We start from the raw sequence: 109,812 nt of genomic DNA on the forward strand, positions 1-109,812 counted from the left end.
TGTAGGGCCTGAACGTCTCCTCCATGCCGAACGTCAGGCCGCCGCCGGCGCAAGCGGTCCGTACCATGACCCACATGTCATTCGTCGTGATCCTGGGATTGACGGCAACGTCGAACTCGCGGCCGTCTTCTTCGAACTCCCAGCGATAGGGCGCCACGTCGGGCGCCGGACGCCAGCCGATGCAACAGTGCTGCGCAAGCTCGGTCGGGTGTGGGCGCGCCAAAGCGCGCCAGATACGACGGTGCAGCGACGACCATCTGGCGCTGGTCGCCCGAAACCGGCACCGCGATCATGTCCTGCTCGATCACCTCGCCAAGACGAACGCCGGCATCATAACCCTCGGCGACGATATCAAACTCCTCGTCGGTGACGGTGATGTCGATCTGCACGGCTGGATAGGCTTGCGTAAAACCCGCAAGCAGAGGCCCGCAGATGAAGCGCTCGGCGATCGAGGATACCGCGAGCCTTAGCTGTCCTGTCGGCTTGGCGTCGCGATCCCGCGCGGTGTCAAGGGCGAGCTCGACTTCGGCAATGGCTGGCGCGACGCGCTGGTGCAGTCGCACGCCGGCCTCGGTGAGGCTGACGCTGCGCGTTGTCCGCTGCACGAGCGCCACGCCCATCCGGTCTTCCATTCGCCGGATCGCCTGGCTCACCGCCGAACGCGTCACGCCCAGCCGTTCGGCAGCACTGCGAAAGCTTTTCGCTTCAGCGACCGCCAGGAAAACCGAAACGAGGTTCAGGTCTGTCGTCATTGGTTAGCCAATCTTACCAAGCCGGTCATGATTGAGCAAATTGTTTCACCGATAGCCTTGTCGTATGTGCGTCTCGACAGAAGTTGGAGGGCACCGACGATGACGTCTCTGGATCATTACCGTCTGCTGGGACGGTCCGGATTGCGGGTATCCCCAATCGCGCTCGGCACGATGACCTTTGGTCCGGACTGGGGCTGGGGCGCCGATGCGGGCGAGGCGCGTCGGATCTTCGATCTTTACGCCGATCGCGGTGGCAACTTCGTCGATACCGCCGTCAACTACACTGACGGTGCCTCCGAGCGCATCGTCGGCGAGTTCATCAAGGACAAGCGCGACCGTATCGTGCTCGCGACCAAATTCACCATGGCGCGCGAACCGGGCAACGCGAACTCGGGAGGCAACCACCGGCTCAATATGCTGCGCTCGGTGGAGCAGAGCCTGTGGCAGCTCAACACCGACCGCATTGACCTGTTCTACCTGCACGGCTGGGACATGACCACGCAGTGCGATGAGGTGATGCGCGGGCTCGACGATCTGGTGCGATCAGGCAAGATCCACTACATCGGCATCTGCAATGCGCCGGCCTGGCGTGTCTCCCAGATGCAGACGATCGCCGATCTCCGCGGCTGGTCACCTTTCGTGGCACTGCAGATCGAATACAGCCTGGTCGAGCGCACGGTCGAGCATGAACTCATTCCGATGGCAGAAGCGCTCGGCATGGGCGTGCTGCCCTGGTCGCCGCTCGGCGGTGGCGTGTTGACCGGCAAGTACGCGCGTTCGGATATTGCGGACTCGCGCGACGCAAGCATCTCGCCGACGCGCAAGGGCGTCATTGCGTCGTCCGGTCACCTCAATGAGCGGTCCATCGAAATCGCCGATGTGGTCCGTGCTGTGGCCGAGGAAGTCGGCGCGAGCGCGTCGCAGGTGGCGATCGCTTGAACGCTTGCGAACCCTGCCGTCACGTCGCCTGTCATGGGTGCGCGCACAGTTGCCCAGGCAGAGGACAATCTCGGTGCCCTCGGGGTCGTACTGTCGCCTGCGCATCTCGATCGCCTCAATCAGGCGAGTGCGCCCGACCCGATCTTTCCCATCCGCTTCGCGGGCCGTCCCGTGGTTCAGCAGCTCATCTTCGGCGGCGCGTCAGTCGCCCTGCGGAATTGAGAGAAGGAATTGCAGCAGCAAAGGAGATATTTATGAGAGCCTTGGCAACTCGCGCACTCGCATGGTGCCTGTGCGCCGCAATGTTCACCGCTTCCAGCCTGACCACGGCTGCCCCCTGTGGTCAGACGAGCACGGCGGAAGATGATAACAAGCGAGTGGTCACCGAAGCCTTTCATCGCTGGGCGGCGGGCGGAACGTCCTTCTTCAACGACTTGCTCGCCGAGAATGTCATCTGGAGGATCAAAGGATCGAGTCCAGGCGCCGGGGAGTTCAAGGGACGTGACGCCTTTCTGGAGCGAGCTATCCGCCCATTCGCGGCGAGATTGTCCAGGCCCGTCCTCCCAACAGCCGTGCGGATCTTTGCCGATGGCGATCATGTGATCGCTCACTGGGAGGGGAGTGGGGTCGCCCGCGACGGCAGGGGCTACAGCAACAGCTATGCCTGGATCTTCCGCATGCACGACGGAAAAGCAACTGATGTGACGGCCTATCTCGACCTCGCTCCGTACGAAGATGTCCTGCGGCGCATTCCCGCGCCTCAGCAGTAAGACGTCGGCCGATCATTTGGAGGAAAACGAGATGACCTGTCGTGCGCTGATCGTGGGATCCCTTTGTGTCCTCGGACTATCGGGGGCTGTCGCTTCCGGCGAGGCCGCACCAGCCAGCAAACCCGAACAGCAGTCCATGGAGAAAGCAATGACACAGCATCCCTATGTTGGCATGTGGGTGACCGATGGCGGCCACATTCGCCATGAGCTTCTTCCGAACGGCCGCTACGACGAAGCTCGCGGCACACGCAAGAGCGCCTATCAAGGGCGCTACGAGATCAAGGGCGATCACATCGACTATTGGGATGACACCGGCTTTACCGCTGACGGCAAGTTCGTCGACAACGATACCCTCCATCACGGCGGGATGATCTTTCGCCGCCAGTAGTATCGTTTGCCTCGAATGGAGTCGCCGCAGCTCTAAATCTTTCTCGGCAGCAATTGGTCGAGCGCGGGACCAAATCGCGCGCCTGTACGTTAGCCGGTGGACCCGGATATCGCCATGACCGCCATGTTTGTCAAAGGCTTTGCTGATCTCGACCGCGAGGTTGCGGTCGAGAGCCTTCCCGTCATCGGCACCGTACCGACGTGGCTGTCGGGCGCGTTGCTACGTACTGCGCCGGCGAAATTCGATCTCGGCAAGCAAACCGTGAACCACTGGTTCGACGGGCTCGCCATGCTGCACCGGTTTGCCTTCGTCGACGGCAAGGTCTCCTATGCGAACCGGTTCATCCGTTCGGCGAACTATCGGGAACAGCGGCGGTCCGGACGTTTGAGCCGCGGCGAGTTCGCGAGCGACCCCTGTCGGACGCTGTTCGGCAGAGTGCTCTCCAGATTTTTTCGATAAGCCGACCGACAATTGCAACGTCAGCGTCAACGCTCTTGGCGGATCGTTGGTGGCGCTCACCGAAACGACACTGCCGGTGCGGTTCGATTCCGAAACTCTGCAAACATTGGGACATTACGAATACGGCAAGCAGCTCGGCGGCCAGATCTCGATTGCTCATCCGCACCATGACGCCACCCGCCGCTGCCAGTTCAGCTATGTGGTGGAATTCGGCCGGCGAAGTCGATACCGGCTGTTTCGCGTGGCGGATGAAGACGGCGCTGAAACCACGATCGCCGATTTACCGGTGGATCGGCCCGCGTACATGCATAGTTTCGCGATGACCAGGCGCTATCTCGTCCTGGCGGAGTTTCCGCTGGTGGTCAGCCCTTTGCAGTTGCTCCTGAGCGGCGAACCGTTCATCAAGAACTATCGGTGGCAACCGGAGCGCGGACTGCGCTTCCAGGTCGTCGAGAAGGACAGTGGCCGACGGATCGCCACTGCGGAAGCCGAAGCAGTCTTCGCGTTTCATCATGTCAACGCTTATGAGCGGGGCGGCGAGCTCGTGCTCGACCTCGTCACTTACCCCGACGCCGGTATCATCGATCAGCTCTACCTCTCGCGTCTGCGCGCCGGCAAGCCGGTCGACGCGGTGGGCTCGCTCTCGCGTTATGTCGTTCCGCTCGGCACCGCAAATTGCGCCGCGCAGAAGCATCAGATCACCACCACGGCAATCGAGCTGCCTCGGGTCGACTATGGCAGGGTCGCTGGAGCGTCCTACCGTGTGGTCTGGGGCACGGGAAATCGACAGCCGGGGAATTTCCTCGACAGCCTTGTCCGGATCGACGTGGAGACGGGCGAGTGCGCTGTGTGGGCAGAATCCGGATGCTATCCGGGAGAGCCCGTGTTCGTCGCCGCCCCGGACGCTGGCAACGAAGCTGAGGGCGTGTTGCTTTCGGTCGTTCTGGACGGACGGAACGACAGGTCGTTTCTCCTTGTTCTCGATGCAACTCGCATGATCGAGATCGCTCGGGCGGAATGCCCCCATCAAATCCCTTTTGGCTTCCACGGCAATTTCTTCCCGACCAGCGATGGTGGATTGACCTTGCGAAATGCTCACCGCTGAGAAAGCTCAGGTCACGGATACAGGCGGCGGCCTGGCACATACTCCGATCGCGCGGTTCCTACCTATCGGCGGCAAGGGGTGCGAGTGCCTGCGTCAGCATGGCAATGAGGTTGCCAAATGCGGCGGTCTCATCAGGTGCGTGATCTGGATTCAATTCGGCTATGGTAAGCGCGCGCCAGTTCGGTGCAGTCAGGAGGATATCAAGTATGTTGCCAAGCTCCTCCAACTCGAGACCGGTGCCGCGCGCTCCGTAGCGGACGTTCTCGGCAATCGGAAACGACGTGAACGCAAGCACATCAATGTCGATATGAACGAGCAGACGATCAAACCGGCGTCCCCATGCCCTTGCTTGTTCGGCTGCAGACGCCGGGTCTGCTTTGATGTCAGCCAGAACAATGTGCCTAATGTCATTGCTGGCGATCGTTCTTGACTCGGGCGCTGTGACCTCATGAGCGCCGAATAGCAGCACCTCGGAGGGACGAAGCATTGGCCGTCGCGATGCGAGACCGCTCAGATCAGGAAGCGCGCCGGGCAGGTCAAGCATGTGGGCGATACCAGTCCAGTCAAGTGAACCTTCGGCGGTTTCTGGCACGTTGAGATCTGCGTCACCATCGATATAGATCAATCCAACCGAAGCGTTGTCGATCAGCGCGCCGGCAACGACGCCTAGCTCGATGGTGCAGTCACCTCCCAGGATGAGAACCGCCTCGCCATCCGCCATGGCGCGCGCGACGTGCTGGGAGACGGCTCTCGCGGCTTCACGCACGGCTCCCAGGTTCATCGAATTCGGATTGCCGGGATCCGGACGCCAACGAAAATAGGGAATGTCGCCCATATCGCGAACTTGCCATCCGACCCGCGCCAGGGCGGGAATCAATCCATGGCGCCGAAATGCTTCGGGGGCTTTCTCCTGCCCAGGGGCATATGCCCCGGCGCTTGTCGGGGCTCCAATAACGGTCAGGCGGTTGCTCGTAGCTCGCACGCTGCCTTCTCCGGACGGCTTGAGCTGGGGCGTAGCTTCATAAGCGGTAAGATATGGAAGCCCCGATGTATCAGCAGAACGAATCCACCTCGCTCGCAAAAAAGTGAGCTGCAGCGGTCCTCGGCGTGTCGGCTCCGGCCCATTCCGTTCGTCTTCCAGCCGAAGAGGCTGTCAGGAGATCAGGAATGACCAATTCGCACTATCGCTGGGTAATCGTCGCGGCCGGGGGCCTGCTTGGCTGTGTCGCGATCGGGGGCATGTTTTCGTTGCCGGTATTTTTGCAACCGATCGCGCGGGATACCGGCTGGTCGGTGACCGGCGTATCCAGCGCGATGACGATCGGCTTTCTCGCGATGGCCTTCACCAGCATGATCTGGGGCAACCTGTCCGACCGGCTGGGGCCGCTGCCGGTGGTGCTGACCGGTTCGGTCGTGCTCGCGGCAAGCCTGGGGCTGGCGAGCCTTGCGACCTCACTGGTCGTGTTTCAATTCGTCTTCGGGCTGATGGTCGGCGGCGCCACGGCTGCGATCTTCGCGCCGATGATGGCTTGCGTGACCGGTTGGTTCGATACCCATCGCAGCCTGGCAGTGTCGCTGGTCTCCGCCGGCATGGGGATGGCGCCGATGACGATGTCGCCGCTCGCCGCCTGGCTGGTCTCGAACCATGACTGGCGCACCTCGATGCAGATCGTGGCGCTCGTCGTCGCCGCGATCATGATCCCGGTTTCGTTGCTGGTGCGCCGCGCGCCGGCGCTCGAGAGCGGGGAGTCCGCGCCATCGAGCGCGCCGGCGGAACCGGAGATGACGCTGGCGCAGGCGCTGCGCTCGCCGCAATTCATCATCCTGCTGCTGACGAATTTCTTCTGTTGCGCCACCCATTCGGGCCCGATCATCCATACCGTGAGCTACGCCATCAGTTGCGGCATCCCGATGATCGCCGCCGTCACCATCTACAGCATCGAGGGCCTGGCGGGGATGGGCGGCCGTATCGCCTTCGGCCTGCTCGGCGATCGTTTTGGTGCCAAGCGCGTGCTCGTCTTTGGCTTGCTGGCGCAGGCGTTCGGCGCACTCGGTTATGTCTTCGTGCGCGATCTCGCCGCGTTCTATGCGGTCGCCGCGCTGTTCGGCTTCCTCTATGCCGGCACCATGCCGCTCTATGCCGTGCTCGTGCGCGAAAACTTCCCGCTGCGGATGATGGGCACCGTAATCGGCGGCACCGCGATGGCCGGCAGCCTCGGCATGGCGACCGGACCACTGGCCGGCGGTTTGATCTACGACACGTTTGCCAGTTACGCCTGGCTCTATATCGGCTCGTGGATCATGGGACTCGGTGCGTTCCTGATCATGATGACGTTTCGGCCGATGATGGTGGCACGGCCCGTGCCGGTCCCGGCGTAGAGGCAGGGCAGGGCGGAATAGCGGTGCATATTCCGCCCAATCTATCTTCAGCCGCGCGCGAGCTTCTCGAAACGCTTGATCAACCGCTCACGCTTCAGGCGGGATAGTCGCTGGATCCAGAACAAGCCATTGAGCTGATCGATCTCATGCTGGTGGCAGACGGCGCGGAGCCCATCGGATTCCTCGGTGTGTGCATTGCCGTCGACGTCGTGATAGCTGATCCGAACGCGCGCATGACGCCGAATTTCGTCGTTAACTCCGGGCATCGAGACGCTGCCTTCCTGATGCATGATCATTTCAGGCGAGGCCCAGATGATCTCGGGATTGATATAGGTGCGCGCGCCATTGATGGGGTCGAGGTCGAGCACCACGACCCGCAGGAAGACGCCGACATGCGGCGCGGTGATGCCGATGCCGGGCGCGGCATGCATCGTCTCGAGCAGGTCTCTGGCCAGGTCGCGCAGCGCGTCGTCGAACACGGTCACCGGCTGCGCCGGGACCGCAAGGCGAGGGTCGGGATATCTGACAATCGGACGGATGGTCATGATTTGTTGCTGAATCAGGATGCCTGACTACCACGGTTCACGCATACGCAATCCAGCCGCGCCAAGTAAAGGCGGCGTAGAACAACTCCACGTCCCGGAACCCGGCCTCACGCAGAATTTGCGCATCCTGCTCTGGACTGAGCACGGGCAAGCGCGCCTCGACCGCCGCACGCGCCGTGTTGGCCTGGTTCGGATCGGCGCCGGAGGCGATGGCATAGGCGGCATAGCGCGATAGCCATCGCGTCCGCTCGCTGTCCTGCTGCGGAAAACTGGAATGGGCGACCACAAACGGCGCTCCGGATCTGAGACGGTGGTGGATTTCCCTGGCCGTCCGCCGCCGTTCGTTGACATCGAGGAAATGCAGCGTGAGCAGACAGATGGCGGCATCGAACGGTCCATCGGGCGCATCGTCGATATAGCCCTGCTGCAACTGCACGCGCGCATTGAAGGACCCCAGCGTCTGCTCCGCCAGCTTCAGCATCTCGGAGGCGGGATCAACGCCAACGAATTGCCAGCGCGGCTCTGCCTCCGCCAACGCCTTCAATTCCAGGCCGCCACCCGCGCCGACGACCAGTACCCGTGCGTCTTGCTTAGCCTGTTCCGCCAGCAGGATGCGGGTCATGCGGTGAAGGTCCGCAAACCCGGGCACGAAGCGCGGCGGTCCATCCGCATATCGCCTGACCGCCTCTGGATCAGAGAAGTGAGCCAACATGGCGTTGGCGACCGCGTCATGATGCATGGGCGATCTCCAGACGATGACGGTTGCGCCGATCGCCGAGGCGCTTCCGAAAATCGGTGCTCAACATCGCAAGCGTCACGGCACTCAGGTGGGACAGCAACAGCGCCTCCGCCTCGTCGAACGCCCGGTCGAGCGCGGCATTCACGGCCTGCTCGACAAGACAGCCGGGTGCTTCCGTTCTGTTCCCGATGGCGAACAGCGAAGGCTGGCCGAGCGCCTGATAGACATCCCGCAGCGATATCGTCGCGAGATCGCGCGCGAGAGTCCATCCGCCGCCATGGCCTTTTTTCCGATCGCACATAGCCCCGATCGCGCAGTCCGGACATGATCCGCCGGATCACAACGGGATTGGTGTCCATGGCCCGTGCGAGCGCTTCGGAAGTCACCGGCTCCTTCCGCTCGGCCATGTGCAGCAGCACGTGAAGAACGCCTGATAGTCTGCTGTCTCGTTTCATGTAACAACTGATATTGCATGACGGCCGGCAGGTCAAGTCACGGGTTGCCACGTCGCCACAGGCTGCAGCCCCACGCCCACGCTGTTTGGCAGTTGAATCAGAAGTCGCGGCATCGCACGCGCGGTCGCGTTCAGCCGAACGTAAAGGTGTACGCGCTCAGGCCGGGCTTGGGCGCTTTCAGCCGCAATACGTGCTCGCCACCCGGGCCGGCGTAGAGGGGATAAAGCCTGCTTCCATCGACGGTGACTGGCGGCTGGGGCGTTCCGTCGACAGTCACGGACAATGTCTGCGGCGACATACTGCCAGCGACCAGATTGACCTTGGGCGCGTTGAAGCGAAGCAGGATTTCGTCGCCGTCTGCCGAGGAGGTGGCACGATCGCCCGTCACGTTCCAGAGGCCGGAGAGGGCGAACCGGTTCGGCGGCACGTTGTCCGGCAGCGTGTAGGCCCGTTCGCCGCGCGTTGCGTCTTGCGACTCGACGATGGCGCCATCGTTCTTCTCGGAACCGAAATACAATTCGGGCGTCGCGACGGCGCTCAAATCCGGATCGGTTGTTTGCGTAGCAGGCATGGCTTCGCCGACAAGACGCGCGATGGCGTTTTCCATCTGCTGATAGCCGCCTTCGCCGAACTGCGTCGCAACGATCGTTCCGGACCTGTCGATCAGATACGCGGCTGGCCAGTACTGATTTCCGAAGGCGCGCCAGGTGCGATACTGATTGTCTTGCGCCACAGGATAATGAATGCCCAGGCGCTTGACGGCGGTCTCGACGTTCGCGCGTTCCTTCTCGAAGGCGAATTCAGGCGTGTGCACGCCGACCACGACAAGGCCTTTGTCCTTGTACTGCTCATGCCACTTGGTGACGTAGGGCAGCGTGCGAAGGCAGTTGATGCAGGAGTAGGTCCAGAACTGAACCAGCACGGCCTTGCCGCGGAGGCTCTCCACCGTCAGCGGCGGCGAATTCAGCCAGGCGGAAATCCCGGAAAACTCCGGTGCGGGCCGAGAGTTCTGCTGCGTGGTTTCGTTGCTGAGCAGGGCGGAAGGGCCAAACTGCGCAATGGCAAGAACGGCGACGAAAACGAGGACGATCAGGCTGAGAAGCTTGCGCATTGTCATAATCCCAGTTGAAGATTCGGATAGAGCACCGAAAACCAGACAGCGACGATGCTGTCGTATTGCGTGTAGAAGGCCAGCGCGACGAGGAGCACCGCCGCACCAAATGTTCGCTGCAAGGCGACAGTGTAGGGCGCAAGCCTACGCACTTGCGTGGTCGCGTATTGTCCGCCGTAGGCGATCAGCAAAATCGGAATGCCGGCTCCGACAGCGTAGATGACAAGCAGCAGCGCGGCGCGGGCCAGGTTTTCCGATGTTGCGATCAGTGTGAGAATGGAGCCGAGCACCGGCCCGGCGCACGGCGTCCAGAGCACGCCGAGCGCCAGTCCAACAACGAGGCCCCCTGCATTCCCTGATCCGGCGCGCGCCACGATGTTGTCGGCGAACGAGAGCAGGCCGTGAAACCTCGTCATGAGCCGCTCGTATGGCTGCGGCCACAACAGCAATACGCCGAAGCTGCCGAGCAGGATGACGGAGACAGTCCGCAGCGTGTCGTGCGACAAGCCAAGCACGGTCGAGAAGGAGCCGAACAGGATCGCGAAGCCGGAGAAGGCGATGATGAATCCGGCCGCCAGAAAGAGCGGCCGCCACCGGTCCTGCCGGCCGATGGAGGCGCCCAGCAAGACCGGAAGCAGTGGCAGGATGCAGGGGGCCGCCGCCGTCAGGAGGCCAGCCGCAAATGCCAACGCAATCTCGATCATGTCGGGCTCTCCTCGTAGATGCAGACTGCTACGGTCACTTCAGCAATGTGAGGAGGGGCTTGCCCTTCTCGACGATGTAGGTGGCGAGCTCGCTGCCGGTGACGCTGCCGGGATTCCTGGCCGAATGGGGTGTGCCGGCTGGAATGAACAGGACGTCCCCGGCCTTGAGTGTGACCGGCGGTTTGTCCCCGACCTGATACTCGAGCTGGCCCTCGAGGACATAGATGATCTCTTCGCCGGGATGCGTGTGCTTGCCGAACGCCACGCCGGGGGCGAGATCGACGCGGACCTGAATGGCCTCGCGTCCCTGTGCACTGAGATCGTGCCGCTGCAGATCGGTTCGGGTAACTCCGTTCTGCTGCGCCTGCGCGCCAAGCGGCGCCAGAACGGCTCCGGCAACAATCGCCGCCATCGCCATGAGTTGCATCTTATTCATCCTGGTCATGTTGGTCTCCTTTGTTTTGGACATTCATCGAACTTGCGTGCAATGATCGCGAAGCCTGCTCATGGCGCCTGCTGCTGGCCGCTCTGTTCGCGGACGATGTATTCGGCGTACCAGTCCGGCCAGTTCTCATCGTGCTGGCCCCCGTTGCGCTTCTCGTATTCGCCATGGGCAGCCGCCGCACGGCGCAGTGCGCTCGCGAGATCAGCCGACGAATTGAAGGCCGTCGCGCTGGCGTCGACGCGCCCGGGCAATCGCGCGGTGACTTCCTGCAGCAGCCAGCCATTGCCATCGGGATCGCTGAACGAGGCATAGGAGCGGTAGCTGCCACGTTCCGGATCCGGGCCGCTCAACCGGACCCGGCCGAACAGATAGGGCTCGTCCGAGCCGACATGCACGTTGCCGCCGGCGTGAAAGGCTTCACTGATCGCAACACCGCGGCTGAGCAACTCGTTGCGAGCGGCCTCGATATCCGAAACGATCAGATAGAGGCCCTGCGCGGAGCCGGGCGCGGCAGGGGTGACGTTCTTGCCGAAGATGACCGAGGCGTTGGAGCCGGGCGGCGTGAACTGGATTACGCGGTAATCGTCAGGGCCGGCGAAATCGGCGTCGAGCCGCCAGCCGAGCTTTGCATAAAACTGCTTGGCGCGTTCAACGTCGGAAACCGGGATGACGATGACTTCGAGCTTCAGGTCGACCGCCGAAGCGGCCTTGGTCTCAGTGGAAGTGATGCTGGTGCGTTCCTTGAGGTCTGACATGGTTCTCTCCTTGATGTTGTGGTGGCGGGAATGTTTCCGCGTCACCGCGGTTAGATAGCGTACGATAAGATCGTATGCGATATAAAACGTCTCGGGCGCAAAGTGTCAACCCTTCCGATTTAATCGGATGCGATATATATGGGTGCGAGACTTCACATCTTCGTGTCGGAAAGGACGATCTCCATGAAACTGAACGACAGGCCGCGGACCGGTTCCAGGGACAATTCGAGAGATAATTCAAAGGCCAGCCAGAAGCCGAAGCCGGCCGCAGGCGAGCGGCGGCTTGGCGACTTCCTGTGTTTTGCGATCTATTCGGCCAACCTTGCCTTCGGGCGGGCCTACAAGAAGGGCCTCGATGAACTCGGCCTGACCTACCCGCAATGGATCGCGATCGTTGCGTTGTGGGAGCAGGACGGCCAGACCGTCAGTGAGCTTGGCGAGAAGATGTTCCTGGAGTCCAACACGCTGACGCCGATCCTGAAAAAGCTGGAGCAGATGGGCTATCTGCGTCGCCAGCGTGATCCCGCGGACGAGCGGCAGGTGCGCGTCAGCCTGACCGAGGCTGGCCGCCGGCTGCGCGAGAAGGGCATGCACATGAATCTCGTGGCCTCTACCGGACTGAAGCCCGACGAGTTCGCGCGGCTGCAGGAAAACGTCGTCAAGCTCCGCGATAATCTTATCGAGGCGACGGCAGAGAAAGCGGAATGATGCGCGCAGGCGCTTCGATGCGATCGGACTGCAGCGGCGCGTGAAGGTGAGGGGAGGATGAGCATGGTCTCACATGAAGGCACGCTTGCCGGACGTGTCGCCATGGTGGCGGGCGCGACGCGCGGCGCCGGCCGCGGCATTGCCGCCGCGCTGGGAGAGGCGGGTGCCACGGTGATCTGCACGGGGCGGAGCAGCGCCCGCGCCGATGCTCCAACGCGATCCGATTATAACCGGCCGGAGACGATTGAGGAGACGGCCGAACTCGTGACCAGCCTCGGCGGCAAAGGCGTCGCCATCGCCGTTGATCATCTCGAACCTTTGCAGGTCGCGGCGCTGGCCGAGCGTATCCGCGCCGAGCATGGCCACATCGACGTGCTGGTGAACGACATCTGGGGCGCCGAACGGCTGAAGGGCGGGCCCGCCGAATGGAATACGCCGATCTGGAAGCTCGACCTGCAAAAGGGATTGCGGATTCTGCGGCTCGGCATCGAGACGCATCTGGTGACATCGCACTATCTGCTGCCGCTGCTGGTCGCGAAAGCAGGCGGCCTGCTCGTCGAAGTCACCGACGGTACCGCCGACTACAATGCGCAGCATTACCGGATCTCGGTGTTCTACGACCTCGTCAAGCAGAGCGTGAACCGTCTCGCCTACTCGCAAGGCCACGAACTCGCGCCGCACGGCGCCACGGCAGTGGCGATCACGCCGGGATGGCTGCGCTCCGAAATGATGCTGGAGAATTTCGGCGTCACCGAAACGACCTGGCGCGAGGCGCTGGCGGAGCGGGGAGGCGGCAGGCACCAGGCGCCGCCCGATTTCGCGCTGTCGGAATCGCCGCGTTATGTCGGCCGCGCCGTGGCTGCGCTCGCCGCCGATCCCGATCGCGGCAGGTGGAATCAGAAATCGGTCAGCTCCGGTGAACTCGCCCGTCACTATGGCTTTACGGATATCGACGGCTCGCGACCGGACATCTGGCGCTACACCGCCGAGGTCCGGGAGGGCGGCAAGGTGGCCGACGTCAGTGATTACCGCTAAAGTTGTCGTGCCATTGAGTGAGAACGAAGGTAGTCCGATGTCCGTTCACGACAGCGCTAGCCATCCCCTCGATTATCCAATCTGGACGGCGCTCACGACCACGCATCAGGCGCTCGCCGAAGGCGATGCCCGCGCGCGGCGATATCCGACCGAGATCACGCCCTTCGCAGCGATGGCGGACATGTCGCCTGAAAGCTTTGCAGCGCTCGCCGGGCTGATGTCGCCGCAGGACATCGCCGTCCTGTTCACGCCGGATCCCGTGAAACCGCCTGCCGGATTCAGAATTGCGCTGGCGGACACCGGCGAACAGATGATTGTTGCAACGCCGGTTGAAACACCAGCCAATGGCGTCGATATCGTCACGCTCGGCGTCGACGACGTTCCCGCGATGATCGAACTGACCGCGCTCACCAAGCCGGGACCGTTCAGCATGCGGACCCATGAGCTCGGCACATTTCTCGGCATCCGCGTCGACGGCCAGCTTGTCGCGATGGCCGGCGAGCGGATGAAGCCGGCTCAATACACCGAGATCACCGCCGTCTGCGTGCATCCATCCCATCGCGGCCGCGGCTACGGACAGATGCTGCTATCCGCCATCTCGCACCAGATTGTATCGCGTGGCGAAATTCCGTTCTTGCACGTCTTCACCAACAATCACTCGGCCATCGCGCTCTACCGGCGGCAGGGGATGGAAATCCGGCGCCGTCTTCACGTGACGGTGTTGAAGAAACAGGACTGATCGCCCAGCGATGGACGCCTTGACCGACGCCATTCTTACGCGTCGCGTGTGCCACTCGGTCCGCGGTCCGGTCAGGATCCTGGCCGGCGGCTACCTTGGTCAGCCTGTCGAGATAATGCGCCCAACCCTTGGAATGGCTGTCGCGGGTTGCCTCGGTGGGCAGGCCGCTGTGCGTCATGCGCAACAGCGTGCCGCCGTCCCGTTCGATCAGATCGATCTCGATCAGGCCCGATCCCGGCGGCACTTCCTCGTTGCCTTCCCAGCCAAAGCTGTAGGCGAGACGGTGAACCGGCACGACCTCGCGGAATGCGCCGCGCGCCGTGGAGCTGCCGACGCCTTTCAGGAGGTACATGCCGCCCGGATGCATCTCCGTCACTGCCTCGCTGCCCATCCATTGCACGATCTTCTCAGGGTCCGTCAGGAAGGCGAACACGCTGGCGCGGGGTGCGGCGATGTGGGTCTCGCGCCGGAGCACAAACGATTCAGTCATCGAAAGCCTCGTGGGTCGTTGGCAGGACACACGCTGATGCAACCAGCGAGTGCCTAAGGTAAGCGCCGTGGGTGACAATGCAACGTCGCTGCCGCATGATCGATCCATGCAACTGAGTCCGACGCTGACATGGCTGGTCGATGCAGCCAGCGCTTCGCCGGGCGCCGACCGGTTCCTCGCCGAACTCGGCACGCGCCTGATTGACGACGGCGTGCCGCTCGCCGGCGGAGCGCTGACGCTCGCCGTGCCGCATCCGATCGTCGCCCGCCGGACCTGGCTATGGCGCGCCGAGAATGGGGCGGTGATCGAGGCCGTGGGGTTCGCTCCGGCGGGATTCGGAGCGGCGGGGAATTTGTCCGGCGACGCCGGCCGGAGCTGGTTGGCCGGGCTCGCAGGCGGAACGGTCCATGAGGATAATGTGAGCCCGGGATCGGACGGGCCGATGCTTGGCTGGATCGGACCGCGACCGTTCACGCAACCGGAGTCTGATCGCCTGCGCGATGCCGCCCGCTTCGCTGCAGCGCCGCTCGCCGCGCTTTCGGCGCGCGCGACCGTGACCGCTGCGCTCGAAGCTTACCTCGGCAAGCGGAGCGCTGCGCGCGTGCTGACGGGGCCGCTGCGGCGCGAGGTCGGCGAGAACATCCGGGCCGCGCTGCTGTTTGGCGACTTGCGCGGCTTCACGGCACTGTCCGAGGCCGAGCCTCCCGCGGCGGTGATTGCCGCGCTCGGCGCCTGGTTCGATTGCATTGCCGGCGCTGTCCATGCCTTCGGCGGCGAGGTGTTGAAATTCATCGGCGACGGCGTGCTGGCGATCTTTCCGGTCACCGGCCTATCTCCCCGCGATGCCTGCGACGCTGCGCTCCGGGCCGTCGCTTCCGCGCAGGCCGGAATGGCGCATCTCGGCGACGCACGGAGAGAGCAGGGGCTGCCGCCGCTGTCGTTCGGCGTGGCATTGCATCTCGGCGAAATTCTGTGGGGCAACGTCGGTGCGGCCGACCGGCTGGATTTCACGGCGATCGGTCCCGCGGTCAATCTGGTGAGCCGGCTGGAAGGGCTTTGTCGGCCGCTCGGCCGAACGGTGCTGATATCAGGCGCACTCGCCGCCGAAACCACCGCAAAACTGATCCCGCTGGGAACGCATGCGCTGCGCGGCATTGCGTCGCCCTGCGCCGTTTACACCGTGCCGGACGGCTAGGTCCAAACCTCATCACGAAAACGTTAAACCGATTGGTTGACAATTAGCATCGCGCGACTATGTTAAACCACATGGTTGAACGTAGTGCCCATCTCGACGCCGTTTTTCACGCCCTCGCGGATCCAACACGGCGGGCGATGCTTGGTCGTCTGGCGGAACGGGAACTGACAATCGGGGAACTGGCGACGCCGTTTCACATGAGCTTCGCCGGCGCCTCGAAACACGTGCGGGTGCTGGAGAACGCCGGTCTCGTCAAACGCACGATCCGCGGCCGCTCCCATCTCTGCCGCCTCGAGGCGGCGCGGCTCGCAGAAGCCGATGCATGGCTGAAGCGTTACGAGCGTTTCTGGACCGCAAAGCTCGACCGACTGGAAGCTCTGCTGCGCGAAGAGGACCGGGCGCAAGCAAAATCCAAATCAAAATCCAAATCAAAATCGGTGACGGAGTAGAGCGATGAATTCAACGACAAAGCCCGACGCGTACGGCAGCCTGCCCGAGCCCACGACGCTGAAAATGCAGCGGCTGCTGCCCGGCCCGATCGAGCGTATCTGGGCCTATCTCACCGACAGCGAGTTGCGCCGCAAATGGATGGCGGCAGGCGACATGGACACGAAGGTCGGCGCGCCCTTCGAGCTCGTCTGGCGAAACGACGAATTGACGGATCCGCCCGGCAAGGCCCCGGCCGGGTTCGGCGGCGAGCATCGCATGCAGAGCCGGATTACCGAATTCGATCCGCCCCGAAAATTGTCGATCACCTGGAACAGTACCGGTGACGTCACGTTCGAACTGGAGCCCAAAGGCAAGGGCGTGCTGCTCACGGTTACCCATCGGCGCTTCCCCGACCGCGCCACGCTGCTCAAGCACATGGCCGGTTGGCACATGCATCTCGATGTTCTGGTCGCCCGTGCGAGCGGAGAGGAGCCGGCGCCGTTCTGGGATGGCTGGAGCGGCCTCATGAAGGAATACGACGCGCGTCTGCCGGCCTGACGCTGCAAGTCGAAGCTCAAGTAACAAACGCCAAACAAGCAGGAGGTTAGCCATGCAGATTCACACCGTTTCGGCACAGGAATGGGAAGCGGCCCGCCAGCAATTGCTCGTGAAGGAAAAGGCCACGACCCGCGCCCGTGACGCGCTCGCCGCCGAACGCCGGCGGATGCCGTGGCTGGCCGTGGAGAAGGAGTACAGGTTCGAGGGGCCGAACGGCCAGGCGAGCTTGCGCGACTTGTTCGAGGGTCGTCATCAGTTGATCCTCTACCGCGCCTTCTTCGAGCCCGGCGTGTTCGGCTGGCCCGACCATGCCTGCCGCGGCTGTTCGATGGTGGCCGATCAGGTCGCCCACGTCGCCCATCTCAACGCCCGCGATACCACGCTCGTGTTTGCCTCGCGCGCGCCGCAGCCGGACATCGCGCGCCTGAAGAAGCGAATGGGATGGGAGCTGATCCCCTGGTACACCATCACCGACAGCTTCGACACCGACTTCGATGTCGGCGAATGGCACGGCACCAACGTGTTCTTCCGCGACGGCAACAAGATCTACCGCACCTACTTCATCAACAACCGCGGCGACGAGCAGATGGGAGGCACCTGGAACTACCTCGACATCACACCGCTCGGCCGCCAGGAGGTCTGGGAGGACTCGCCGGAGGGCTATCCGCAGACCCCGACCTACAAGTGGTGGAACTGGCACGACAGCTACGTCGAAGGCGCAGCGCCCGACAAGAGGTGGGTCGAGGTGTCGGACGCCGGAGAGGCCGCGTTCCGCAAGCAGAGCGCAGGCACGAAGGGATGAGCGAGGCCTCTCACAGCAACGCGCCCTGCGCGGCGAGCTGGGATGACGAAGGCGCCGCGGCCGGGATAGTCAGATGGCTATCGCTTGCGGCCGCGCCGACCTTCGCAATCATGGCGCTGCTTACCGCTGTGGTTGGCGGTGGCCCGCTGGATCCGCTTTGCTCGGCTGCAAACGCATCTCCGGTGGGCGGCATGGTATCGATGTATTTGCTGATGAGTGCCTTCCATTCGGCGCCCTGGCTGAAGCTGATCTCGCGCCGATGAAGCCCGGCAGCGCGACATCGTCATCGGGTGTACGAAATTAGTCAACTCGGCATGGGTGGCTTTTTAGTCAGCGATTTATCGCAATGCCTTCGTCAGACAGGTGTTACGCGTTCGAAAAGGTGCTGATAGCGAAGCACCAGACCCCGATTATCCACCTCGAGCTCCGCCTCAAAGCCTGCCGAGACGCCGAGGTCTACGTAACGCACCCGATCCGGACCGAGACGGTCGTATCGTTGACGGGAGCGCTGTATCGTCATGGCCGCACCGTCCAAGAAACAGGTATCGAGTGTGAGACTCTGTCGGGCTCCGGCAGGTGTCCGGCGGATAGGAAAGGTGTTGCAGAAGGGGGTGACCGAAAGGTCGGGCTCTTCCGCACCGTCGAGATCGGGACGTTGTTGGCCGTTAACGCACCACCCGCTATCCGTCCGCTCAAGGGTGAGATGAGCATGGCCGGCCGGGCCCCATCGGTCTACGTCCAGCGATTGAGCTCGCCAGTCAGGCGTCAGTCTCCATCGGTGGTCGAGGCGAAAGCCGCCGTCCTCCACGCAGATCACGGTCGATTCTGCCAAGACCGCGTCAGCAGAAATATGGAGCATCAATCGCTCCAGGCCGATGACGTCGGTTCGGCGCCAGAATAGAATTTCGGGTCGCTTTGCAAGATTGATCCTCGACTTGGACCCAGACCGAGAACGATTTTAGCCGATATCGGTTCCTGCACGCACCTATCGGTGCGGGCTGCATTCAGACTAATCTTACCTCGCCTGTCGCTCGCGTGTATCGTCGACGGCTGATATGTCTCTCACTCGAACGAAAATAAGATAGGAAATGCCATGGCACGCGTGCGCTGTATCACCGAAATGGGCATGGGCGTCGACGTTCACGGACGCGATGCGACCAAAGCCGCCAAGCGCGCCGTCTCGGACGCTATCCGTCACTCCAGCCTCGGCTTCTTCCGGATGCTGGGAAAGACCGCCAACGATATGTTCGTGGAGGTTACCGTCGCGGTTCCAGACCCGAGCGGGGTCGATACTGCAGCCGTTGCAAAGGAACTGCCTTACGGCACGGTGAATGTGACGGCAGTGAGGGGCGGGCTGGAAATTCCTGCCGAGAGCGGAAGCGACTCCATCATCATCGCCAACGCTGCCGTGATCGTCAGTTTTGACGACGGCAAGACGGGCTAAATTCGTTTCAGCGTCAATCAGGCCGGACGCCAACGTCCGTGCCGTCAATCAGAAGACCTGGAGCGCCCGATGACAACGCAAGACAGCAGCACTTATTGGAAGCGATCGCGGGTCGAGTTGCGTGCTGCCGGATTCGATCCAGACCGCGCCGCGGAGACCAGTGCGGTGGTGACCATTGCCAGCGCCTGGACCAACGCCCATCGCTGCAACAACCGTGTTCGCGCCATCACCGATCTCCTGGTAGAAATTCTTGTTGAGCGCGGCGGGCAGGGGCTGGTCGTCGGCGCGCCGGCGGTGTCGGACGCGTTGACGCAGGGCACGCCGACGGCGGGCTATAGCCTCGCCTCACGCGATGTCGTCGCCGACTGTTTTGAGATCGGTCATTACGCGCACCACGGCGATGCGATGATCGTGATCTCCGGCTGCGACAAGACCGGCGCTGCCGCGCTGATGCCGCTGGCGCGGACGAATGCTTTTGGCCTCGTGCTCTATCCCGGCACCAGCACGCCGGGCCGCGTTTCGTTCGGCGCCTGGGCGAGCAAAGGCAACAATCTGACGATCATGGATTACGCCGAGGCGCGCGCCGCCAATGAGTCCGGCCGGCTCTCCGGCGAGGAACTGCTGGAAGTCGAGCGCAACGTGATGCCGGGCAGCGGCACCTGTGGCGCGATGTTTACGGCCAACACCATGAGCACGATCGCAGAATCAATCGGCATGATGCTGCCGCGCGGCGCCTCGCATTCCGCTGACTATAACGCCGACAGCGATATTCACGCCGATGTCCGCGCGCAGGCCCGCGCCTCGGTCGACGCGCTGTACCGGCTGATGCAAGCCGGCATCCGGCCACGCGACATCATGACCGCGCGCGCCTTCGAAAATGCGATCACGACCGTCTATGCGATGGGCGGCTCGACCAACATGTACCTGCATCTGCTCGCGGTCGCACGCGAGGCCCAGGTGCCGATCACGATCGAACGCATCCAGCAAGTCGGCGAGCGCGTCCCGCTGCTCGCCAATTTGCAGCCGCACGGCCCGTTCGCGATGGGCAGCCTGCATGCGATCGGCGGCGTGCCTGTCGTCATGAAGGAACTGCTTAGCGCGGGCCTTTTGCATGGCGACGTCATGACGGTGACCGGCAAGACGCTGGCCGAAAATCTCGCCGATGTTCCGACGCTGGAGCAGATGGCGCCGCAGGAGATCGTTTCTCCGCTGTCGAAACCGATCGCGCCGGCGAACAATCACATCAGCGTCTTGAAAGGCAATCTCGCACCGGAGAGCTGCCTGCTCAAATTATCGGGCAAGACCCTCGAGAAGAGGCAATTTCGCGGTACCGCGCGCGTATTCGAGTCGGAGGCCGATACGATGGCCGCGATCCGCGCCGGCAAGATCGTGCCGGGCAACGTCATCGTCGTGCGCAATGTCGGCCCGGTGGGCGGGCCCGGTATGCCGGAAATGGTAATGCTGACCATTCAGTTGCAGGGACAGGGTCTCGGTGAGGACGTCGCGCTGATCACCGACGGCCGCTTTTCCGGCGTCTCGCACGGCATCCTGATCGGCCACGTCTCGCCGGAAGCCGCGCGCGGCGGCCCGATCGCTGCGGTGCGCGACGGCGACACTATTGTTATCGACGCAGGCGCCCGCACCGTGAATCTCGAAATGTCAGCGGAAGAGATCGCCCGCCGCATGGCCGACTGGCGCGCGCCTGCCTCGTTGGCCGCGGTGCGACCGGGATCGGTGCACGACAAATACATCCGGCTGGTGTCGTCGGCGCATTACGGGTGCGTGTTGTAAGGCTGCGGGAACCTGCCGAACGAGTTGTGCTGGGGCCTTGCCACAATCTTATGTTCATGATTTGTTCTGCGCTATCATGCGCGGGTTTGCAAGTTCTAGTAGTGGCCGATTATTCCTCGCGGCTCTTCCCGACGCGGGCACAGCAGCGCGAATTCACCGGCTGGCAAGCGTGCTCAGGCGCGCCCATTGCTTCAACGGCAAGCTCATCGCGCCAGACCGGCTGCACGTTTCGCTATTTTCGCTGGATGGGTTGCCGGAACGTCAGCTTTGCGCCGCCTGCGAGGCGGCCACGGAATTGCGGACCGAACCGTTCGAGGTCTCGTTCGATCGCACGGCAAGTTTCCGCGGGGGGCCGGGCAATCGTCCGTTTGTCCTGATTGGCGAGAAGGGATTGTGCCGGTTGCAGTCGTTTCGGCAAATGCTTGGTGCCGCGATGGCGCGCAGAGGATTAAGGCGGCTCGCCAATACGAATTTCACGCCGCATGTAACGTTGCTATATGACGCGCGCAGTGTGGATGAGTATCCGATCGAACCGGTTGGCTGGACTGTGACGGAGTTCGTGCTCGTGCACAGCCAGAGGGGCCATCGGCATCTCGCGCGATGGTGTCTGTGCGGATGATGGCCACCGGCAGCGAAAACAGCGGAAGCTCCGAGCGGCGTTATTTCGCCGCCGCAAGCCGCTGCACCATCTCCTCGATCGAGTTGAAGAAATGCGTCGGCCCTGCCGCTTGCAGCGCGGCCGGGGTGGCATAGCCCCACGCCACCGCGCCCGAAGCCATACTGGCCGCCTTGGCGGCGTCGATGTCGCGGATCTCGTCACCGATGCAGATCGTTTCCGCCGGCCTTGCCTCCAGCCGTCGCGCGACCCGTCGAAACTTCCAGTGCTTTCCGAACACTGCAGCGCCACAGTCAAATCGGCCGATCAGTGCGGTGGCGGGACCGAGCACTTGCCGGACGGATGCCTCGCTATCGGAGCTGACGACCGCGGTCTTGACACCAAGGCGCTGAAGTTCGGCGAGCATCTCCGGGATGCCGGCAAACAACGATGTCTCGTTCGCCGCCGTAAGCTTGCGCTTTCGCAAGTCGTTCACAATGGCCGGAAGCTGCCACGTGGACACGCCAAGCCGCGCCATGATTTCCCGCGCGGACAGCCCGCGCATTCCTTCCAGCTCCTCCGGGGTGACCGGCTTGAGATTGAAACGCGCGATCACGTCCTGAAAGGAGGCACGAAACCAGTCGATCGTATCGGCAAGCGTGCCGTCAAAGTCGAAGATGGCGAGGCGATAGCGTGTCATGAGAATCCGGCTTTCAGCGTGTCACTTGTCATCGCCGCCGAAATACGCCGGCTTGCCGGTGGTCCAGGTTTCGCCCCAGAGCTGACCGCCGCCGTCCACGGTCAGCGTTTCGCCGGTGACGAATTTGGCCGAAGGACCAGCGAGAAAGACAGTGGCTTCGGCGACGTCCCAGGGCGAGCCTGTGCGCATCATTGGGTTCGAGCGCGGGTAGGCGGCGCGAGCCTCCGACGAATAGACGTTCCAACCTTCGGTTTCGATCGCGCCGGGTGCCACGCAATTGACCCTGATGTTCAGCGGCGCCCATTCGACTGCGACGGCGCGCGAGAGCCCGATGACGCCGCTCCGTGCAGCAATCGTGTGCGCGATGCCGTAGAGCCCATGCGTCGTCACGACCACGATGTTGACGATGCTGCCGGGATGCTTGTGGTCGCGCCAGCGTTGCGCGGCGGCCTGCATCATGTACCAGGTGCCGTTCAGATTTGTGTTGATGACGGCATTCCAGCCCTTCACCGAAAAATCGATTGCGGCTTGGGGAAATTGCCCGCCGGCGCTGTTGATGAGGCAGTCGACGCGGCCTTGAGCGGCCCAGATCGTATCGAACAGGGCGTTGACTGCGTCGGGCTCCCTGATGTCGGCGACATGCGCAGATGCTTTGAGACCTCGGCCCGTCAATTGGGTGACGAGCGCGTCGAGCTTGCCGCCGTCGCGCCCGACCACGGCGACATGCGCGCCCAGCCGCGCGAACAGCCAGGCGATCGCCCGCCCGATGCCGCCGGCGCCGCCCGTTACGACGGCGACCTGATCCTTCAGCGCATCGGCCGCGAACAGGGTCGGGCGAGCCGCAAGCTCCTCATCAGTCAGGCCGAGCTTCGCCGGAGACGGTTGATCGGTCATGAACGGCGCGAACCCTTGTTATGTGCGGCATCGGCCGTACATTAGCCACGCAACAACAACCATGCAAAACGAGTTTTGATGTCCGACCTTTCCGCCTTCCCGATCACCAAACGCTGGCTCGCCAAACATCCCGACCGCCTTCAGCTCTATTCGCTGCCGACTCCAAACGGCGTGAAGGTTTCGATCATGCTCGAAGAGATTGGCTTGCCCTACGAGGTGCATCTGGTCGACTTCAACAAGGACGACCAGAAGACCCCGGAATTCCTGTCGCTGAATCCGAACGGCAAGATACCGGCCATCCTCGATCCGGATGGTCCCGGCGACAGACCGCTGCCGCTGTTCGAGTCCGGCGCGATCCTGCAATATCTCGCCGAGAAGATCGGCAAGCTGATGCCAGCCGATCCGGCGCGGCGATACCAGACCATCCAGTGGGTTCACTTCCAGATGGGTGGGATCGGGCCGATGTTTGGCCAAGTCGGATTCTTCCATAAGTTCGCCGGCAAGGAATATGAGGACAAGCGGCCGCTCGAGCGTTACGTCGCCGAGTCGAGGCGCCTCCTTGAGGTAGTGGAGACGCATCTCGCCGGACGGCAATGGATCATGGACGATGAGTATACCATCGCCGACATTTCCATGCTCGGCTGGGTGCGCAATCTGATCGGCTTCTACGGTGCGCGCGATCTCGTCGCGTTCGATACGCTGAAGCAGGTGCCGGCGTGGCTGGAACGCGGGCTCGCCCGGCCGGCGGTGCAGCGCGGGCTGGACATACCCAAGCGGTCTTAAGCGGCGTGCTTGAGCAGTTCGTACACCACCGGGTTATCAGCGCAGGCGCCGAAGCCGCATTCGAGCAGCGTGGTCACCACATTGGCCGCCGTGAGCGCGATCACGAGCCATACCGCGGCTTGCGCGAAGGTGCCGCCGGTGGCCGGCAGCACGGCGCGGTCTTCCTCGAACTGACGGTCGAACAGCAGGATCGCCGCAAGCAGGACGATGGCCGTAACGAAGCCGATCAGCGCCCAGGTATAATAGTGATAGCCGAGCAACGCCGAACCGTAGCCGGCGTCGCCGGGCATGATATGCAGCAGCACCTGCCGGGTCGACGCGACGGCGCCTGCCACCGCCGCCAGCAGCGACATCGCATAATGGCTGGGACGGGGGCCGAAGCGGATATTGAGGATGGGGCCGACGGCGAGAGCAGCGAACAGGATGCGCTGCAGCAGGCAGAGCGGGCAGGGCAGCTCATGAAGAATGAACTGCGCCGCATAGGCCGCCGCCAGCACCAGCGCCACCGCGTAGAGGCTGAGTGCATTCAGCGTAATGGCACGCGCCTGGGTCATGCGTCTCTCAGAACGACAATTTCAGCGTATCGGTCGCGTGGTGCAGATAGGTGGCGATGCACGCGATCAGCACGGCCCCGAACAGGCCGAGCGCCAGCGGACGCCGACCGCGCCAGGCGATCAACATCACGATGACTATGGCCAGAAACAATACGGTGAATTCCATCGGTTGGTCCGGGCACGGAATGATGCGTCAGTCTATGATAGATTCGCCGATCTGCTTAATTCTAATCCGGTCCGGCAGGACTAATAACGACATTCCGGAATGCAACGACAATGCCCATCACCATCTACGGCATCAAGAACTGCGATACGATGAAGAAGGCGCGCGCCTGGCTCGACGATCACGGCGTGGCCTACGACTTTCACGACTACAAGCTTGCCGGCATCGGCAAGGACAAGCTCAAGCAATGGTCCGACGATGTTGGCTGGGAAACGCTGCTCAACCGCGCCGGCACGACGTTCAAGAAGCTGCCAGACGGCGACAAGGAAGGCCTCAACGAGCGCAAGGCGTTGGCGCTGATGCTGGCGCAGCCCTCGATGATCAAGCGGCCGGTGCTCGATCTCGGTGGCAAATTGCTGGTCGGGTTCAAGCCGGATATCTATGTGAGCGAGGTCGCGTCGAAGCCGCGCGGGCGGAAGGCCTAATCGAATTCGAGTTCATCGCCGGATGGAATGCGGCCGGGCGCGCGATGGAAGAGATCGCGGTCGATGATGGTGCGAAGCTTCGGCACCGGCAGTTGGTCGTTTCCGCGCATCAGATTCTTGATCTCGAAGCCGCCATCCTCGCTGATGGTTTTCAGTGAAGCGATGATATGGGTGACGCTGCCGTCATCCGAGAACGGCAGCAACAGCCGCTCATAGGCGACGATTCGCCCGTAGATGTCGTCGATATTGGCGATGGTATAGGCGGGCAGGCGGCGCGCGATGCATTCATGATAGACGGGCATCACGATCGGAGCGAGCCTTGCGCCGAGATACTCGTCGAGGTAGCGGCCCTTGCCGGTATTCCCATAAGCCGTCGACATCCGCGTGCCGTCGCTCTGGATGATCAGGCGTGGCGGCTGGGTGCTGGCATCGATGGTGTAGAGGACCAGGTCGGGAAGTTCGTCCTCTATCCGCGCCGGCTGGTATTCCGCCGTGCGCGGTATCGATTGGTCGCGGGCGTATAGCCGCAGCCAGGTGTTCAGCAGGTCGCGCTGCTTGATAGATTTGATGACCGACGGTCCGGCGCTTTCAAATTTCAAGGCGGCAATTCCTGCGCGATCTAAATCGCGAGATGATGCGCCCCGAGGGGGAAATATTGTGTGAAAGCGCGCCCGATTGCAGCAAAACACCGTTAACGATGGCTTGCCGGCGCGAGGTTACGGTTGAGCGTGGCTCGTGGCCCGGCCGAGCCGCGCCGGCGCGCCATTCGACTTATGGCGCATCCGGAACCGCAAGCGCGCGGTCGGGCTGGCAGCATTCCGCCTTGCCTAATCCATCGCGTTGACGGCATATTCCGGCCGGAGGCGGCGGGCTCGGGACGGTTTCCAGACCTCCAGGAGAGCCTGCCCGAACAGGGAAAAACTGGCCGCGCGCGGACGAACTCGCGGAGACGGTTGAGGGGGAAATTTGTTTGGCTGATGAGTTCATTCTCGAAACCCACGGATTGACCAAGGAATTCGCGGGTTTCTTCGCCGTTCGCGATGTCGCCCTCAAAGTACGGCGCGGCAGCATTCATGCATTGATCGGGCCGAATGGCGCCGGCAAGACGACCTGCTTCAACTTGTTGACCAAGTTTCTGAAGCCGTCTGCAGGGCAGATCCTGTACAAGGGGCAGGACATCACCGCGATGGCGCCGGCCGATGTGGCTCGCCTCGGCTTGGTGCGTTCGTTCCAGATTTCGGCGGTGTTTCCGCACCTGACGGCGCTGGAAAACGTTCGTGTCGCGCTACAGCGCCAGCATGGAAGCTCGTTCGATTTCTGGCGCTCCAAGCGCGTGCTTGACCAATTCAACGGCCGCGCCCTCGACTTGCTGAACGACGTGGGCTTGAGCGAGTTCGCCAATACACCAGCGGTCGAGATGCCCTATGGACGCAAGCGCGCGCTGGAGATTGCGACGACGCTGGCGCTCGACCCGGAAATGATGCTGCTCGATGAACCGATGGCGGGCATGGGTCACGAAGACATCGACAAGATCGCAGCCCTGATCAAGCGCATCTCGGCGAGGCACACCATCCTGATGGTCGAGCATAATCTCTCCGTGGTCGCCAACCTGTCCGATATCATCACTGTGCTGACGCGCGGTCAGGTGCTGGCGCAAGGCAATTATGCCGAATTGTCCAAGGACGAGCGCGTCAAGGAAGCCTATCTGGGGGCCGGTCATGCCTGAGTTGAAAATGGCCGAAGCCGCTGCCAAACCGGCAGGCGCGGAGATTCTTTCCGTTTCGGACCTGCAGGCCTGGTACGGCGAATCGCACATCCTTCATGGGATCAACTTCAATGTGAAGGCGGGCGAGGTGGTCACGCTGCTCGGCCGCAACGGCGCCGGCAAGACCACGACGCTGAAGTCGGTGATGGGAATTATCGGCAAGCGGACGGGTTCGATCCGTTTTAACGGTCAGGACATCACGCGCGCCTCGTCCGACAGGATCGCGCGCCTGGGCATCGCATTCTGTCCCGAGGAGCGGGGCATTTTCGCAAGCCTCGACGTGCGCGAAAACCTGCTGTTGCCGCCCATCGTGCGCAGTGGCGGGCTGTCGCTCGACCAGATCTTCGAATTGTTTCCGAACCTGAAGGAGCGCCTCAACAGCCAGGGCACCAAGCTCTCGGGCGGCGAGCAGCAAATGCTCGCAATCGCAAGAATCCTGCGCACCGGCGCGCGGTTTCTGATGCTGGACGAGCCGACCGAAGGCCTGGCGCCCGTCATCATCCAGCAGATCGGTCACACCATCGCGCGGCTGAAGTCGGAAGGCTTTACCATCCTGCTCGTCGAACAGAATTTCCGCTTCGCCTCCACGGTGGCCGACCGCTACTACATCGTCGAGCACGGTAAGGTCATCGACGGCTTTGCGAATTCGGAGTTGTCGGCCAATATGGACAAGCTCCACACCTATCTCGGCGTTTAATCGGTACTTTGCTGCACTCTGGAGTAATGGAGATACTATGAAACATCGGATTTCAGCTCTCTTCCTCGGCACCGCTCTGGCACTTGCCGCAGGCAGCGCCGTGGCGCAGGACAAGACCGTCAAGATCGGCGTGCTCACCGACAATTCCGGACTTTACTCTGACCTTGGCGGCGCCGGCTCGACGGTCGCCGCCCAGATGGCAGTGGAGGATTCCGGTCTTGCGGCCAAGGGCTGGAAGATCGACATCGTCTCCGCCGACCACCAGAATAAGCCCGACATCGGCACCACCGTCGCCCGTCAATGGATCGACGTCGACAAGGTCGATATCTTCGTGGATGTGCTGAACTCCGGCGTGGCGCTGGCGGTCAACAATCTGGTGAAGGAAAAGAACGCCATCATGATCAACACCGGCGCGGCGACGTCGGATCTCACCAATACGCAGTGTTCGCCGAACACGATTCATTGGGTTTACGATACCTACATGCTCGCCAACTCTACCGGCCAGGCGTTGGTGAAGGCCGGCGGCGACACCTGGTACTTCCTGACCGCGGACTACGCGTTCGGCCACGCGCTGGAACGCGACACCTCCGCGGTGGTGACGAAGTCGGGCGGCAAGGTCATCGGCACTGTCAGGCATCCCCTGAACTCGTCGGACTTCTCCTCATTCCTGCTGCAGGCACAGGCTTCCAAGGCCAAGATCATCGGCATGGCGAACGCCGGTGGCGATACGACCAATACCATCAAGCAGGCTGCGGAGTTCGGCATCGTCTCGGGCGGCCAGAAACTCGCGGGACTGCTGCTGTTCATCAATGACGTCCACTCCCTCGGCCTCAAGGTGGCGCAGGGCCTGAACTTCACGGAAACCTTCTACTGGGATCTGAATGACGGCACCCGCGCGTTTTCGAAGCGTTTCTCCGAGCGGATGAAGAACAAGGCGATGCCGTCGATGGTGCAGGCCGGCGTGTATTCGGGCCTGATCCACTATTTCAAGACGATCGATGCAATGGGCGGCAATCCGCACGATGGCGTCAAGGTGGTGGCGAAAATGAAGGAAACGCCCACCGATGATCCGCTGTTTGGCAAGGGTACAATCCGCGCCGACGGGCGCAAGCTTCATCCGGCCTACCTGTTCGAGGTCAAGAAGCCCTCCGAATCCAAGGGGCCGTGGGACTATTACAAGCTGATCGGCACCACTCCGGGCGAGCAGGCCTTCCGGCCGCTCTCGGAAAGCGCCTGTCCGCTGGTAAAGAAGTAACAACGATGGCCCGTCGGCGTCATGCCGGCGGGCCTTCACTCGCGGCCCAAGCCTACCCCGCATCATAACGAGATTGAGTGCGAAACCGATGCAAGCTCTCTACGCCCAGCTTTTGGTGGGATTGATCAACGGATCGTTTTACGCGCTGCTCAGTCTCGGGCTCGCCGTGATCTTCGGCATGCTCAACATCATCAATTTCGCCCATGGCGCGCTCTACATGATGGGCGCGTTCTGCGCGTATTTTCTGCTGCATCTCACGGGGATTGGATACTGGTGGGCCCTGATCATCGCGCCGATTGTCGTCGGCATCTTCGGCATGATCCTCGAACGGACCATGCTGCAATGGCTGGCCGGTCTCGACCACCTCTACGGGCTGTTGTTGACGTTCGGCATCGCGCTGATCGTGCAGGGCGTGTTCCAGAATTACTTCGGCTCGTCCGGCCTGCCGTACGCGATTCCTGATTATCCGGAGGTCGGTGGGTTCCGCGGATTACAGGGCGGCATGAACCTCGGATTCATGTTCCTGCCGATCTACCGCGGCTGGGTCGTCGTCTTCTCGCTCGTGGTGTGCCTGGCGACCTGGTTCCTGATCGAGAAGACCCGGCTCGGCGCCAACCTGCGCGCGGCGACTGAAAACCCGACCCTGGTGCGCGCATTCGGCATCAACGTGCCGCGGATGATCACGCTGACCTACGGCCTCGGCGTCGGCTTGGCGGCGCTGGCCGGCGTATTGTCCGCGCCGATCAACCAGGTGCGGCCGTTGATGGGCGCGGACCTGATCATCGTCGTGTTCGCGGTGGTGGTGATTGGCGGCATGGGATCGATCATGGGATCGATCATCACCGGATTTGCGCTCGGCGTGATCGAGGGACTGACCAAGTATTTTTATCCCGAAGCTTCCAACACCGTGGTGTTCGTCCTGATGGTGCTAGTGTTGCTGGTGAAGCCAACGGGACTGACTGGACGGGCTGCCTGACATGAGCGCATTGACTGACGACACACTGCCGGTAACGCCGCAAGCGATGCGCGACGAAATGATCGTGTTCGCCGCGATGGCGGTGCTGCTGGGGCTCGTACCCCTGACGGGCATCTATCCGTTCTTCGTGATGCAGGCGCTGTGCTTCGCGCTGCTTGCTTGCGCGTTCAACCTGCTGATCGGCTATGGCGGCCTGCTGTCGTTCGGCCACGCGATGTTTCTGGGGACCGCGGGCTACTGCTCGGCGCATGCGCTCAAGGTCTGGGGTGTAACGCCGGAAGTCGGAATTCTGGTCGGCGTCGCTGGCGCCGCCGCGCTTTCCGTCGTCACCGGCTTCATCTCGATCCGCCGCCAGGGCATCTACTTTTCGATGATCACGCTGGCGCTCTCGCAGCTCCTGTATTTCATCTATCTGCAGGCGCCGTTCACCCATGGCGAGGACGGCATCCAGGGCATTCCGCAGGGCTACCTGTTTGGAATATTCAATCTCTCCAAGCCTACGGTGCTTTACTACGTGGTGCTCGCCGGGTTTCTCGGCGGCTTCCTCCTGATCTACCGCACCATCAACTCGCCGTTCGGCGAAGTGCTGAAGTCGATCCGGGAGAACGAACAGCGCGCGATCTCGCTGGGCTACAAGACTGACCAGTACAAGCTGCTCGCTTTCATCCTCTCCGGAACGATTGCGGGCTTTGCCGGCTCGCTGAAGGTGTTCGTGGCGCAGAACGCTTCGCTCACCGACGTGCACTGGACGATGTCGGGTGAAATCGTGCTGATGACGCTGGTCGGCGGCCTCGGCACGGTGTTCGGTCCGGTCGTCGGGGCCTTCGTTATCATCGCCATGCAGCAATATCTGGCCGGTTTCGGCCAATGGGTGACGGTGATCCAGGGCGTCATCTTCGTGGCCTGCGTGTTGACGTTCCGCCGGGGCATCATCGGCGAGATCGCGCATTATTTCCGCCGATCCCTCTAAGATCTCGTGTCCCGGACGCGGTGCAGCGTGCAACGCTGCTCCGCAGTGCCGGGACCCATCTTTCTGCGGCGGGGATGGACCCCGGCTCAGCAGCGCAGCGTTGCACGCCGCGCTGCGTCCGGGGAACGCGCCACAAAGCGGTGGATGACCCGGTTCCCGGGGCCTGACGTCGCGCGCTTTTCCCTCGAATGGTCTATGACAGTTTTGTGACAGCTCGCTCCGCGACTGTTTCTGAACGACGGAAAAATGCCCATGCTGCGCTGGTTTCGTGCCTTTTTGCCCAAGGAGGAGCGGTTTTTTGACTTGTTTGCCCGCCACGCCCAGACGGTCGTGCAGGGCGCGCTGGCGTTGCAGGACATGATGCGCGGCGGCGAGGAGACGCCGGTATTCTGCCAGCGAGTCAATCAGTTCGAACACGACGCCGACGGCATCACCCGCGAGGTCCTGACCGCGGTCCGCCGCACCTTCATTACCCCGTTCGACCGCGGCGACATCAAGAATCTGATCACGTCGATGGACGACGCGATCGACCAGATGCAGCAGACCGCGAAGGCGGTGGTGCTGTTCGAGGTCCGAACGTTCGAGCCTCCGATGCGCGAAATAGCCACGCTGTTGGTCGAGTGCGCCAATCTCGTCAGCCGAGCGCTTCCCCTGATGCAGTCGATCGGGAGCAACGTCGCAATGCTGACAGCCATCACGGAGGAAATCGGAAAACTTGAGGGCCGTATCGACGATCTCCACGACATCGGGTTGAAGGAGCTGTTTCTCAAGCACCGCAACGGCAATTCGATGGATTTCGTCGTCGGCGCCGAGATCTACAAGCATCTCGAGAAAGTATCCGACCGCTTCGACGACGTCGCCAACGAGATCAACTCGATTGTGATCGAACAGGTATAGGGCAGGGCCAATTCAGTGGACGCCACCCTGGCTTTTCCAATTCTGGTCTTCTTAATTGGCGTCGCGCTGTTGTTCGATTTCCTCAACGGCCTGCACGACGCCGCCAACTCGATCGCCACGATCGTATCGACCCGCGTGCTGCGGCCGCACTATGCGGTGGCTTGGGCGGCGTTCTTCAATTTCATTGCCTTCCTCGTCTTTGGCCTCCACGTTGCCAATACGATCGGCAAGGGGATCATCGAACCCGATGTCGTGGACGCGACCGTCATCTTCGCTGCGCTGGTCGGCGCGATCGTCTGGAACCTGATCACCTGGGGGCTCGGCATTCCATCGTCGAGTTCGCACGCGTTGATCGGCGGACTGGTCGGCGCCGGCGTGGCGAAGGCCGGGATTTCGGCCGCGGTCTGGAGCGGGCTGTCCAAGACGCTCTTGGCGATCGTGTTGTCGCCGCTGGTTGGATTCCTGTTGGCGCTGGTGCTGGTCGCGATCGTGTCCTGGCTGTCGGTGCGCTCGACGCCGTTTGCGGTCGATCGCGCCTTCCGCATCCTGCAATTCGTCTCGGCGTCGCTCTATTCGCTCGGCCATGGCGGCAACGACGCGCAAAAGACCATGGGCATCATCGCGGTGCTTTTGTACTCGCAAGGCCACCTCGGGGCGGATTTCGCCATCCCGTTCTGGGTCGTGATTTCCTGCCAGGCGGCGATGGGGCTCGGCACGTTGATGGGGGGCTGGCGGATCGTCCGCACCATGGGATTGCGGATAACGAAATTGACGCCGATGCAGGGCTTTTGCGCCGAAACCGGTGGAGCTGCGACCCTGTTCATGGCGACCTATCTCGGGGTTCCCGTATCCACGACCCACACCATTACCGGCTCGATCGTCGGCGTCGGCGCGGCGCGGCGGGTCTCGGCGGTGCGCTGGAACGTCGCGAGCTCGATCGTCTATGCCTGGGTGATCACCATTCCGGCGTCGGCGTTCGTGGCGGCACTGACCTATTGGGCCGTGCTGTTGCTACGCTGATCCGGTGACGAGTTTAAGCCCGACGATGCCGGCCACGATCAGTCCGATGCAGGCGAGGCGGGCGGCGGTCGCAGGCTCGCCGAACAGCGCGATGCCCAGGATGGCCGTTCCGACGGCGCCGATGCCGGTCCATACCGCGTAGGCGGTTCCGATCGGCAGCGCTTTCAAGGCAAGGCCAAGCAGGAGGATACCGCCTGCCATGCAGGCAAGCGTCAGGACGGATGGAATAAGCCGTGTGAAACCCTCGGTATATTTGAGGCCGATCGCCCAGCCCACTTCCATAAGACCGGCGACGAACAACACGATCCAGGCCATGACAACCCTCCGAACCCCGGCAGGGTCGTCCCCGCGGATGAGCTGCAAAATTGGAAGGCCGTCCTTCCGCTGCCGATATGGGACTGGCCAGGAGCCCTCGCAACCACCAAATGAGGCTTGATTAGCCCGGTTTTCCCTGCCAAACGCTCGAGCCTCATGTCCGACATTGCCGTTACAGACGATCGCCGTCCCGCTCGCCGCTTGCCGATGAAGTGGCGCGGCGGCGCACGTTTGCGATCATCTCCCATCCGGACGCCGGCAAGACCACGCTGACCGAGAAGCTCCTGCTGTTCGGCGGCGCCATCAATCTGGCAGGGCAGGTCAAGGCCAAGGGCGAGCGGCGCAATACCCGTTCCGACTGGATGAAGATCGAGCGCGAGCGCGGCATCTCGGTCGTGACCTCGGTGATGACCTTCGAATTCCAGGACCTCGTCTTCAACCTCTTGGACACGCCCGGTCACGAAGACTTCTCCGAAGACACCTACCGGACGCTGACCGCGGTCGATTCCGCCGTCATGGTGATCGACGCCGCCAAGGGCATCGAGGCGCGGACGCGAAAGCTGTTCGAGGTGTGCCGGCTGCGCGACATTCCGATCATCACCTTCATCAACAAGATGGATCGCGAGAGCCGCGACACGTTCGAACTGCTCGACGAGATCGAAAAGACGCTGGCGCTCGACACCACGCCGATGACCTGGCCGGTCGGCCGCGGCCGCGATTTCCTGGGCACCTACGACGTCGTCAACGGCGGCGTGCGCCTGCTCGAAGGCGGCGGCGCCAAGACCGGCGCGACCGAGCAGATCGATATCGCCGATCTCGCCGGCCGCAACCCCAATCTCGACGTCGCCGAGATCAAGGACGAACTCGCGCTGGTGTCGGAAGCCTGCAAGCCGTTCGAGCTGGACGCGTTTCGCGAGGGCCATCTCACGCCGGTCTATTTCGGCAGCGCGCTGCGCAATTTCGGCGTCGGCGACTTGCTGGAAGGTCTTGGCAAGTTTGCGCCGGCGCCGCGGGCGCAGGACAGCAATTTGCGCAAGGTCGAAGCAGCCGAGCCGCGCATGAGCGCCTTCGTGTTCAAGATCCAGGCCAATATGGATCCGAACCACCGCGACCGCATCGCGTTCGCGCGGCTGTGCTCCGGCAAGCTCAGCCGCGGCATGAAGGCGAAGCTGGTGCGGACCGGCAAGAACATGTCGCTGTCGTCGCCGCAGTTCTTCTTCGCGCAGGATCGCTCGGTGGCCGATGAGGCGTTTGCCGGCGACGTCGTCGGCATTCCGAACCACGGTACCTTGCGGATCGGCGATACGCTAACGGAAGGCGAGGACATCACCTTCGTCGGCGTCCCGAGTTTTGCGCCGGAAATCGTCCGCCGCGTGCGGCTGACGGATGCGATGAAGGCCAAGAAGCTGAAAGAGGCGCTGCAGCAGATGTCGGAAGAGGGCGTGGTGCAGGTGTTCCGGCCCCGCGACGGCGCACCGGCGCTGGTCGGCGTCGTCGGTCCGCTGCAGCTCGACGTGCTGAAGGCACGGCTCGACGCGGAATATTCGCTGCCGGTGGAATTCGAGGTTTCGGAATTCCAGCTCGCCCGCTGGGTCTCGTCCGACGACCGCAAAAAAGTTAGAGGCCTTCATCGCGGCCAACGGTTCGGGCATCGCTGACGACGTCGACGGCGATCCCGTGTTCATGGCCAAGAACGAGTTTTACCTGGGCTATACCAGGGAGCGCGCCGAGGGGATCACCTTCTCCAACGTCAAGGACGTGAAGAAGAAGGCGTAGGGCGCGCTGTCGCTCCAGCCCCAACTGTCGTCCTCCGCGGAAGCGGGGACCCAGTACGCCGTGGCCTATCCATAAATCACTGACGTCTCTGGAATACTTGTATGGGCCTGGTCAATGGTCGTCGTTGCTAGGTCATTGCGTTGATCTCCGAGGAGGCCGACATCTCCGCGGGCCGACCTCAAGACGGGCTGTCCGCCTTGGCGCAGCGACCGTCAAGGGTGGCCGGAGGCCATCGCGTAGCGACGCAGCCCTTGACGGTCGCGAGCTTGGCGGCAGGCTTGAGGTCGGCACGCGGAGATGTCGATGGCGAGATGAGGACGACTTCCGAGGCGAGCCCACCTTGGACGCGATATCGCGTCGCAGACTTGTATTCGGTTGATCGATCGGGATCAGAACCATGATGCATGCATGCGCATCGGGGCGAGCTCCGGGGCGGCGGGTCCATTCTGGGTCGCGGCGCAAAGGCCATGTATTCCTGCGGATCATCGCCACCTCGGATGCCGTTGGCAGACCGCAAGCCGGGCTGCCAAACCGTCAGTGGTGTGGGGTTAAGGGAAGCTGCACGGTCAGGTGCCGACGGGACGCAACTTGATGTCCTCCGTCACCTGACCGGTGGTCACCAGCCGCCACAGGGCGATGAGTAGCTTACGCGCTAGTGCCACGATCATGGTCTTGCGCGTGGTGCGTCGGCCATCGGCGGTGCGCTCACGGAACCAGTTGGCGAGCCGGCTGCCCTTCTGGAAAGATCAGCGCCAGGCCAGTTGGATCATCCCCCGGCGAACCCGGCCGTTGCCGGCGCGGGCCAGTCCCTTCTCGCGCCGGCGCTGACCGCTCTCGTCCGGCGCGCCGGTCAGCCCGGCATAGCGCGCGACAGCTCTGCGATCGCGCAGATTGCGCGACAGAATCTCATTCACCAGCATGTCGGCGGTCTCGATGGCAATGCCCAGAACCCTTGCGATCAGACGAACCATCGCATGGGGTCCTTGAGATGTGGCCGGCGCAGCGGTGAGGCGCTGCAGCCGTGCGCTTTCGATGGCGCGGATCTGGTCGCGCACCAGGCATAGCCGCTCCAGATCGCGGCGCAGTTCCGCCCTGGCATTGTCCGGCAGCGGCGTTCCTTCCGCGGTACGCTGTGTCTCCAGTTGCTGCGCCGCCTTGCGAAGCCTCGGATTGAACCCGCCGATGCCGAACAAGGCGAGGACGGCTTTGACCCGGTTGACGATCCGCGTCTGCTCGCTCACCAGGCTCTCCCGCTCGCGGCCCGGTCGTCGAGCGTCTTCTTCCGCCATGGTCGGGATCGTGGCCATGCTGCAATGGCGCTTCTCACCACGCAGCCAACCCAGCAGCGAACGCATCAGCAGTTCCGTGTCGATCCGATCGCTTTTGACACGCCGGTGCTCGCGAGACACCGCGATGCTCGCAGGATGGATGACATAAGCTTCGATGGCGCGGGCCTGCAGCCAGCGGGCCAGCCAGAATCCATCCCGTCCAGCCTCATAGGCGCAGACGATTCGCTTGATCGCACGTCCCGCCTTGTGCGCTTCCTCGCACCAGCGCTGCAGCAGCTTCAGCAGAGCGTTCGCGTCTGCATCAAGCTTCTTCAGCGGCCGGCGTGTGACACCGGGGATCATAGCTGCAACCAGCCACTTCGACTGGCTCATCTCGATAACTGCAACGAGTGTGTTATCCTGCTCGAAGGCGGTGAGGGACCTGCTGACGTCAAACGGTTGCGACATGGGGTGCTCCATTGCGTGACCACGGCGCCCGAGGTGTCGATACCCTCGCCGCCGCTGACCCTGCCGCCACCCCTCATAGCATCTGGATCGTCCGGTCGAGCCGGACGATGACAGTTGGGGTGAGGCCGGTCGACCGTACATATGCATCCAGTGGATGCCTGCATGCATTCCGAACTCGGATAAATTCCTTGCGCCACTGCGGCTTCCGTTAAAGTATCCATCGGATGCTTTCGAAACAAAAAGGGAGACCGTCCATGACTGATCTCGCAACCTATTTCCGTTGCGGCCCGGTCGGCACCATCGTGATCGACGATGGCAAGGCCAATGTGATGTCGCTTGCCATGCTCAACGCCCTGCATGTGGCATTCGACCAGGCGGAAAAGGACAAGATGGTGGTGATCCTGAAAGCGCGGGGAAAGCATTTTTCCGGGGGATTCGACCTTAACGTTTTCGCGAAGGGCAGCGCCCAGGACCAATATCTGATGGTGAAAGCGGGCGCGGGCTGGCCTTGCGCATCCTCTCGTTCCCGACGCCGGTGGTGGCGGCATGCCAGGGCAACGCCTACCCGATGGGGGCTTTCCTCATCATGTCCAGCGACCACCGGATTGCCGCCGAGGGCGACTACCGGATCGGCATGAACGAGGTCGCGATCGGGCTCACCGTGCCGCGTTTTGCGATCGAGATCGCACGGCAGCGGCTGACGCCGGCCTATTTCAGCAGGGCAGTGATGACCGGGGAGATGTTCGGCCCCGTGGAGGCCGTCACCGCCGGCTTCTTTGACCGCGTCGTCCCGGCCGATGCGCTGGAGCGCAGCGCCGAGGAGACCGCACAGGCGCTCGCCACGCTCAACATGGCCGCCCATGCCGCCACCAAGGCGCGGGCGCGCGGGGCGGTCATCAAGATGATCCGCGCCATGATCGACGAGGACATTACGCCGCAGTACGGCGAGGACCGCGTTGCCAAACAGGCATCGGCCTGACGGAAAGCTTCGGCCCCCGGCAGTGGCGTTGCGTCTCATGCCTTTGTATGAAGGGGACATGACCGCAAAGCCGCGCCGGGCGACCTATCGCCATGGCAATCTGAAATCCGAAGCGCTGAAGGCCGCCACCCGTTTGGTGGCCGCGGCCGGCCATGAGCAATTGAGCCTGCGCGAGGTCGCGGAGGCCGTCGGCGTCGCGCATCGATCGCTGTACAATCATTTCGCTGACCGCGAAGCGCTGCTCGACGCGGTCGCGGCCGAGGCCTACACGAGGCTCGCCGCCATCCTCGTCAAGGCAGAGACGCCACAGGACTACACCGCAAAATATGTCCGCTTCGCGCTCGCCAACCGCGCGCTGTACGCCCTGATGACGAGCCGCCCGCACGCCACGATGAAGCACAATCCGCCGCTGCAGGCCGCGGTTCATAAGGTCATCGCCCAGGCTATGCGGATATTCTGCCAGGATATCGGGAGCCCGGCCGAGCGTCGCCGCGCGGTGATGAAGGTCTACATTACGCTCTATGGCGGCATCTCGCTCTATACCGCCGGCGTCCTCGACCAGCCCAGCGAGAAGGCCCTGATTGCGGAACTGTCCGCCATGAACGCAGGGATGTGAACACCGTCCGCCTTGATACGGGACGAAGCCTGCATCAGCTTAGTTGGGTCGCCTCTTAGGACTTAGGGCCGCATGTTCCGGTGCATCATCGTCTGCCTGATCACCACATTCGTCGGGATGAGCGCCGCCGACGCCCAGTCGCGGCGCCAGATCGACGCCACGCCATTTTCGCACGCGCCCTGCAGCGTGCTCGACGGCCAGCCGTGCACGCCGTCATTTTGCAGCGTGTTCAACGAAGGTCCCTGTATTCCCGAGATCGATTATCCGTTCGGCCAGAATCTGCAACTCACGATCCAAAGCGTGCCTCCACAGGATCAGGCCGCGAAATACCGGAAGCCGGATCATGATCTCGATACGATCGGCGACCTCTTTGCGGCGTTGCGCTCCTGTTGGTCGCCACCACCTTCCGACAACGCGCGCCAGGGCATGCAGATGTCGGTTCGGTTCAGCTTCAAGCGCTCGGGCGAGATCATCGCTACGCCCCGCGTGACCTATGCCACGGCAGGCGTTCCGGCCGACACCCGCGCTACCTATCTCAACGCGATCAATGCGTCGCTGGCGGCCTGTACGCCGTTGAAGTTTACCGGCGGGCTTGGCGGCGCGCTTGCCGGGCGGCCGATCGCGATCCGCTACGTCGACAACCGCGATCTGGGCAAGCAGGCGGAGAAGCCGTAACGGCCGCGTGGCGCATTGCGCACCAAGCCCTTAAAATGATACCCGGATAATCCGGAAAACCAGCCGCGCAACGGGAGACACGTCATGGGACTGCTGGTGTTGATCCTGGGCCTGATCCTGTTCTTCGGCGTCCACACGCTCACCACGCAGCGCAAGCTGCGCGCGCGGGTGATCTCCACGACGGGCGAGAGCGGCTACAAGATCGGCTATGCGCTGGCTTCGATCGCTGGTCTGGCGCTGATCATCTGGGGCTTTGCGCTTTATCGCCGAACGGGCTGGATCGACCTCTGGAACCCGCCAGTGGCGCTCAAGCACATCACCACGGCGCTGATGCTGCCCGCGGTCATCATGGTTGTCGCGTCCTACATCCGCGGCCGGATCTATACGACGCTGAAACATCCGATGCTGACGGGCATCAAGCTGTGGGCGGCGGCGCATCTGCTCGCCAATGGCGATCTCGGCTCGATTATCCTGTTCGGCTCGTTTCTCGCATGGGCGGTGTATGATCGCATTTCGCTGAAATATCGTTCCGACGCCGGCGCCCCGCCGATTCCCGTCGGTGGTCCCGGCAACGATTTGATCGCGATCGCGGTCGGTGTCGTCGCCTATCTGGCGCTCGCCTTCGCGTTCCATCCGGTCGTGATCGGCGTCCCCGTGGTTGGAGCCTAACATGTCCGTGCAATCTGCCATCAAGCGCAAAACGGCGCCGGATATCCGTGCGCGCAAGAACGGCGAGCCGATCGTGATGCTGACGTCCTACCATGCGCATACCGCGGCGCTGGTCGATCGGCACTGCGACGTCATTCTGGTCGGCGATTCCCTCGGTAACGTCATGCACGGTTTCGAGACCACGGTGCCGGTGACGCTCGACATGATGATCCTGCAGGGCCATGCGGTGATGCGCGGCTCGAAGCATGCCCTCGTCGTGGTGGACATGCCGTTCGGCTCCTATGAGGCCTCGAAGGAACAGGCGTTTCATTCCGCGGTGCGGATATTGAAGGAAACCCATTGCGGCGCGGTGAAGCTCGAAGGCGGCGTGCGCATGGCGGAAACCGTCGCGTTCCTGTCCGAGCGCGGCGTGCCGGTCATGGGCCACATCGGACTGACGCCGCAATCGATCAACACGCTCGGCTCGTTTCGCGCGCAGGGCCGCGACGAGGGTAGTTGGGATCCGATCCTGAAAGACGCCCAGGCGATCTCGGATGCCGGTGCGTTTTCGGTCGTGGTCGAAGCGGTCGCCGAGCCGCTGGCGCGCAAGATCACGGAAACCATCGCCATTCCGACCATCGGCATCGGCGCCAGCGCGGCCTGCGACGGCCAGGTACTGGTGCTCGAGGACATGCTGGGCCTGTCGCCGCGGACGCCGAAATTCGTGCGCCGCTATGGCGATCTCGGCCCCGCGATCGAAGCGGCGATCCAGGGCTACGCCAGCGACGTGCGCTCGCGCGCTTTCCCCGGACCCGAGCACGTCTACGAGATGAAGAAGAGCTGACGGGGCGCCATCCATGGACTGGTCGCAGCACTCTATCCCGGCGATGCGGCTCGAGCCGCGCTTTGGCGACCGAATCGTTTCGGTCTTTTGTGAACGGCCCAAGAGCATTCCGGCGATGGTGGCAGAAGCGGTTGCGACCAACCCGGACGGCGAGGCGCTGGTCTGCGGCGCCACGCGACTGACATGGCGCGAGGTCGCGCAGCAATCGGCGCAAATCGCAGCAGGATTTCAAAAACTCGGCCTGCAGCGCGGCGACCGCGTCGCGCTACTGCTCGGCAATAGAATCGAATTCGTGCTGACGATGCTGGGTGCGGCCCATGCCGGGCTGGTGACGGTGCTGCTTTCGATCCGCCAGCAAAAGCCCGAGATCGCCTACGTGCTCACCGATTGCGGCGCAAAGCTCCTGATCCACGAGGCGGCCTTGGCCGATCGTGTGCCCGATGCCGGCGACATTCCCGATGTGATGCGCCGGATTGTTGTCGACGACGACCCGCGACTTTCGCGCTTTTCCGAACTCGCTGACAACGCGCCGCTGGTCGCACCAATCGAGGTCGGCGAAGAGGACACTGCCATGATCCTCTATACGTCGGGCACCACGGGGCGGCCGAAGGGCGCGATGCTCGCCCATTGCACCATCATTCATTCGGCCATGGTGTTCGTCTCGTGCCTGAAGCTTACTGCCGCGGATCGCTCGATCGCCGCGGTGCCGCTCGGGCATGTCACCGGCGTGGTCGCCAACCTCATGACCATGGTCCGTTGCGCAGGCGCGCTGATCATCATGGCGGAGTTCAAGGCGACGGAATATTTGAAGTTGGCGGCGCGCGAGCGGGTCACCTACACCGTGATGGTGCCGGCAATGTACAATCTTTGCCTGCTGCAGCCGGATTTCGACAGCTACGATCTGTCAAGCTGGCGGATCGGCGGCTTTGGCGGCGCGCCGATGCCGATCGCCACCATCGAAAAGTTAGATGCGACAATTCCCGGCCTGAAGCTGATGAATTGCTACGGCGCGACCGAGACGACGTCACCATCGACCATGATGCCGTGCGAATTGACCGCGAGCCACATCGACAGCGTCGGCTTGCCCTGTCCCGGCGCGCAGATTGCCGTGATGGATGCCGAGGGCCGCGAACTGCCGTGCGGCGAGATCGGCGAAATCTGGATTCACGGCGGGTCGGTCATCAAAGGCTACTGGAACAATCCGAAGGCGACGGCGGAGAGTTTTACGGCCGGCTTCTGGCATTCCGGCGATCTCGGCTCGATCGACGAAGAGAATTTCGTGCGCGTGTTCGACCGTCAGAAGGATATGATCAACCGCGGCGGGCTCAAGATCTATTCTGCCGAGGTCGAGTCGGTCCTTTCAGGCCATCCCGACGTGGTCGAGAGCGCGATCATCGCAAAACCGTGCCCGGTGCTCGGCGAGCGCGTGCATGCCGTCGTCGTGATGCGGAATGCCGTCAGCGGCGAGGCGCTGCGCGCCTGGTGCGCCGAACGGCTGTCCGACTACAAAGTGCCGGAAACCATCGATCTGCGGACCGATCCGTTGCCGCGCAATGCCAACGGCAAGGTGATGAAGCGGCAGCTCCGCGAGGCTTTCGCGGCGGCTTAGAGCTTCGGCGCGCTGCCCTTGGGCATCGCGCTCTCGCTTGGCCCGGCGGCGAGCGCGGCACTGTCGATCGCGGCAGCGCTGACGAGCTGCTTGACGTCCAGCAGGGTGAATTGGGCGATACCGACGCGGTCGGCCAGCGTGCCCGGAACGAGCTGCACACTCAACACGCCGTCGCAGTTCGCGCCCTTGGCCTCGGTGAGCATGGCGCCCGGTTCCTTGGCTTTGGTCTGGGCGCGCTTGACGACCGCCACGCAACTGCCGCGCACGGTGTCCCCGTTGAGCTTGACGGCGGCCCTCGGGTCGAGCGGCTTGCCGATTGCTTCGAGCGCAGTTGCGTCCTTGTACTTGCCGCCGACCGACATGATCGAGCCCTTGCGATAGATGTAGTACAGATGCTGGTCGCCGACGATCGTCGGCACGCCGTATTTGCCCATGATCTCCTTGATCATATCCGCCTTCGACGGTTGCTGGTCCGGTGCGAAGGTCAGGTTGCGGGCGACGAAATAGGCGCGGTTGGCACTCGCGGGCGAGGAGAAGCTCGTAGAGAGCATCTCACCGTTCTGTTTCGAACCGGCAGGAAGGCTGAAATTCAAGGCGGCGACGTAACTGGCACCGCCGAACTTCTGCTGCTGGATGTCGGTCTTGGTGTCGGTTCGGCCCTTGAACAGCGAATCAAAAATGGCGCGCGCGGATTCGGCGTTCGATTCGGTCGAGATACCTAAAATGTCGGGGCGCAGTTTGCCCGAGAAGGCCGTCTCGGGCGCCTTCGGCTTGAAGTCGTCGGCCAGTGACGCTGTGGCCAGGGATACCAGGCCGAGGGCAAGCAGCATCGAAACCAGCGCGTGGCGAGGCATGAAACACCTGAAAAATCGGGTACGGATCGACAATGGAAGCGGCCGGGATTACGCCAAACTTTGAACCGCGATGTCAACATTGCCAGCCGATTTCGGAGGCGGTTGCGAGCCGTTGTTAACGCTTTGATCCGCCTCGCTTTGCCTTGCCACCGCCATATCGATAGGCTACGCCCCGGCCATGCGGGATCGGGCACGCGCGACTGCCGCCCAAGCTGCGGTTCCCCGGGGATGGGATATCTTTAAGTGTCTGAATTATTTGATGAAGTAGACGAGGAGGTCCGTCGCGAACAGCTCAAAAGGCTGTGGGACCGATATTCGCTTCTGATCATCGCCGGCCTGATTTTGATCATCGCCGCCGTGGGCGGCTGGCGCGGCTATCAGTATCTGGAGTCCAAGAAGGCGGCCGAGGCGGGGGCGGCGTTCGATAAAGCGGTCGAGCTTTCGGAAGCCAACAAGCATGCCGAGGCCGAAGCGGCGTTTGCCGATCTCGTTGCGAAGGCGCCGTTCGGCTACCGCGTGCTGGCACGGTTACGCCTGGCGGCGGAAGTCGCCAACCGCGATCCGCAGGCCGCGGCAAAGCTGTTCGACGAGATTGCCGCTGACCGCAGCGTCGGCGTCGCCGAGCAGGACCTCGCGCGGATTCGCGCGGCCCAGTTGCTGTTGGAAAGCACCAGCTATCCCAACATGAAAGAACGCCTCGAAGCCGCTGCCGCGCCGGGCGCCACCTTCCGCCATACTGCGCGCGAATTGCTGGCGCTATCGGCCTGGCGTGCCAATGATGCCGCAGCGACACGGCAATGGCTGGATATGATCGCCAATGACGGAGAAACGCCGCCGAGCCTGCGCTCGCGTGCCGAAGCGCTTCAGGCCTTGCTGCCGCCGGTCGCCAAGAGCTGACGCCAGCAAAACGAGTTGGGAAACCCACTATGCGCCGCCCGCAACGTTTGATCGCAACCGCCGTCCTTATCGCCCTTTCAGGCGCGCTGGCAGGCTGTGGCAGCACGGGCAATTTCGATCCGTCCGATCTGCTCGACTTCCTCGACACCAAGAAGAAGCTGCCCGGTGAGCGCAAACCGGTGTTCCCCGAAGGGGTGCCGGGCCTTGAGCAGGGCGTGCCGAAGGATCTCTACAGAGGCGCCAATCAGCAAGTTGATGGTCCTAACGCGGTAGCGGCTGCAGCGCCTCCGCCCGAAGAGCCAAAGTCGAAGCGTGGCGCGAAATCCAAGGGCAAGCAGGCTGCCGCATCCGCCGCTGCGGACCCCGACGCCGCGCCCGAGGAAGACGGCAGCACCGCCGCTGCTCCGCCTGCGCCCAAGCCGGCCAGGATCGTGCGCAAGCGCACCACGGCTCCACCGCCCGACCAATCGGCCGCGCCCGCGCAATCCTCGCAACAATCGGCTTTCCCGGCTCCGATGCCGAGCGGCAGTTTCTCGCGCTGATTTGTTGTTTTCGTTCGATTGACACGCCCTTCAGAAACGGGCGTTTGGATCATTTATGTCCTTTACGATCGCCATCATCGGCCGACCCAACGTCGGCAAGTCGACGCTGTTCAACCGGCTGGTCGGGCAGAAGCTCGCGCTGGTCGATGACGAGCCCGGCGTCACCCGCGATCGTCGCGAGGGAAGCGCGCGTCTCGGCGATCTCGAATTCACCGTGATCGATACCGCCGGCCTCGACGAGGGCGCCAAGGGCTCGCTCACGGCACGAATGCAGGAGCAGACCGAAGCCGCGATCGGCCTGGCCGATGCGCTGATGTTCGTGATCGACGCCCGTGCGGGCCTGACGCCGAACGATCGCGCCTTTGCCGATTTCGCGCGCCGCGCCAACAAGCCGGTGGTGCTGGTCGCCAACAAGAGCGAGGGCAAGCACGGCGAAATCGGCGCGATGGAATCCTACGCGCTGGGGCTCGGCGATCCCGTGCAGATTTCGGCCGAGCATGGCGAGGGCTTGAGCGATCTCTACGACGCGCTCGCCGCACTGATGCCGGAGCCGGCTGAAGAACGGGAAGAGTTCGACGACGACGATATCGTATCGGACGAGGATCTCGCCCAGCGTCCGATCCGCGTCGCCATCGTCGGCCGTCCCAATGCCGGCAAGTCTACGCTGATCAATCATCTGCTCGGCGAGGAGCGGCTGCTGACCAGCGCCGAGGCGGGCACCACGCGCGATTCCATTTCGGTGGAGATCACCTGGCAGGGGCGCGACTTTCGCGTGTTCGATACCGCGGGCTTAAGGCGGCGATCGCGGATCGAGGAGAAGCTGGAAAAATTGTCGGTGGCGGACGCGCTGCGCGCCGTGCGCTTTGCCGAAGTCGTCGTGATGATGATGGATGCGCAGAACCGGTTCGAGGAACAGGATTTGCGCATCGCCGATCTGATCGAACGCGAGGGGCGGGCGATCGTGCTGGCGGTCAACAAATGGGATTTGATGGAGCGCAAGCCGCATCTGATTTCGGCGCTGCGCAGCGATGCCGATCACTGGTTGCCGCAGGTGAAAGGTGCCCCCATCGTCGCCGTGTCCGGCTTGCTGGGCGAGGGCATCGATCGCCTGATGACCGCAATCCAGGATGCCTACGCAGTCTGGAACAAGCGCGTGCCCACGGCCGCGCTCAATCGCTGGTTCGAGCAGGCAGTCGATGCCAACCCGCCGCCCGCAGTGTCGGGCCGCCGGCTGAAGCTGAACTACATCACGCAGACCAAGGGGCGTCCGCCGAGCTTCGTGCTGTTCTGCTCGCGCGCGGACGCCGTGCCGCAATCCTACTTGCGCTATCTCACCAACAGCCTGCGCGAGGCTTTTGACCTGCCGGGCACGCCGATCCGCATCACGCTGCGCGAAAAGGCCAATCCGTTCGCGCATAAGCGCAAGCGGCCGTCATGAGCGAACAGGCGTCCACCGCTGCTGCCGACGATAGGCCGCCGGTACGCAGCGGCGCGGCGGCCTTCATCTTCGTCACCATCCTGCTCGACATGCTTGCGCTCGGCCTGATCCTGCCGATCCTGCCCAAGATCGTGGAGAGTTTTGTCGACAACGACACCGCGACGGCGGCGCGGATCTTCGGCCTGTTCGGCACCGCCTGGGCGCTGATGCAGTTCCTGTTCTCGCCGATCCTTGGCGCGCTCTCGGACCGCTTCGGCCGCCGGCCGGTGGTGTTGCTATCGAATTTCGGGCTGGCGCTGGATTACGTGTTGATGGCGCTGGCGCCGTCGCTGACCTGGCTGTTTATCGGGCGGGTGATCTCAGGCATCACCTCGGCCAGCATCTCCACGGCCTTTGCCTATATCGCCGATGTGACGCCGCCGGAACGGCGCGCCGCGGTGTTCGGCAAGATTGGCGCGGCCTTTGGCGCCGGATTCATTCTCGGCCCCGCCGTCGGCGGCCTGCTCGGCGGCATGGATCCGCGTCTGCCGTTCTGGGTCGCGGCGGGCCTGAGCTTTGCGAACGCGCTATACGGCTGGCTGATCCTCCCCGAGTCGCTGCCGCGGGATCGGCGCGCGCCGTTCCACTGGAAGAGCGCCAGCCCGCTCGGCGCATTGCATCTGTTGCGCTCGAACCGGATTCTCGCTGGCCTGTCGCTGGCGAATTTCTTTGGCCAGGTTGCGCATGTGGTGCTGCCTTCCACCTTCGTGCTCTACGCCACCTATCGGTATGGCTGGGACACGACAACGGTGGGGCTCACGCTCGCTCTGGTGGGCGTGTGCGCCATGGTGGTGCAGGGCGCGGGCGTCGGGCCGATCGTAACGCGCCTCGGCGAGCGCCGCGCGCTGCTGCTCGGGCTCGCTTGCGGCGGGCTGGGATTCTTCATCTATGGCGCGGCGCCGACCGGGCTGTTGTTCTGGACCGGCATTCCCGTTATGGCGCTGTGGGGCGTGGCAGGCGCGGCGATCCAGGCCCTGACGACGCAGCTCGTTGCGCCGGATCAGCAGGGCCAGTTGCAGGGCGCGACCAACAGCGTCAACAGCATCGCCCAGATGGCGGGACCGTTCCTGTTCACGCTGACCTTTGCCTATTTCATCGGCGACCAGGCGCCGGTGAAATTGCCGGGCGCGCCGTTCCTGCTGGCGGCGGCGCTGCTGGGGCTCGCGCTGTTGATTGCGTGGCGTACGCTGAAAAAGTAGGGTGGGTTAGCCGAAGGCGTAACCACCGCTCGCTTGCACTCCGCAATCGGATGAGTCATTCCGGGATGGTGCGTTAGCACCAGACCCGGAATCTCGAAATTCTCAGGTGCGCAATTGCGCACCATAGTTCACGCTTCGCGCGCCCCGGAATGACGGCTACGCCGTCACTTCTTCACCAGCGGACACTCGCTGGCTTCGAGCGGCTTGGCGGCGTCTTCCGCCGAGATCGTGGCGATCTGCTTGTAGTAATCCCACGGTCCCTTCGACTCTTCCGGCTTCTTCACTTCGAACAGATAGGCCGGAATGAGACGGCGGCCGTCGGCACGCAGCGGGCCTTTGCCGAACAGCGGATCGTCGGTCGGCAATTCCTTCATCTTGGCGACGACCTTGGCGCCGTCATGCGGATTGCCGCCCATCGCGTCGAGGGTCTTGAGATAGTGCAGCACCACTGCATAAACCCCGGCCACCGTCATCGAGGGCATCGTGCCTTTCGGTGACACTTTCTGGAAGCGCTTGGACCATTCGCGCGTCTTGTCGTTCAGGTCCCAGTAAAACGATTCCGTGAATGTCAGACCCTGCGCGGTCTTCAGGCCCAACGAGTGAACGTCGTTAATGAAGAGCAGGAGCGCCGCTAGCTTCTGACCGCCCGCAACGATGCCGAATTCGGACGCCTGCTTGATCGCATTGGTGGTGTCGCCGCCAGCGTTGGCAAGGCCAACCACCTTTGCCTTCGAGGATTGCGCCTGCAACAGGAACGACGAGAAGTCCGACGTATTCAGCGGATGCCTGACTCCGCCCAGCACCTTGCCACCGCTGGCGGTGACAACCGCCGAGGTGTCGCGTTCCAGCGCATGTCCGAACGCGTAGTCTGCGGTCAGGAAGAACCAGCTATCGCCACCGGCCTTGGTCAGCGCCTTGCCGGTTCCGTTGGCTAGCATGTAGGTGTCGTAGGTGAAGGAAATCGTGTTGGGCGTGCAGGCCTTGCCGGTGAGATCGGCTGTGGCTGCGCCCGAATTGAGCAGGACGACGTTCTTGTCCTTGACGAGGTTGCTCACCGCGAGCGCGACGCCGGAGTTCGGTGTGTCGGCGATGACGTCGACCTTGTCGTTGTCGATCCACTGCCTGGCGATGTTGACGCCAACGTCGGGCTTGTTCTGGTGATCGCCACTGACCAGATCGATCTTCCAGCCCTTGGCGGCGAGGCCGGAATCGTCAATCGCCATCTTCGCTGCAGCCACCGAATTGGGGCCGCCAATGTCGGCATAGAGGCTCGACATGTCATTCAGCACGCCGATCTTGACGGTCTTGTCCTGGGCCAGTGCTGGCGTCGCGAGGGCGAGTGCGGCAAGCGCCACGGAAGCGGCGAAGCGCCGCGCCATTCCAGTCGTCATGGTATTCCTCCAGAAATGTTGTTCGCCGGCTCTCTTTTCGGAACCTGCCAGCGGTCCTGCGATAGTCCTTCTCGAAACCGCGGGCAAGGCACCTATCGTCGCGCGTCCGAAGTCAGCTTGAACTTCTGGATCCGCCTTAACGAAGTTCCATCTTTCGCTGAGGGTATGGTTGTTGGTCCGATCGCAGACACAGCCCATCATTGGCGAGCTTCACCCAATGCACGGGGTTTGGCGAATTGCCGCGGGACCGGCCTGTTGGCGCTATGCCGGCGGATGAAAACTCATCAGCGTACGCGTCTTGTAGTCGTAGAGCTTGCCGGTCTCGGTCCATTCCGGCGCGCACATCGGCACGATGAATTCCGCGGCCTGTTCCGCCGTATCCAGCGTCATCGGATCTTCGCCGGGAAAGACGCTGGCGCGCATGCGGGTGCGGATCGGGCCGGGGCTGAAGAGGTTGACGCGCAGCTTCGTGCTTGCGGTCTCGTTGGCCCATGAGCGCACCAGCGTATCCAGCGCGGCCTTCGATGCAGCGTAGGGGCCTTGATAGGCGTTCGCCTTGCTGGCAGCGCCCGAAGTGACGAACACGGCGCGGCCGGCGTCTGACACCTTGAGCAGCGGGTTCATGCAGCGGATGAGCTGGAAGTTCGCGGTGACGTTTACGGCGAACACGTCGTTCCACGGCTTCAGCTCGATATGGTCGAGCGGAGAGGAGGGACCAGCGACCCCGGCATTGCCGACGAGAATGTCGAGCTTGCCATGGCGTTCATGCAGCGCGGCGCCGAGCCGTGCGATGCCGTCGAAATCGGTGAGGTTGAGCGGCACCAGCGTGGCGCTGCCGCCATCTTTGCGGATCTCGTCGTCGAGTTCCTCAAGGCCGCCTTGCGTGCGTGCGACGGCGACGATATGCGCGCCGGCCTTTGCCAGCGCGAGCGCCGTGGCATAGCCGATGCCGCGGGAGGCACCAGTCACGAGCGCAATGCGGGAGGCGAGAGGTTTGGTCATTCAAATTGTCTCATCGTCGTCCCTGCGAACGCAGGGACCCATACGCCGTGAAGGTTATAATGGCGAAAGATGTTCGTAGCTATTGGCGTCCGAAAAACGAAGGCCTGTGGTTATGGGTCCGTGCTTTCGCAGGGACGACACCGGCGGCCGCCTCAGCTCGCCTCGGCCAGCAGCGACAATTGCCGGGGCTGCGGTTCAACCTGAGTCTGGTCGGTGAGGTGCGTCGGATAGGCGCCAGTGAAGCAGTGATCCGAGAATTTCGGATTGGCGGGATCGCGCCCCGGTTCGCCCATCGCGCGGTACAGGCCGTCGATCGACAGGAACGCCAGCGAGTCCGCCCCGATGATGTCGCGCATCTCTTCCAGCGTATGGGTGGCCGCGAGAAGTCCGCCGCGGTCCGGCAGGTCGATGCCGTAATAGTCGGGATAGAGGATCGGCGGCGAAGCGAGCCGGAAATGCACCTCGCGCGCACCGGCGTCGCGCATCATGCGCACGATCTTCTTCGACGTGGTACCGCGTACCAGCGAATCGTCGATCAGGATGATCCGCTTGCCCTCGATCGCGGCCCGATTGGCCGAGTGCTTCATGCGCACGCCGAGTTCGCGCACGCTCTGCGTCGGCTGGATGAAGGTGCGGCCAACATAGTGGTTGCGGATGATGCCAAGTTCGAACGGCACGCCGGAATGCTGGCTGTAGCCGACCGCCGCCGGCACGCCGGAATCCGGCACCGGCACCACGACGTCGACCTCGACATGGCTTTCGCGGGCGAGCTGCGCGCCGAAGGCCTTTCGGACCTCATAGACCGCACGGCCGCCGACGATCGAATCCGGCCGTGAGAAGTAGATGTATTCGAAAATGCAGGGCCGCGGCGGTTTCGGCGGAAACGGCTTGTGGCTGTGGGCGCCCTCTTCGTCGAACACGACGATTTCGCCGGGCTCGACGTCGCGCACATATTTCGCGCCGATCATGTCGAGCGCACAGGTCTCCGAAGTCAGGATCGGACAGCCCTCGAGATCACCAAGCACCAGCGGACGGATACCGAGCGGATCGCGTGCGCCGACCAGCTTCTTGTTGGTCAGCGATACCAGCGAATAGGCGCCTTCGATGGCGCGCAGCGCCTCGATAAAGCGGTCGATGAAGCGGCTGCGTTTGGACTGTGCGACCAGGTGCAGGATCACTTCAGTGTCCGTGGTCGACTGCATCATGGCGCCGTTTTTGACCAGCTCGCGGCGCAGCGTCAGCCCGTTGGTGAGATTACCATTATGGCCGACCGCAAAACCGCCGGCATTGAGCTCGGCGAACAGCGGCTGCACGTTGCGCAGGATGGTCGCGCCGGTCGTGGAATAGCGGACATGGCCGACCGCTACGATGCCGGGCAGGCGCTCGATCACCTCGCGCCGGGAGAAGGTATCGCCGACGAGGCCGAGGCGGCGTTCGGAATGGAAGCGGCTGCCGTCGAAGGAGACGATGCCGGCGGCTTCCTGGCCGCGATGCTGGAGGGCGTGTAGTCCGAGCGCCGTGATGGCAGCGGCTTCGGGGTGGCCGAAGATGCCGAACACGCCGCATTCCTCGCGTAGCGTGTCGCCCTCGAGATCGTCCTGCAACTCGATGCCAGGATTTAGATCGAGTTGCCCGGCGGGATCGGAAGGGTTTTGCATCGCGTCCATCGCCTCTCTATTTTGGCCAGAATTAGCGGCCCGCGGGTTTTTCGATCAGCTTTTTAAGACTGTCGCGGGCAGGTTTGCTGTAGCCATCGCCGGATGCAGGGGCTGCCTGGTCGGCGTCAGTTTGATCGTCTTCCGGTTTATTCTTCTTGAATCTCTTTAAAATGGTGTTCTCGGGGTCATCCGGCAAGAGCGACATTAACCAATCCCCGGTTCCCTGCAGCACCACCCGGGATTTTGCACCGGTGATCCAGTCCGGCCTCTGCTTGTCCGGGACCAGCCAGCTAAAGAACAGAAAGGCCACCACCACGATCAGCAGCCCGCGGCCGAGCCCGAACAGGAAGCCGAGCGTGCGATCCAGCGCGCCGATCCGGGAATCCAGGATCATGTCCGAAATCCGCACCGTGATCACGGAGACCACAATTAAGGTGCCGATGAAGGTGCCGGCCACGACCGCGACGGCTGCGACCGTGTCGTTGTTGAAATAGGCCTTGGCGGTCGGCAGCAGCTTCGAGAAGGCGTAGAGCGTCACTAGCGCCGCCGCGCCCCAGGCCGCGATCGACAGGATCTCGCGCATGAAGCCGCGCACCATGGCGAGCAGCCCCGAAATCAGCATCACTCCGAGCAGGACGAGATCGAGTATCGTTATCGGCATCGGCTGGTCAGGGTCCGCTCGTAAGTCCTTTAGGCAGCGAATCGGCGGCTCACGGTCACCCCCAAGTGAGGGGCAGACGGCGTATCCCGCAAGGCCGGAAATCGTGCCATCCCGTCCGCCTTTCGCGCGCGTTGTATAGCGGCGAGGGGCGGTCGCGTCACGCCGCTTTAGCTGTTTTCACGACGGAATCGCGCTGGTGTGGTATTTTTCTCTGCCGCACCCTCGCGACTGGTGTCGCGGTTGCCTCTCGGACTGCCGCGCGCCGCGATTTCGGCCACCAGACTGGTTAGTCCGCCGATGCTGTTCAGCGCAAGCCCTCCATCGCCGCCGACCTCGCCGCGCGCCGATTCGGGTAGAACGGCGCGGCCAAAGCCCAGTTTCGCGGCCTCCTTCAATCGGGCGGAGGTCTGCGCCACCGGCCGGACCGCGCCCGAGAGCGAAATCTCGCCGAAATAGACCGCGTCCGTCGGTAACGGCGCATTTACCAACGACGACACCAGAGCCGCGGCCGCCGCGAGATCGGCCGCGGGCTCCTGGATTCTCAGGCCGCCAGCCACGTTCAGATAGACGTCGTAGCCGGACAGTTTGACGCCGCAATGGGCCTCCAGCACCGCCAGCACCATCGACAGCCGGCTCGGATCCCAACCCACCACGGCTCGTCGGGGGGTACCGAGCGTGGTCGGCGCCACCAACGCCTGCAATTCCACCAATACCGGGCGGGTGCCTTCGATCCCGGCGAAAACCGCGGTTCCCGGGCTGCCCAGATCTCGCTCCGAGAGGAACAATTCCGAGGGGTTGGAGACCTCGCGAAGGCCGAGCCCGGTCATCTCGAACACGCCGATTTCATCGGTCGGGCCAAAACGATTCTTCATCGCGCGCAAAATGCGGAAATGCTGCGAGCCTTCGCCTTCGAACGACAGTACCGCGTCGACCATGTGCTCGACCACGCGGGGGCCCGCGATTTGGCCGTCCTTGGTGACGTGCCCGACCAGAATGATCGCAGCACCGGTTTTCTTGGCGAAACGAATGAGCGCCTGCGCCGAGGCGCGGACCTGCGTCACCGTTCCCGGCGCCGACTCCACCGTGTCGGTCCACATGGTCTGGATCGAATCGATCACGATCAGGCGCGGCACCGCGCCTTCCGACAACGTCGAGACGATGTCCTCGACCGAGGTTTCGGCGGCGAGCTGCACCGGCGCGTCCGCCAAGCCCAGCCGCTCGGCGCGCAGCCGCACCTGCGCCACGGCCTCTTCGCCCGATATATAGACTGCGCGGTGGCCTGCGCGCGCCAGCATGCTGGTAGCCTGCGTGAGCAGCGTCGATTTGCCGATGCCGGGATCGCCGCCGACCAACAGCACCGAGCCGCGGACAAAACCGCCGCCAGTGACACGATCGAGCTCGGTCATCCCGGAAGGTAGGCGAGGGGCATCGTTGCTCTTGCCGGTGAGGCTTTCCAGCGCAAACGTCCGGCCCTTGCGCCGCGAGCGGACCGAGACCGGCATCGAGGTCGCGCCGGTGGTGTCTTCCTCGGCAAGCGTGTTCCACTCGCCGCAGGAATCGCACTTGCCCTGCCAGCGATTATACGCCGCCCCGCAGTTCTGGCAGACGAAGGAGAGGGTGGATTTGGCCATCGAATGTGAATCGCTGCTTCCTGTCGAGCACCGTGCATAACACGGTTAGGCCCGGACGCACGAACGCGCACCATCGATCGCGGCGACGCCGACCCTAAAGCGTGCTTCGGTGGGACTGCCTTGTCAGAGAGCGACAGGCATGAGCGAGCCGGTGAACAGGACCGGACCCGACGGCTGCCCCGTCGTCGAGCCGCCCCTTGGCTCCAGGCTGACGGCGAGCGCCGCTTGGGCCAGCGCTTCGGCAGTGGCGTGCGGCAGCACGAGAGCCGTCGTTGTGCCGGGGCGCTCGCTCGGGAAAAGGCCAAGCGAGCGGCGCGTGCCGTCCGGGGACACCAGCCAGACCTCAAGCACATTGTGGTTGAAATCACGGGGCGGCGTGAGGTTGAGCCGCAGCACCAGCCGTCCGTCGTCAACGTCGAGATCCGCCGTCATCATCGGACGCTGGTCCTTGTCGAGCAGCACCGCCACGTGCGTGGGCGGCGAGGCGACCAGGCCCTTGGTTGTGTCCTCGATGCGCGCAAGTCGCTTGTCGAGCGCCGCAATCTGCTCCGGCGCAACACCCTGCGGGAGCGAAACAACGTAGAGAAGCAAGGCCGCCGCCGTGGACGCGGCCAAGGCAGCCGCGCCGCGCCAGAAGCCTACGCTATCCCACAGCCGATCGAACCAGCCTTCGCGTACCGGTGCTGCCGGTGCAGGTGCCAGCGCGATCTGCCGGGCAATCTCGTCCCAGACATGCGCAGCCGGTTCCTCGGCCGGGACCGACTCGGCGAGGGGATTGAGCCTCTGTTCCCAGCGTTCGACGAGATCGCACAGGTCGCGATCGCCGGACAACAGTCGCTCGAAATGGCGGCGCTCGGCGCCGCTCAGCGTGCCGAGTACGTATTCGGCCGCCAGAAGGTCACGCGTTTCCGGATCGACGTAGTTCATCGTTCCAAACACCCCCTGAGCCGGATCAGGCTTCGCCGAACCCAACTCTTCACGGTGCCGAGTGGCACGCCCACATAGGCTGCCACCTCCTGGTACGTCATACCCTCATAATATATCAGCTTGAGGGTATTGCGCGGCCCCCTCCTCGAGTTTGTCAAGGCAGTCCTGCAGGCGGCGCGCATCGCGACTAAGCACCTCCTGATCGGCCGGACGCGATGCCGGGTCCTCGCGGTCCTCAATCGGTGCATCATCGAGTGGCGCCTCGCGCCCGCGCCGCCGTATGACATCGATGCACCGGTTCCGAACGATGCGGGCGAGCCAAGCCATCGCAGCACCGCGACTGGGATCGAAGGTGTGCGCATTGCGCCAAACGAGAACAAAGCAATCCTGTATGATTTCCTCGGCCGTTTCGCGACTCCTGAGAATACGCAGAGCGAGTCCGAATAGTTGCGGTGCCGTTCCCTTATAGAGGCTGTGCAGGGCAGTCTGATCGCCGCTAGCACAGGCCTGCAGCAGGGTCTCGGGACTCTGCGCCGTCTCCGCATCTGGGGCTGCCGGCCGGATGGATCGGCTGATCACCCGCTCATCAGAGCTCGACACGAAGCTGACCGTCTTGATTTCCGGCATTTCGACTCGTCGGATTCTGCGCGAGGTCACATGCGACGGCATCTGCTTGTTCGCCCTTGTCGCCTGACCGCACCGCGCCCACAGCGGGCGGTCGGCAACGACTGCGCGGGTATTGTGCGTAGTCGACAGCAAGGTAGCGAGCGCGCCTGCTCTCATCACCTTTAACCTTAGCACCAACCCGACGGACACTTAAGCCAACAAGTTGATCGTACACGACGCGGTTCCACGGACGTGCGTGACCGGTTCCACGGGCGGCGTGAAAGTTGGGCCCGCGTATCTCCAAACTATCGGACAGCACGAGGCTGGCTCGGCAATCACGCGTACCGCAACGCTTCGATCGGATCGAGCCGCGACGCGCGCAGCGCCGGAAACCAGCCGAAGAACACGCCGACGAATCCGGAAAACAGCACTGCCAGCACGATCCAGTCCGGCTCAATCAGCAGGGGCCACTGGGCTAGGCTCGCGATTGCGCAGGCGGCGAGGATCCCGGTCAGAATGCCGATGGCGCCGCCAATGAGCGACAACACGATTGCCTCGAACAAGAATTGTTTCAGGATATCGCGTGGACGCGCGCCGATAGCGAGCCGCAGCCCGATCTCGCGCGTGCGCTCGGTCACCGACACCAGCATGATGTTCATGATGCCAATGCCGCCCACCGCGAGCGAGACCCCGGCGACGATCGCGAGCAGCAAGGCAAGCGTGCCCACGCTTTCCTCCTGCGTAGCCGCAATGTCGGCGAGGTTGCGGACCGTGAAGTCGTCGTCCTGCATCGGCTGCAGACGGTGACGCTGGCGTAGCAGCATCTTCACGTCGCTCTCCGCCGCGGCGAGGCTCTCTCCCTCGCGCACTTTGAGATAGAAAGAGTCGACCGAGCGCGAATTGGCTGCATTGCGGCCGATCACCCGCTGGCGCGCCGTGTTGAGCGGCAGGAGCACGACATCATCCTGGTCGTGGCCCCAGGCGGATTGGCCCTTTCTTGCCATCACGCCGATCACACGGAACGGCACGTTGCGCACCCGCAACTCCTGCCCGACCGGATCGAGCCCGCCATAGAGCGCGCGCGCCACGGACTGCCCGATCAACGCCACCTGCGCCCCGCGGGCGATCTCGTCCGGCGCGAACAGTCGACCCGATTCGACGTCCCATTCGCGCGCCTCGAACAGGCCAAGATCGACGCCGTAGACTAGACTAGACCAGTTGACGCCGGCAGCGATCAGTTGGGCATTTTCGCGAATGAATGGCGCGGCTACCTGCAGCAACGGCACTTCCCGCACGGCCGCCGCTGCATCCTCGTCGGTCAATGAGGAAGCGGAGCCTGAGCCGAGGCCCACGCCGGATTTGGTGATGCTGCCCGGCATGACCACGAGCAGGTTGGTGCCGAGGCTGCGGAACTGCGCCGCGACCTGCTCGCGTCCACCGCTGCCGACCGCCACCATCGCTATCACGGCTGCAACGCCGATGATGATGCCAAGTATCGTCAGGGAGCTGCGGAGCTTGTGCAGCCGCAGCGCGTCGAGCGCAGAGATGACCGCATCAGCAAACGTCATGCTGCCGTCTCCGCGAAGTCAGGCGTGATCTCGACCGGGCTTGCGACCAGCTCGGCGGCAGCGTCGGCCGGACGCTGTAGTCTGTCACTCAGCACGCGACCGTCGCGGAAACGCACGAGGCGCGACGCAAACCGCGCCACTTCGGGTTCGTGGGTGACGACGACAACGGTCGTCCCTTCATTGTTCAGTTCCTGGAACAGCGCCATCAGCTCGAGCGAGGTGCGGCTGTCGAGCGCACCGGTCGGCTCATCGGCGAGCAATAGCCTTGGTGTGTTGACGAGTGCGCGGGCGATGGCGACGCGCTGTTGCTGGCCCCCGAGAGCTGTGTCGGCTGATGATGCAGGCGCTCGGCGAGGCCAACGCGGGCGAGTGCGGCCGCGGCTTTGTCGCGTCGTCGCCTGCGCTCCTCCCCGGCGTAAATCGTCGCCAGCTCCACGTTTCCAAGCGCATCAAGACGCTCGAGCAGGTTGAACTGCTGAAACACGAAGCCGATCTTGCGGTTGCGCACGGCGGCGAGCGCATCGCGACTCATCGCCGACACTTCCTCGCCGCCGAGGCGGTAGCGGCCGGAAGTCGGCCGGTCGAGGCAGCCGATCACGTTCATGAATGTTGACTTTCCCGAGCCCGACGGACCCATGATGGCGGTGAATTCGCCGGCCGCGACCGAAAGCGTCACCTCGCGCAGCGCATGCACGGCTTCGTCGCCGAGTCGATAGACGCGGGTGAGCTGCTCGGTCTCGATCGGCGACATGGTGTCCTCTCTACAAGCTGCCGGGTTGCGTGGTCTTCGCCTCGGCGGTGCGCGGTCCGCCGCCGATGATCACCTCGCGGCCGGGCTCGAGGCCCGATACGATCTCGGTTGCGGCTCCTTCGGTTGCGCCGATGCGGACCGTGACCCCTTGCGGCTTGCCGTCCGGCCCGACCACGAAGACGCGCCCAGGCTGCGTGGCCCGATTGCGTTCGACGAAGGCGACATTCGGCTCGCCGGACTGACTGCTTCCTTGTGACTGCGAAACCTGTGCGCCGGAAACGTCGCTGGTCGTCGGGGGACGCCAGCGCAAGGCGGCACTTGGGACCTGCACGGCCCCGTCGCGCCGGTCGGTTTCGATCCGCACCGTGGCGGTCATTCCCGGCAGCAGCTCGAGACGCGGATTCTCGATCGAGACGATTGCCGTGTAGATCACCACGTTCTGTATCGTCTGCGACCCCAACCGCACCTGCTTGACGGTTCCCTCGAAGGTTCGCCCGGGAAAGGCGCCAACCGTGAACGTCGCGCGCTGGCCCGGCTTGATACGGCCGACGTCGGCCTCGTCTATATTGACGGATATCTCCATTTGGCGAAGATCGTCCGCTACCAGGAACAAGGTCGGCGACTGCAGCGCGGCCGCGACCGTCTGACCAAGCTCGACCTGACGCTGAACCACGACGCCGGAAACCGGCGAGCGGATGTCCGTGTTCCGGAGATCGACCTCGATCTGTCTGACCGTGGCCTCACGCGCGGCGACCTGCGCGGCCGCGGCTGCAAGCTGCGCCTCTGCCACGCGCTGATCGGCCTCGAGGCCGACGAGCTGCGCCTTGGCGGATTTGAGCTGCGCTTTCACCGAGTCGAGGCTCGCACGCTGGGCATCGCGTGTCGTCCGGGCCGCATCGTGCGTCGCCTCGGCGGTGACGCCGCGCGCGCGCAGCTCGCTCTGGCGCTGGTAAGTGCGCTCGGCGTCGGCGAGCAGCGCCCCGTTGCGGACAATCTGCGCTTCGATCTCTGCCTCGGCAGCTCGGGCCTTTTTCCGTGTCCGCGCGCACGCGCTCGATCTGCGCTTTCTGCACCAGCTTCTTAGCGCGGGCCTGCTCGAGATCGGCGCGCGCCGCATCGAGTTTGGCGAGGATCTGGTCCGAATTGAGCCGCGCCACCACTTGCCCCGCCTTCACATTGGAATTGTAGTCGGCAAGGAGCTCGACGACCTGGCCCGAGAGCTGCGAGCCGACGATGACTGTCGTGGTCGGATTGATGGTGCCGCTCGCGCTCACCGTGGCAACGATTTCGCCTTCGCTTGCCTTGGCAAGTCGGTAGGACGGGTGGGCCGGCGCACCGCTCCAGTGCGGAAAGAAATGGAATGTGCCCGCGGTGGCAGCGGCGATGGCAAGCAAAGTGATCAGCAGGCGGCGCATCTGTGACGATCCCCCTCCATTTCTCCAGTTGAGTGCCGCGTGATGGGTCGCGCTTGGCGACGGCGGCAGAGGCCGGCCGGCGGGCGGACGGCCTCTGCGTCTTGCTGCAAGCAATCAGAGCGGTACGTAATACAGAGGCACTGCCCTCCAGCTAAACCAGTGCGCCGACGCGGGGGCGACGGCGGACACGGTCGCCAGAGCCAGGACGGCAATAGCGAGTGCGATGCGGAACTTATCCTGCATGATGCTCTCCTGTTTTCGCTCATGTGAGCGAGTTAGGTTGCTGTCATCGGAGCGGCGTAATTGTCGCTCCTGCCTGCCGGTACGAATTCAGGGTACGGTTCGGATGCAGGCCTCGCGCATTCGTGAGCTGGTGCGGGGTAGAGCATGATCCGAAAAATGAAAACCGGTTCTCCCTTAGCTAGTAAACGCGAGGCGTTGCGCGGAGATCATTGCTCGAACGATGCGAGAGACCATGATGCGATTGATGCAATCGCATCATGATCTACGCAAGATCGTCTCGCCGCGGTAACCACGCGCAGTGCTGCCCGCTATTTTTTGGAACGGCGTCGCGACAGCTCGTCCGGCCGCAAGCTTCGCGATGGTCGCGCCTGGCGACAGCTCCAGAGGCCGCCCGGCGGCGGGCGGCCTCTGCGTCTCGCTGCAAGCGCTCAGTACGGTATGCCGTACAGAGGCACTGCGAACCAGCTCCAGTTAAGTATGCCCGCCGACGCGCTATCGACGGCCGACACGGTCGCCAGAGCCAAGGTGGTCACGGCGAGTGCAGTGCGGAACTTGTCCGGCATGATGCTCTCCTGTTTCGCTCATGCGAGCGACGTTAGGTTGCTGTCATCGGAGCGGCGTGATTGTCGCTCCCGTCTGCGGTACGAATTCAGGGTACGGTTCGGATGCAGGCCTCGCGCATTCGTGAGGATGCATCCATCGCGCGCTTCAAGACATCATGACGTGACGTTGGCACACGTCCAGATGCCGACCGGTTGCTCGAGACCACGAATGATCTGTGCCGGCTGCTCGACAAGCAATGCGAAGTCGGCGCTCGACTGGTTCGGTTCGGCTCGCGCCTGCCGCACCAGTACGTCGCTGACGACGATGGCGCATCCGAATTCGCGGGTGAGGGCCTCGAGGCGGCTCGCCGCGTTCACGGTGGTGCCGATCACGGCGAATTCGAGCTGGTTGAGGCCGATATCTCCCAGCACGACTTGACCATAGTGCAATCCGACGCTGACCTGGATCGGCGGCTCGTTGCGGTCCTTCCGTTCTCTGTTCAACTCGGCGATCGAAGCGATCATGCCCCGCGCGCAACGCAAGGCGTTCAGCGCGTCGGAATCGCCGGCGAACGGCGTACCGAACGTCGCCATCAGACCATCGCCGAGGTATTTGTCGAGCGTTCCGCCGTGCTGGAACACTTGTCTTTCCATTCGTTCATGGAATTGCCGCAGCGTGTCGATGACCTCTTTCGGGTCTCGTCCGTCGGCGTAGGCGGTGAAACCCACAATATCGGCAAACAACACCGCGACGTCTTGCGTGCGCACCCGCGTGAGCGGCTCGTCATTGCCGGACAATTCATTGACGACATTTGGCGAAAAATAACGCGCCAGATTGGCGCGCTCGCGCTCGATCCCGGCGTGGCTGATCAGAAGCGCATTCGAACGGCGTACCGCCAGCGCCAGGATCCCGGCCACGATGATGAACACCGTCACTTGCTGGAAACGGGCGCCGAAGCCGATCGACGAAGGATCGATGATCTCGAACAAGCGAATATCGGCGCCGACAGCTTCCCCTGACGCGCTCCGACAGCGCGGCATGGGTTTCGGGCTGCAGATACGCCCAACCGACGGCAGTGGCCCACAGGGCAGCGGTCCATCCGCCCATCGCGACAACCGTTCGCCACGAATAGGCGAGGGTGGCGGTGGCAAGGAAAATGAAGAAATAGATGAAACTGTCGAACCGGAATTGCATTCCGATTGGCCAGTGCTCGGTGCTCCAGGGATTGGGTACAACGCTGAGGAAGGTCAGCAGCGCGAGATCGCAAATGATCAGGAAAACCTCGAGCGGCGAACGGCCGACCTTGCCGACTTTGAGTTGGGCCCAGCCGATCAGGGCAAAGAATCCCAGCATCAGGACGTAGTAGATCACGTCCCAGTTCGGATTGATGATCGGCAGGGTAACGGCAGTGACGGCCAGCGCGACCCAGCGCGCCCGGACGGCGAGGAGCAGGCCTTCCCGCTTGCTGTCGACAAGGGCGGCTTCCGCGAATTTCAGGGTATCTTGCCGGGCTTCGGTTCGTCCGGTTCGCTGATCACCCAAATAGGGGACATCAGCCGCTTCTGCCACCATGCTCAAGACGCATTCTCCCTAATCGAGAACCAGGCCGTGCAACCAGCACGGTATGGTCGGTCAAGGTGGCACGTCTGAGAACCTGCAGCCACCGATCGATGGCGTCATAGCGGATAATAGTTGCGCCAGTCAGGCCATCGAGCAAATTTGAACATCGGCCTGCCGCGCGGTCCGGATCGGAACGGCGAAGTGCGATACCGCTTCCGCGCGGTATCGCCCTCCCGACTATTCGGCGCTCACTTCACCGACACGAACGGCACCGACGAGCCCGGCACCATCGTGGTCGGCAGGACGCCGTTCCAGCGTTCGGCCTGCACCAGCGTCACCAGATTCGGATTGGTGCCGAGCGCCTTGGCGCGGGCTTCGATGGCGGCGGCTTCGGCCTCGCCGGTGATCCTGATATTGGTGGCGCGGGCTTCGCCGTTCAGCCGCAGCGCGTCGGCCGCGGCCTGCGCCTCGGCGCGGACGGCGTTGGCCTTGGCGGTCGCCTGCGTGACGGTGATCTGCGCCTGCACCTTCTCGCGCTCGGCGTTCTGTTGCAGCTTCTGCACCTCGACCTCGGCCAGCATGCGCTGCTCGATCGAATGCAGATAGTTTGCGCTGAACTCGATGTTTTCGAGCTGGACGCTTTCGATCGTGATCATCGGATCGTCCTTCAGCGAAGCGGTGATGGCGTCTTTGATCGCGGAGTTCAGCGGCCCGCGCTCCTGGATCGCTTTCACGGCCGTGTAGCGGCCGAACACGATTTTGACCTGCTGATTGACGGCCGGGCTGACCACTTGTTTGACCGCGGTGTCCAGCCCGCCAAACTTGGCATAGAGATCGGCCACCTTGTCCGGCGAGGCTCGCAAGGTGACGCTGATCTTGAGGTCGGCCGGCTGCTGGTCGTATGAATACGAATTCATCTTGTCCCAGGTATAGGTGAAGGTCTTGACGCTGACCTTTTCAACGCTGTCGATCAACGGGACCTTGAAGCCAAGGCCCGGCTGCGCGGTGCCGATGACCGCACCGTAGCGCAGCTTCACGCCGCGCTCGGTTTGATCGACGGTGTACCAGCTTCCTGCGGCGATGATGGCGAGGAAAATGACGGCGACGATGGCGCCGATGATTCCCCTGATGTTTCCCTTGGGCATTTCAGTCTCTCCAGACGTGGGTGATGCGATTCCATGCCCGGCACTGATCTATGGTCACCTGCCGAATGGATGTGACACGCGTCACTTGGTCGGCCATTCATGGCGAATGGTTCAGGCCGTGTGCCGGGTTTCGCCGAATGCTTAGGAAAATGCCGTCCATAGCAGGGTGAGACCGGCGGCCAGCATGATGCCGTCCATCAACAGCCGAAAGACGTCAGGCTGAAGACGCAGCACGAAGCCTTTGGCGATGAAGGCGCCAAGCATGAGGGAAGAGCCCGCAATCAGGCCCTTCAGCGCAACATCCGGCGTCAGCGCGCCGAAGCGTTCGAACGTAACCGACTTGCTCAGGTAAAGCCCGAGCGAGCTTGCGGCTTCGGTAGCGAGGAAGGCACCCTTGGTAAGTCCGTAAAACAGAAACAGTGGCACGCTGAGCGGCCCAGTCGAAACCACGATGCCGGTGAGAAAGCCGATAACGGCGCCGCCGACCGCCAGGTGCCAGAGCTGCGCTTTAAGCCGATGGCGGGCCAGCCAGTGCCGAACCGGCACCATCGCGATGAGAAACAGGCCGATCGCGATATCTACCGCGTGCGAGGGCAGGGCGAGCAGCGTCCGCGCGCCAAGCGCAGCGGCCGGAATCCCCGTGGCCGAATAGGCAAGGCAGGCGCGCCAGTCGACCTCGCGCCACCAGGCAAGAATGCGCGAGAAGTTCGCCATCACGGCCGCAACCGCCATGATCGGCACGGCTTCCTTCGGCCCGTATTGATAGACCAACACCGGCATCAGCATGATCGACGAGCCCGTGCCGACAATGCCTGAGATGGTGCCGGCGAGCAGGCCGACAATGAGGACAAAAAGGAAGCCCATGCAGTCTTTCGCGATTCCCTGATGCTGACATCATGGTGGCAGCAGGCTCAGGTTACGAGGTTTAAATACTACTCGGAAAGGAGCTGCTCGTGCCAATCAAGGGAAGCTGCCACTGCGGCAACACACAATTCGAGGTGAGCGAAAGCGCCGACTGATGTGACACGCTGCACCTGCTCGCTGTGTTCCAAGCGCGGCGCGTTGTGGGTCTATTACACCCCGGCGCAATTTCGCCTGACTTCGCCGCCGGAAAATGTCGCGACCTATTTGTGGGGCAGCCGAACCGTCAAACATCATTTCTGCGCCAGGTGCGGCTGCGGCACCTATTCGGAATCGCCTGATTGGTCCACCGGCAAGCCCGACTTCGACAATCCCAAGGTCGGCGTCAATTCACGGCTGTTCGACGATTTCGACCTCGACGCCGTGCCGGTGACGGTGATCGACGGCAAGAATTTGTGGTGATGTCGGAGGAGGTTCATCGTTCATCATCCGAGTGAGAGTATCGGGATCACCGCAGCGCACACCTGCCGGCTGGCGGCGAGAGGCAAAGCTGCTAGGATCGCGTCAAAACAAGCAGAACGGAGGATCGCCATGGACGCTGCGACGCAGGCGAATGCGCAGACGGCAGGCACGCATTCCCATCTGGTTCGACCCGACAGCATGGAATGGCAGAAGACCCGCTTTCCCGGCTGCGAGGCCAAGACGCTGCTGTTCGATCGCAAAACCGGCCTGATGACCGCGCTGATGCGGTTCGCGCCCGGCGCGGTGCTCCCAGACCACGAACACGTCAACATCGAGCAGACCTACGTGCTCGAGGGGTCGCTCGTCGACAAGGAAGGTCCGGCGCAGGGCATCGAATGCAAGGCCGGTGAGTTCATCTGGCGCGAAGAGGGCAGCCGCCACGTCGCGTGGTGTCCGCAAGGCGGGCTGATGCTCGCAATCTTCCAGGTGCCGAACAAGTTCTTCGAGGCTGACGGCCGCGTCATCGATGCTGCGGGCGAAGACTGGGACGCGGCGTGGGGTCACACGCGAAAGGGCTGAGCGGGTCTCTCCTGCCCGGATCAAGGCGACGTTTACCATGGCGTCCGCCATTTCCGGTCATCTTTTAAGCCTTGTTTAGGGGCGGCTCGATACCGTGCAGGCAATTGCCGGTGCCGGAGATATCGATGTCGCTCTTCCAAGCTTCGGACCGGGTATCGCCCGCCCTCGATCGGCAGGCTGCCAGCGTCCGGCTGATGCCGTTGCTCTACGGGCTGACGCTGTTCGTCTCGGCGCTGCTTCTCTTCTCGATCCAGCCGATGTTTGCAAAGATGGTGCTGCCGAAACTCGGCGGCGCTCCAGCCGTGTGGTCGGTTGCGATGGTGTTCTTTCAAACCGTGCTGCTGGCGGGATATGCCTACGCCCATTTCCTGAACCGCCTGCTGCGGCCCGGCCGTGCGGCGATGGTCCATCTGCTGCTGGTCGGGGTAACGGCGATGACCCTGCCGATCGCCGTCGCGCCAGGATGGATAGCTCCGCCATCGGATGGAACGGCGCTGTGGCTGTTCGGATTGTTTGCGGTCTCGATCGGGCTTCCGTTCTTTACGCTGTCGGCCAGTGCGCCACTGCTGCAAAGCTGGTTTGCTGCAAGCGGGCACAGGCGGGCGAGCAACCCCTACGTTCTTTACGCAGCTTCCAATCTCGGCTCGTTTGCCGCGCTGTTCGCCTATCCCGCTATTATCGAGCCGATCTTGACGCTGAAGACGCAGACCACGGCTTGGTCCGTCGGGTTTGCACTGTTTGCCGTGCTCTTGGTTATCGCCGGCTTGTTTACTTCGCGGGCGGCGCCGGTCGACGCGCAGGCCGGCTCCCTCGATGAAGGTCGCGCGAGCGCTGGCGAACGAATGTGTTGGGTCGCTCTGGCCGCGGTGCCTTCCGGCCTCGTCATCGCCGTCACCGCATATTTGACGACCGACATCGCCGCTGCGCCGTTCCTGTGGGTGGTCCCGCTGGCGATCTATCTGCTCACATTCGTCGCCGTATTCCGTGAGACGCCGTGGATCGCGCATGCCAATGTCGTCTGGCTTGTTCCGTTCGCAGTGGCGCCGCTTGCGATGAACCTGATCGGCGGCGATAAGGTCTTCTGGGTGACGATGATCATCCTCAATCTCGTCGCGTTCGCACTGCTGACGCTGATGTGCCACGGCGAGCTCTACGCGCGGCGTCCAGCCCCGCAGCGGTTGACCGAATTTTACCTTTGCACCTCGTTCGGCGGGGTCATCGGTGGAGTATTTGCGGGCCTGCTGGCGCCGCAGATATTCAACGGCAACTATGAGTACCCGATCCTGATTGCGCTGGCGCTGTTGTGCATGCCCGGCGTCTTCACGAGTGGTATCAGCAAGGCGGTAGCTGAACTTTGGCCGTGGTTGCTGCTGAGCGCGGTCCTGGTGGCCGTCTCGTGCGTCACCGCCGTACAGGTTCCCGGGACCCTGGAATTGCCATTTCAACTCCTGCTCGCGCTAATGGTGGCAACGATGCTGCTTCAACGGCAGCAGCCGATGCGCCTCTTCGGGCTTGTCGTCCTGAGTTTTGCCGTTACCGCTTTTTGGCGACCGGGAATTGCGCCGATCGAAACGGCGCGCAGTTTCTTCGGCGTCCACAGGGTGGCCGAAATCGCCGACGGCAAGGCGCGCGTGCTCTATCACGGCACCACGATCCATGGCGCTCAACGCTTGCGTAACGAGGACGGCACAGCGGTCGACGGGGTGCCGACGCCATTGACTTATTATTATCCGGAAGGCGCGTTGGCCGAAGCGATCCGAGCCGCGCGCGCCGCCCATGGCGGCTTCGAGCATGTCGCCATCGTCGGGCTCGGCACGGGATCGTTGGCCTGCCACCGCAAGGCCGGAGAGCGCTGGGCGTTTTTCGAGATCGACCCGGAAGTGATCCGCATGGCACGGGATCCAAATCTCTTCACGTTCCTGTCGAAATGCGCGCCGGACGCACCCGTCGTTGCCGGAGACGCGCGCCTGACGCTGGAAGCGTCACCCGATCGCTATGACTTGATCGTTCTGGACGCCTTTTCGTCTGACAGCATTCCGGTGCATCTGCTGACGCGCGAGGCGCTCGCGGGTTATCTCTCGAAGCTGTCCGACCGCGGCGTGATCATTGCGCATATTTCCAACCGCCACCTCGATCTCGCGCCAGTGGTGGCCAATGTCGCCCGGTCGCAGGGGCTGGTTACCTTTCTTCGCGAGGATGACCGCGCCGGCGATTTCATGACGACTTTCGCGGCCAATGCCCGGGTCGTCGTGATGGCGCGCGACGCCGGCGACACCGGACGTGTCGCGGATAGCTGGACGCGGTTATCCCCTGACCAGACAAGCGCGCTATGGACCGACGACTATTCCAACATTCTCGGCATCATGTTGCGTAGGAAGTTAGGCGGGTAGGAGACCTGCGGCCGCGCTAGCGCAGCACGATCCACGCCGGCGCATGGTCGCTGGCGCCTTCTTCCCCGCGGATCTTTCGATCGACGCCGGCCTTGAGCAGACGCGGCGCTATTGACGGGCTCAGCAGCAGATGATCGAGCCGCAATCCGGCATCGCGTGGCCAGCGGTTGCGCTTGTAGTCCCAGAACGTGAACATCGGCTTAGACGGATGGAGCGTCCGGATCGCATCGGTCCAGCCTTGATCCACCAGCGCCTTGAACGCGGCGCGGCTCTTCGGCTGGATCAGCGCGTCCTTGTCCCAGGACTTTGTCGGGTAGATATCTAACTCAGTCGGCGCGACGTTGTAGTCACCGGCCAGCACCACGGGGATATCCTGCTTGAGCAGCTTGCCGGCGTGGGACCGCAGTCGTTTGAACCAGTCGAGCTTGTAGTCGAATTTGGGTCCCGGCTGCGGATTGCCGTTCGGGAGATAGATGCTGGTGACGAGGACGCCGTTAATGGCGGCTTCGATATAGCGGGCCTCGACACCCCCATCGCCGGGGAGCGCGGTCCGGGTCAATACCGGCTCGGCATTCCGCGCCAGGATGGCGACGCCATTCAAGTTTTTTGTCCGCGCCACACCGCGCCGTAGCCGGCTTTCTCGATTGCCAGAATCGGGAACTCGGCGTCGGTCGATTTCAATTCCTGCAAGGCAACGACGTCGGGCTTCGCCGCGCGCAGCCAGCGCAACAGGTTCGGCAGGCGGCGGTTGACATTATTAATGTTGAAGGTCGCGATCTTCATGTAGAGCTGGCTGGCATCACTGTGCTTCGCCCGACACTTGGAGAATCCATGTCGAAACTACGCTTCGCCTTTCTCGTGCTCGCCATCGGATACTCCGGATCCGCAGTCGCTCAAGCCACTGACCAGCGCGGCGCCTGCAAGGCCGACTATGACAAATATTGCGCCGGTACGCTGCCCGGCGGCGGCCGTGTCGTCGCATGTCTGAACAAGCAGCATCACCAACTCAGCGACGCCTGCAAGCAAGTGTTGGCTAGCCGGAAGAAATAGTAGGACCGGGCAACGCTCCAGCGATCGTTCGGCGGCCCGGTGTTGTCCGCCGAACGGCGTTTTGTGAACTGTCGGATCACCAACGCCTGAAAAGGCCGCGGACGGCATCGACAGGAAACGCCGCGAAGGAACACTCGGAACGAAGGCTTAAGTGGGGGTGGCGACCGGCTCCGCTGGAGGCGGAGCAAGGGGGCTGCAGTGGCACTGCCGCCCTTGTAAACCCGCGCGTAGCGCTTGCCGAGGCTGGTCAGCACTTCGTAGCCGATGGTGCCGAAATGATGGGCAAGTTCGTCGGCCGTGATGCCTTCGCCGATCAGCGTCACCCAATGGCCGCGCCGCACTGCATTCTTGTCGAGATCGGTCACGTCGACCGCCGTCAGGTCCATCGAAATCCGGCCTGCGATCGGGCAGCGCTTGCCGGCGACTATCACCTCGGCGCCTCGGGTGCCGTCATTGGCGCTGGCCGCGCGGAAATAGCCGTCGGCATAGCCCGCGGAAACGACCGCTATTCTGGTTGGACGCCGCGCCGTCCAGGTGCCGCCATAGCCGACGGTATCGCCGCGCTCGACGTTGCGGATCTGCACGATGCGCGCCTTCAGCTCGACGACCGGCTGCATCGGGTTGTCGGCTTCGGGCGTCGGGTTGATGCCATAGAGGGCGCAGCCCGGTCGCACCAGATCGAACTGGAACTGGGCGCCCAGGAAGATGCCGGACGAATTAGCCAGCGACGCCGGGACGCCGGAGAACAGGCTCGCGATCTCGCGGAAGGCCGCGAGCTGCCTGGCGTTGGCGGGATTGTTGAGCATTTCCGCGGAGGCAAGATGGCTCATCACGAGCGTGATGCCGTGATCTCCGGCATTGATGCGTGGGATGATGCCCTGCGCCTCGGTGACGGTGAGGCCGAGCCGGTTCATGCCAGTGTCGATGTGAATGGCGGCGCCGCCGGACCAGCCGGAACGGCGACAGAACACGTCCCATTCGGCGAGTTCGTTGAGATCGCCGATGACGGGCTTGCAGTCAAACTTGGCGTAGGCGTTGCCGGTGTTCTGGAAGAAGCCGCCGAGCACGTAGATCGCGGCCGCAGGCGCCGCGGCGCGAACCACGCGGGCCTCGTCGAGGGTGGCGACGAAGAACGTCTTGCAGCCGGCGCCCGCGAGGGCGCGCGCGACCTGCTCGGCGCCGCAGCCATAGGCGTCCGCCTTGACCACGGCTGCGCATTCGGCCGGAACTGCCGTCTTCTCGAGCTTGCGCCAGTTGGCGATAATGGCGTCGAGATCGACCGTCAGCACGCCGGTTGCGGTCGCGAGCGCGGCCGCCTGGTTCGCCTCGGGCGAGAGCAGGGTGCCTTGCGGGATGGACTTGGGATCAGGGGCCACGTTCATGCCACAGTTCTACGCGGCGGAACGCTGCGGTTCAACCGTGGCCGCGCCTCAATAACCGCCGGTCGGCAGGTTGCCGTCCTGCGCCAGATCGCTGAACCGGGTGAACTGGCCCTCGAACTGCACTTCCACCGTTCCGGTGGGGCCGTGGCGCTGCTTGCCGATGATGATTTCGGCCTTGCCGTGCACCAGCGACATATCGAGCTGCCATTTTTCGTATTCGGGGGTGCCGATCCGCGGCTCCTTGTTGGCGAGGTAATACTCCTCGCGGTACACGAAGATCACGACGTCGGCGTCCTGCTCGATCGAACCGGATTCACGCAAGTCGGCCAGTTGCGGGCGCTTGTCGTCGCGGTTTTCCACCTGACGCGAGAGCTGCGACAAGGCGATGATCGGAACGTTGAGTTCCTTGGCGAGCGCCTTGAGGCCCGTGGTGATTTCAGTCACTTCCTGCACGCGATTGTCCGAGCGCTTGCCCGAGCCCTGCAGCAACTGGATGTAATCGATCACGATCAGGTCGAGGCCCCTCTGCCGCTTCAGCCGGCGCGCACGGGCCGTGAGTTGCGAGATCGACAGACCGCCGGTCTCGTCGACATAGAGCGGCAGCGACTGCAGTTCGATCGAATAATCGCGGATCTTTTCGAAGTCGGCCTCGGTAATGCCGCCGCGTCGGATCATGCTGGAGGCGATGCTGGTCTGTTCGGCCAGAATACGGGTGGCGAGCTGTTCGCCGGACATTTCGCAGGAGAAGAAGCCGACGATGCCGCCATTGACGGTCTTCATCGTGCCATCGGCCTGAACCTCGGCGCGGTGCGCCTTGGCGATATTGTAGGCGATGTTGGTGGCAAGCGACGTCTTGCCCATGCCGGGGCGGCCGGCGACGATGATCAAGTCGGACGCCTGCAGCCCACCCATCTTGCTGTCGAGGTCGCGCAAGCCGGTCGCGATGCCCGACAGACTTCCGTCACGCTGGAAGGCTTTGGCCGCCATGTCGACGGCGGTCGTCAGCGCCTGCGAGAAGCGCTGGAAGCCGCCGTCATAGCGGCCGGATTCGGCGAGCTCATAGAGCTGGCGCTCGGCGTCCTCGATCTGCGCGCGCGGGGCAAAATCCACCGGCGCATCGAAGGCGACGTTGACCATGTCCTCGCCGATCCGGATCAGGTCGCGGCGCAGCGACATGTCGTAGACCGTGCGGCCATAGTCCTGCGCGTTGATGATCGTGGTGGCCTCGGCCGCGAGACGCGCGAGGTACTGGCCAACCGTCATGCCGCCGATATCGGTATCGGCCGGCAGGAAGGTCTTCAACGTCACGGGCGTTGCGACCTTGCCCATCCGGATCAGGCTGCCGGCGGTCTCGAAAATGGTTTGGTGGATCGGCTCGAAGAAGTGCTTCGCCTCAAGGAAGTCGGAAACCCGGTAGAACGCGTCATTGTTGACTAGAATGGCGCCCAGCAAACTCTGTTCCGCCTCGATATTGTGCGGCGCGCTCCGGTAGGCCGGAGTTCCCGCGTCCGGGGCGAGCTTGAGGACGTTCGAATCAGTCAGAGCCATAGTTTGTAAATGTTCTTTAGGTTTTTGGTTTTTGTCAGATCGCTTGCGGAAGTGGGGCAGCGATAAAGCGCCACGTGCAGGCGATCCGAAAGTCCGAGTAGGCCTTATGCCCGATTCACACAATGCCATGTGAATCCCGAGTTGGCCCCTTGACGGATTTGGACCAAAAAGCAGCCCGCCGTCCGGCGGTACCGGAGTGGCTTTTGTGAAAAAGCCAGACAAGAACTTAGGGGAATCTGAACCTTGCCGCGACTTGGGCCGACATATCCGAAGGCAGGAGGCGTTTTGCGCCCTGATCTTAAGCGTTGATCAAACCAGGATCAGATAGACGAACGCGAACAGGGCGGCAGCTACGCCGATTGCGATCAAGGCGTAGTCGATCCTGATGTCGGAATCGAACGGGGCTGGGTAGGTCTGCCGGCTCATGGGCAGAGATCTACGACGGACCGCTGAGGGAATCTGTGAAGTAGATCACATCGGATGTGATTTTCTTCGCTCAGGCTGGATTGGTTACGAAATCGGGAACGGGCCGGCGATTTTCGAGTTGCCAGTTGCACCGGCCAAAAGGAACAGGCGATGGGTCAGCAACTCCTGGGATGGCGATCGGCAAGCGCCCAGCGTTTGTGGCTGTCGATGCTGATCGACGCCATGGAAGAGATTTCGCGCCCGGAACGGCGTGACCAACCCTGTGATGCTCAGGTGCTTGCCGCGTTGCGAGCCCAGCTCGCCCGGCCGGCATTGGCCAACACGCCTTACGCTTCGGCCTATAGCCTGAGAAACTGACTCCGCCGCCTTTGCGGCCTATTCGCCGGCCAACTGCAGCCGCGGCTGCTTTCCGATTTCCATCCCGCGCAGCCTTGCTTCTTCCCGGGTGACGTAATCGCGCGTCATCGGCACAATTCCTTGCCGCCTGGTGAGCTGGATCTGGAAATTCATCAGGTTCTGCTTCCGGAATGACATTTCCGATGCCGCCAGATAAAATTCCCACATCCGGGCGAAACGCTCATCATAGAGGCGCACCGCCTCTTCGCGCCGCGCCATGAAGCGCTCCCGCCAGGCCTTCAGCGTTTCAGCATAATGCAGCCGCAGGATTTCGATGTCGCAGACCAGAAGGCCTGCTTTCTCGATCGCGGGGATGACCTCTGACAGAGCGGGGATATAGCCGCCCGGGAAAATGTATTTCGTGATCCATGGGCTCGTCACATCGGGTCCCGTGGAGCGGCCGATCGAGTGCAGCACCATGATGCCGTCGTCGCTGAGAAGTTCGGCGCAGCGCCGGAAGTAAGTTTCATAGAAGTCGATGCCGACATGCTCGAACATGCCGACGGATACGATCCGGTCGAACGGGCCTGAAATATCGCGGTAGTCGTTTAGCAGGAATCTTGCCGACCCCGTCAGGTTCTTCTCAGTGGCTCGGGCATTCGAGGCCTGCAATTGTTCCGACGACAGCGTGATTCCGGTGACATTGGCGTCCGTCATTTCGGCCAGGTAGAGGCCAAGGCCACCCCAGCCCGAGCCGATGTCGAGCACGCGGGCGCCCGGCCTAACGAGAAGCTTGGCAGCAAGGTGACGCTTTTTGGCAAGCTGGGCGTCGTCGAGCGTCATATCCGGCGCTTCGAAATACGCGCAGCTATATTGCCGGTCGGCGTCGAGGAAGAGGGAATAGAGCCGACCGTCCAGATCATAGTGGTGGGCGACATTGTTTTTCGCCCGGCCGCGCCAATTGAACTGTCTCGCGTGCCTGCTGAAGTAGCGCAGCCACCATTGCAGTTTGGCCCAGCGTGGCAGCATTTCGGGCTGGCCGAGCAGGATTTCCAGCGTGTCGGCGATCGAGCCGTCCTCGACCACGAACGAGCCGTCCATATAGGCTTCGCCAAGCGCCAGTTCGGGATTGAGGAGAATCCGGAGTTGTGTCCGCTCACTCAGGAACCGCACCGACACCGGGCGGCCGGTTCCATCCCCGCAGGTAAATCTCGCCCCACTCGCGGATGTGAAATTCATCGTGCCGCGGCGAATGAATTGACCCAGGAAATAACGCAACAAACGATCCATCGAAGCACCAATGGAACGACCAGCCCGTTACACCAATGCACCGCGGAACGGACGGTTCCATGTGCACCGGGAACATCATAAGTATGATGATGCCGCAGCGCTCCTGCGGATGTTCTCAACTGTGGCGATCACGCAGATGCCGCAATAAGCGCGCTTCCATTCGCGTCATAATCGGCTAAAAGGTGACCCGCCGCTCGCCCGCGCGACCGGGCAGCGATTCCACGTTGGAGAAGCAGGGATGTTGAGCCGAGCGCTCAGTTTAGCGACGGTGACGCTCCTGATCGGCTGCCTCACAGCAGACGTGGTATGGGCCGTCGAAAATCTCGACGCCGGCAAGAGCCCTTCCCAGATATTTTCGAGCACCTGCAGCGCCTGCCACAGGAGCCCGCGTGGCCTGTTGAAGAACACGCCGGCTTCATCGTTGCCGGGTTTTCTGCGCCAGCACTATACCACCGGCTCCAACATGGCCTCGGTGCTTTCTTCTTACTTGATATCCAACGGGGCCGCAGATCCCCGGTATCAAGCTAAGGATCAGTCCAAGCAGAAGGACGCCAAGCAGGACGGAAGGTCGGATCAGCCCGACCGATTCGGTCGCCGGCAGCAGTCCGCCACGCCGGCCCAGGAGGCTGCCCGGCCGGGTGCCGACGGAGCGCCGCCGCAAGGCGAGGGCGCGCGCCCGGGCCGCGACGCGAAGCGGCTTGCACGGCCGCACACGGCGCCCGACGCTGCCAAGCCCGCAGATGATGGGCAGACCGCTACCGACAGCAAATCGGGCGTCAGGCAGAAGCAGGGCAGGCGTGGCAAGCCCACGCCCGCTGCCGAAGAACCGCCGAAACCCGACCAGGCCGCCCGCGGCGACGCCGCAAAGGAAGATGCGTCTCGGGATGCCGCTAAATCCGAAACTGCGAAGCCCGGAACAGCCGAGCAGCCTGATTCTGCCAACACCGATGCTCCCAAGACCGATTCTGGCGGGCCGGATCCTGCCAAGCCCGATACCGACCGGACCGACTCCGCCAAAGGTGAGGTCGACAAGCCGGCCACGGAGGTCGCAAGGCCGGCCGGCGAGTCGGAAAAGCCGGCCAGCGAGGGCGGGTCCGAGACCCCCAAGGTCAGTGCTCCCAAGGAGAGCGCCGACAGCGAGCCGACCGCGCCCCGGCCCGCCCCGGTGACGCCTGCGCCGCCGGCTCCCGCCGCGACAACCCCTGAGCCGGCCGCGAGCCCCCAGGCGGCCGCTCCCGCGACGTCACCGCCGGTGACAGCCACTGCGGCGCCCGCAACGCCGCCGGCCGAGCCGGTCGGTGCCCCCGCGCCACCCATCTCGCAATAGGACACAGATTTCAAATGCTTGGCCGGTGACGTGCTTGACCGTTCCTAGAGTGTCACTCTAGAGTAACGATCTAATGGACCGAAAGGCGGCGCAGGTGGCTACGGCACGGGACGATCTGCTGGCGGCGGGGTTGGCGGTGTTCGACCGCGACGGTTTCGAGGGCGCCACGGTGGCCGCCATCAGAACTCGCGCGCGAGCGTCCAACGGCAGTTTCTTCCATTTCTTCGGATCGAAGAAGGAACTGGCCGGCACGCTGTTCCTGGAAATCCTCGCCCGTTATCACGCTGCCATCGTAGCGGCGGTCGATGAATCCTGCGGCGCACGGGAAGGCGTGGCGCGGCTGATCCGCGCGCATCTGGACTGGGTCGTCAATTCCCGGCGCGAGGCGCGCTATCTCTTCGAGATTTCCCGCAGCGAATGGACCGAAGCGATCCGCGGCGCGCAGCGCACGCAGAATTCGCGGCTTGCGGAAGCCGTCGAACGATGGCGCGCGCCGCTGGTTGAGCGCGGCGAATTGCTGCCGATGACTTCGTCGGTTTTCTTCAGCCAGATCATCGGACCGGCGCAGATTTTTTGCCGCGCATGGTTGTCGGGCCGCGACCGCACCGATCCGCGAGAGCAGGCCGAAATCCTGATCGCCTGCGCCATCCGCGCGGTGGTCGCGCCCGATGCGATCCAGAAAACCGGAGAAACCGCATGAATGCGAATGCCGACCCAGACTTCGCTCCGATCGCCACACGCATTCGCGACAATGTCGGCCGCCAGGGCTTCATGACCCATGTCGGGGCCGAATTGTCCGAGCTGACGCGCGGCACGTGTACGCTTGCGGTCGACCGCCGGCCGGAACTGTTGCAGCAACATGGTTTGTTTCACGGCGGCGTCACGGCCTTTCTCGTCGACAACGCCACCACGATCGCGGCCGCGACATCGCGCGGGCAACCGGCGCTGACGGCGGAATACAAATTGAATCTGCTGTCGCCGGCGATCGGTGAGCGATTGATCTGCCGGGCGCGCGTGATCAAGCCCGGACGTCAGGTCGCCGTGGTTGCGGCCGACGTGTTTTGCGTGACCGATGGCGTCGAGAAGCATACCGCAACTGCGCTGGCCTCGATCGCAATGCTCGACGAGAAGACGGCCGCTAGAATCCCAAGCCCGGCCTGATTGGGGCCGGGCTTGAAGGTCGTCAAAGCGTTTGGAGCGAAGCGCCTTACTTCTCGGTCGCAGCCGGCGCCGGCGCGACTTCCTCGTGCTGGGCGTCCGGATCGAAGAACTCGCCGGCGGCGGCGATTGCCTCGGCGGCGGCGTCCTGGTCTTCCTGACGGGTCGAGATGTCCTCGCCGCGGTTGATGCGCTCGGCTTCATCGGCGCTGCGCGCAACAGTGACGCTGACGCTGACTTCGACTTCCGGGTGCACGGCGATGTTGATCTCGTGCTTGCCGATAGTCTTGATCGGCGCGTCGAGCAGGACCTGGCTGCGGTTGATGGTGACGCCGTCGGCCTCGAAGGAGGCGATGATGTCGCGAATGCTGACCGATCCGAACAACTGACCGGATTCCGACGCCTGGCGCAGCACGATCACGTTGCGACCGCTGATCTTCTCCGCGACCTTGGTCGCTTCGCCCTTGGCCTTGAGGTTGTTGGCCTCGAGTTCGGCTTTCATGCCGTCGAACTTGGCGCGATTGGCGGCGGTGGCGCGCAACGCCTTGCCGCGCTTGAGCAGAAAGTTGCGGGCAAATCCGTCCTTGACGCGGACGACTTCGCCCATCTGACCGAGCTTGACGACGCGTTCCAGCAAGATGACTTCCATTTTCGTTCTCCTTATTCGTGTTCGATCTAGGGTTTAGGTGAATGGTTGGATTTTCAGGCTGCGGGCAAAGGCGGCGGCTTTCCGCGCAGATAACGTTGGCGCAATCCGAAAATTGCGTCCGTAAGACCCAGGGCGATCATCAGAGCGACCGTCCATGGCAACAGCACCAGCATCCCGTAGGTGCAACTCAGCACAAACGCGCGGCTCTTCAACGCCAGCGTCAGCGTGTGAACGGCGGCAAGACCGACGAGCGCGTAAGCCATGAAGAGCGCGGCTGTCATGATCTGCGCCGCTATCGAAAACGCTCCACCGGCAAAACAAAAAGCCAACGTCGCGCAGAGTGCTACGAGCGTCATCGGCGGCAACGCTGTACTCTTCAAGTCTGGCCAGGGGCGGCGCAGCCGGCCCGACATCGCTGAAATCTTCGCGGCAAGCCAGAGGTTGAGCGTAAGCGTCGTCACGACGAACATTGCGGACAAGCCGCGAAATATCGTTACAAGCGCGTCAGCCAACCGCTCGATGTCACCAGACGATAACCCTTCACGGTCTGAAAGAACTTTCGTCAGCCCGCTTCGCAGGGCCGCAGCGATGGCATCGGCATCCTTGCCGAAGACCAGCCACGACGCGAAGGAGGACAGGATGGCAAAGCCGGCGATCCAAAGCAGGATCCGCCCGGTCGGATACCACTCGAGATTCTCTGCCGTAGGACTCGTGCTGTTGTCGGTTTCGACAGCAGCCGTTGGCCGTCCCAGCAACGCGAGATGGCCAAGCCACCATGCCGGCAGCGCCACGGCAACCGCAAAGGCAAGGCAGAAGCGCAGACCAAAAATTGCGCCGAAGGCGGAAGCCGCCGCGATGCCGCCGATGGTTGCGCTGAGTGGTCCCCAACTGAGTGCCGTCACCATCAGCGGTAGCGGCGCCAGAAAAGAGAGCAGCAACGAGACCGGCGCGCCCGAGACGACCGAGACGAACATCAGCGCCGACGCGCAGCCGGCCGCAAGACCAATGAGGATAATCACGATCATAAGCTGTCCCGCCCCTTTCGAGCGGTTAGATAGAGGTCAGCAAAAATGCCGCCTTTACCAACTAGTTAGAGATCCGAGGGCTTATCGGTACCGTGGTACCGAGCGCAGTTGGCCCTCAAACGTTCACGGCCCCACCGGGGGCCGTGACTGGCGGCCTTTTAGATCAGGAGCCTCACCCGATCAAGGGTATTTGGCCGAACCTGCCAGCACAGGTTCCCGGCGTTCTGTGCCGTAGGGGCGTGCTGTGACGCCCCGCCTGGCTTAGGCGTAGATGCGCAAAACACCGAAAGCCACGGTGCCAACGAGAAGGGCGGCAGCGATAAGCGTCAGTGCGGCGAGCTGTGTGCGGGTCACGTGGTGGTTTCCGGCGCTATCGTTGGTCGTGTCGTCCGTACCTTCTGCACCAACAGGCCGATGACGAGCAGGCCCAAGCCGATGACATCGGTGATGGCATTGGGGTCGATCAGCAGCATTGCGGCCACAAAGAACAGCCCCCGCTCGAACCACGTAGCAACACGCAGGAAGTAGCCCTCGAGACTGGCTGCGAGCACAATCACGCCAATCGTGCCGGTCAGCATCGCACGAAGGATTTCGGGCCACGGTCCCTCGAACAGCAGTGCCGGGTTGTAGATGAAGAAAAACGGCACGATGAAGCCGGCGGCAGCGAACTTCATCGCCTGCACGCCCGAGGCCCACAGGCCGGCCCCGCCGATTGACGCCGCAGCATACACGGCCAGCGCCACGGGCGGAGTCACGGCCGACAGGCAGGAGAAGTAGAACGCGAACATGTGCGCCGCCATGGGCTCCACACCGAGCTTCATGATCGCGGGCACGAGCAGGGCCGCCTGCATGATGTAGGCGGGGGTGGTCGGCATACCCATGCCGAGAATGACGCCGGCGACCATCGTGATGAGCAGTGCGGGCAGCAGAGAGCCGTAGGTGAAGTCGATGAGAAAGGCCGTGAACCGCAGCGCCAGCCCGGTTTGCAGCACGATTCCGATCACGATACCGGCGGACGCACAGGCCATCGCCACCGGCACGGTTTGCACCGCCCCGTCGCGCAAGCCCTCAAGGCACGCGCGCCAACCCAACGCCGTGGAAGGACGAAGCCACGAGATGGCGACCAGCGCTAAAGTGGCCATGATCGCGCCATAGGTCGGCGTGAAGCCGAATAGAAGCAGCGCCAGAAGCACGATGACCGGCAGGAACAGGTGCCCCTGGCGCAGCATGATGTGACCCAGGACGGGCAGTTCTTCGCGCGGCAAGCCCTTGAGCCCCGAGCGCACGGCGTTGAAGTGGACCGCAGCGAACAGCGCCCCATAGTAGAAGAGCGCGGGTATCGCCGCCGCGATCATCACCTGCGTGTAGCTGACGCCCTGGAATTCGGCCATCACGAACGCCGCCGCGCCCATGATCGGCGGCATGATCTGCCCGCCCGTGGAGGCGACCGCCTCGATGGCGGCGGCCGCCTCCGGCTTGAAGCCGGTCTTCTTCATCATCGGAATGGTCAGCCAGCCGTCGACCATGACGTTGGCGACCGCGGAGCCGGAGATCGTGCCGAACAGGCTGGAGGAGACGACCGAAACCTTGCCGGGACCGCCGCGGGAGCCGCCGGCGATCGCGTTTGCGAAGTTCATGAAGAACTGACCTGCCCCGGATTTCTCGAGGAACGTACCGAAGATGATGAAAAGAATGACGTAGGTCGCGGCCACCGTCATCGGCACCCCGAAAATGCCCTCCGTGGTGAAATAGGTCTGATCGATGGTCAGCTCGAGGCTGAGACCTCTGTGGTAAAGCCAGCCATACAGCCAGGGGCCCGAGAACCCGTAGAGCAGGAAGACGATTGCCACGATCGGCAGCGACGCGCCGATTGTGCGTCGCGTCGCCTCCAGAACAAGCAGGGTGGCGGTAATTCCAACCGCCATGTCCATTCGGGTGAGGGACTCGGCGGTGGGAAAACGGTTCACGATGTAGTCGTAGTTCGCGAACATGTAGCCAATGCACGCGAGCGAAAGACCTGCCAAAGCGAGATCCTCCCACGGCACGCGACCCAGTGTTGCGTTCTTGCTGCGAGGCCACAGCAGGAACGACAGCACCAGGCTGAAGGCCAGCGTTATGTAGAGCAGGGCCTGCTGATCGGGAGCGTATACCGTCAGTCGCGCGTAAACGTGGTACACGGACATTGCGATCGCAACCACTCCGACGACCAGGCCCGCATAGCCGGAGAGTTTGCGCACGGCACGCCCTCTACTGCTTGAGCAATCCAGCTTCGCGGTAGTATTTCTCCGCGCCGGGGTGATACGGCATGCCCAGGCTCTCAGCCATGTCGGACGCCTTCACGCCCTTCATTTCGCTGGTGACGTTACCGAACTCGTCCCGCCCTTCGACGATGGCCTTGGTGATCTTGTAGATCACCTCGGGAGACGTCTTGGACGATGCAATCAGCACGGTCGGCGACTGGAAGGTTTGAACAGAGTCGGTCACGCCCTGGTCCTTGTAGGTGCCGGCCTTGATGGTGTAGCGCACAAAGCCCGAATTGAGCTTGCGCAGTGCGGCGAACTCCTCGTCGCTGACCGGAAGCACGCGCAGCGGCATCGCCGAGCCTAGGTCCAGGACGAAAGATGCCGGCACCACGGTGAACCATCCGGCCGCCATCGCCTGCCGGTTCTTCACCGCCTCTGCATTGGACGACACCGGGCCGTAGCTCTTCGCGCCCAAGTCGTTCAGCGTCATGCCGTTCACCTTGAGCAGGTACTCCCAGCCGGCCGCCAGGCTGGTGTTGCCGCGTGCCGGCAGCGCCACTGGCTGGCCCTTCAGGTCCTTGACGCTCTTGATGTCGCTGTTCGCGGGCACCACCAACTGCCAGACGTTGGGATAGAAATTGGCCACGAACAGGGCCTTGTCGGTGGCCTTGCCGGCAAACTGACCTTCGCCCTTTTGCGCATCGGCCATGACGGTCGTCATCGACCAGCCGATATCGGCCTTGTCACTGCGGATCTTCTCCATGTTGACGAGGGCGGCGCCCGGCTCGACCTGCACGTTCAGCTCGGGATATCGCTTGTTCACGACCTGCGACGCTGCAGCCGCCATTGGTGTCCAACTGCCGCCGGTCGGACCGGCGCTGAAGATGACATCGGTTTTCTGTTGAGCTTGTGCAGCGCCTGCTGCAGCCACGGTCAGTGTGAAAATAGCGGCCAAGCGTACGACTGGCCGCAGACCACGGATGTGGACGGACATCGTTTGCACTCCCTTTGGCGGTTGCGCTCGTTGGCGCCGCTTATTGGGGCTCGTGTCCGCACGTGATCGGCGGCAACTTCGACACCCGTAGCATGCGGGAATTTGGCATCCGCCCTGCTGTCGGGCAGCGTACGTGCCCGCCGCAGCGATTGTCAACGAGGTGTGCTTCCGGCTACCGTACAACGGCTGGCGGAGCGCGGGCATTCGGACCCGGCGCCAACAGCCGGCGTAGGATGCATTGCAAGACGAGGAAAATTTACGAGTCTGACGAGCGGTCGGAGGTCGTTTCGACCAACCATCGGCGGACCGCCTGGAAATGAAGAGCAGCGACCGGCGGCGCGGACGCCGCCGGTCGAAGATATTAGCGAATGACGTAGGGCAGCAGGCCAAGGAAACGCGAGCGCTTGATGGCGCGGGCGAGCTCACGCTGCTTCTTGGCGGAGACGGCGGTGATGCGGCTCGGCACGATCTTGCCGCGCTCGGAGACGTAACGCATCAACAGCTTGGAATCCTTGTAGTCGATCTTCGGCGCATTCGGACCCGTGAACGGGCAGGTCTTGCGGCGACGGAAAAACGGACGGCGTGCACCAGCTTCAGCCATAATTCTTACTCCTCTACCGCTGCTGCTTCGTCTTCACGCGGACGGCGCGGGCCACGGTCGCCGCGGAAGCCACCGCCTTCACGATCGCCACGGAAGCCGCCTTCGCGGTCGCCGCGGAAACCGCCGCCGCGATCGTCGCGCTCGCGGTCACGATCGGCCTTGCGCATCATCGCCGAGGGACCTTCCTCGTGCTCTTCGACGCGGACGGTGAGATAGCGGATGACGTCTTCAGAGATCCGCTCCTGCCGCTCGATCTCGGTGACCGCGGCAGACGGCGCATCGATGTTCATCAGCACGAAATGTGCTTTGCGATTCTTGTTCATGCGATAGGTGAGGGAGCGTACGCCCCAGTTCTCGGTCTTGGTGACCTTGCCGCCGAGCCCTTCGACGATGCCCGTCATCTGGGTGGTCAGCTCTTCGACCTGCTGGGTGCTCGCATCCTGACGCGCGAGAAAAACATGCTCGTAAAGAGGCATGGGTGTCCTTTCCTAGTGTTGGCGCGGTTCCCGGCGGCAAGCCCTTCGAGGCCTTCGGAAAGGACTCGGGGATAAGCTTAGAAGGCGGAAGCACGGGACGACGGGCCGACTGGCCCTGCCACATCAATAACGCCTGCAAAGGTGAGATTGCTGAGACCGTCCGTTCAGCTCCCGGCCGGGATCCACGGATGCGCGGTTTATAAGGATTTTCACCGTGCTGGCAAGGCTTCTTGAGCAGGCCTGAAAGGGTCCTGGCGTCAGCATGGGAAACGGTAGGGCCCAATGGGGATGGTTGACGTATTTGTTTGTATAGCATACAAATAACGGATTGGAGGGCGAGCGATGGCTCCAAAGTCCGTCCAGACGGCGCCAAAAGCGCCCAGCGATCCCAAGCACGCCGCCCGCGCCACGCGTACGGCCGGGCGCCAGATGCGCTCGCGGCTGCTCGATGGCGCTAGCCGGCTGTTCAAGGAGCGGGGCCTCGCCGGAACGTCGATCTCGGACATCGCGGCGGCCGCCGACGCCTTTCCGAGCCAGATCACCTACTACTTCCGCACCAAGGAAGCCCTGTTCGTCGAAGCTGCCTGCCGCGACATGCTGTACGTGGCGCGCGCGGCCGAGGAGGCCGCGTTGCAGGCCCGTACGCCGCGCGACTACACGCGCGCGCTGGTCGAGACCGTCACGGCGACGGATTCGGTCGCCTTCTTTACCGAAGCCCTGACGCTTACCCGCCGCCGCCAGGATCTCGCGCCGCTGGTGGAACGCACCATCGAGCGGCTGCACGGCGAGGGCATGCGCGCCTATGCCGGCCAGATCGAGCGGCACGGCTGGAAAAGCCTGCGCGATCCCGACGCCAGCTCACGGCGATTCTGGGCGCTGGCCATTGGCGTTATGATGGAGGGCTACGCCATCGGCCGTTCGGCCGAGGAATTGTGCAGCGAGATGCTGCGCGTGCTGGGCGATCAGGCCACGGCAACATCCGCGGCCGACAGCGCCAGGCTGCGCCTGGTTGGCGACAACGATGAACCCGACGGGGAGACATCAGCATGACCGCGCTTCGCATGCGCGCCCGCGACTTTCTGACCGAAGATCAACTGGTCGCCGTACGCCAGCGCGTGACATGGAAGGGTGCAGCCCTGATCGCACATGCGTGGGCGCTGATATTGGGATCGATTGCGCTGGTAGCGTGGTGGCCCAATCCGCTGACCTTTCTGCTCGCGGTCGGCATCATCGGCTCGCGCCAGCTCGGGCTTGCGATCCTGATGCATGACGGGGCGCATGGATGCCTGTCGGCCGACGAGAAAATCAACCTGACGCTCAGCCAGTGGTTCTGCGCCTATCCGATCTTCGCCGAAACCCGCGCCTATCGGCGCTACCATTTGCAGCATCATGCGCGCACCCAGCAGGACGACGATCCCGATCTGATTTTGTCGGCGCCGTTCCCGATCACCAAGATGAGCTACCGCCGCAAATTCTTCCGCGATATCACTGGGCAGACCGGCTATCAGCAGCGCAAGGCGCAATTGTTGAATGCGCTTGGCCCAAAGGAATGGCCGCTTGCGCGGCGCGCCGCGCATTTCTGGGAAAAGCTCGGCCCGCAATTTGCAGCCAACGCGGTGTTGTTTGCTGGCCTCGCCGCCGCCGGCATATGGTGGGCCTATCCGCTATTGTGGCTATTGCCGCTGCTCACCTGGCAGATGGTCATCACCCGCATTCGCAACATCGCCGAACACGCCGTCGTTCCCGATTCGAGCGATCCCTTGCGCAACACCCGCACCACGCGCGCGGGTTTTCTCGAACGGTTGTTCATTGCACCGTATTACGTCAACTACCATCTCGAGCATCATCTGTTGTTCTACGTGCCCTGCTACAACCTGCCGCGCGTCCACCGCATCCTTTCTGAAAGCCGATATGCGGACCGGATGGAGGTACAGCCGAGCTATGCCGCCGTGCTGCGGCTTGCGACCGCCAAGCCCGACCACGAGGACCGGCCCGGCAAGCTTGTAAGTAGCGCACGCCGCGCGCGGGCCGGCGCCGAAGTCGGTGGCGACCAGGCGGCGGGCGGCTTCTAGTACGGTGATCGACGGCGGTGTAGCTTCCGTCGGCGACCAAGCGGAGCCAACGAATGATCGATCCGACCACATTGATTGCGTATGTCGCGGTTGTGCTTGGCTTTGTGTTCATTCCAGGCCCCGCGACGCTTCTCACGGTTGCGCGGGCAACGACTTCAGGCACCCCGGTTGGCATCGCCACGGGCGCCGGAATCGCGGCCGGCGACATGATTCACACCTTTATGGCGATCGTCGGTATCTCGGCGATCATTGCCGCTTCGGCCATGCTGTTCAGCATCATCAAGTACCTCGGCGCGGCCTATCTGGTTTACCTCGGCATCCGTGCCGTCCTCGAAAGGACGCCAGCAAATCTTGCGGCCGGCGCACTGCCGATTTCAGCAGGAAAGGCATTCAGGCAAGCGATTTTGGCCGAGGTGCTAAACCCGAAGACGGCGCTTTTCTTCCTCGCGTTTCTCCCCCAGTTCGTACGGCCCGAGAATGGTTCGGTCATGCTCCAGCTCACGATTCTGGGGATCATCTTCGTTGTGTTGGGGTTCGTCAGTACGACGGTTTTTGCAGTAGGCGCCGGAGGTCTCGGGACCTTCCTTCGCCGCAATCCTGCGGTGCTGAAATGGCAGGGGAAGGCAATCGGCGGTCTCTACTGCGCTCTGGGTATCCGGCTGGCGCTACAAGAACGCTGATCCGCTCCGGCCCATTGATGACCCGGCAACGGCCCGGCGATACCGCACCGCGGCTTGACATCCCGGCCCGCGTCAGTGTCTTACGGCCCCCAATCTTACGAGGGAGCACCGGATGACGGCTGCATTTACATTTCCGGGGCAGGGTTCCCAGGCGGTCGGCATGGGCAAGGCCCTGGCGGAAGCCTTTCCGGCCGCGCGGGCGGTGTTCGACGAGGTTGATTCGGCGCTCGGCGAAAAGCTGACCGCGATCATCTGGGATGGCCCGGCCGAAACCCTCCAGCTCACTGAAAATGCCCAGCCGGCCCTGATGGCGGTGTCGATTGCCGCGCTGCGCGTGCTGGAGACCGAGGCGGGCTTTTCCGTCGGACGGGATGCGGCTTTTGTCGCCGGCCATTCGCTCGGCGAATATTCCGCGCTGGCCGCGGCCGGCAGCCTCAGCATCAGCGATACCGCCCGCCTGCTGCGCACCCGTGGTCTTGCAATGCAAAAGGCGGTGCCGGTCGGCGCCGGCGCGATGGCGGCGCTGCTTGGGCTCGACTATGAGGCGGCGATGGCCGTCGCCAACGAAGCCGCGCAAGGGCAGGTCTGTCAGGCCGCCAACGACAATGGCGGCGGGCAGGTGGTGGTGTCCGGCGACAAGGCGGCTGTCGACCGCGCCGTGGAAATCGCCAAAGCCAAAGGCGCCAAGCGTGCAATGCTGCTGCCGGTGTCCGCGCCATTCCATTGCAAGCTGATGCAGCCTGCCGCCGATGCGATGGCAGAGGCGCTTGCAGGTGTAACGATCAGGACGCCGGCTGCGCCGCTGGTGGCGAACGTGCTGGCCGCGCCGATCACCGATCCCGACGAGATTCGCCGCCGCCTGATCGAGCAGGTCACCGGCACGGTGCGCTGGCGCGAGTCGGTGGCCTATATGGCAGCACATGGCGTCACGCGGTTCTTCGAAATTGGTGCCGGCAAGGTGCTGAGCGGGCTGGTCAAGCGGATCGCCGACGGCGCGGTCGGCGTGGCGATCGGGGGACCCAACGATATTGCCGCCGCGAAGGACGCATTGGCGGCGTCGGCCTAAAAAGCTCCCGGAAGGAGACATTGATGTTCGATTTAACTGGCAGGACGGCGCTGGTGACCGGCGCGACCGGCGGCATCGGCGGTGCGATCGCGCAGGCGTTGCATGGTCAAGGCGCGACAGTGGCGATCTCCGGCACGCGCCGCGAGGTGCTGGATTCGTTTGCCAGCAAGCTTGGCGAACGCGTCCATGTGCTGCCGTGCAACCTTTCCGACAGCGCGGAGGTCGAGGCGCTGGTGCCGGCGGCGGAAGCCGCGATGGGGCAGGTCGATATCCTGATCGCCAATGCGGGCATCACGCGCGACAATCTGTTTGTCCAGTTGCGTGACGAGGATTGGGACGACGTCATCAACGTCAACCTGACTGCGACCTTCCGTCTTGCCCGCGCCGCAACAAAACTGATGATGCGCAAGCGCTTCGGCCGGATCATAGCGATCACCTCGATCGTCGGCGTGACCGGTAACCCCGGCCAGGCCAACTACACCGCGTCGAAGGCCGGAATCATCGGCCTGATCAAGACGCTCGGTGCGGAGTACGCCAAACGCAACGTGACCGCCAATTGCATCGCGCCGGGATTCATCAAGACGCCGATGACCGACGCGCTCAACGACAAGCAGCGCGAGACCATCCTGGCGAAGGTTCCTGCGGCGCGGCTGGGGACGCCGGAGGACATCGCGGCGGCAGCGGTCTATCTCGCCTCCAACGAGGCAGCCTACGTCACCGGCCAGACGATTCACGTCAACGGCGGAATGGCCATGATTTGAGCGAGTTATTGCCCCGATCTATGCGGCCAAAGGCCGTTGTCCGGGGCGGGTGAGGCTTGTAGTCAAGGCTTGGGAAGTATGGTAACCGAACCCCCGACGGATGGGCAAACAAGGCCATTGCAGGATTTTGAAACCCTGTATATTGGCGTGGCGACGCCTGCCGTTCGCCGGGGCTTTGTCGGCTACCACCGGGCCGAATCAAGACTATGCGCGATAGCGAAGGAAGTTTAACGACCACGATAGCTCGTAGCGTCTCTATAGCGTCTTGGGGTCGGGTCCAATGGAACAAGCACGAGGTTAAAGATGAGTGAGATTGGCGAGCGGGTTAAGAAGATTGTGGTCGAACACCTCGGTGTTGAACCCGATAAGGTTGTCGACAACGCAAGTTTCATCGACGACCTCGGCGCCGACAGCCTCGACACCGTCGAGCTTGTGATGGCATTTGAAGAAGAGTTCGGCTGTGAAATCCCCGATGACGCCGCCGAGACGATTTTGACCGTCGGCGACGCGACGAAGTTTCTCGAGAAGAACGCTAAGAGCTGACGTCCCGGGCGGGTAGAGACAGAGCCGGACGGGCCGTCATCAAACGGTCCCCCGGTTTCTTGTTTTGGGCCATTAGTTTCGGGCTGGAGTTTTGACATGAGGCGGGTTGTCGTCACGGGGCTGGGCATGGTTACGCCGCTCGGCTGCGGCGTTGACACAACGTGGGCGCGTATCCTCAACGGCCAGAGCGGTGCCAAGAAGATCGACACGTTCGAAGTCGCCGATCTCGCCAGCCAGATCGCCTGCGTTATTCCGCGTGGCGATGGCTCTGATGGTACTTTCAATCCCGACCAGTGGATGGAGCCGAAGGAACAGCGCAAGGTCGACGACTTCATCATCTTTGCGATGGCTGCGGCACGCCAGGCGCTCGACGACGCCAACTGGCATCCGGCGACCGAAGAAGACAAATGCGCCAGCGGCACCCTGATCGGTTCGGGGATCGGCGGCCTGTCCGGCATCGCCGAGACGTCGCTGCTGTTAAAGGAGCGCGGGCCGCGCAGGGTTTCGCCGTTCTTCATTCCGGGGCGGCTGATCAACCTCGCTTCGGGTTATGTATCGATCGAGCACGGCCTCAAGGGCCCCAATCATTCCGTGGTCACGGCCTGTTCGACCGGCGCGCATGCGATCGGCGATGGTGCCCGCCTCATTGCGCTCGGCGATGCCGACGTGATGGTCGCGGGCGGCACGGAATCGCCGATCTGCCGGCTGGGGATGGCCGGGTTCTGCGCGGCGCGCGCGCTCTCGACCAGCTTCAACGACGCGCCGCAAAAGGCCTCGCGGCCCTACGATAAGGACCGCGACGGATTCGTGATGGGCGAGGGCGCCGGCGTCGTGGTGCTCGAGGAATATGAGCACGCGAAAAAGCGCGGTGCGCAAATCTATTGCGAAGTGATCGGCTATGGCCTGTCGGGCGACGCCTATCACATCACCTCGCCGTCACCGGATGGAGATGGCGGCTTCCGCAGCATGAGCGCGGCGATCAAGCGCGCCGGCATCGCGGTATCGGATATCGACTACATCAACGCCCACGGAACTTCGACGCAGATCGGCGACGAGATCGAACTCGGCGCGGTGGAGCGGCTGCTCGGCAACGCCGCCTCCAAGGTGTCGATGTCATCGACCAAGTCGTCGACCGGGCATCTGCTCGGCGCGGCCGGTGCGATCGAGGCCATTTTCAGTATCCTTGCGATTCGCGATAACATTGCTCCACCCACCATCAATTTAGAGAATCCGTCGGTGCAAACGGCGATCGATCTGGTGCCGCAGACCGCGCGCAAGCGCGAGATTAACGTCGCGCTGTCGAATTCCTTCGGTTTCGGGGGGACCAACGCCTCCGTGATCATTCGGCGCGTGGCCGACTAGCAAGTGTTTAGAGCGACTCCACCGTTTTGCCGTATTCGGCGATGACTTCTACATACGGGCGTATGCTATCGGCTGGGCAAGGGATTGCCGAGTCGCGATTGAACCGACAGGATTCAGGTTGCATCGATGAGTGAGAGGCCGCCCATTTCACCACGAAGCCCGCGCGCTGCGTTGGAGCCCGAGAAGGTGCCGCCGCCGCCGAAGCGGTCGGATCGCGCCCGCAATCCATTCGTGGTGGTCGGCAATGCCATCTTCACCATCCTGATCATTCTGATGATCGGGGTGGGGGCGGTGTACTATTACGGCAGACAAATCCTGGAAACGCCCGGCCCGCTGAAGGAAGACAAGATCGTCAACATTCCCTCGCGTGCCGGAAAGCGCGACATCGCCGACGCGCTGCTGCGCGAAGGCGTGATCAACGTCAATCCCTGGGTATTCATCGGCGGCGTGTTTGCGCTGAAGGCAAGCTCCGACCTCAAGCCCGGCGAATATTCCTTCCAGAAGAACGCCAGCCTGCGCGACGTCATCGCCACCATCGTCGAAGGCAAGGTGGTGCAGCATGCCGTCACGATTCCGGAAGGTCTGACTTCCGAACAGATCGTGACGCGACTCCTCGACAACGACATCTTCGCCGGCTCGGTTCGGGAAATACCCCGCGAAGGCACGTTGCTGCCCGAAACCTACAAGTTTCCGCGCGGCACCACGCGCGAGCAGGTGATCCAGCGCATGCAGCAGACCCAGAAGCGGGTGCTCACGGAAATCTGGGAGCGCCGCAACCCGGACGTTCCGGTCAGGTCGCTGGATCAGCTCATCACGCTGGCCTCGATCATCGAGAAGGAAACCGGCCGGGCCGACGAGCGCAGCCGCGTGGCGGCGGTATTCGCCAATCGCCTGCGGCAAAGGATCAAGCTGCAGTCGGATCCGACGATCATCTATGGCCTGGTCGGCGGCAAGGGAACGCTGGGCCGGCCGATCAAGCGCTCCGAGATTACGCAGCCGTCGCCCTACAACACCTATGTGATTGACGGTTTGCCACCCGGGCCGATCGCCAATCCGGGCCGCGCCTCGCTCGAAGCCGCCGCCAACCCGGCACGCACGCGCGACCTGTTCTTCGTGGCTGACGGAACGGGTGGGCACGCCTTTACCGAGACCTACGACCAGCACCAGAAGAACGTTGCCAAGCTGCGGTCGCTGGAAAAGCAGATTCAGAACGACACTGTCGAACCATCGGAGGATGCGCCGCCGCCGACGGCGGCCGGAGCACCGGCCGATACCAATCCAACCGCGACGACGCCGCGGCCGGCAGCGCCGGCTAAAAAGCCGCCCGCTCGTCCTCCGGCACCTGCAACCGCGCCGGCCCGCCAGGGCGCCGCGCAATCGACCACGACGCCGCCGGTGGTTCAGCGCTGACGCCCGCCGGTCGCGAAGACGTTCCAGGCCGCAGCCGGAACGCAATTCCACTTTGGCGGAAATCGGCTTATGGTCTCGCCATCCATTTCGAGTCTCGAAATCCCTGTCTTTTGGAAAGTGTTACGCGATGGCGCTATCGAGCATGACCGGTTTTGCCCGGAGCCACGGCGCCAGCGGCCCCTACACGTTCGAATGGGAACTGAAGTCCGTCAACGCCAAGGGCTTTGACCTTCGCCTGCGCCTGCCGCCCGGTTGGGACGAACTCGAGGTCTTTGCCAAGAAACGCGCCGGCGAGGTGCTCTCGCGGGGTACGGTGTACGCCAACCTCAACGTCAAGCGCGCCAACGCGGTTTCGACCGTGCGCATCAATGAAGACGTGCTCGCCTCGATCGTGAAGGTCGCAGGCGTGCTCGCCAGCAAGATCGACGCGGTGGCGCCCAGCATCGACGGACTGCTCGGCATCAAGGGCGTCATCGAGGTGGTCGAACCCGAAAGCGATGAGGCGGAGGACAAGGCAGCAAAGGATGCGGCGGCGGCCGCCTTCGAGCAGGCGCTCGGCCATCTCGTCGAGATGCGCCGCCGCGAGGGCATGACGCTCGGGCAAATCCTGATCCAGCGCATGGATGAAATCGAGAGGCTGGCGAAAAAGGCCGAGGCCGCGCCCGGCCGCAAGCCGGAGGCGATCCGGGCGCGGCTGGCCGAGCAGGTGGCGGCGCTGCTGGAGACTTCCGAACGCTTCGATCCTGACCGGCTCAATCAGGAAGCCATTCTGATTGCGACCAAGGCCGACATTCGCGAAGAGCTCGACCGCATTGCCTCGCACGTCGCGCAGGCGCGCGAGATGATTGGCAAAGGCGGCCCGGTCGGGCGGCGGCTAGATTTCCTCGCCCAGGAATTCAATCGCGAGGTCAACACATGCTGCTCCAAATCGAACGATCTGGAATTGACCCAGACCGGGCTCGAGATGAAAAACGTCGTCGAGCAATTCCGCGAGCAGGTCCAGAATCTGGAGTGACCGATGACGGCTGGTGGTTTCGACGGAGTTGAACGGCGCGGGCTGATGTTCGTGCTCTCCTCGCCCTCGGGCGCGGGCAAGACCACGCTGTCGCGCCTCCTGATCGAGCGGATGCCGGGTTTGAAGATGTCGGTATCCGCCACCACGCGGCCGATGCGGCCGGGCGAAGTCGATGGCCGCGACTATTTCTTCGTCGACAAGCCCAGGTTCGAAGCGATGGTCGCGCAGGGCGAATTGCTGGAGTGGGCGACCGTGTTCGACAACCGCTATGGCACGCCGCGTGCGCCGGTCGAGACCGCCTTGTCGGCCGGGCAGGACGTGCTGTTCGACATCGACTGGCAGGGTACGCAGCAATTGCGGGAAAAGGCCCGCGCCGACGTCGTCAGCGTATTCATCCTGCCGCCCTCGGCAGCCGACCTCGAGAAACGGCTGCACACGCGGGCGCAGGATTCCGACGAGGTGATTCGCGGTCGCATGAGCCGCGCCACCCATGAACTCAGTCACTGGGCGGAATACGACTATATCGTCGTCAACCAGAACGTCGATGACGCATTCGCCGAAGTGCAGTCGATCCTCAAGGCCGAGCGGCTCAAGCGCGAGCGCCGCACCGGCCTGACCGAGTTCGTTCGCAAGCTGCAGCGCCAGTTGGAAAAATAACTGCCGCGTAGGCTTCGGTTACGTCTGCGCGCTGCGGGCGAGCCGGGCCAGCATTTCCGTAACCTGCTGATCGCGCTCTCGCTCCTGAGGGACGCGTGCGCGTTCCTGCGGTGCCCGCACCACTCGTTCCTGGGGTGCCCGCACTCGCTCCTGGGGTGCGCGCACTCGTTCTTGCGGTACGCGTACTCGTTCCTGGGGCACACGGGCGCGCTCCTGCGGCGCGCGGGGCCGCTCCTTGGGTACGCGGGTATGCTGCACAGCGCCGGTGCGCCGCAGCCGGGCGTCTTCATCGTGGAACACCGGCGGCGCGGGACGTTTGGTGCGGGCGGCATCCCACATCGCACGCCGCTTGCGGCGCATAGCGCGGCGCGCCCGCATGCGCCCGATCCTGACAATCGCGCTGACCGTGAGGCCGGCGAGCGCCAGCGCTGCCGCCATCACCAAAAGCAGCTTCTGCAGTGAGGCGGTCGGCTTTGCCGGTTCTGCCGCGACAGGTGCAGCTTGTTCTGCTGCGGGCTGCTGCACTTCGTCAGCCTGCGGCGGCTGGTTTGCGGGCGTGGCGGCGGCAGCGACTTGGAGACTGGTCGGATTGGTCGAAGCGCTCGCGGCGGGCGCGTCGTTCCACCGCATCGTCGCCAGCGGCGCCGGTGCCAGCACGTTCGGCATGCTTGCGCGTGGGCCGTTCTGATCGGTGGAGGCGGGCACGGCGCCAGCTGTTTGCGGCTCGGCCTTGGCGGGCGGATTTTGCTCGGCGCGGGCTTGCTGGGCAATCCATTCGGCGCGCGCGTCGCCGAACGACTTGCGCGTCTCCGTTTGCGGCGGCACTTCGGCCGAAGACGCCGCCGGCGCCGACTGCGGCGGCGCGGCACGCGCGAACTTGTCGTCGGCCTTCTCGTTCTCCTCGCGCAGATACCAGCATTGACGTTTCGTCGTGCGGTCGATGCGATAGTACCAATGGCTGCCCGAGGGGGTGGCCCCCTTCGGCGCGGACAGGCAGTTGTCTGCTGCGGCCTGTTTCGCTCGTGTGCCGGCTTCCGCAGCTTGCTCGGCCGACTGCGCCCGGAGATCCGTCACGGTGGCCAGATTTGTACCTGCCACAATGCCGGCAAGGAGAGCCGGGACGAATTTCACGGAACGGTACGACATCTGCATCCCCGGCAACGCTACGCTACTCGACGCTTGATGCCCCCAATCTGGTCAGAGACTTGGGTCGCAATGAGCCGCAATTTCGGAGCGGATGCGGTATAATTGCGGCTCGCGCGCCGCCTCATATGTGGCGGGCTAAGGCCATGAAAAAGCGGTGGAAAACAGCGGCCTTTCTGTGGGTTGAAAGCGCTACTGTTTAGAAGCGGTCCAGCGTCCGGAACATCCGTCGGATCGCACGAAGGAGCCGGTGCGGGGGCAGCCTTATGCCGGTGCTCGGATACGCATGGTTGTTTTCGACAGATGCGGCCGGCACCGGATATAACATTGCGATCTCGCGGCGCGGGGCGCGCCCGAAGTTATGCATCGACGAAGCCCTCAGGAAATAGAGGGCGCAGGGAAAGCCGGGTGCCCATCACACCCGCAGTCGTGCGCAAGAATGCACACGGTGGACCACAGGTGCGCCGGAACACCCGGCTTTCCCTGCGCAGTGGTTGTAACGGCTTTGCCTGTCAGGCAAATTGGTAGCATTAGCTCGGCGTTGAGACGTGCCGATGAAGGCCATAGCCGCATTGACCTCCTTATCTGGGTTTGACTCCGAGCAGGATTGGCACCGTGTCGCGAAGCTTGAGCGACTTCACCATATCCTGGGTGCTGTCCTTGTATTTCTTGAAATGATGAGTTTCGAGATGCGCTCTGTATGCCTCCACACCCGCGTACATCTCGAAGACCAGGACGCGGGCTGGGTTCTCCTTGTCGGTCACGGCATATAGAGCCAATACTCCCGGCTCGAGCCGGACGGCTGCTTCGATCTGCTCTTTCACTGCGGCCTTGTAAGCCTCCAGTTGAGCCGGATCGATCTCGATCTCGGCCACTCGCACGTAAGGTTCTTTGCTGTCCTGAGCGAAAGCTGGCGCAGATGCCATGGCCAGCATCGCGGCACCGAGCGCGAGAAGTTGCCTGATTTCCATATCACTCTCCTTCAACCGAGTACGCCGGGCGCGGAACGATCTTTACTGTCGCCGATCATGGCATTGAGACATGGGCTAAGTCGCGATCGCTATCGGTTTCGCCGCATGAGCCCTTGCACGATGTAGATGTTGGAATGGCCAGCTTTCTGCCGGATCGGCCGAAGCTGCGCATAGGCTGCGGAATTGTACCAAGCCTGCGCCTTCTCCATGCTGTCGAACTCGATGACGACAAGTCGTCCCCTGGGTGATTGGCCCTCAAGCGGCACAGGATCTCCGCCGCGGACGATGAAACGGCCGCCGAACGGCTTGAAGGTTGACTCGACGTCGGCGCTATAAGGCTTGATCGCCTCGCCGTCGCTCAACTCGAAATCCGCGACGTATTAGGCTGGGGCAGGGATCGACCCGTCCTGAGCCCTGGCGGCCCATGGACCAACGATGCAAACCATCGTGGTTACGATCAATAGCCACGTCCTGCTCATAGGCGATCTCCTCAGCAATATCAGACCTCTCGGCCAGCCTGCGACCATACGCGCCGGCGACTATTTGGCAGACAGCATGCGACTTCATGTGGACTTCGGTTTCACTTGCGAAACTGCTCGTCGCTGACCCTCTCCATCCAGTTGACGTTCCTGCCGTCGAGCGACTCCTGGATGGCAATATGCGTCATGGCCGTCGTCGGCGTCGCACCGTGCCAATGCTTCAGGGCCGGCGGAAACCACACAACATCGCCCGGCCGCACCTCCTCGATCGGTCCGCCTTCTCGTTGGACCCATCCCAGCCCCGAGGTGATGATCAATGTTTGGCCGAGAGGATGCGTGTGCCAGTTGGTGCGAGCGCCGGGCTCAAAGGTCACGTGACCAGCCCCGACCCGCGCCGGATCGGGTGCCTGAAACAACGGGTCCACGCGGACAGATCCCGTGAACCAATCCGGCGAACCCTTGGCAGAAGGACGCGAGCCGTTTCGCTTGATGTCGATGTCCATGTCTCTGCTCTTTGCTTCGGTCGGCAAATTTTGGGCGGCATGTTTGCCGAGCGTCGTCAGCGAGGTGGCGCCGGCTGCCGTGATCGCGATTGCTGCCCGCCGCGAGTGGGTCCGGATCATCTGCTACCTTGACCTCTTCTCGATCACGTCCTTGACGACCGGCGCGGCGGAGAACGCGTTTGGCCAGCCGGTATAGAAGGCGAGATGGCCGAGCAGCTCTCCGGCTTCTTCCCGCTTCAATCCGTTATCCATCGCGCGATTCAGGTGGTACGTGATTTGAGCAACTTGTCCGGTTGCGACGAGAGCGCTGACCGTGACCAGACTGCGGTCCCGCGGAGCCAGGCCCGGCCTCAGCCAGAGATCGCGGAACAGCACGTCGGTCGTGTATTGGACGAGGCTTGGAGTGATCTGGCCGAATTGCTGTTCGACGCGCGACGCGCGCTGCGACTCCGCCGCCTCGTCCAGAGGAAGGTTTGGTCCTGATGCCTGCGGGATTTGGTCCGCCCCGATGTTGCGGCTCCTGAAGACCTCGCTGGCGGCCGGAATCGCATTCATTGCGTTCGCCCAGCCGGTATAGAACGCTAGGTGCGTGATGATCTCCGATATCTCCGCCGGCTTTACGCCGTTGTCGATCGCAAGATTGAGATAGTACGGCAGCTCGATCGTCTGGTCGCGGGCAATGAGAGCGGCGAGGGTGACGATACTACGATCCCGGGGAGAAAGACCGGGCCGCTTCCAGAGATCGCCAAGCACGACACCTTGCGCGTACCTTTCGAGGGCCGGCGCGACCGCCCGAATGTCCTGGGATGTGAGCATCGGCTTTGCTCCTTCCGGGGTTGTCGGTGCCTGCGCCATCCCTTGAGCTAACAGGCAGAATGAGAAGGCGGCGGCGGCAAGCACTCTCATGGCGACTCTCCTCGTTGGTGGCCGCGCCCAGAGACTCGGGCGATACGAACGCGTTCACAGCGCCTGGCGCGTAGGCGGATTGAGGATTTCAGTGAAGTCCAGATTGATCCTGTCTGCTTGCCGAGGCGTGCCGGGCCTCGATTGCTGATCCGAACCTAGGCCTTCCGCCGTCCGATGATTAGATGATAGAAGCTACATGCAATCATTAGACAGACTTATCAATGAAACGCGAAGACGCGAGCGACCTCCTCGCCTTCCTTGCAGTGGCGCGGGAGCGCAGTTTTACCCGGGCTGCTGCGAAGCTCGGAATGACTCAATCTGCCCTCAGCCAGATCATTCGCAGCCTGGAGGACCGATTAGGCCTCAGGCTGTTGAACCGGACGACGCGCAGCGTGACACCAACGCAGGCCGGAGAACGGCTGTTCCTAAGTATCGGTCCCAAGTTCAACGAGATGGACGCAGAGCTTGCTGCACTGAGCGAACTCCGCGAAAGGCCGGCCGGGACCATCCGCTTCACCGCGACAGAGTATGCTGCCACGGAAATCTTGCTGCCTGCCTTGCGCAAGATCCTGCCAAAGTACCCTGAGATTCACGTCGAGGTGATTATCGACTACGGGCTCACCAACATCGTGGCGCAGCAGGTAGATGCAGGTATCCGGCCAGGCGAACTTGTCGCAAAGGATATGATCGCTGTTCGGGTCAGTCCCGATTTGCGAATGGCCGTCGTCGGCTCGCCGTCTTATTTCGCTGATCGCAAGCGGCCCCGGACACCACAGGACCTGACAGGCCACAACTGCCTCAACCTTCGCCTGCCGACCCACGGCGGCAGCCTTTACGCCTGGGAATTCGAAAAGAACGGGCGAGAGGTCAACGTTCGTGTTGAAGGCCAGCTTGTGTTCAACAGCGCGGGCCTCCTCCTGGAAGGAGCTCTGCGGGGCTTCGGGCTAGCCTACCTCACCGAAGGCCACGTGCAGCCGTACGTTTCGAGGGGACAACTTGTCCGCGTTCTTTCGGATTGGTGCCCGCCATTCTCCGGGTATCACCTGTACTATCCCAGCCGGCGACAGGTTTCCCCGGCGTTCTCATTGATTGTGGATGCGCTTCGCTTCCGAGGGCAAGTCGGATAGGACGAAAAACGCTGGAGCGCCCCTTGGACTGGACCGAGAAGGTCTACAAGCCGGACGTCATCGCCAAGACCGACCTTCATCATAGAGATAAACGTGGCACAGAATATCTACGACAATCCCGATTTCTTCGCTGGCTACAGCCAATTGCCTCGCCAGGTGCATGGGCTGGACGGTGCGCCCGAATGGCCGGCTGTTCAGGCCATGCTGCCCGCGCTAACCGGCAAGCGCGTGGCCGATCTGGGCTGCGGCTTCGGCTGGGCCTCGCGCTGGATGCGCGCGCAGGGCGCGGCCTCGGTGCTTGGCCTCGATCTGTCGCAGAACATGATCGACCGCGCCAAGGTCGATACCTCGGACCCGGCCATTGAATATCTGCTCGCTGATCTCGAGACGCTGGAGCTGCCCGAAGCGGCATTCGACCTCGTCTACAGCGCCTTGACCTTTCACTATGTCGAGGATTTTCGGCACCTCGCGCGCATGATCCACAACGCGCTGGTCCCAGGCGGAGATCTGGTCTTCACGATCGAGCATCCGATCTTCATGGCCGCGGCGCATCCGCGTTGGATCGCCGATGAAGACGGCCGCCGGACCTGGCCGGTCAACGGCTACTCGGTCGAGGGCGAGCGCCGCACGGACTGGTTCGCTAAGGGCGTGCTGAAGTATCACCGGACCCTCGGCACGACGCTCAACACGCTGATTGATGCGGGCTTCGAGTTGCGCCGGGTTGAGGAGTTCGCCCCGACGCGCGAACAGATCGAGCACTTGCCCGAACTGGCCGAAGAGCTGGAGCGGCCGATGATACTCCTGATCTCAGCGCGAAAGACAGAGAGGCGGTGACCCGGTGCCGTGGCCTTCGATTGCAGTCCAGTGCTGTCACCGTAACTCTTGCTAATATTGGAGGGCTGTCGTTGCAACGAACCATGACGAAGATTCTTCGGCAGCGGGTGCGATGCTGACCCGCCTACCAGCATTCAAGAAACGCAAGAAGGGCTCCAGCGGCGCTGAGGCCCTTCTTTTGCGGGAACGGTGTCGCAGGGGGTGCGACATCGCACCAATTCCTGACCTACCGATCGGTCCAGCGTCCCAGCCGGACCCCGATCTGATCGTCGCTAACCGTCGATCGCGTGTTTAGTCGCAGATACGCTCGCGGATCCTGACGCGTTCACCAAAGCGGTTGGTGCGTTCGCGGATCACGATCCGGCAGTCATCTCTGTAATCGCGGTAATAGGGACGATCATAGCCGGGACCAACGTAGACGCCGCCAGGACCGACGCCGAACTCGATAGCGTTGGCCGAAGCGATGGTTCCGACCGTAAGCAGTGTCGCAATCGCCAAGACAGATAGCCTCATAGTTACCTCCTCTTGTCGATCAAAACCAAAGGCTTCGGAAGCCATTCGTTCCGCTCTGCGGCGATTTTGATAGCGCGCTCATCCTAGGTTCCGCCAAGGAACATTGCAGCGCGTGGTCACTACGGTGGCAGTGCACGCAATTGACGTTGCGGATCACCAGGCTTCGCTAACACGTCAAATGCATTGTGACTTACCGATCCATCCGAGTTGTCACCGCCTAGCTCAATATCTGTGAAAGGATCTGGTTGTTCATTGCTTGCGAGGGGCTTTACCTTCGGCGGAAACAGATGGTCTGCCTAAGGCTAGAATGTGAGTGTTGGTGTTTTTGCGGACTCCGCGCGCCCCCGAGTGCGCTCTGTGTCGGGCGCCATTGCCTCAAGGAATAATATTGCATTGAGAAACATGCAATTATTGGTTGAAGAGGGGCGTTTCCTCGGATAGCCTTTCGTTGCCTGGTCACCTTGAAGCAGGCAAATTTTTTCTGAAATCATTTTTGCAGTCATACTGGGAGCGGGATTGTGGGCAGGAAATGCGTCGTCAACGTTGATCTTGCGGATGTTTTTGAAACGAAGGATCGTAAGAAGCTTTTGAAGACACTCGCTTGGGGCGATGAGGTCGAGGTTATCAAGGAAACCAAAACTCACCTTGAAGTGGTTGTGGTCCAATTTCACGAGGAACAAGACGGAAGTATTGTGCCGGAGCGGCGCACTGGTTTTATTGTTCCGCGAAAGAGCAGCGGCTTGAAGCCCGCGGATATTGTCATCCCACGCAACAAGAACAAAGTCCTCAAAGTCAACTTTGTCGACGTTCAGCAGGGCGATGGCTCTGTGATCGAGTCCCCAGCGGGCAAGATCATGCTGGTCGATGGCGGCGATAACCAGCTCTTTGCGCGCTATTTGGCGTCACGGTTTCGCGGGACCTCACTAAAAAAGCCGAAGGCTATCGATTGCATCCTGGTGACGCACGGCGATGCCGATCACTTCGTCGGACTGCCGGAGATCCTTAAATCGGAAACCAACGAGAGAGCGCTAAAGCGCTTGTTCATTGAACCCAAACGCGTCTACCACAATGGTATTGTCAAAAGGCCCGGCAAGAAAGGTAACCGAAACAGGAAAGAAGTCGAACTTTTGGGTCCAACCAAGAAGGTCGGTGATGAAACCTTCATCGTAGGTTTGGAGCAAAATCTTCTTAGCGTTGCCGATGACGAGATGAACGGGCCTTTCAGGGTCTGGAAGGAGACACTCCGGACGTATAACAAACGCGCGCGACTTCAGCTCCGCCGGCTCGAGTTCGGCGATGACGATGCCTTCGATTTTTTAAGAGATGAGGACATCAAGGTCGAAGTCCTTGGACCGCTGGCAACCAAGGTTTCTGGGAAGTCGGCACTTAAATTCCTTGGTAATCCGCCCAAGGGCCCTCGTGTCGGTCATGAGTCGCTTGATACCGACGATCTCCGCACCAGCGGACTTTCCGCGTCTCACACGATCAACGGTCATTCCATCGTGTTTCGGATGACCTACGGCAACATCAGCTACCTGTTTTCCGGAGATCTTAACGACGAAGCAGGACGTCTCCTGACACGCGAGCACAACAAAGGGGCGCTCAATCTTAAGGCCGAGGTTTTCAAAGTGCCACACCATGGATCGGCGGATTTCTCTGGTGCATTCATCCAGTCGGTCGCGCCGATCGTTAGCGTGGTCTCCAGTGGCGACGAGAACGCTCGTAAGGAATACATTCATCCGCGAGCGACCCTGGTCGGCGCTCTTGGCAAATGGTCGCGGGTGCCGGAACCCCTAGTGTTTGTTACGGAGCTTGTGGCGTTCTTTAAGGTCGAAGACTGGGCACGCCTTATCGACAGCGCGAAGGACAAAAAGCGAGGGGAGTTCTTCGCGTTCAGCAGGACCGCCTTTGGCATGGTCAAGACGCGAACCAACGGTGATCGGCTGCTCGTCTACACCGATAGTGGCAACGTCAAAATGAAAGAAGCTTACGCTTACGCGTTCAATGATGCGGGCCTATTGGAGCCAGAAGTTGTTGTCCGGGCGTAGTCGCTCCGTCCCTCAATCCGCGCTCTCGCTGCAAAAGCCGCCAGCAATGCCTTTCCTTGCCACCAATCTCCAAGCCTGCTTGCCTCGTGTATCCCTCCGCGAGGACCGCGGGGCATGTGAGCTTGCAGAGGTCCAGTGTTCAAGTGGGTGGAGCAATCCGTCCAACTTTAGCGTGTCAATCGCTTCGGCGAGGGTGAGGCCGCGATGGAGGCAGAACCATTCTCCTGTGTGACGATGCCACTGGATGTCGAAGCGATTACGGCTGATCCGGTCGAGGTGGGCGAACGGGGCGTCGAACTCTTCGCCGAGATTCTCCGGGAAGCCGGAGCGGTAGCGTTGAATGAAGCGATATTTGGTGCCGTGCCACTTTCCCGGGATATCGACGGGGTAGTTGAACTGCGTCGGCCGGATAGTGGGCAGGAAGCGGGGCTTCAGGAAATCGTCAATCAGTTCCTGGCAGGCGGCGGTCACCGCCGATTTATCTGCCGCGGACAGGTCGCTTGTTCTCATGTGCCCTCCTTGCTCACGCCGCTTCGACATGGCTCGGCACGAGCTTTCGCCAGTTCCAGGGCAGAAGCTCAGCACCCTCTGGATAGCATGATCGTTGATGCGCCAGCACGTCGGCGAGCCAAGCTGCAGTCCTTGACGTTTCCCCAATTTGTGTCCATATGCGGGGTAATCGACACTTGGCCGAACGACTGGGCCCGCTTTGCCTTGCTGCTGACAGGCACGCACGTTTCAGACCCTTCTCCAAAAATCGATCAGCGGACGTAGGTTCCGATCCATCGGTGCCTCGATCTTACGTGACTGTCAGAAGGGATATCTGTGCCTAAGAGAACTGTGCAGGGATCTAATGGGCAAAAAGACTTTGGCTTCATTCAGACTCCCATTGGCAGCGATGACGTCCTCAACGCACGGCGTTGGAAGCCCATTTTGGGCAACTACAGCGCCCCAATTCGGCTGCGGAGCCTGACCGAGTTGGCGATCACGGCTTTGCCGCTCGTCATCCTGTGGACCGCGGCTTGGTTCACGTTCTCCCTTGGCTATGCCTGGGCTTCATTGCTTATCGCGTTTCCGGCCGCTGGCTTTCTCTTGCGCCTGTTCATGATCCAGCACGACTGCGGCCATGGCACCTTTTTTGCGGGCCGCCTGGCGAACGACTGGGTCGGCCGCGCCATTGGCGTGCTCACGCTCACACCCTACGACTATTGGCGCCGCACGCATGCGATTCATCATGCCACCACCGGCAACATCGATCGCCGCGGCATCGGCGACGTCGATACGCTGACCGTGCGCGAATACCGGGCCCTTCCTTGGTGGGGTCGTCTGAAATACCGTCTTTATCGCAACCCGCTGATCATGTTCGGTCTCGGGCCGGCCTATCTGTTTCTTTTGCAACAGAGGATTCCGGTCGGCCTGATGCGCAATGGCTGGCAGCCTTGGGCCAGTACAATGGCAACCAATCTCGCGATTGCCGTCATCGTCGCTGCGCTCACATGGTTTATCGGGATCAAGGCGTTCCTGCTCGTGCATCTTCCGATTACGCTGCTGGCCGCCACGGCCGGCGTATGGCTGTTCTACGTGCAGCATCAGTTTGAACACACGACGTGGGATCGCGACGAGAACTGGAACCTGCATCAAGCCGCTCTGCACGGCAGCTCACATTACGAACTGCCGGCGCTGCTACGCTGGTTCACGGCCAACATCGGTATTCACCACGTGCATCACCTCTCCAGTCGGATTCCCTATTACCGACTGCCGCACGTGCTGCGTGACCACCCGGAGCTGCGCGATGTCGGCCACATAACGCTCCTGGAGAGCTTTCGGTGTGTACGACTTGTGTTGTGGGACGAGACGCAGCGCCGTCTGGTGTCGTTCCGGGAAATCAGAGCCCGGGACTTTTAGGCATTACGGTGACAGTGCAGGCCCAGCTCGCCCTCGCGGCGCGGCGCGTTTCGGCAGGTCGGCGATGCGTGCTTTGAGGCGTGGCAGCGCGAAATCCAGGAAGGCGCGCAACTTGACCGGCATGAAGCGATTGGGCGGATAGACGAGGCTGACGGGTATCGGCGGCGGCTCGAAATCCTGCAGCAGCAGCGCGAGCTCTCCGGATTTGACCGATTCTGCTACTTGATAGGAGAACACCGTTGCGATGCCCATGCCGCAGCGCGCGGCATCGCACGTCGATTCAAGATGGTTCAACACCAGCCGCGACCGCACCGGCACGACGTAATCGGTCTGGTCTTTCTTGAACGTCCATTCGGCTGGTGACTGCAACGGCACGAAACTGATGCAGTCGTGCTTGGAGAGGTCGTCAAGGGATCTCGGCGTCCCGCGCGATTTCAGATAGGCCGGGCTCGCGCACAGCATGCGGCGGATTTCGCCGATCCGGATCGCGATCAGGCTGCTGTCGGCCAGCGTTCCGATCCGAAGCGCGACATCGACATGCTCCTCCAGAAGATTGGCCGGCCGGTCTAGCAGGTCGAGGCGAACGTCCACCTCCGGGTATGTCACCGCGAATTCCGCCAGCACCGGCACCAAGTGTAGCCGGCCGAACGCAAAGGGCGCCGACACGCTCAGCTCCCCGCGTGGCGTCGCGTACTCGCCGGATGCGGCGCGTTCGGCTTCGGCCACGTCGGCGATGATCCTTTTTGCCGCGGCGATGTAGGAGCAGCCTGCCTCCGTCGGGACGAGCGCGCGGCTCGAGCGGTTGAACAGCTTGGTGCGCAGGTGCGCTTCGAGCTCGGATACTTTTCGGCTCACGGTGGCCAGCGGCATTTTATGCCGGCGCGCCGCAGCCGACAGGCTTCCGGCCTCCACGACCGCCAACACAATCGACATGCCTTCGAGACGGTCCATCGGATGCTTCCATTTTTTGGAAGGATATATCTCGATTTTGCCAGATACCCATGAATTCCGGAAGGGACTATCCATCAGCGCGAAGCAACGAACCCAACCAATGGAGATGGACATGACCCAGACCAAAGGCACTGCTCTTATTACCGGCGCATCAACTGGCATCGGCGCGATCTACGCCGATCGTCTGGCGAAACGCGGCCACGACCTCATTCTCGTTGCGCGCAACAAGCAGCGACTTGCATCGCTGGCGCGCCGGCTCGCCAACGAGACGGGTCGCAACGTGGAGACGGTCGAGGCCGATCTCACGTCCCCGGCGGACCTGCAGCGCGTCGAGGACATCCTCAAGACCAATGCGGGTATCTCCTTGCTGGTCAACAACGCCGGCGTCGGCGCGGCAGCCCCGCTGCTTGCTTCCGACGTCGACAAGATGGAGGACATGGTTCGTCTGAACGTCACCGCGCTGACGCGGCTGACCTATGCGGCAGTCCCGGGATTTGTTGCCCGCGGCAACGGCACGATCATCAACATTTCGTCGGTCGTCGCTATCGCGCCGGAGGTGCTGAACGGCGTCTATGGCGGCACCAAAGCGTTCGTGCTCGCATTCAGCCGCTCGCTCGTTCACGAGCTCGCCGACAAGGGCGTCCGCGTGCAGGCGGTGCTGCCAGGCGCCACCGCCACCGAATTCTGGGACGTCGCCGGCACGCCGGTTCATCAGCTTCCGGCGCAGATCGTGATGTCGGCCGACGACATGGTCGATGCCGCGCTGGCCGGTCTCGACCTCGGCGAGACCGTGACCATTCCATCGCTGCCGGACAAGGCAGAGTGGGACCGTCATGAGGCGGCGCGCCAAGCCATGTCGGACAGGCTTTCGAGTGCCATCCCGGCCCCTCGCTACAATTTGCGCAAGCGCGTGAATGCGTGAGCACCCGGCTGGCGCAGGACAAGTCGTGCAGCCGGATATCGGATTGAACCCTGACCCATGAAAACGGAGATTACCATGTCACGCATTATCACCCAGCTCCCGGCGCCGATCCTCGCACCGGGCTCCATTATCCGATGGCGCGATCAAGCCGAACGCCTGATCGTCTACGCTGAGCCGGTCAGCCGAGCCGGTCTCTATTTGTCGCTCGGGATCATCTACGCCTGGTTCGGCGGGATGAAGTTCACCGATTATGAGGCCCAGGGACTGGTGCCGCTGGTGGAGAACAGTCCGCTCGTGAGCTGGTTCTATGCGCTGCTTTCGGTCCGCGGCTTTTCCAATTTCCTCGGCTTCGTCGAACTGAGCATCGGGCTGCTGATCATCCTCAGACTGGCAAGCCCGATCTTTTCTGCAGCAGGCGGCCTTCTCTCGGCCGGACTCTTCGTCACCACCGTCAGCTTCATGATCTCGACGCCAGGCGTCGTGGTGCCGGAGATCGGGCTGCCCGCAATCACCGTCGCGCCGGGTCAGTTTCTCCTGAAGGATGTCGGCCTGTTCGCCGCTTCGTTCTGGGTATTCGTCGACTCGCTGAAGGCGGTGGTTCGCAGGTGAGCGGCCGCTCGGCGCCCTAAGAAAAGAAAGTGACTACTTCCATTCAGCAAGAACAGTCATCAAGGAGCAAGAAAATGAGCAAGCGTCTCGACTATAACCAGATCGCGCCGGCAGGCGTGAAAGCACTGGGCGGCGTCTACGGCTACGTCATGCAGAGCGGACTTCCTCCTGCGCTAGTCGAACTGGTTTACCTGCGAATTTCCCAGATCAACAACTGCGCCTATTGCCTCGACATGCACATGCGCGATCTGCTCAAGAAGGGAGAGAAGATCGAAAAACTCGCGCTGGTGCAGGCGTGGGCGGAAGCCGGCAATCTCTTCGACGAGCGCGAACGCGCCGCGCTTGCATGGGCCGAGACGGTGACGCGCGTCGCCGATACCGGCGTGCCGGATCAAGCATATCAGGCCGCCCGCGCCGTGTTCGAGGAGCGCGAGCTCGTGGACCTCACGATCGCGATCGGCCTGATGAACGCCTACAACCGCATGGCAATCAGCTTTCGCAACACGCCGCAGGCGGCGCTCGGGAAGTAGGCATTAGGCATACCATCCGATGGCCGTGATCGTCCCGGGAAGTTTGCAAGGAGGCGACACGTCGCCTCTCGGCGAGGTGCCATCCGCTATTCCCGCTTTTTCCCGAAAGTGCTATCATTCAATGATCGTTGTACTCGCAAGGGATGTCGGTTGGCTTTGTTCACCCCGGGGAGGTGACGTCGTGGCTAAATTGGATGACCGCACGATTGCAAACATGGAAGTTGCGTTGGAAAAAGCCTGCAGCCGTTTTCCCAACGGCGGCGATCATGAAAGCCGCAAATACGTCGCCCGAAAGCTGATGCAGAGTGCAGAGGAGGGAAACACCACCTTGGGCGGGTTGGACGTTGTCGCGCACCGGGCCGTTCAAGAACTGTCGAAGCCAAAATCGGCTTAACGGTCGCCCGCCTCAGTTCTTCAGCACGATACGTCCCACCACCTTGCCGGCGCGCAGCTCTTCGATCCATTTCTGGATGTCGGCCATCGGCTCTTCCTTCATCGGCGTCGGCTTGATCTTGCCGGCGCGGGCGAGCGCCATCAATTCCTTGGCCTCGGCGAGGGTGCCGACCATAAAACCCTCGATGGTCATCCGCTTGTAGACCCACTGCACCATCGGCAGGCTGAAATTGCCGCCCATCAGGCCGGACACCACGATCTTGCCGCCGCGCGCGACCGTCGCAACGGCGAACGCCATCGACTTCTCATTTCCGGCAAAATCGACGACGCCGTCGAAGCCGCCCTCGGTTTCTTTCAGGATGCGCCTTATGACCTCAGGCTCGGCCGGATCGTAGGCAACCGCTGCGCCGTTCTGCAGCGCGGTCTCGCGCGCGGCAGGCGAGAGGTCGGCGACCGTGATGTTCTGCTTGAACATCGCCTGCGCGAATGAAAGCCCCATCATGCCGACGCCGCCGAGCCCGATCAGCAAAAGATTGCGCTGCCGCGGGCGGTCGACCAGCCGCTTCAGCGCGCCATAGGCGGTGACGCCCGAGCACATCAGCGTCGCCGCCTGGTTGACCGGAAGCGGATCGTAATCCAGCAGATATTTGGCGTCGGGCACCAGCACGTGAGTGGCGAAGCCGCCATCGATGGAGACGCCGAGGAAGCGCTGCTTGACGCAGAGGTTCTCGTCGCCATTGGCGCAGTCGCGGCATTGGCCGCAGCCGATCCAGGGGAATACCGCCTGCTTCTTTCCGATCAGGTCCGTCGAAACGTCTGGACCGACTTCAGCGACGATGCCGGCAATCTCGTGCCCGAGCGTGAACGGCAGCGTCATGCCGCGCGTGGTGTCGAGCCGCTTGCCGCCGCCGAGATCGGCATAGCCGTCCTGGATGTGCAGGTCGGAATGGCAGAGACCGCAGCGCTCGATGCGGACGAGGACTTCGCTGCCTTTCGGCTTCGGCGTGTCGACGATGGTTTCGCACAACGGCGCATCGAACTTGACCAGGGACTGGCGACGCATCAGCGCCATGGCATCATCTCCTCGAGCAGTTTCTTCAGGGCGTTTACGCTTTTATGCTTCGTATATCGGTCAATTCGCGGGCCATGGCAACAAAGCCGGAGATTGGAATGGTTTCGGCGCGCCTGGTCGCGTCGATATGCGCGGCCTCGGCCAGCCGGGCCGGATCGACCGAGAGCGATTTCAGGCTCTGCCGCAGCATTTTCCGGCGCTGGCCGAAGGCGGCGGCTGCCACCTGTTCGAGGGCGCGGCGGTCACACGGCTCGGGTGCCTCACGCGGCACCAGCCGCACTACCGAGGAGGTCACTTTCGGCTGCGGCACGAACGCCGCGGGGGAAATGTCGAACAGGATCTTGGTCTCCGAGCGCCAGTTGGCGAGCACCGCGAGCCGGCCGTAGGCCTCGTCGTTCTCCTTGGCAACAATCCGCTCGGCGACCTCGCGCTGAAACATCAACACCATCATGTCGTACCAGGGCGGCCATGGCTCGATCGAGAGCCAGTCCACGAGAAGCGCGGTTGCGATATTGTAGGGCAGGTTGGCGACGATTTTTGCCCGCTCGCCGCCCAGCATCGGACGGGGATCGAAGCGCTGTGCGTCAGTGTGCACGATCTCAAGCCGGCCAGGGTAGCGTCTGGAGATGTAATCGAGTGGAGCCAGCGCACGCTCGTCGCGCTCGACCGCGATGACACGTTTAGCGCCGAGCGCCAGCAGCGCGCGCGTCAGGCCGCCTGGGCCGGGACCGACCTCGATGATCGTTGCCCCTTCGAGCGGGCCGGCGGCGCGTGCAATCCGCGCGGTGAGGTTGAGGTCGAGCAGAAAATTCTGGCCGAGCGATTTGCGGGCCGACAGGGAATGTTCGCGGATGACCTCGCGCAGCGGCGGCAGATCGTCGATCGCGCTCATGAAGGCTTGGTCGTCGCCATGCGCGCGGCGAGTCGCAATGCCGCGGCGAGACTAGACGGGTTGGCCTTGCCGGTGCCGGCAATGTCGAAGGCCGTACCGTGGTCCGGCGAGGTGCGAATGAACGGCAGGCCCAGCGTGACGTTGACGGCGTCCTCGAACGCAATGGTCTTGATCGGGATCAACGCCTGGTCGTGATACATGCAGACGGCGCAGTCGTAGGTCTTGCGCGCCGCAGCGTGAAACATCGTATCCGCCGGCAAGGGACCCCTGGCGTCGATACCTTCCGCGCGCAGCGTTTCGACGGCAGGCGCGACGATGTCGATGTCTTCGCTGCCGAGCGAGCCGTCTTCGCCGGCATGCGGATTGAGGCCCGATATTGCGAGCCGCGGCTGGGCCAGCCCGAAATGCGCTTTCAGATCCGCGACCGCAATCCGGGCGGTCGTCACGATCAGCTCGCTCGATAGCTGGGTCAGCGCCTCGCGCAGCGAGAGGTGGATGGTCACGGGAACGACGGCGAGCGCCGGCGACCACAGCATCATCACGGGCTGGGGCACGCTGCCGCCATTGGCGGCAAGCTCGGCGAGAAACTCGGTGTGGCCGGGATGACGGAATCCGGCACGGTAGAGCACGCTCTTGGCGATCGGGTTGGTGACGACGGCACCGGCTCTTCCTCGGCTGACATGGTCGACGGCCTGGCGAATGGAGGCGAGGGCGGCGTTTGCGCTGGTATCGTCGGGTTGTCCGGGCCGCGCCGTGGCTGTTTCGCCCGTTGCCACCACGGGCAAGGCTTTCGCGAATGCCGCGCTGGCTTCCTCAGGGACGGCATCGGCGAGTTCGAGCTGCAATCCCAGAATTTTGGCGCGCTCGGCGAAGAACGCGCGGTCGCCGAGCAGGTAGAACGGCGGGAGGTCCAGTTCACCGCGCCGCCGCCACGCTTCAAGGGCGATGTCGGGGCCGATGCCCGCAGGCTCGCCGGATGTCAGCGCGAGGGGCTTTGCCATGCATCAACGATATTCGATCATCGCAGCTTTGCGGATGTCGGCCAGGTAAGCCTTCGACTTTGCCTCGTATTTCTGCGTGTACATCTTTTCCCGGATTTCCCGCTTCTTCGGCGTATCGATCTTGGTCGGCTTGCGGTCGCACAACGCCACCATCTCCACGCCCTGTTTGGTGATTTCGGGCGGGGTCAGGCGACCGATCGGCGTCTTGTCCAGGAGCTCGCGAAGCGGGCCGGGTATGTCGGCCGAAGTCTTGGTGACGATGCCGCGGATCGCGGCATTCTGCATCGACTTGAAGTAGAGTTGGCCTGCTCGCAGCTCTGGACGCGCTCGCGCAAGGACTCAGCCTCCTTGCGCCGTAAGTCGATCGCGCTTTGCGCCGAACCGCGCGGCACGATCAGCACGATTGGCTGCAGCCTGTATTCGAACGCGTCGGCCTGGGTCGCTTCGCCGCTTTGCTGGGCGGCGTCGGCAACATCCTTCTCGCCGACCTGGAGGCTCTCCTTGAAACGGCCGCGCACCAGGCTGCCCCAGACCATCTCGGCCTTGAGGCGGGCCTTCAGCGTTTCCGGCCGGACCCCCTGGCTCTCCAGGGACTTGGTCAATTGTTCGGGTGAGATACGCATCCGCTGGCTCATCCCGGCAAAGGCCTGGTCTATATCGCTCGCCGTAGGGTCGACGCCGAACCGCTTGGCTTCCTTGATCTTCACCTTTTCGTCGATCAGTTCCTCGATCACCTCCTTCCGCGGCATCTGCTTCCGCGTGGTCAGGAAGTTGAGCTTGGTGCGCTGCTCGATATCGAGAGTGGTGATGGGCTCACCGTTCACCATCACCGCCACGGACTGCGCTTGCAGCGGTGAAGCGCCGCCGGCCAGAACGGCAAGCGCAACGGCGCCGCCGGCGATCAGGGACCAAAATCGGCGAGGAAGGAGCGTAATGGTCGTCATGGTCATATCAGTCGTATCAACCAATTCGTACCGCGCGGTGCTGGGTATTCTCCGGCAAGTTCGGGTCTCACGCTACTGAAGGCCGCTGGTGCCGGACGACGAGGACGAATTCGCAATGGTCCGTAGGCCGATCTGCACCATGAAAGCGTGATTGAGCACCGGCGGCGTCGTCCCGGCGGAGTAGCTATAGGACGTGACGTAGTTGGCGGCCAGCACGAAGCAATCATCCACATAGCCGGCGCCGATGATGTACTGGTTCAGCTTGTTGGCTTCAAGATCCCAGCGAGCGGCTCCCGAAACGACCCAGTTCGACGCCAGTTTGATGGATGCGCTGCCGAGCAGGCCTTCGCGCCGGGTCAGATAGCCGAGTTCCGGCTGGGCGGCATAGTTGCCGTACATCATGCTGACCGACCAGCGGTCGAACGCGGCGCGTCCTTCGGCTTCGAAGCGATTGACGTTCATCGTCGCTTCATCCATGCGCGAGCGCACGCTGAACGTATAGGTCCGGTTCGGCGAATAGTTGACGCGAGCGACGTAGTCGGAGCGGGTGTTCTGCAGGCCGGATTCGAGGCCGGTGTTAGTCGGGTCCTGCACCGCATACGAATTCAGGCCGAACAACTGGTAGGATTGGCCGAACAGCACATTGACGCTGCCGCCGCGATCGAACTGCGTGGTCGCCTGCACGCCGACATTGGCGCGGCCGCCGCCCTCGACGCGGTCGTAGCCGGAGAACTTGTCGATCGCGAACAGGTTGCTGGCGTCGAACACCATGCTTTGCGCATCTTCGTTCGGCAGCCGGCCGGCGAAGGTCTCGTTCGGACGAGCGATGATCTGCGCAATCGGCTCGATCGTGGTGGTGCCCCAGGGCTGAACGTTGATGAAGGGGTAGCGATATTCGAGGCCAACCGCTGGCATCAGGCGGAGCGCCTCGGTGTCGCCGACCGGGAGGAAGTTCGAAACGCCAGGCTGGTTCGAGATCGAGGCGCTGATGGCGTCGGCGCGCATGATCGCAAACGGCGTCCAGATCTGGCCAATGGGATCGGTGTACGAGCGCCGCCACTGCGCCTGAGCCGTCAGCCGCGTATAGGTGCCGGGCATACCTCGCAGCAGGCACTGCGAGGGGGTCGGGCCAGCGGATCGGCCGATGCGTTCAGGCACAGGCCAGCGGTGTTCGCCACCGTCGTGATCGGGTCGAAGGCCGCGGTCGTGCGCGACAGGCTGGTGAAATTCGTCAGGTAGCTGACCTCGCCGCCGAGGATCGGGTGGTTGATGACGTTGTTGTAGTCGATCACCGGATGGATCACCGGCACCTTGTCTTGGTTGCCGGAGAAGGAGAGGTAATGGATGGTGCGCGCATCGAAGAAGCTGCGATTGCCAACACCGGTCAGATAGAGCTGCGAAATCGCTTCCGTCGGCAGGGTCAGGAACGAGCCCAGCGGATCCCTGTATTGGGCCAGCCGGTAGTCAGAGAAGAAGTAGTAGTCCGACAGCAGCACGCCGTCCCAACCCCAGACCCATTTGTCGTTGATGGCGAACTGGCCCTTGGTGTCGACGCCGCCGCGGAAGTCACGATCGCCGGGCTGACCGGCGAACGCGCCGGGATCGAGCTGATTGATGCCGTAGCCGCGGATCTGGTACGAGCCGTTGATCAGGCGCTGGCGGAACTCGCCCTGGAACAGCACGCCTTGCCGCGTGGTGAAGCGCGGATTGAACGTCGCGTCATAGTCCGGCGCGATCGCCCAGTAGAACGGGGTTTCGACGGCGTAGCCATAGGTCGAGTTGCTGCTGTAGGCGGGCATCAGGAAGCCCGTCTTGCGCTTGACGGTCGGGTCGGGCGTCGAAAAATACGGCAGATACGCCATCGGCACGCCGAAGAATTCGAGCTGCGCGTTCTCGAAGTACAGCATCTTGTCGGTCTGGTCGTGGATGATGCGCGCGCCCTTGACC

The 109,812-nt window shown here is 62.8% G+C and carries 115 protein-coding genes and 10 pseudogenes (2 of these 125 cut by a window edge); 67 read left to right on the forward strand and 58 right to left on the reverse strand.

The window, feature by feature from the left end:
* A pseudogene (locus ACFXS9_RS09690) lies at positions 1–752 on the reverse strand (LysR family transcriptional regulator) (it extends 137 nt beyond the left edge of the window).
* A gap of 99 nt (positions 753–851) precedes the next feature.
* Between ACFXS9_RS09690 and ACFXS9_RS09695 the strand changes: the two are divergent.
* The 6 genes from ACFXS9_RS09695 (at position 852) to ACFXS9_RS09720 (ending at position 4,413) form a co-directional block, all read left to right on the forward strand.
* On the forward strand, positions 852–1,691 hold the full coding sequence (locus tag ACFXS9_RS09695) for an aldo/keto reductase (RefSeq protein ID WP_392688003.1): 840 nt from the start codon (positions 852–854) through the stop codon (positions 1,689–1,691).
* Positions 1,692–1,724: 33 nt separating this feature from the next.
* The gene (locus ACFXS9_RS09700) at positions 1,725–1,913 is read left to right on the forward strand and encodes a hypothetical protein (RefSeq protein WP_392688006.1); all 189 of its coding nucleotides are present in this window, start codon (positions 1,725–1,727) and stop codon (positions 1,911–1,913) included.
* 32 nt (positions 1,914–1,945) lie between these two features.
* Positions 1,946–2,461: a nuclear transport factor 2 family protein gene (locus ACFXS9_RS09705; RefSeq protein ID WP_392688009.1), complete on the forward strand. Its 516-nt coding sequence runs from the start codon at positions 1,946–1,948 to the stop codon at positions 2,459–2,461.
* 31 nt (positions 2,462–2,492) lie between these two features.
* Positions 2,493–2,849, forward strand: coding sequence for an Atu4866 domain-containing protein (locus ACFXS9_RS09710; RefSeq protein ID WP_392688011.1), 357 nt, complete (start codon positions 2,493–2,495; stop codon positions 2,847–2,849).
* A gap of 114 nt (positions 2,850–2,963) precedes the next feature.
* Positions 2,964–3,308 (forward strand): carotenoid oxygenase family protein, encoded by a 345-nt coding sequence (locus ACFXS9_RS09715; RefSeq protein WP_392688014.1) that lies wholly within the window; start codon positions 2,964–2,966, stop codon positions 3,306–3,308.
* Positions 3,309–3,354: 46 nt separating this feature from the next.
* Positions 3,355–4,413 carry a carotenoid oxygenase family protein gene (locus ACFXS9_RS09720; RefSeq protein ID WP_392688017.1) on the forward strand — a complete coding sequence of 353 codons (1,059 nt, stop codon included), beginning with the start codon at positions 3,355–3,357 and terminating at the stop codon, positions 4,411–4,413.
* Between the two features lie 58 nt (positions 4,414–4,471).
* Here the strand turns inward: ACFXS9_RS09720 and ACFXS9_RS09725 are convergent, their stop codons facing one another.
* Positions 4,472–5,395, reverse strand: coding sequence for an arginase family protein (locus ACFXS9_RS09725; protein WP_392688019.1), 924 nt, complete (start codon positions 5,393–5,395; stop codon positions 4,472–4,474).
* A 185-nt stretch (positions 5,396–5,580) separates the two neighbouring features.
* On the opposite strand from ACFXS9_RS09725, the gene ACFXS9_RS09730 reads away from it, so the two are divergent.
* Positions 5,581–6,792 carry an MFS transporter gene (locus ACFXS9_RS09730; protein WP_392688022.1) on the forward strand — a complete coding sequence of 404 codons (1,212 nt, stop codon included), beginning with the start codon at positions 5,581–5,583 and terminating at the stop codon, positions 6,790–6,792.
* A gap of 47 nt (positions 6,793–6,839) precedes the next feature.
* Here the strand turns inward: ACFXS9_RS09730 and ACFXS9_RS09735 are convergent, their stop codons facing one another.
* From ACFXS9_RS09735 to ACFXS9_RS09765, 7 genes and pseudogenes are all read right to left on the reverse strand, one after another.
* The gene (locus ACFXS9_RS09735) at positions 6,840–7,337 is read right to left on the reverse strand and encodes a peptide deformylase (protein ID WP_392688025.1); all 498 of its coding nucleotides are present in this window, start codon (positions 7,335–7,337) and stop codon (positions 6,840–6,842) included.
* Between the two features lie 37 nt (positions 7,338–7,374).
* Positions 7,375–8,076, reverse strand: a complete 702-nt coding sequence (locus tag ACFXS9_RS09740) for a class I SAM-dependent methyltransferase (RefSeq protein ID WP_392688028.1) — start codon at positions 8,074–8,076, stop codon at positions 7,375–7,377.
* Positions 8,066–8,531: pseudogene (locus ACFXS9_RS09745) on the reverse strand (Rrf2 family transcriptional regulator). Before ACFXS9_RS09745 ends, ACFXS9_RS09740 begins: the two are co-directional and overlap by 11 nt.
* Positions 8,532–8,661: 130 nt before the next feature.
* Positions 8,662–9,642: a thioredoxin family protein gene (locus ACFXS9_RS09750; RefSeq protein ID WP_392688031.1), complete on the reverse strand. Its 981-nt coding sequence runs from the start codon at positions 9,640–9,642 to the stop codon at positions 8,662–8,664.
* 2 nt (positions 9,643–9,644) lie between these two features.
* On the reverse strand, positions 9,645–10,346 hold the full coding sequence (locus ACFXS9_RS09755) for a cytochrome c biogenesis CcdA family protein (RefSeq protein WP_392688034.1): 702 nt from the start codon (positions 10,344–10,346) through the stop codon (positions 9,645–9,647).
* 34 nt (positions 10,347–10,380) lie between these two features.
* Positions 10,381–10,782 (reverse strand): cupin domain-containing protein, encoded by a 402-nt coding sequence (locus tag ACFXS9_RS09760; RefSeq protein ID WP_392699702.1) that lies wholly within the window; start codon positions 10,780–10,782, stop codon positions 10,381–10,383.
* A gap of 68 nt (positions 10,783–10,850) precedes the next feature.
* Positions 10,851–11,546, reverse strand: coding sequence for a VOC family protein (locus tag ACFXS9_RS09765; RefSeq protein ID WP_392688037.1), 696 nt, complete (start codon positions 11,544–11,546; stop codon positions 10,851–10,853).
* A 183-nt stretch (positions 11,547–11,729) separates the two neighbouring features.
* Here ACFXS9_RS09765 and ACFXS9_RS09770 point away from each other — a divergent pair, with 183 nt between their 5' ends.
* From ACFXS9_RS09770 to ACFXS9_RS09780, 3 genes are all read left to right on the forward strand, one after another.
* Positions 11,730–12,254 carry a MarR family winged helix-turn-helix transcriptional regulator gene (locus ACFXS9_RS09770; protein WP_392688039.1) on the forward strand — a complete coding sequence of 175 codons (525 nt, stop codon included), beginning with the start codon at positions 11,730–11,732 and terminating at the stop codon, positions 12,252–12,254.
* Positions 12,255–12,317: 63 nt separating this feature from the next.
* Positions 12,318–13,289 (forward strand): SDR family oxidoreductase, encoded by a 972-nt coding sequence (locus tag ACFXS9_RS09775; RefSeq protein WP_392688042.1) that lies wholly within the window; start codon positions 12,318–12,320, stop codon positions 13,287–13,289.
* 37 nt (positions 13,290–13,326) lie between these two features.
* A complete protein-coding gene (locus ACFXS9_RS09780) occupies positions 13,327–14,028 on the forward strand; it encodes a GNAT family N-acetyltransferase (protein ID WP_392688045.1) in 702 nt (233 codons plus the stop codon).
* Positions 14,029–14,063: 35 nt separating this feature from the next.
* Here the strand turns inward: ACFXS9_RS09780 and ACFXS9_RS09785 are convergent.
* A pseudogene (locus tag ACFXS9_RS09785) lies at positions 14,064–14,518 on the reverse strand (SRPBCC family protein).
* Between the two features lie 106 nt (positions 14,519–14,624).
* On the opposite strand from ACFXS9_RS09785, the gene ACFXS9_RS09790 reads away from it, so the two are divergent.
* From ACFXS9_RS09790 to ACFXS9_RS09810, 5 genes are all read left to right on the forward strand, one after another.
* On the forward strand, positions 14,625–15,713 hold the full coding sequence (locus tag ACFXS9_RS09790; protein WP_392688047.1) for an adenylate/guanylate cyclase domain-containing protein: 1,089 nt from the start codon (positions 14,625–14,627) through the stop codon (positions 15,711–15,713).
* 71 nt (positions 15,714–15,784) lie between these two features.
* Complete coding sequence (locus ACFXS9_RS09795; protein ID WP_213286041.1) at positions 15,785–16,162, forward strand: helix-turn-helix transcriptional regulator; 378 nt, start codon at positions 15,785–15,787, stop codon at positions 16,160–16,162.
* A gap of 4 nt (positions 16,163–16,166) precedes the next feature.
* Positions 16,167–16,700, forward strand: coding sequence for an SRPBCC family protein (locus ACFXS9_RS09800; RefSeq protein ID WP_392688050.1), 534 nt, complete (start codon positions 16,167–16,169; stop codon positions 16,698–16,700).
* Positions 16,701–16,752: 52 nt separating this feature from the next.
* Entirely contained in the window at positions 16,753–17,502 is a 750-nt protein-coding gene (locus ACFXS9_RS09805; protein ID WP_334368385.1) for a DUF899 family protein, read from the forward strand.
* Positions 17,499–17,765 (forward strand): hypothetical protein, encoded by a 267-nt coding sequence (locus tag ACFXS9_RS09810; RefSeq protein WP_392688053.1) that lies wholly within the window; start codon positions 17,499–17,501, stop codon positions 17,763–17,765. Before ACFXS9_RS09805 ends, ACFXS9_RS09810 begins: the two co-directional genes overlap by 4 nt.
* Before the next feature lie 92 nt (positions 17,766–17,857).
* On the opposite strand, the gene ACFXS9_RS09815 is transcribed toward ACFXS9_RS09810, so the two are convergent.
* Positions 17,858–18,430 carry a putative glycolipid-binding domain-containing protein gene (locus ACFXS9_RS09815; RefSeq protein ID WP_392699704.1) on the reverse strand — a complete coding sequence of 191 codons (573 nt, stop codon included), beginning with the start codon at positions 18,428–18,430 and terminating at the stop codon, positions 17,858–17,860.
* A gap of 165 nt (positions 18,431–18,595) precedes the next feature.
* On the opposite strand from ACFXS9_RS09815, the gene ACFXS9_RS09820 reads away from it, so the two are divergent.
* From ACFXS9_RS09820 to ACFXS9_RS09830, 3 genes are all read left to right on the forward strand, one after another.
* Positions 18,596–18,946, forward strand: a complete 351-nt coding sequence (locus ACFXS9_RS09820) for a Lin0512 family protein (protein ID WP_065729811.1) — start codon at positions 18,596–18,598, stop codon at positions 18,944–18,946.
* 69 nt (positions 18,947–19,015) lie between these two features.
* Positions 19,016–20,737: a dihydroxy-acid dehydratase gene (locus tag ACFXS9_RS09825; protein ID WP_392688056.1), complete on the forward strand. Its 1,722-nt coding sequence runs from the start codon at positions 19,016–19,018 to the stop codon at positions 20,735–20,737.
* Between the two features lie 76 nt (positions 20,738–20,813).
* Complete coding sequence (locus tag ACFXS9_RS09830) at positions 20,814–21,356, forward strand: 2'-5' RNA ligase family protein (protein WP_392688059.1); 543 nt, start codon at positions 20,814–20,816, stop codon at positions 21,354–21,356.
* Between the two features lie 40 nt (positions 21,357–21,396).
* Here ACFXS9_RS09830 and ACFXS9_RS09835 read toward each other — a convergent pair whose 3' ends face one another.
* Both ACFXS9_RS09835 and ACFXS9_RS09840 read right to left on the reverse strand, forming a co-directional pair.
* The gene (locus ACFXS9_RS09835; protein ID WP_392688061.1) at positions 21,397–22,032 is read right to left on the reverse strand and encodes an HAD hydrolase-like protein; all 636 of its coding nucleotides are present in this window, start codon (positions 22,030–22,032) and stop codon (positions 21,397–21,399) included.
* A 21-nt stretch (positions 22,033–22,053) separates the two neighbouring features.
* Positions 22,054–22,926 (reverse strand): SDR family oxidoreductase, encoded by an 873-nt coding sequence (locus tag ACFXS9_RS09840; RefSeq protein WP_392688064.1) that lies wholly within the window; start codon positions 22,924–22,926, stop codon positions 22,054–22,056.
* A 78-nt stretch (positions 22,927–23,004) separates the two neighbouring features.
* Between ACFXS9_RS09840 and ACFXS9_RS09845 the strand changes: the two genes are divergently transcribed.
* Positions 23,005–23,709, forward strand: a complete 705-nt coding sequence (locus ACFXS9_RS09845; protein WP_392688067.1) for a glutathione S-transferase family protein — start codon at positions 23,005–23,007, stop codon at positions 23,707–23,709.
* On the opposite strand, the gene ACFXS9_RS09850 is transcribed toward ACFXS9_RS09845, so the two are convergent.
* Both ACFXS9_RS09850 and ACFXS9_RS09855 read right to left on the reverse strand, forming a co-directional pair.
* Complete coding sequence (locus ACFXS9_RS09850) at positions 23,706–24,263, reverse strand: disulfide bond formation protein B (RefSeq protein ID WP_392688069.1); 558 nt, start codon at positions 24,261–24,263, stop codon at positions 23,706–23,708. The genes ACFXS9_RS09845 and ACFXS9_RS09850 overlap by 4 nt on opposite strands.
* A gap of 7 nt (positions 24,264–24,270) precedes the next feature.
* Complete coding sequence (locus tag ACFXS9_RS09855) at positions 24,271–24,429, reverse strand: DUF5993 family protein (RefSeq protein ID WP_198027979.1); 159 nt, start codon at positions 24,427–24,429, stop codon at positions 24,271–24,273.
* A 110-nt stretch (positions 24,430–24,539) separates the two neighbouring features.
* Between ACFXS9_RS09855 and ACFXS9_RS09860 the strand changes: the two genes are divergently transcribed.
* Complete coding sequence (locus ACFXS9_RS09860) at positions 24,540–24,911, forward strand: ArsC family reductase (protein ID WP_392688072.1); 372 nt, start codon at positions 24,540–24,542, stop codon at positions 24,909–24,911.
* Here ACFXS9_RS09860 and ACFXS9_RS09865 read toward each other — a convergent pair.
* The gene (locus tag ACFXS9_RS09865) at positions 24,908–25,510 is read right to left on the reverse strand and encodes a PAS domain-containing protein (protein WP_392688075.1); all 603 of its coding nucleotides are present in this window, start codon (positions 25,508–25,510) and stop codon (positions 24,908–24,910) included. The genes ACFXS9_RS09860 and ACFXS9_RS09865 overlap by 4 nt on opposite strands.
* Positions 25,511–25,881: 371 nt before the next feature.
* Between ACFXS9_RS09865 and ACFXS9_RS09870 the strand changes: the two genes are divergently transcribed.
* From ACFXS9_RS09870 to ACFXS9_RS09900, 7 genes are all read left to right on the forward strand, one after another.
* Positions 25,882–26,637, forward strand: a complete 756-nt coding sequence (locus ACFXS9_RS09870; protein ID WP_392688078.1) for an ABC transporter ATP-binding protein — start codon at positions 25,882–25,884, stop codon at positions 26,635–26,637.
* Entirely contained in the window at positions 26,630–27,373 is a 744-nt protein-coding gene (locus ACFXS9_RS09875) for an ABC transporter ATP-binding protein (protein ID WP_065745104.1), read from the forward strand. The genes ACFXS9_RS09870 and ACFXS9_RS09875 overlap by 8 nt, the downstream gene beginning before the upstream one ends.
* 37 nt (positions 27,374–27,410) lie before the next feature.
* Positions 27,411–28,628, forward strand: coding sequence for an ABC transporter substrate-binding protein (locus tag ACFXS9_RS09880; RefSeq protein ID WP_028346540.1), 1,218 nt, complete (start codon positions 27,411–27,413; stop codon positions 28,626–28,628).
* Between the two features lie 88 nt (positions 28,629–28,716).
* Complete coding sequence (locus ACFXS9_RS09885) at positions 28,717–29,604, forward strand: branched-chain amino acid ABC transporter permease (RefSeq protein WP_028346539.1); 888 nt, start codon at positions 28,717–28,719, stop codon at positions 29,602–29,604.
* Position 29,605: 1 nt separating this feature from the next.
* The gene (locus tag ACFXS9_RS09890) at positions 29,606–30,574 is read left to right on the forward strand and encodes a branched-chain amino acid ABC transporter permease (RefSeq protein ID WP_392688084.1); all 969 of its coding nucleotides are present in this window, start codon (positions 29,606–29,608) and stop codon (positions 30,572–30,574) included.
* 252 nt (positions 30,575–30,826) lie between these two features.
* Positions 30,827–31,471, forward strand: coding sequence for a DUF47 domain-containing protein (locus ACFXS9_RS09895; RefSeq protein WP_392688087.1), 645 nt, complete (start codon positions 30,827–30,829; stop codon positions 31,469–31,471).
* A gap of 15 nt (positions 31,472–31,486) precedes the next feature.
* Positions 31,487–32,491, forward strand: a complete 1,005-nt coding sequence (locus ACFXS9_RS09900; protein ID WP_392688090.1) for an anion permease — start codon at positions 31,487–31,489, stop codon at positions 32,489–32,491.
* Here the strand turns inward: ACFXS9_RS09900 and sugE are convergent.
* A complete protein-coding gene (sugE, locus tag ACFXS9_RS09905; protein ID WP_392688093.1) occupies positions 32,483–32,806 on the reverse strand; it encodes a quaternary ammonium compound efflux SMR transporter SugE in 324 nt (107 codons plus the stop codon). The two genes, ACFXS9_RS09900 and sugE, sit on opposite strands and share 9 nt — an antisense overlap.
* A gap of 156 nt (positions 32,807–32,962) precedes the next feature.
* Between sugE and ACFXS9_RS09910 the strand changes: the two are divergent.
* Positions 32,963–34,582, forward strand: a pseudogene (locus ACFXS9_RS09910) (peptide chain release factor 3).
* Positions 34,583–35,328: 746 nt separating this feature from the next.
* Here the strand turns inward: ACFXS9_RS09910 and ACFXS9_RS09915 are convergent.
* On the reverse strand, positions 35,329–36,318 hold the full coding sequence (locus ACFXS9_RS09915) for a transposase (RefSeq protein WP_392688096.1): 990 nt from the start codon (positions 36,316–36,318) through the stop codon (positions 35,329–35,331).
* A gap of 254 nt (positions 36,319–36,572) precedes the next feature.
* On the opposite strand from ACFXS9_RS09915, the gene ACFXS9_RS09920 reads away from it, so the two are divergent.
* The 7 genes from ACFXS9_RS09920 to ACFXS9_RS09950 all read left to right on the forward strand — a co-directional run bounded on the left by ACFXS9_RS09920 (position 36,573) and on the right by ACFXS9_RS09950 (position 41,689).
* A complete protein-coding gene (locus ACFXS9_RS09920) occupies positions 36,573–36,956 on the forward strand; it encodes a hypothetical protein (RefSeq protein ID WP_392688099.1) in 384 nt (127 codons plus the stop codon).
* A complete protein-coding gene (locus tag ACFXS9_RS09925; protein ID WP_392699705.1) occupies positions 36,857–37,297 on the forward strand; it encodes a crotonase/enoyl-CoA hydratase family protein in 441 nt (146 codons plus the stop codon). Before ACFXS9_RS09920 ends, ACFXS9_RS09925 begins: the two co-directional genes overlap by 100 nt.
* A gap of 58 nt (positions 37,298–37,355) precedes the next feature.
* Entirely contained in the window at positions 37,356–37,913 is a 558-nt protein-coding gene (locus tag ACFXS9_RS09930; RefSeq protein ID WP_392688101.1) for a TetR/AcrR family transcriptional regulator, read from the forward strand.
* Positions 37,914–37,985: 72 nt separating this feature from the next.
* Positions 37,986–38,588, forward strand: coding sequence for a hypothetical protein (locus ACFXS9_RS09935; protein WP_392688104.1), 603 nt, complete (start codon positions 37,986–37,988; stop codon positions 38,586–38,588).
* A gap of 84 nt (positions 38,589–38,672) precedes the next feature.
* Positions 38,673–39,257: an NnrU family protein gene (locus ACFXS9_RS09940; RefSeq protein WP_392688106.1), complete on the forward strand. Its 585-nt coding sequence runs from the start codon at positions 38,673–38,675 to the stop codon at positions 39,255–39,257.
* Position 39,258: 1 nt separating this feature from the next.
* Positions 39,259–40,080: a 3-methyl-2-oxobutanoate hydroxymethyltransferase gene (panB, locus tag ACFXS9_RS09945; RefSeq protein ID WP_057846379.1), complete on the forward strand. Its 822-nt coding sequence runs from the start codon at positions 39,259–39,261 to the stop codon at positions 40,078–40,080.
* Positions 40,081–40,093: 13 nt separating this feature from the next.
* Entirely contained in the window at positions 40,094–41,689 is a 1,596-nt protein-coding gene (locus tag ACFXS9_RS09950; RefSeq protein ID WP_392688109.1) for a class I adenylate-forming enzyme family protein, read from the forward strand.
* Here ACFXS9_RS09950 and ACFXS9_RS09955 read toward each other — a convergent pair.
* Complete coding sequence (locus ACFXS9_RS09955; protein ID WP_392688112.1) at positions 41,686–42,519, reverse strand: hypothetical protein; 834 nt, start codon at positions 42,517–42,519, stop codon at positions 41,686–41,688. The genes ACFXS9_RS09950 and ACFXS9_RS09955 overlap by 4 nt on opposite strands.
* A gap of 267 nt (positions 42,520–42,786) precedes the next feature.
* Here ACFXS9_RS09955 and ACFXS9_RS09960 point away from each other — a divergent pair, with 267 nt between their 5' ends.
* From ACFXS9_RS09960 to ACFXS9_RS09975, 4 genes are read left to right on the forward strand one after another with little or no spacing between them, the layout of a single operon-like run.
* Positions 42,787–43,440, forward strand: coding sequence for a tetratricopeptide repeat protein (locus ACFXS9_RS09960; protein WP_392688114.1), 654 nt, complete (start codon positions 42,787–42,789; stop codon positions 43,438–43,440).
* A gap of 29 nt (positions 43,441–43,469) precedes the next feature.
* Complete coding sequence (locus ACFXS9_RS09965) at positions 43,470–43,982, forward strand: hypothetical protein (RefSeq protein WP_392688116.1); 513 nt, start codon at positions 43,470–43,472, stop codon at positions 43,980–43,982.
* A 55-nt stretch (positions 43,983–44,037) separates the two neighbouring features.
* On the forward strand, positions 44,038–45,420 hold the full coding sequence (gene der / locus ACFXS9_RS09970; protein ID WP_392688119.1) for a ribosome biogenesis GTPase Der: 1,383 nt from the start codon (positions 44,038–44,040) through the stop codon (positions 45,418–45,420).
* Entirely contained in the window at positions 45,417–46,658 is a 1,242-nt protein-coding gene (locus ACFXS9_RS09975; RefSeq protein ID WP_392688122.1) for a TCR/Tet family MFS transporter, read from the forward strand. The genes der and ACFXS9_RS09975 overlap by 4 nt, the downstream gene beginning before the upstream one ends.
* 164 nt (positions 46,659–46,822) lie before the next feature.
* Here ACFXS9_RS09975 and ACFXS9_RS09980 read toward each other — a convergent pair whose 3' ends face one another.
* The 12 genes and pseudogenes from ACFXS9_RS09980 to ACFXS9_RS10035 all read right to left on the reverse strand — a co-directional run bounded on the left by ACFXS9_RS09980 (position 46,823) and on the right by ACFXS9_RS10035 (position 57,703).
* Positions 46,823–48,049 carry an ABC transporter substrate-binding protein gene (locus ACFXS9_RS09980; protein WP_392688125.1) on the reverse strand — a complete coding sequence of 409 codons (1,227 nt, stop codon included), beginning with the start codon at positions 48,047–48,049 and terminating at the stop codon, positions 46,823–46,825.
* 261 nt (positions 48,050–48,310) lie between these two features.
* On the reverse strand, positions 48,311–49,051 hold the full coding sequence (locus ACFXS9_RS09985) for an SDR family NAD(P)-dependent oxidoreductase (protein ID WP_392688128.1): 741 nt from the start codon (positions 49,049–49,051) through the stop codon (positions 48,311–48,313).
* A 152-nt stretch (positions 49,052–49,203) separates the two neighbouring features.
* The gene (purF, locus tag ACFXS9_RS09990) at positions 49,204–50,709 is read right to left on the reverse strand and encodes an amidophosphoribosyltransferase (RefSeq protein ID WP_392699707.1); all 1,506 of its coding nucleotides are present in this window, start codon (positions 50,707–50,709) and stop codon (positions 49,204–49,206) included.
* Between the two features lie 31 nt (positions 50,710–50,740).
* The gene (locus ACFXS9_RS09995; protein WP_057846388.1) at positions 50,741–51,370 is read right to left on the reverse strand and encodes a CvpA family protein; all 630 of its coding nucleotides are present in this window, start codon (positions 51,368–51,370) and stop codon (positions 50,741–50,743) included.
* Between the two features lie 167 nt (positions 51,371–51,537).
* Positions 51,538–53,001 (reverse strand): DNA repair protein RadA, encoded by a 1,464-nt coding sequence (gene radA, locus ACFXS9_RS10000; RefSeq protein WP_392688132.1) that lies wholly within the window; start codon positions 52,999–53,001, stop codon positions 51,538–51,540.
* Between the two features lie 123 nt (positions 53,002–53,124).
* Complete coding sequence (locus ACFXS9_RS10005; RefSeq protein WP_392688135.1) at positions 53,125–53,928, reverse strand: anti-sigma factor domain-containing protein; 804 nt, start codon at positions 53,926–53,928, stop codon at positions 53,125–53,127.
* The gene (locus ACFXS9_RS10010; protein WP_392688138.1) at positions 53,925–54,110 is read right to left on the reverse strand and encodes a sigma factor-like helix-turn-helix DNA-binding protein; all 186 of its coding nucleotides are present in this window, start codon (positions 54,108–54,110) and stop codon (positions 53,925–53,927) included. Before ACFXS9_RS10010 ends, ACFXS9_RS10005 begins: the two co-directional genes overlap by 4 nt.
* Positions 54,034–54,555, reverse strand: coding sequence for a sigma-70 family RNA polymerase sigma factor (locus ACFXS9_RS10015; RefSeq protein ID WP_392688141.1), 522 nt, complete (start codon positions 54,553–54,555; stop codon positions 54,034–54,036). Before ACFXS9_RS10015 ends, ACFXS9_RS10010 begins: the two co-directional genes overlap by 77 nt.
* A gap of 314 nt (positions 54,556–54,869) precedes the next feature.
* Complete coding sequence (locus ACFXS9_RS10020) at positions 54,870–56,102, reverse strand: ABC transporter permease (RefSeq protein WP_392688144.1); 1,233 nt, start codon at positions 56,100–56,102, stop codon at positions 54,870–54,872.
* Positions 56,099–56,308, reverse strand: a complete 210-nt coding sequence (locus tag ACFXS9_RS10025; RefSeq protein WP_392700324.1) for a hypothetical protein — start codon at positions 56,306–56,308, stop codon at positions 56,099–56,101. Before ACFXS9_RS10025 ends, ACFXS9_RS10020 begins: the two co-directional genes overlap by 4 nt.
* A gap of 93 nt (positions 56,309–56,401) precedes the next feature.
* Positions 56,402–56,853, reverse strand: a pseudogene (locus tag ACFXS9_RS10030) (ABC transporter ATP-binding protein); the annotation flags it as partial.
* 10 nt (positions 56,854–56,863) lie between these two features.
* Positions 56,864–57,703, reverse strand: a complete 840-nt coding sequence (locus tag ACFXS9_RS10035) for an efflux RND transporter periplasmic adaptor subunit (protein ID WP_392688147.1) — start codon at positions 57,701–57,703, stop codon at positions 56,864–56,866.
* A 133-nt stretch (positions 57,704–57,836) separates the two neighbouring features.
* On the opposite strand from ACFXS9_RS10035, the gene ACFXS9_RS10040 reads away from it, so the two are divergent.
* Entirely contained in the window at positions 57,837–58,274 is a 438-nt protein-coding gene (locus ACFXS9_RS10040; RefSeq protein WP_392688150.1) for a hypothetical protein, read from the forward strand.
* Positions 58,275–58,939: 665 nt separating this feature from the next.
* On the opposite strand, the gene ACFXS9_RS10045 is transcribed toward ACFXS9_RS10040, so the two are convergent.
* Together ACFXS9_RS10045 and ACFXS9_RS10050 are read right to left on the reverse strand one after the other, a co-directional pair.
* Positions 58,940–59,074: a hypothetical protein gene (locus ACFXS9_RS10045; RefSeq protein ID WP_392688153.1), complete on the reverse strand. Its 135-nt coding sequence runs from the start codon at positions 59,072–59,074 to the stop codon at positions 58,940–58,942.
* A 153-nt stretch (positions 59,075–59,227) separates the two neighbouring features.
* Positions 59,228–60,043, reverse strand: a complete 816-nt coding sequence (locus ACFXS9_RS10050; protein ID WP_392688155.1) for an adenylate/guanylate cyclase domain-containing protein — start codon at positions 60,041–60,043, stop codon at positions 59,228–59,230.
* Between ACFXS9_RS10050 and ACFXS9_RS10055 the strand changes: the two genes are divergently transcribed.
* A complete protein-coding gene (locus tag ACFXS9_RS10055; protein ID WP_392688158.1) occupies positions 60,030–60,704 on the forward strand; it encodes a hypothetical protein in 675 nt (224 codons plus the stop codon). The two genes, ACFXS9_RS10050 and ACFXS9_RS10055, sit on opposite strands and share 14 nt — an antisense overlap.
* A gap of 158 nt (positions 60,705–60,862) precedes the next feature.
* Here the strand turns inward: ACFXS9_RS10055 and ACFXS9_RS10060 are convergent, their stop codons facing one another.
* Both ACFXS9_RS10060 and ACFXS9_RS10065 read right to left on the reverse strand, forming a co-directional pair.
* Positions 60,863–61,759 (reverse strand): prohibitin family protein, encoded by an 897-nt coding sequence (locus ACFXS9_RS10060; RefSeq protein WP_392688161.1) that lies wholly within the window; start codon positions 61,757–61,759, stop codon positions 60,863–60,865.
* 141 nt (positions 61,760–61,900) lie between these two features.
* Positions 61,901–62,623 carry a sulfite exporter TauE/SafE family protein gene (locus tag ACFXS9_RS10065; protein ID WP_392688164.1) on the reverse strand — a complete coding sequence of 241 codons (723 nt, stop codon included), beginning with the start codon at positions 62,621–62,623 and terminating at the stop codon, positions 61,901–61,903.
* An 89-nt stretch (positions 62,624–62,712) separates the two neighbouring features.
* On the opposite strand from ACFXS9_RS10065, the pseudogene ACFXS9_RS10070 reads away from it, so the two are divergent.
* The 3 genes and pseudogenes from ACFXS9_RS10070 (at position 62,713) to ACFXS9_RS10080 (ending at position 66,051) form a co-directional block, all read left to right on the forward strand.
* Positions 62,713–63,082, forward strand: a pseudogene (locus ACFXS9_RS10070) (GFA family protein).
* A gap of 129 nt (positions 63,083–63,211) precedes the next feature.
* Positions 63,212–63,661: a cupin domain-containing protein gene (locus ACFXS9_RS10075; protein ID WP_392688167.1), complete on the forward strand. Its 450-nt coding sequence runs from the start codon at positions 63,212–63,214 to the stop codon at positions 63,659–63,661.
* Positions 63,662–63,786: 125 nt separating this feature from the next.
* Positions 63,787–66,051, forward strand: a complete 2,265-nt coding sequence (locus ACFXS9_RS10080) for a spermidine synthase (RefSeq protein ID WP_392688169.1) — start codon at positions 63,787–63,789, stop codon at positions 66,049–66,051.
* A gap of 16 nt (positions 66,052–66,067) precedes the next feature.
* Here ACFXS9_RS10080 and ACFXS9_RS10085 read toward each other — a convergent pair.
* Positions 66,068–66,834 (reverse strand): annotated as a pseudogene (locus tag ACFXS9_RS10085) (exodeoxyribonuclease III).
* 48 nt (positions 66,835–66,882) lie between these two features.
* On the opposite strand from ACFXS9_RS10085, the gene ACFXS9_RS10090 reads away from it, so the two are divergent.
* Positions 66,883–67,101: a cysteine rich repeat-containing protein gene (locus ACFXS9_RS10090; protein WP_334368440.1), complete on the forward strand. Its 219-nt coding sequence runs from the start codon at positions 66,883–66,885 to the stop codon at positions 67,099–67,101.
* On the opposite strand, the gene alr is transcribed toward ACFXS9_RS10090, so the two are convergent.
* Positions 67,050–68,477 carry an alanine racemase gene (gene alr, locus ACFXS9_RS10095; protein ID WP_392699709.1) on the reverse strand — a complete coding sequence of 476 codons (1,428 nt, stop codon included), beginning with the start codon at positions 68,475–68,477 and terminating at the stop codon, positions 67,050–67,052. The two genes, ACFXS9_RS10090 and alr, sit on opposite strands and share 52 nt — an antisense overlap.
* A gap of 54 nt (positions 68,478–68,531) precedes the next feature.
* On the reverse strand, positions 68,532–70,031 hold the full coding sequence (locus ACFXS9_RS10100) for a replicative DNA helicase (protein WP_392688173.1): 1,500 nt from the start codon (positions 70,029–70,031) through the stop codon (positions 68,532–68,534).
* 576 nt (positions 70,032–70,607) lie between these two features.
* Between ACFXS9_RS10100 and ACFXS9_RS10105 the strand changes: the two genes are divergently transcribed.
* Positions 70,608–70,814, forward strand: coding sequence for a transcriptional regulator (locus ACFXS9_RS10105; RefSeq protein WP_392688175.1), 207 nt, complete (start codon positions 70,608–70,610; stop codon positions 70,812–70,814).
* 18 nt (positions 70,815–70,832) lie between these two features.
* Here the strand turns inward: ACFXS9_RS10105 and ACFXS9_RS10110 are convergent, their stop codons facing one another.
* Positions 70,833–72,083 (reverse strand): class I SAM-dependent methyltransferase, encoded by a 1,251-nt coding sequence (locus ACFXS9_RS10110; protein WP_392688178.1) that lies wholly within the window; start codon positions 72,081–72,083, stop codon positions 70,833–70,835.
* 238 nt (positions 72,084–72,321) lie between these two features.
* On the opposite strand from ACFXS9_RS10110, the gene ACFXS9_RS10115 reads away from it, so the two are divergent.
* The 3 genes from ACFXS9_RS10115 to ACFXS9_RS10125 all read left to right on the forward strand — a co-directional run bounded on the left by ACFXS9_RS10115 (position 72,322) and on the right by ACFXS9_RS10125 (position 74,571).
* Complete coding sequence (locus ACFXS9_RS10115; protein ID WP_392688180.1) at positions 72,322–73,410, forward strand: hypothetical protein; 1,089 nt, start codon at positions 72,322–72,324, stop codon at positions 73,408–73,410.
* A 94-nt stretch (positions 73,411–73,504) separates the two neighbouring features.
* Entirely contained in the window at positions 73,505–74,110 is a 606-nt protein-coding gene (locus tag ACFXS9_RS10120) for a TetR/AcrR family transcriptional regulator (RefSeq protein ID WP_392688183.1), read from the forward strand.
* Positions 74,107–74,571, forward strand: a complete 465-nt coding sequence (locus tag ACFXS9_RS10125; protein WP_392688185.1) for a PaaI family thioesterase — start codon at positions 74,107–74,109, stop codon at positions 74,569–74,571. Before ACFXS9_RS10120 ends, ACFXS9_RS10125 begins: the two co-directional genes overlap by 4 nt.
* 46 nt (positions 74,572–74,617) lie before the next feature.
* Here ACFXS9_RS10125 and rplI read toward each other — a convergent pair whose 3' ends face one another.
* The 6 genes from rplI to rpsF form a co-directional block, all read right to left on the reverse strand.
* A complete protein-coding gene (gene rplI, locus ACFXS9_RS10130; RefSeq protein ID WP_392688188.1) occupies positions 74,618–75,217 on the reverse strand; it encodes a 50S ribosomal protein L9 in 600 nt (199 codons plus the stop codon).
* A gap of 53 nt (positions 75,218–75,270) precedes the next feature.
* Entirely contained in the window at positions 75,271–76,242 is a 972-nt protein-coding gene (locus ACFXS9_RS10135) for a hypothetical protein (RefSeq protein WP_392688191.1), read from the reverse strand.
* A gap of 350 nt (positions 76,243–76,592) precedes the next feature.
* Positions 76,593–78,479 carry a TRAP transporter permease gene (locus ACFXS9_RS10140; protein WP_392688194.1) on the reverse strand — a complete coding sequence of 629 codons (1,887 nt, stop codon included), beginning with the start codon at positions 78,477–78,479 and terminating at the stop codon, positions 76,593–76,595.
* Between the two features lie 10 nt (positions 78,480–78,489).
* Positions 78,490–79,479: a TAXI family TRAP transporter solute-binding subunit gene (locus ACFXS9_RS10145; RefSeq protein WP_392688197.1), complete on the reverse strand. Its 990-nt coding sequence runs from the start codon at positions 79,477–79,479 to the stop codon at positions 78,490–78,492.
* 361 nt (positions 79,480–79,840) lie between these two features.
* The gene (rpsR, locus tag ACFXS9_RS10150; protein ID WP_002711478.1) at positions 79,841–80,080 is read right to left on the reverse strand and encodes a 30S ribosomal protein S18; all 240 of its coding nucleotides are present in this window, start codon (positions 80,078–80,080) and stop codon (positions 79,841–79,843) included.
* A 5-nt stretch (positions 80,081–80,085) separates the two neighbouring features.
* Positions 80,086–80,556 carry a 30S ribosomal protein S6 gene (rpsF, locus tag ACFXS9_RS10155; RefSeq protein ID WP_028346501.1) on the reverse strand — a complete coding sequence of 157 codons (471 nt, stop codon included), beginning with the start codon at positions 80,554–80,556 and terminating at the stop codon, positions 80,086–80,088.
* 342 nt (positions 80,557–80,898) lie between these two features.
* Here rpsF and ACFXS9_RS10160 point away from each other — a divergent pair, with 342 nt between their 5' ends.
* From ACFXS9_RS10160 to gmk, 10 genes are all read left to right on the forward strand, one after another.
* On the forward strand, positions 80,899–81,606 hold the full coding sequence (locus tag ACFXS9_RS10160) for a TetR/AcrR family transcriptional regulator C-terminal domain-containing protein (protein WP_392688205.1): 708 nt from the start codon (positions 80,899–80,901) through the stop codon (positions 81,604–81,606).
* The gene (locus tag ACFXS9_RS10165; protein ID WP_392688208.1) at positions 81,603–82,628 is read left to right on the forward strand and encodes a fatty acid desaturase family protein; all 1,026 of its coding nucleotides are present in this window, start codon (positions 81,603–81,605) and stop codon (positions 82,626–82,628) included. Before ACFXS9_RS10160 ends, ACFXS9_RS10165 begins: the two co-directional genes overlap by 4 nt.
* 53 nt (positions 82,629–82,681) lie before the next feature.
* Positions 82,682–83,308 carry a LysE family translocator gene (locus ACFXS9_RS10170; protein WP_392688210.1) on the forward strand — a complete coding sequence of 209 codons (627 nt, stop codon included), beginning with the start codon at positions 82,682–82,684 and terminating at the stop codon, positions 83,306–83,308.
* A 112-nt stretch (positions 83,309–83,420) separates the two neighbouring features.
* Positions 83,421–84,374, forward strand: coding sequence for an ACP S-malonyltransferase (fabD, locus tag ACFXS9_RS10175; RefSeq protein ID WP_392688213.1), 954 nt, complete (start codon positions 83,421–83,423; stop codon positions 84,372–84,374).
* A 23-nt stretch (positions 84,375–84,397) separates the two neighbouring features.
* Entirely contained in the window at positions 84,398–85,135 is a 738-nt protein-coding gene (fabG, locus tag ACFXS9_RS10180; protein ID WP_392688216.1) for a 3-oxoacyl-[acyl-carrier-protein] reductase, read from the forward strand.
* A gap of 303 nt (positions 85,136–85,438) precedes the next feature.
* Positions 85,439–85,678: an acyl carrier protein gene (locus tag ACFXS9_RS10185; protein ID WP_008969609.1), complete on the forward strand. Its 240-nt coding sequence runs from the start codon at positions 85,439–85,441 to the stop codon at positions 85,676–85,678.
* A gap of 96 nt (positions 85,679–85,774) precedes the next feature.
* Positions 85,775–87,040 (forward strand): beta-ketoacyl-ACP synthase II, encoded by a 1,266-nt coding sequence (gene fabF / locus ACFXS9_RS10190; RefSeq protein WP_392688218.1) that lies wholly within the window; start codon positions 85,775–85,777, stop codon positions 87,038–87,040.
* A 126-nt stretch (positions 87,041–87,166) separates the two neighbouring features.
* Positions 87,167–88,450 (forward strand): endolytic transglycosylase MltG, encoded by a 1,284-nt coding sequence (gene mltG, locus ACFXS9_RS10195; protein WP_392688221.1) that lies wholly within the window; start codon positions 87,167–87,169, stop codon positions 88,448–88,450.
* A 127-nt stretch (positions 88,451–88,577) separates the two neighbouring features.
* The gene (locus ACFXS9_RS10200; RefSeq protein WP_392688224.1) at positions 88,578–89,465 is read left to right on the forward strand and encodes a YicC/YloC family endoribonuclease; all 888 of its coding nucleotides are present in this window, start codon (positions 88,578–88,580) and stop codon (positions 89,463–89,465) included.
* Between the two features lie 3 nt (positions 89,466–89,468).
* Positions 89,469–90,122 (forward strand): guanylate kinase, encoded by a 654-nt coding sequence (gene gmk, locus ACFXS9_RS10205; RefSeq protein ID WP_392688227.1) that lies wholly within the window; start codon positions 89,469–89,471, stop codon positions 90,120–90,122.
* Positions 90,123–90,140: 18 nt separating this feature from the next.
* Here gmk and ACFXS9_RS10210 read toward each other — a convergent pair whose 3' ends face one another.
* From ACFXS9_RS10210 to ACFXS9_RS10230, 5 genes and pseudogenes are all read right to left on the reverse strand, one after another.
* Positions 90,141–91,274: a hypothetical protein gene (locus ACFXS9_RS10210; RefSeq protein WP_392688230.1), complete on the reverse strand. Its 1,134-nt coding sequence runs from the start codon at positions 91,272–91,274 to the stop codon at positions 90,141–90,143.
* A gap of 572 nt (positions 91,275–91,846) precedes the next feature.
* The gene (locus tag ACFXS9_RS10215; protein WP_392688233.1) at positions 91,847–92,236 is read right to left on the reverse strand and encodes a putative quinol monooxygenase; all 390 of its coding nucleotides are present in this window, start codon (positions 92,234–92,236) and stop codon (positions 91,847–91,849) included.
* Between the two features lie 89 nt (positions 92,237–92,325).
* A pseudogene (locus ACFXS9_RS10220) lies at positions 92,326–92,601 on the reverse strand (DUF1330 domain-containing protein); the annotation flags it as partial.
* Between the two features lie 215 nt (positions 92,602–92,816).
* Positions 92,817–93,212 (reverse strand): cupin domain-containing protein, encoded by a 396-nt coding sequence (locus ACFXS9_RS10225; RefSeq protein ID WP_392699711.1) that lies wholly within the window; start codon positions 93,210–93,212, stop codon positions 92,817–92,819.
* A gap of 129 nt (positions 93,213–93,341) precedes the next feature.
* Complete coding sequence (locus tag ACFXS9_RS10230) at positions 93,342–94,124, reverse strand: carboxymuconolactone decarboxylase family protein (protein ID WP_392688236.1); 783 nt, start codon at positions 94,122–94,124, stop codon at positions 93,342–93,344.
* A gap of 221 nt (positions 94,125–94,345) precedes the next feature.
* Here ACFXS9_RS10230 and ACFXS9_RS10235 point away from each other — a divergent pair, with 221 nt between their 5' ends.
* Positions 94,346–95,251, forward strand: a complete 906-nt coding sequence (locus tag ACFXS9_RS10235; protein WP_392688239.1) for a LysR family transcriptional regulator — start codon at positions 94,346–94,348, stop codon at positions 95,249–95,251.
* A 93-nt stretch (positions 95,252–95,344) separates the two neighbouring features.
* Entirely contained in the window at positions 95,345–96,085 is a 741-nt protein-coding gene (locus ACFXS9_RS10240; protein ID WP_392688242.1) for a class I SAM-dependent methyltransferase, read from the forward strand.
* A 291-nt stretch (positions 96,086–96,376) separates the two neighbouring features.
* Here ACFXS9_RS10240 and ACFXS9_RS10245 read toward each other — a convergent pair whose 3' ends face one another.
* Positions 96,377–96,598 (reverse strand): hypothetical protein, encoded by a 222-nt coding sequence (locus ACFXS9_RS10245; RefSeq protein WP_156908492.1) that lies wholly within the window; start codon positions 96,596–96,598, stop codon positions 96,377–96,379.
* Between the two features lie 518 nt (positions 96,599–97,116).
* Between ACFXS9_RS10245 and ACFXS9_RS10250 the strand changes: the two genes are divergently transcribed.
* Positions 97,117–98,646 carry a ComEC/Rec2 family competence protein gene (locus ACFXS9_RS10250; protein ID WP_392688246.1) on the forward strand — a complete coding sequence of 510 codons (1,530 nt, stop codon included), beginning with the start codon at positions 97,117–97,119 and terminating at the stop codon, positions 98,644–98,646.
* A gap of 12 nt (positions 98,647–98,658) precedes the next feature.
* On the opposite strand, the gene ACFXS9_RS10255 is transcribed toward ACFXS9_RS10250, so the two are convergent.
* Positions 98,659–99,156: a hypothetical protein gene (locus tag ACFXS9_RS10255; protein WP_392688249.1), complete on the reverse strand. Its 498-nt coding sequence runs from the start codon at positions 99,154–99,156 to the stop codon at positions 98,659–98,661.
* A gap of 366 nt (positions 99,157–99,522) precedes the next feature.
* On the opposite strand from ACFXS9_RS10255, the gene ACFXS9_RS10260 reads away from it, so the two are divergent.
* Positions 99,523–100,551: a fatty acid desaturase gene (locus ACFXS9_RS10260; RefSeq protein WP_392699713.1), complete on the forward strand. Its 1,029-nt coding sequence runs from the start codon at positions 99,523–99,525 to the stop codon at positions 100,549–100,551.
* Positions 100,552–100,554: 3 nt separating this feature from the next.
* Here the strand turns inward: ACFXS9_RS10260 and ACFXS9_RS10265 are convergent, their stop codons facing one another.
* A complete protein-coding gene (locus ACFXS9_RS10265; protein WP_392688252.1) occupies positions 100,555–101,502 on the reverse strand; it encodes a LysR family transcriptional regulator in 948 nt (315 codons plus the stop codon).
* A gap of 112 nt (positions 101,503–101,614) precedes the next feature.
* Between ACFXS9_RS10265 and ACFXS9_RS10270 the strand changes: the two genes are divergently transcribed.
* The 4 genes from ACFXS9_RS10270 to ACFXS9_RS10285 all read left to right on the forward strand — a co-directional run bounded on the left by ACFXS9_RS10270 (position 101,615) and on the right by ACFXS9_RS10285 (position 103,957).
* Positions 101,615–102,424, forward strand: a complete 810-nt coding sequence (locus ACFXS9_RS10270; RefSeq protein WP_392688255.1) for an SDR family NAD(P)-dependent oxidoreductase — start codon at positions 101,615–101,617, stop codon at positions 102,422–102,424.
* 75 nt (positions 102,425–102,499) lie between these two features.
* Positions 102,500–103,033: a YkgB family protein gene (locus tag ACFXS9_RS10275; RefSeq protein WP_392688257.1), complete on the forward strand. Its 534-nt coding sequence runs from the start codon at positions 102,500–102,502 to the stop codon at positions 103,031–103,033.
* 74 nt (positions 103,034–103,107) lie between these two features.
* A complete protein-coding gene (locus ACFXS9_RS10280) occupies positions 103,108–103,563 on the forward strand; it encodes a carboxymuconolactone decarboxylase family protein (protein WP_065729737.1) in 456 nt (151 codons plus the stop codon).
* A 181-nt stretch (positions 103,564–103,744) separates the two neighbouring features.
* Complete coding sequence (locus tag ACFXS9_RS10285; RefSeq protein WP_245319827.1) at positions 103,745–103,957, forward strand: hypothetical protein; 213 nt, start codon at positions 103,745–103,747, stop codon at positions 103,955–103,957.
* Between the two features lie 12 nt (positions 103,958–103,969).
* Here ACFXS9_RS10285 and ACFXS9_RS10290 read toward each other — a convergent pair whose 3' ends face one another.
* The 5 genes and pseudogenes from ACFXS9_RS10290 to ACFXS9_RS10310 all read right to left on the reverse strand — a co-directional run.
* On the reverse strand, positions 103,970–105,028 hold the full coding sequence (locus ACFXS9_RS10290) for an alcohol dehydrogenase (protein WP_392688261.1): 1,059 nt from the start codon (positions 105,026–105,028) through the stop codon (positions 103,970–103,972).
* A 34-nt stretch (positions 105,029–105,062) separates the two neighbouring features.
* Positions 105,063–105,920, reverse strand: a complete 858-nt coding sequence (rsmA, locus tag ACFXS9_RS10295; protein WP_392688264.1) for a 16S rRNA (adenine(1518)-N(6)/adenine(1519)-N(6))-dimethyltransferase RsmA — start codon at positions 105,918–105,920, stop codon at positions 105,063–105,065.
* The gene (gene pdxA, locus ACFXS9_RS10300; RefSeq protein ID WP_392688267.1) at positions 105,917–106,921 is read right to left on the reverse strand and encodes a 4-hydroxythreonine-4-phosphate dehydrogenase PdxA; all 1,005 of its coding nucleotides are present in this window, start codon (positions 106,919–106,921) and stop codon (positions 105,917–105,919) included. Before pdxA ends, rsmA begins: the two co-directional genes overlap by 4 nt.
* 3 nt (positions 106,922–106,924) lie before the next feature.
* Positions 106,925–107,865, reverse strand: a pseudogene (locus ACFXS9_RS10305) (SurA N-terminal domain-containing protein).
* 72 nt (positions 107,866–107,937) lie between these two features.
* Positions 107,938–109,812: pseudogene (locus ACFXS9_RS10310) on the reverse strand (LPS-assembly protein LptD) (it continues 522 nt past the right edge of the window).

The sequence above is a fragment of the Bradyrhizobium sp. RDI18 genome, from assembly GCF_043203335.1.
In the GTDB taxonomy this organism is placed as follows: Bacteria; Pseudomonadota; Alphaproteobacteria; order Rhizobiales; family Xanthobacteraceae; genus Bradyrhizobium; species Bradyrhizobium retamae.

Excerpts from the sequence above, each read along its gene's own strand:
- ACFXS9_RS10235 (WP_392688239.1), top strand. The coding sequence starts at position 94,346 with ATGAAACGCGAAGACGCGAGCGACCTCCTCGCCTTCCTTGCAGTGGCG.
- ACFXS9_RS09795 (WP_213286041.1), top strand. The coding sequence starts at position 15,785 with ATGGTTGAACGTAGTGCCCATCTCGACGCCGTTTTTCACGCCCTCGCG.
- ACFXS9_RS10025 (WP_392700324.1), bottom strand. The coding sequence starts at position 56,308 with ATGGCGCTGTTCCAGGAACTGAACAATGAAGGGACGACCGTTGTCGTC.
- ACFXS9_RS09940 (WP_392688106.1), top strand. The coding sequence starts at position 38,673 with ATGGGACTGCTGGTGTTGATCCTGGGCCTGATCCTGTTCTTCGGCGTC.
- ACFXS9_RS10100 (WP_392688173.1), bottom strand. The coding sequence starts at position 70,031 with ATGGCTCTGACTGATTCGAACGTCCTCAAGCTCGCCCCGGACGCGGGA.
- panB (WP_057846379.1), top strand. The coding sequence starts at position 39,259 with ATGTCCGTGCAATCTGCCATCAAGCGCAAAACGGCGCCGGATATCCGT.
- ACFXS9_RS09790 (WP_392688047.1), top strand. The coding sequence starts at position 14,625 with ATGCAACTGAGTCCGACGCTGACATGGCTGGTCGATGCAGCCAGCGCT.
- ACFXS9_RS09825 (WP_392688056.1), top strand. The coding sequence starts at position 19,016 with ATGACAACGCAAGACAGCAGCACTTATTGGAAGCGATCGCGGGTCGAG.
- fabF (WP_392688218.1), top strand. The coding sequence starts at position 85,775 with ATGAGGCGGGTTGTCGTCACGGGGCTGGGCATGGTTACGCCGCTCGGC.
- ACFXS9_RS10005 (WP_392688135.1), bottom strand. The coding sequence starts at position 53,928 with ATGAACTACGTCGATCCGGAAACGCGTGACCTTCTGGCGGCCGAATAC.
- ACFXS9_RS10230 (WP_392688236.1), bottom strand. The coding sequence starts at position 94,124 with ATGAGAGTGCTTGCCGCCGCCGCCTTCTCATTCTGCCTGTTAGCTCAA.
- ACFXS9_RS10020 (WP_392688144.1), bottom strand. The coding sequence starts at position 56,102 with ATGACGTTTGCTGATGCGGTCATCTCTGCGCTCGACGCGCTGCGGCTG.
- radA (WP_392688132.1), bottom strand. The coding sequence starts at position 53,001 with ATGGCCAAATCCACCCTCTCCTTCGTCTGCCAGAACTGCGGGGCGGCG.
- purF (WP_392699707.1), bottom strand. The coding sequence starts at position 50,709 with ATGCAAAACCCTTCCGATCCCGCCGGGCAACTCGATCTAAATCCTGGC.
- ACFXS9_RS10215 (WP_392688233.1), bottom strand. The coding sequence starts at position 92,236 with ATGGAAATCAGGCAACTTCTCGCGCTCGGTGCCGCGATGCTGGCCATG.
- ACFXS9_RS10245 (WP_156908492.1), bottom strand. The coding sequence starts at position 96,598 with ATGAGGCTATCTGTCTTGGCGATTGCGACACTGCTTACGGTCGGAACC.
- ACFXS9_RS09710 (WP_392688011.1), top strand. The coding sequence starts at position 2,493 with ATGACCTGTCGTGCGCTGATCGTGGGATCCCTTTGTGTCCTCGGACTA.
- ACFXS9_RS09895 (WP_392688087.1), top strand. The coding sequence starts at position 30,827 with ATGCTGCGCTGGTTTCGTGCCTTTTTGCCCAAGGAGGAGCGGTTTTTT.
- ACFXS9_RS10185 (WP_008969609.1), top strand. The coding sequence starts at position 85,439 with ATGAGTGAGATTGGCGAGCGGGTTAAGAAGATTGTGGTCGAACACCTC.
- ACFXS9_RS09840 (WP_392688064.1), bottom strand. The coding sequence starts at position 22,926 with ATGACCGATCAACCGTCTCCGGCGAAGCTCGGCCTGACTGATGAGGAG.
- ACFXS9_RS09930 (WP_392688101.1), top strand. The coding sequence starts at position 37,356 with ATGACCGCAAAGCCGCGCCGGGCGACCTATCGCCATGGCAATCTGAAA.
- ACFXS9_RS10275 (WP_392688257.1), top strand. The coding sequence starts at position 102,500 with ATGTCACGCATTATCACCCAGCTCCCGGCGCCGATCCTCGCACCGGGC.
- ACFXS9_RS09850 (WP_392688069.1), bottom strand. The coding sequence starts at position 24,263 with ATGACCCAGGCGCGTGCCATTACGCTGAATGCACTCAGCCTCTACGCG.
- ACFXS9_RS09765 (WP_392688037.1), bottom strand. The coding sequence starts at position 11,546 with ATGTCAGACCTCAAGGAACGCACCAGCATCACTTCCACTGAGACCAAG.
- ACFXS9_RS09965 (WP_392688116.1), top strand. The coding sequence starts at position 43,470 with ATGCGCCGCCCGCAACGTTTGATCGCAACCGCCGTCCTTATCGCCCTT.
- fabD (WP_392688213.1), top strand. The coding sequence starts at position 83,421 with ATGACGGCTGCATTTACATTTCCGGGGCAGGGTTCCCAGGCGGTCGGC.
- ACFXS9_RS10065 (WP_392688164.1), bottom strand. The coding sequence starts at position 62,623 with ATGGGCTTCCTTTTTGTCCTCATTGTCGGCCTGCTCGCCGGCACCATC.
- fabG (WP_392688216.1), top strand. The coding sequence starts at position 84,398 with ATGTTCGATTTAACTGGCAGGACGGCGCTGGTGACCGGCGCGACCGGC.
- ACFXS9_RS09770 (WP_392688039.1), top strand. The coding sequence starts at position 11,730 with ATGAAACTGAACGACAGGCCGCGGACCGGTTCCAGGGACAATTCGAGA.
- ACFXS9_RS09805 (WP_334368385.1), top strand. The coding sequence starts at position 16,753 with ATGCAGATTCACACCGTTTCGGCACAGGAATGGGAAGCGGCCCGCCAG.
- ACFXS9_RS10280 (WP_065729737.1), top strand. The coding sequence starts at position 103,108 with ATGAGCAAGCGTCTCGACTATAACCAGATCGCGCCGGCAGGCGTGAAA.
- ACFXS9_RS09885 (WP_028346539.1), top strand. The coding sequence starts at position 28,717 with ATGCAAGCTCTCTACGCCCAGCTTTTGGTGGGATTGATCAACGGATCG.
- ACFXS9_RS10135 (WP_392688191.1), bottom strand. The coding sequence starts at position 76,242 with ATGATCGTGATTATCCTCATTGGTCTTGCGGCCGGCTGCGCGTCGGCG.
- ACFXS9_RS09800 (WP_392688050.1), top strand. The coding sequence starts at position 16,167 with ATGAATTCAACGACAAAGCCCGACGCGTACGGCAGCCTGCCCGAGCCC.
- ACFXS9_RS09980 (WP_392688125.1), bottom strand. The coding sequence starts at position 48,049 with ATGACGACTGGAATGGCGCGGCGCTTCGCCGCTTCCGTGGCGCTTGCC.
- ACFXS9_RS09920 (WP_392688099.1), top strand. The coding sequence starts at position 36,573 with ATGACTGATCTCGCAACCTATTTCCGTTGCGGCCCGGTCGGCACCATC.
- ACFXS9_RS10125 (WP_392688185.1), top strand. The coding sequence starts at position 74,107 with ATGAATGCGAATGCCGACCCAGACTTCGCTCCGATCGCCACACGCATT.
- ACFXS9_RS10115 (WP_392688180.1), top strand. The coding sequence starts at position 72,322 with ATGTTGAGCCGAGCGCTCAGTTTAGCGACGGTGACGCTCCTGATCGGC.
- ACFXS9_RS09730 (WP_392688022.1), top strand. The coding sequence starts at position 5,581 with ATGACCAATTCGCACTATCGCTGGGTAATCGTCGCGGCCGGGGGCCTG.
- ACFXS9_RS09985 (WP_392688128.1), bottom strand. The coding sequence starts at position 49,051 with ATGACCAAACCTCTCGCCTCCCGCATTGCGCTCGTGACTGGTGCCTCC.
- ACFXS9_RS10160 (WP_392688205.1), top strand. The coding sequence starts at position 80,899 with ATGGCTCCAAAGTCCGTCCAGACGGCGCCAAAAGCGCCCAGCGATCCC.
- ACFXS9_RS09890 (WP_392688084.1), top strand. The coding sequence starts at position 29,606 with ATGAGCGCATTGACTGACGACACACTGCCGGTAACGCCGCAAGCGATG.
- ACFXS9_RS10165 (WP_392688208.1), top strand. The coding sequence starts at position 81,603 with ATGACCGCGCTTCGCATGCGCGCCCGCGACTTTCTGACCGAAGATCAA.
- ACFXS9_RS09820 (WP_065729811.1), top strand. The coding sequence starts at position 18,596 with ATGGCACGCGTGCGCTGTATCACCGAAATGGGCATGGGCGTCGACGTT.
- rsmA (WP_392688264.1), bottom strand. The coding sequence starts at position 105,920 with ATGAGCGCGATCGACGATCTGCCGCCGCTGCGCGAGGTCATCCGCGAA.
- ACFXS9_RS10010 (WP_392688138.1), bottom strand. The coding sequence starts at position 54,110 with ATGCGCGCCGCCTGCAGGACTGCCTTGACAAACTCGAGGAGGGGGCCG.
- ACFXS9_RS09775 (WP_392688042.1), top strand. The coding sequence starts at position 12,318 with ATGGTCTCACATGAAGGCACGCTTGCCGGACGTGTCGCCATGGTGGCG.
- ACFXS9_RS10060 (WP_392688161.1), bottom strand. The coding sequence starts at position 61,759 with ATGCCCAAGGGAAACATCAGGGGAATCATCGGCGCCATCGTCGCCGTC.
- ACFXS9_RS09750 (WP_392688031.1), bottom strand. The coding sequence starts at position 9,642 with ATGCGCAAGCTTCTCAGCCTGATCGTCCTCGTTTTCGTCGCCGTTCTT.
- pdxA (WP_392688267.1), bottom strand. The coding sequence starts at position 106,921 with ATGGCAAAGCCCCTCGCGCTGACATCCGGCGAGCCTGCGGGCATCGGC.
- ACFXS9_RS09845 (WP_392688067.1), top strand. The coding sequence starts at position 23,005 with ATGTCCGACCTTTCCGCCTTCCCGATCACCAAACGCTGGCTCGCCAAA.
- ACFXS9_RS09915 (WP_392688096.1), bottom strand. The coding sequence starts at position 36,318 with ATGTCGCAACCGTTTGACGTCAGCAGGTCCCTCACCGCCTTCGAGCAG.
- sugE (WP_392688093.1), bottom strand. The coding sequence starts at position 32,806 with ATGGCCTGGATCGTGTTGTTCGTCGCCGGTCTTATGGAAGTGGGCTGG.
- ACFXS9_RS09830 (WP_392688059.1), top strand. The coding sequence starts at position 20,814 with ATGCGCGGGTTTGCAAGTTCTAGTAGTGGCCGATTATTCCTCGCGGCT.
- ACFXS9_RS09740 (WP_392688028.1), bottom strand. The coding sequence starts at position 8,076 with ATGCATCATGACGCGGTCGCCAACGCCATGTTGGCTCACTTCTCTGAT.
- ACFXS9_RS10255 (WP_392688249.1), bottom strand. The coding sequence starts at position 99,156 with ATGAGAACAAGCGACCTGTCCGCGGCAGATAAATCGGCGGTGACCGCC.
- ACFXS9_RS09695 (WP_392688003.1), top strand. The coding sequence starts at position 852 with ATGACGTCTCTGGATCATTACCGTCTGCTGGGACGGTCCGGATTGCGG.
- ACFXS9_RS10105 (WP_392688175.1), top strand. The coding sequence starts at position 70,608 with ATGGGTCAGCAACTCCTGGGATGGCGATCGGCAAGCGCCCAGCGTTTG.
- ACFXS9_RS10090 (WP_334368440.1), top strand. The coding sequence starts at position 66,883 with ATGTCGAAACTACGCTTCGCCTTTCTCGTGCTCGCCATCGGATACTCC.
- ACFXS9_RS09995 (WP_057846388.1), bottom strand. The coding sequence starts at position 51,370 with ATGCCGATAACGATACTCGATCTCGTCCTGCTCGGAGTGATGCTGATT.
- ACFXS9_RS09700 (WP_392688006.1), top strand. The coding sequence starts at position 1,725 with ATGGGTGCGCGCACAGTTGCCCAGGCAGAGGACAATCTCGGTGCCCTC.
- ACFXS9_RS09975 (WP_392688122.1), top strand. The coding sequence starts at position 45,417 with ATGAGCGAACAGGCGTCCACCGCTGCTGCCGACGATAGGCCGCCGGTA.
- ACFXS9_RS09860 (WP_392688072.1), top strand. The coding sequence starts at position 24,540 with ATGCCCATCACCATCTACGGCATCAAGAACTGCGATACGATGAAGAAG.
- ACFXS9_RS09875 (WP_065745104.1), top strand. The coding sequence starts at position 26,630 with ATGCCTGAGTTGAAAATGGCCGAAGCCGCTGCCAAACCGGCAGGCGCG.
- ACFXS9_RS10265 (WP_392688252.1), bottom strand. The coding sequence starts at position 101,502 with ATGGACCGTCTCGAAGGCATGTCGATTGTGTTGGCGGTCGTGGAGGCC.
- ACFXS9_RS09880 (WP_028346540.1), top strand. The coding sequence starts at position 27,411 with ATGAAACATCGGATTTCAGCTCTCTTCCTCGGCACCGCTCTGGCACTT.
- ACFXS9_RS10290 (WP_392688261.1), bottom strand. The coding sequence starts at position 105,028 with ATGGCGCTGATGCGTCGCCAGTCCCTGGTCAAGTTCGATGCGCCGTTG.
- mltG (WP_392688221.1), top strand. The coding sequence starts at position 87,167 with ATGAGTGAGAGGCCGCCCATTTCACCACGAAGCCCGCGCGCTGCGTTG.
- ACFXS9_RS09755 (WP_392688034.1), bottom strand. The coding sequence starts at position 10,346 with ATGATCGAGATTGCGTTGGCATTTGCGGCTGGCCTCCTGACGGCGGCG.
- ACFXS9_RS09780 (WP_392688045.1), top strand. The coding sequence starts at position 13,327 with ATGTCCGTTCACGACAGCGCTAGCCATCCCCTCGATTATCCAATCTGG.
- ACFXS9_RS10045 (WP_392688153.1), bottom strand. The coding sequence starts at position 59,074 with ATGCCGGACAAGTTCCGCACTGCACTCGCCGTGACCACCTTGGCTCTG.
- ACFXS9_RS09855 (WP_198027979.1), bottom strand. The coding sequence starts at position 24,429 with ATGGAATTCACCGTATTGTTTCTGGCCATAGTCATCGTGATGTTGATC.
- ACFXS9_RS09935 (WP_392688104.1), top strand. The coding sequence starts at position 37,986 with ATGTTCCGGTGCATCATCGTCTGCCTGATCACCACATTCGTCGGGATG.
- ACFXS9_RS09705 (WP_392688009.1), top strand. The coding sequence starts at position 1,946 with ATGAGAGCCTTGGCAACTCGCGCACTCGCATGGTGCCTGTGCGCCGCA.
- ACFXS9_RS09735 (WP_392688025.1), bottom strand. The coding sequence starts at position 7,337 with ATGACCATCCGTCCGATTGTCAGATATCCCGACCCTCGCCTTGCGGTC.
- ACFXS9_RS10080 (WP_392688169.1), top strand. The coding sequence starts at position 63,787 with ATGTCGCTCTTCCAAGCTTCGGACCGGGTATCGCCCGCCCTCGATCGG.
- ACFXS9_RS09835 (WP_392688061.1), bottom strand. The coding sequence starts at position 22,032 with ATGACACGCTATCGCCTCGCCATCTTCGACTTTGACGGCACGCTTGCC.
- ACFXS9_RS09950 (WP_392688109.1), top strand. The coding sequence starts at position 40,094 with ATGGACTGGTCGCAGCACTCTATCCCGGCGATGCGGCTCGAGCCGCGC.
- ACFXS9_RS09810 (WP_392688053.1), top strand. The coding sequence starts at position 17,499 with ATGAGCGAGGCCTCTCACAGCAACGCGCCCTGCGCGGCGAGCTGGGAT.
- ACFXS9_RS09715 (WP_392688014.1), top strand. The coding sequence starts at position 2,964 with ATGACCGCCATGTTTGTCAAAGGCTTTGCTGATCTCGACCGCGAGGTT.
- ACFXS9_RS10170 (WP_392688210.1), top strand. The coding sequence starts at position 82,682 with ATGATCGATCCGACCACATTGATTGCGTATGTCGCGGTTGTGCTTGGC.
- rpsR (WP_002711478.1), bottom strand. The coding sequence starts at position 80,080 with ATGGCTGAAGCTGGTGCACGCCGTCCGTTTTTCCGTCGCCGCAAGACC.
- ACFXS9_RS10210 (WP_392688230.1), bottom strand. The coding sequence starts at position 91,274 with ATGCAGATGTCGTACCGTTCCGTGAAATTCGTCCCGGCTCTCCTTGCC.
- ACFXS9_RS10270 (WP_392688255.1), top strand. The coding sequence starts at position 101,615 with ATGACCCAGACCAAAGGCACTGCTCTTATTACCGGCGCATCAACTGGC.
- ACFXS9_RS10015 (WP_392688141.1), bottom strand. The coding sequence starts at position 54,555 with ATGCCGGAAATCAAGACGGTCAGCTTCGTGTCGAGCTCTGATGAGCGG.
- rpsF (WP_028346501.1), bottom strand. The coding sequence starts at position 80,556 with ATGCCTCTTTACGAGCATGTTTTTCTCGCGCGTCAGGATGCGAGCACC.
- rplI (WP_392688188.1), bottom strand. The coding sequence starts at position 75,217 with ATGGAAGTCATCTTGCTGGAACGCGTCGTCAAGCTCGGTCAGATGGGC.
- ACFXS9_RS10200 (WP_392688224.1), top strand. The coding sequence starts at position 88,578 with ATGGCGCTATCGAGCATGACCGGTTTTGCCCGGAGCCACGGCGCCAGC.
- ACFXS9_RS10075 (WP_392688167.1), top strand. The coding sequence starts at position 63,212 with ATGGACGCTGCGACGCAGGCGAATGCGCAGACGGCAGGCACGCATTCC.
- ACFXS9_RS10145 (WP_392688197.1), bottom strand. The coding sequence starts at position 79,479 with ATGTCCGTCCACATCCGTGGTCTGCGGCCAGTCGTACGCTTGGCCGCT.
- ACFXS9_RS10055 (WP_392688158.1), top strand. The coding sequence starts at position 60,030 with ATGATCTCGAACAAGCGAATATCGGCGCCGACAGCTTCCCCTGACGCG.
- der (WP_392688119.1), top strand. The coding sequence starts at position 44,038 with ATGTCCTTTACGATCGCCATCATCGGCCGACCCAACGTCGGCAAGTCG.
- gmk (WP_392688227.1), top strand. The coding sequence starts at position 89,469 with ATGACGGCTGGTGGTTTCGACGGAGTTGAACGGCGCGGGCTGATGTTC.
- ACFXS9_RS09760 (WP_392699702.1), bottom strand. The coding sequence starts at position 10,782 with ATGAATAAGATGCAACTCATGGCGATGGCGGCGATTGTTGCCGGAGCC.
- ACFXS9_RS10110 (WP_392688178.1), bottom strand. The coding sequence starts at position 72,083 with ATGGATCGTTTGTTGCGTTATTTCCTGGGTCAATTCATTCGCCGCGGC.
- ACFXS9_RS09955 (WP_392688112.1), bottom strand. The coding sequence starts at position 42,519 with ATGCTGCTTGCCCTCGGCCTGGTATCCCTGGCCACAGCGTCACTGGCC.